The sequence below is a fragment of the Pradoshia sp. Z4_20 genome, assembly GCF_058216035.1.
The window spans coordinates 230686-344334 of record NZ_JBZAJD010000001.1; the positions used below are offsets into that span (position 1 = coordinate 230686).

General features: G+C 37.9%; 124 protein-coding genes (2 of these 124 cut by a window edge). 98 read left to right on the top strand and 26 right to left on the bottom strand.

Annotation, left to right across the window (positions count from 1 at the left end; translation table 11 throughout):
- The 5 genes from AC4BHP_RS01050 to AC4BHP_RS01070 all read left to right on the top strand — a co-directional run.
- Positions 1 to 814 carry the 3' portion of a peptidase U32 family protein gene (locus AC4BHP_RS01050; protein ID WP_066105385.1) on the top strand. Its footprint begins 458 nt before the window's first position, so 814 of the gene's 1272 nt are visible here — the last part of the coding sequence; the start codon falls outside the window, past its left edge; its stop codon occupies positions 812 to 814.
- Between the two features lie 2 nt (positions 815 to 816).
- Complete coding sequence (udk, locus tag AC4BHP_RS01055; RefSeq protein ID WP_066105382.1) at positions 817 to 1449, top strand: uridine kinase; 633 nt, start codon at positions 817 to 819, stop codon at positions 1447 to 1449.
- A 258-nt stretch (positions 1450 to 1707) separates the two neighbouring features.
- On the top strand, positions 1708 to 2184 hold the full coding sequence (greA, locus tag AC4BHP_RS01060) for a transcription elongation factor GreA (RefSeq protein ID WP_066105374.1): 477 nt from the start codon (positions 1708 to 1710) through the stop codon (positions 2182 to 2184).
- Between the two features lie 118 nt (positions 2185 to 2302).
- Positions 2303 to 4084, top strand: a complete 1782-nt coding sequence (locus AC4BHP_RS01065) for a penicillin-binding transpeptidase domain-containing protein (protein ID WP_066105371.1) — start codon at positions 2303 to 2305, stop codon at positions 4082 to 4084.
- 87 nt (positions 4085 to 4171) lie between these two features.
- Positions 4172 to 4870, top strand: coding sequence for a YrrS family protein (locus tag AC4BHP_RS01070; protein WP_225983610.1), 699 nt, complete (start codon positions 4172 to 4174; stop codon positions 4868 to 4870).
- A 133-nt stretch (positions 4871 to 5003) separates the two neighbouring features.
- Here the strand turns inward: AC4BHP_RS01070 and AC4BHP_RS01075 are convergent, their stop codons facing one another.
- Together AC4BHP_RS01075 and AC4BHP_RS01080 are read right to left on the bottom strand one after the other, a co-directional pair.
- Entirely contained in the window at positions 5004 to 5375 is a 372-nt protein-coding gene (locus AC4BHP_RS01075; RefSeq protein WP_490551103.1) for a hypothetical protein, read from the bottom strand.
- A gap of 449 nt (positions 5376 to 5824) precedes the next feature.
- Positions 5825 to 6031, bottom strand: a complete 207-nt coding sequence (locus tag AC4BHP_RS01080) for a DUF2536 family protein (RefSeq protein ID WP_066105356.1) — start codon at positions 6029 to 6031, stop codon at positions 5825 to 5827.
- Between the two features lie 152 nt (positions 6032 to 6183).
- On the opposite strand from AC4BHP_RS01080, the gene mtnN reads away from it, so the two are divergent.
- The 6 genes from mtnN (at position 6184) to AC4BHP_RS01110 (ending at position 11987) form a co-directional block, all read left to right on the top strand.
- On the top strand, positions 6184 to 6879 hold the full coding sequence (gene mtnN / locus AC4BHP_RS01085) for a 5'-methylthioadenosine/S-adenosylhomocysteine nucleosidase (protein WP_139892605.1): 696 nt from the start codon (positions 6184 to 6186) through the stop codon (positions 6877 to 6879).
- A 190-nt stretch (positions 6880 to 7069) separates the two neighbouring features.
- On the top strand, positions 7070 to 7282 hold the full coding sequence (locus AC4BHP_RS01090; protein WP_490551104.1) for a YrhC family protein: 213 nt from the start codon (positions 7070 to 7072) through the stop codon (positions 7280 to 7282).
- A 475-nt stretch (positions 7283 to 7757) separates the two neighbouring features.
- Positions 7758 to 8141 (top strand): DUF454 family protein, encoded by a 384-nt coding sequence (locus AC4BHP_RS01095; RefSeq protein WP_066105347.1) that lies wholly within the window; start codon positions 7758 to 7760, stop codon positions 8139 to 8141.
- Positions 8138 to 9862 carry an ABC transporter ATP-binding protein/permease gene (locus AC4BHP_RS01100; protein WP_066105343.1) on the top strand — a complete coding sequence of 575 codons (1725 nt, stop codon included), beginning with the start codon at positions 8138 to 8140 and terminating at the stop codon, positions 9860 to 9862. The genes AC4BHP_RS01095 and AC4BHP_RS01100 overlap by 4 nt, the downstream gene beginning before the upstream one ends.
- On the top strand, positions 9859 to 11541 hold the full coding sequence (locus AC4BHP_RS01105) for an amino acid ABC transporter ATP-binding/permease protein (protein WP_140461992.1): 1683 nt from the start codon (positions 9859 to 9861) through the stop codon (positions 11539 to 11541). Before AC4BHP_RS01100 ends, AC4BHP_RS01105 begins: the two co-directional genes overlap by 4 nt.
- 311 nt (positions 11542 to 11852) lie before the next feature.
- The gene (locus tag AC4BHP_RS01110) at positions 11853 to 11987 is read left to right on the top strand and encodes a YrzI family small protein (RefSeq protein ID WP_077248070.1); all 135 of its coding nucleotides are present in this window, start codon (positions 11853 to 11855) and stop codon (positions 11985 to 11987) included.
- Positions 11988 to 12365: 378 nt separating this feature from the next.
- On the opposite strand, the gene AC4BHP_RS01115 is transcribed toward AC4BHP_RS01110, so the two are convergent.
- Positions 12366 to 12533, bottom strand: a complete 168-nt coding sequence (locus AC4BHP_RS01115; RefSeq protein WP_180350008.1) for a hypothetical protein — start codon at positions 12531 to 12533, stop codon at positions 12366 to 12368.
- A gap of 170 nt (positions 12534 to 12703) precedes the next feature.
- Here AC4BHP_RS01115 and sigK point away from each other — a divergent pair, with 170 nt between their 5' ends.
- The 3 genes from sigK (at position 12704) to AC4BHP_RS01130 (ending at position 16708) form a co-directional block, all read left to right on the top strand.
- Positions 12704 to 13420, top strand: a complete 717-nt coding sequence (sigK, locus tag AC4BHP_RS01120; RefSeq protein ID WP_066105338.1) for an RNA polymerase sporulation sigma factor SigK — start codon at positions 12704 to 12706, stop codon at positions 13418 to 13420.
- An 82-nt stretch (positions 13421 to 13502) separates the two neighbouring features.
- Positions 13503 to 15758, top strand: coding sequence for an MMPL family transporter (locus AC4BHP_RS01125; RefSeq protein WP_140461993.1), 2256 nt, complete (start codon positions 13503 to 13505; stop codon positions 15756 to 15758).
- Positions 15759 to 15928: 170 nt separating this feature from the next.
- On the top strand, positions 15929 to 16708 hold the full coding sequence (locus AC4BHP_RS01130) for a phosphatidylserine decarboxylase (protein WP_066105333.1): 780 nt from the start codon (positions 15929 to 15931) through the stop codon (positions 16706 to 16708).
- Between the two features lie 63 nt (positions 16709 to 16771).
- Here AC4BHP_RS01130 and AC4BHP_RS01135 read toward each other — a convergent pair whose 3' ends face one another.
- On the bottom strand, positions 16772 to 16903 hold the full coding sequence (locus AC4BHP_RS01135; RefSeq protein ID WP_066105330.1) for a sporulation histidine kinase inhibitor Sda: 132 nt from the start codon (positions 16901 to 16903) through the stop codon (positions 16772 to 16774).
- A gap of 349 nt (positions 16904 to 17252) precedes the next feature.
- Between AC4BHP_RS01135 and AC4BHP_RS01140 the strand changes: the two genes are divergently transcribed.
- The 8 genes from AC4BHP_RS01140 to AC4BHP_RS01175 are packed head-to-tail and all read left to right on the top strand — an operon-like array spanning position 17253 to position 22317.
- Complete coding sequence (locus tag AC4BHP_RS01140) at positions 17253 to 17807, top strand: YqeG family HAD IIIA-type phosphatase (RefSeq protein WP_175354283.1); 555 nt, start codon at positions 17253 to 17255, stop codon at positions 17805 to 17807.
- Complete coding sequence (gene yqeH, locus AC4BHP_RS01145; protein WP_395940461.1) at positions 17795 to 18916, top strand: ribosome biogenesis GTPase YqeH; 1122 nt, start codon at positions 17795 to 17797, stop codon at positions 18914 to 18916. The genes AC4BHP_RS01140 and yqeH overlap by 13 nt, the downstream gene beginning before the upstream one ends.
- A gap of 11 nt (positions 18917 to 18927) precedes the next feature.
- Positions 18928 to 19758 carry a shikimate dehydrogenase gene (gene aroE, locus AC4BHP_RS01150; RefSeq protein WP_139892601.1) on the top strand — a complete coding sequence of 277 codons (831 nt, stop codon included), beginning with the start codon at positions 18928 to 18930 and terminating at the stop codon, positions 19756 to 19758.
- On the top strand, positions 19759 to 20052 hold the full coding sequence (yhbY, locus tag AC4BHP_RS01155) for a ribosome assembly RNA-binding protein YhbY (RefSeq protein ID WP_066105322.1): 294 nt from the start codon (positions 19759 to 19761) through the stop codon (positions 20050 to 20052).
- 33 nt (positions 20053 to 20085) lie between these two features.
- A complete protein-coding gene (locus AC4BHP_RS01160) occupies positions 20086 to 20673 on the top strand; it encodes a nicotinate-nucleotide adenylyltransferase (RefSeq protein WP_066105318.1) in 588 nt (195 codons plus the stop codon).
- Positions 20642 to 21214 (top strand): bis(5'-nucleosyl)-tetraphosphatase (symmetrical) YqeK, encoded by a 573-nt coding sequence (gene yqeK, locus AC4BHP_RS01165; protein WP_066105314.1) that lies wholly within the window; start codon positions 20642 to 20644, stop codon positions 21212 to 21214. Before AC4BHP_RS01160 ends, yqeK begins: the two co-directional genes overlap by 32 nt.
- Entirely contained in the window at positions 21215 to 21568 is a 354-nt protein-coding gene (gene rsfS / locus AC4BHP_RS01170; RefSeq protein WP_066105311.1) for a ribosome silencing factor, read from the top strand.
- Entirely contained in the window at positions 21565 to 22317 is a 753-nt protein-coding gene (locus AC4BHP_RS01175; RefSeq protein WP_139892600.1) for a class I SAM-dependent DNA methyltransferase, read from the top strand. Before rsfS ends, AC4BHP_RS01175 begins: the two co-directional genes overlap by 4 nt.
- 107 nt (positions 22318 to 22424) lie before the next feature.
- Here AC4BHP_RS01175 and comER read toward each other — a convergent pair whose 3' ends face one another.
- The gene (gene comER, locus AC4BHP_RS01180) at positions 22425 to 23255 is read right to left on the bottom strand and encodes a late competence protein ComER (protein ID WP_490551107.1); all 831 of its coding nucleotides are present in this window, start codon (positions 23253 to 23255) and stop codon (positions 22425 to 22427) included.
- 98 nt (positions 23256 to 23353) lie between these two features.
- On the opposite strand from comER, the gene AC4BHP_RS01185 reads away from it, so the two are divergent.
- The 3 genes from AC4BHP_RS01185 to AC4BHP_RS01195 all read left to right on the top strand — a co-directional run bounded on the left by AC4BHP_RS01185 (position 23354) and on the right by AC4BHP_RS01195 (position 26954).
- Complete coding sequence (locus AC4BHP_RS01185) at positions 23354 to 24010, top strand: helix-hairpin-helix domain-containing protein (RefSeq protein ID WP_077248068.1); 657 nt, start codon at positions 23354 to 23356, stop codon at positions 24008 to 24010.
- A gap of 72 nt (positions 24011 to 24082) precedes the next feature.
- Entirely contained in the window at positions 24083 to 24652 is a 570-nt protein-coding gene (locus AC4BHP_RS01190; protein WP_066105301.1) for a ComE operon protein 2, read from the top strand.
- Positions 24621 to 26954 (top strand): DNA internalization-related competence protein ComEC/Rec2, encoded by a 2334-nt coding sequence (locus tag AC4BHP_RS01195; protein WP_490551109.1) that lies wholly within the window; start codon positions 24621 to 24623, stop codon positions 26952 to 26954. The genes AC4BHP_RS01190 and AC4BHP_RS01195 overlap by 32 nt, the downstream gene beginning before the upstream one ends.
- A 48-nt stretch (positions 26955 to 27002) precedes the next feature.
- Here AC4BHP_RS01195 and AC4BHP_RS01200 read toward each other — a convergent pair whose 3' ends face one another.
- Positions 27003 to 27137, bottom strand: a complete 135-nt coding sequence (locus AC4BHP_RS01200) for a YqzM family protein (protein WP_066105296.1) — start codon at positions 27135 to 27137, stop codon at positions 27003 to 27005.
- 311 nt (positions 27138 to 27448) lie between these two features.
- Here AC4BHP_RS01200 and holA point away from each other — a divergent pair, with 311 nt between their 5' ends.
- The gene (gene holA / locus AC4BHP_RS01205; RefSeq protein WP_077248089.1) at positions 27449 to 28453 is read left to right on the top strand and encodes a DNA polymerase III subunit delta; all 1005 of its coding nucleotides are present in this window, start codon (positions 27449 to 27451) and stop codon (positions 28451 to 28453) included.
- Between the two features lie 57 nt (positions 28454 to 28510).
- Here holA and AC4BHP_RS01210 read toward each other — a convergent pair whose 3' ends face one another.
- Positions 28511 to 29794, bottom strand: coding sequence for a glycoside hydrolase family 18 protein (locus AC4BHP_RS01210; RefSeq protein ID WP_066105291.1), 1284 nt, complete (start codon positions 29792 to 29794; stop codon positions 28511 to 28513).
- A gap of 216 nt (positions 29795 to 30010) precedes the next feature.
- Between AC4BHP_RS01210 and AC4BHP_RS01215 the strand changes: the two genes are divergently transcribed.
- Complete coding sequence (locus AC4BHP_RS01215) at positions 30011 to 31498, top strand: MFS transporter (RefSeq protein WP_139063838.1); 1488 nt, start codon at positions 30011 to 30013, stop codon at positions 31496 to 31498.
- A gap of 263 nt (positions 31499 to 31761) precedes the next feature.
- Here the strand turns inward: AC4BHP_RS01215 and rpsT are convergent, their stop codons facing one another.
- Positions 31762 to 32028, bottom strand: coding sequence for a 30S ribosomal protein S20 (rpsT, locus tag AC4BHP_RS01220; RefSeq protein ID WP_066105290.1), 267 nt, complete (start codon positions 32026 to 32028; stop codon positions 31762 to 31764).
- 262 nt (positions 32029 to 32290) lie between these two features.
- Between rpsT and gpr the strand changes: the two genes are divergently transcribed.
- From gpr to AC4BHP_RS01305, 17 genes are all read left to right on the top strand, one after another.
- On the top strand, positions 32291 to 33382 hold the full coding sequence (gpr, locus tag AC4BHP_RS01225; RefSeq protein WP_175354282.1) for a GPR endopeptidase: 1092 nt from the start codon (positions 32291 to 32293) through the stop codon (positions 33380 to 33382).
- 71 nt (positions 33383 to 33453) lie between these two features.
- The gene (gene spoIIP / locus AC4BHP_RS01230) at positions 33454 to 34626 is read left to right on the top strand and encodes a stage II sporulation protein P (RefSeq protein ID WP_066105286.1); all 1173 of its coding nucleotides are present in this window, start codon (positions 33454 to 33456) and stop codon (positions 34624 to 34626) included.
- A gap of 25 nt (positions 34627 to 34651) precedes the next feature.
- Positions 34652 to 34984 (top strand): DUF3679 domain-containing protein, encoded by a 333-nt coding sequence (locus tag AC4BHP_RS01235; RefSeq protein WP_066105283.1) that lies wholly within the window; start codon positions 34652 to 34654, stop codon positions 34982 to 34984.
- Between the two features lie 159 nt (positions 34985 to 35143).
- Positions 35144 to 36979 carry a translation elongation factor 4 gene (gene lepA, locus AC4BHP_RS01240; protein WP_066105279.1) on the top strand — a complete coding sequence of 612 codons (1836 nt, stop codon included), beginning with the start codon at positions 35144 to 35146 and terminating at the stop codon, positions 36977 to 36979.
- Between the two features lie 97 nt (positions 36980 to 37076).
- Complete coding sequence (gene hemW, locus AC4BHP_RS01245; protein ID WP_066105276.1) at positions 37077 to 38207, top strand: radical SAM family heme chaperone HemW; 1131 nt, start codon at positions 37077 to 37079, stop codon at positions 38205 to 38207.
- Between the two features lie 115 nt (positions 38208 to 38322).
- Complete coding sequence (gene hrcA, locus AC4BHP_RS01250) at positions 38323 to 39357, top strand: heat-inducible transcriptional repressor HrcA (RefSeq protein WP_066105273.1); 1035 nt, start codon at positions 38323 to 38325, stop codon at positions 39355 to 39357.
- A gap of 63 nt (positions 39358 to 39420) precedes the next feature.
- Positions 39421 to 40002, top strand: a complete 582-nt coding sequence (grpE, locus tag AC4BHP_RS01255) for a nucleotide exchange factor GrpE (RefSeq protein ID WP_066105271.1) — start codon at positions 39421 to 39423, stop codon at positions 40000 to 40002.
- A gap of 42 nt (positions 40003 to 40044) precedes the next feature.
- A complete protein-coding gene (gene dnaK / locus AC4BHP_RS01260; RefSeq protein ID WP_066105268.1) occupies positions 40045 to 41871 on the top strand; it encodes a molecular chaperone DnaK in 1827 nt (608 codons plus the stop codon).
- A gap of 156 nt (positions 41872 to 42027) precedes the next feature.
- Positions 42028 to 43149, top strand: a complete 1122-nt coding sequence (gene dnaJ / locus AC4BHP_RS01265; protein ID WP_490551111.1) for a molecular chaperone DnaJ — start codon at positions 42028 to 42030, stop codon at positions 43147 to 43149.
- Positions 43150 to 43170: 21 nt separating this feature from the next.
- Positions 43171 to 44109, top strand: coding sequence for a 50S ribosomal protein L11 methyltransferase (gene prmA / locus AC4BHP_RS01270; protein ID WP_066105262.1), 939 nt, complete (start codon positions 43171 to 43173; stop codon positions 44107 to 44109).
- A 202-nt stretch (positions 44110 to 44311) separates the two neighbouring features.
- Positions 44312 to 45058 (top strand): 16S rRNA (uracil(1498)-N(3))-methyltransferase, encoded by a 747-nt coding sequence (locus tag AC4BHP_RS01275; RefSeq protein WP_066105259.1) that lies wholly within the window; start codon positions 44312 to 44314, stop codon positions 45056 to 45058.
- A 5-nt stretch (positions 45059 to 45063) separates the two neighbouring features.
- Positions 45064 to 46416, top strand: a complete 1353-nt coding sequence (mtaB, locus tag AC4BHP_RS01280; RefSeq protein ID WP_148630182.1) for a tRNA (N(6)-L-threonylcarbamoyladenosine(37)-C(2))-methylthiotransferase MtaB — start codon at positions 45064 to 45066, stop codon at positions 46414 to 46416.
- A gap of 240 nt (positions 46417 to 46656) precedes the next feature.
- Positions 46657 to 46830 (top strand): 30S ribosomal protein S21, encoded by a 174-nt coding sequence (rpsU, locus tag AC4BHP_RS01285; RefSeq protein ID WP_066105253.1) that lies wholly within the window; start codon positions 46657 to 46659, stop codon positions 46828 to 46830.
- A gap of 15 nt (positions 46831 to 46845) precedes the next feature.
- Positions 46846 to 47295 (top strand): GatB/YqeY domain-containing protein, encoded by a 450-nt coding sequence (locus tag AC4BHP_RS01290; RefSeq protein WP_066105252.1) that lies wholly within the window; start codon positions 46846 to 46848, stop codon positions 47293 to 47295.
- Between the two features lie 153 nt (positions 47296 to 47448).
- Entirely contained in the window at positions 47449 to 48765 is a 1317-nt protein-coding gene (locus tag AC4BHP_RS01295) for an NfeD family protein (RefSeq protein WP_490551112.1), read from the top strand.
- Between the two features lie 31 nt (positions 48766 to 48796).
- A complete protein-coding gene (floA, locus tag AC4BHP_RS01300; protein WP_066105247.1) occupies positions 48797 to 49795 on the top strand; it encodes a flotillin-like protein FloA in 999 nt (332 codons plus the stop codon).
- A gap of 37 nt (positions 49796 to 49832) precedes the next feature.
- Positions 49833 to 50384 carry a YqfB family membrane protein gene (locus tag AC4BHP_RS01305; RefSeq protein ID WP_490551113.1) on the top strand — a complete coding sequence of 184 codons (552 nt, stop codon included), beginning with the start codon at positions 49833 to 49835 and terminating at the stop codon, positions 50382 to 50384.
- 147 nt (positions 50385 to 50531) lie between these two features.
- On the opposite strand, the gene AC4BHP_RS01310 is transcribed toward AC4BHP_RS01305, so the two are convergent.
- Entirely contained in the window at positions 50532 to 51038 is a 507-nt protein-coding gene (locus tag AC4BHP_RS01310; protein WP_490551114.1) for a DUF1648 domain-containing protein, read from the bottom strand.
- Positions 51039 to 51443: 405 nt separating this feature from the next.
- Between AC4BHP_RS01310 and yqfC the strand changes: the two genes are divergently transcribed.
- From yqfC to cccA, 16 genes are all read left to right on the top strand, one after another.
- Complete coding sequence (yqfC, locus tag AC4BHP_RS01315; RefSeq protein ID WP_066105239.1) at positions 51444 to 51728, top strand: sporulation protein YqfC; 285 nt, start codon at positions 51444 to 51446, stop codon at positions 51726 to 51728.
- Between the two features lie 17 nt (positions 51729 to 51745).
- Positions 51746 to 52933 (top strand): sporulation protein YqfD, encoded by a 1188-nt coding sequence (yqfD, locus tag AC4BHP_RS01320; RefSeq protein ID WP_066105236.1) that lies wholly within the window; start codon positions 51746 to 51748, stop codon positions 52931 to 52933.
- A 3-nt stretch (positions 52934 to 52936) separates the two neighbouring features.
- On the top strand, positions 52937 to 53908 hold the full coding sequence (locus AC4BHP_RS01325) for a PhoH family protein (protein WP_066105233.1): 972 nt from the start codon (positions 52937 to 52939) through the stop codon (positions 53906 to 53908).
- Between the two features lie 163 nt (positions 53909 to 54071).
- Positions 54072 to 56216, top strand: a complete 2145-nt coding sequence (locus AC4BHP_RS01330; protein ID WP_066105230.1) for an HD family phosphohydrolase — start codon at positions 54072 to 54074, stop codon at positions 56214 to 56216.
- Positions 56217 to 56230: 14 nt separating this feature from the next.
- The gene (ybeY, locus tag AC4BHP_RS01335) at positions 56231 to 56701 is read left to right on the top strand and encodes an rRNA maturation RNase YbeY (RefSeq protein ID WP_490551117.1); all 471 of its coding nucleotides are present in this window, start codon (positions 56231 to 56233) and stop codon (positions 56699 to 56701) included.
- Positions 56685 to 57068, top strand: coding sequence for a diacylglycerol kinase family protein (locus tag AC4BHP_RS01340; RefSeq protein WP_066105225.1), 384 nt, complete (start codon positions 56685 to 56687; stop codon positions 57066 to 57068). Before ybeY ends, AC4BHP_RS01340 begins: the two co-directional genes overlap by 17 nt.
- Before the next feature lie 353 nt (positions 57069 to 57421).
- Complete coding sequence (gene era, locus AC4BHP_RS01345; RefSeq protein WP_066105222.1) at positions 57422 to 58339, top strand: GTPase Era; 918 nt, start codon at positions 57422 to 57424, stop codon at positions 58337 to 58339.
- A 687-nt stretch (positions 58340 to 59026) separates the two neighbouring features.
- On the top strand, positions 59027 to 59170 hold the full coding sequence (locus tag AC4BHP_RS01350; protein WP_066105219.1) for a YqzL family protein: 144 nt from the start codon (positions 59027 to 59029) through the stop codon (positions 59168 to 59170).
- A gap of 30 nt (positions 59171 to 59200) precedes the next feature.
- Positions 59201 to 59953, top strand: coding sequence for a DNA repair protein RecO (gene recO / locus AC4BHP_RS01355; RefSeq protein ID WP_490551119.1), 753 nt, complete (start codon positions 59201 to 59203; stop codon positions 59951 to 59953).
- A 295-nt stretch (positions 59954 to 60248) separates the two neighbouring features.
- The gene (locus AC4BHP_RS01360) at positions 60249 to 61631 is read left to right on the top strand and encodes a glycine--tRNA ligase (protein WP_066105215.1); all 1383 of its coding nucleotides are present in this window, start codon (positions 60249 to 60251) and stop codon (positions 61629 to 61631) included.
- A 135-nt stretch (positions 61632 to 61766) separates the two neighbouring features.
- A complete protein-coding gene (gene ccpN, locus AC4BHP_RS01365) occupies positions 61767 to 62405 on the top strand; it encodes a transcriptional regulator CcpN (RefSeq protein WP_066105212.1) in 639 nt (212 codons plus the stop codon).
- A gap of 44 nt (positions 62406 to 62449) precedes the next feature.
- The gene (locus tag AC4BHP_RS01370; protein WP_066105209.1) at positions 62450 to 63256 is read left to right on the top strand and encodes a pyruvate, water dikinase regulatory protein; all 807 of its coding nucleotides are present in this window, start codon (positions 62450 to 62452) and stop codon (positions 63254 to 63256) included.
- A gap of 245 nt (positions 63257 to 63501) precedes the next feature.
- A complete protein-coding gene (locus AC4BHP_RS01375; RefSeq protein WP_066105206.1) occupies positions 63502 to 63993 on the top strand; it encodes a YaiI/YqxD family protein in 492 nt (163 codons plus the stop codon).
- A gap of 41 nt (positions 63994 to 64034) precedes the next feature.
- Entirely contained in the window at positions 64035 to 65852 is a 1818-nt protein-coding gene (gene dnaG, locus AC4BHP_RS01380) for a DNA primase (protein ID WP_139892589.1), read from the top strand.
- Between the two features lie 37 nt (positions 65853 to 65889).
- Complete coding sequence (rpoD, locus tag AC4BHP_RS01385; RefSeq protein ID WP_066105200.1) at positions 65890 to 67026, top strand: RNA polymerase sigma factor RpoD; 1137 nt, start codon at positions 65890 to 65892, stop codon at positions 67024 to 67026.
- Positions 67027 to 67408: 382 nt separating this feature from the next.
- A complete protein-coding gene (cccA, locus tag AC4BHP_RS01390) occupies positions 67409 to 67765 on the top strand; it encodes a cytochrome c550 (RefSeq protein WP_066105198.1) in 357 nt (118 codons plus the stop codon).
- Positions 67766 to 67899: 134 nt separating this feature from the next.
- Here the strand turns inward: cccA and AC4BHP_RS01395 are convergent, their stop codons facing one another.
- Genes AC4BHP_RS01395 through AC4BHP_RS01405 form a run of 3 tightly spaced genes read right to left on the bottom strand, consistent with a single transcriptional unit; the run spans position 67900 to position 70612 of the window.
- Complete coding sequence (locus AC4BHP_RS01395) at positions 67900 to 68892, bottom strand: ABC transporter permease (RefSeq protein ID WP_066105195.1); 993 nt, start codon at positions 68890 to 68892, stop codon at positions 67900 to 67902.
- A complete protein-coding gene (locus AC4BHP_RS01400; RefSeq protein ID WP_490551121.1) occupies positions 68885 to 69805 on the bottom strand; it encodes an ABC transporter ATP-binding protein in 921 nt (306 codons plus the stop codon). The genes AC4BHP_RS01395 and AC4BHP_RS01400 overlap by 8 nt, the downstream gene beginning before the upstream one ends.
- Positions 69806 to 69808: 3 nt before the next feature.
- Positions 69809 to 70612, bottom strand: coding sequence for a GDSL-type esterase/lipase family protein (locus AC4BHP_RS01405; protein ID WP_139892587.1), 804 nt, complete (start codon positions 70610 to 70612; stop codon positions 69809 to 69811).
- A 201-nt stretch (positions 70613 to 70813) separates the two neighbouring features.
- Between AC4BHP_RS01405 and AC4BHP_RS01410 the strand changes: the two genes are divergently transcribed.
- Both AC4BHP_RS01410 and AC4BHP_RS01415 read left to right on the top strand, forming a co-directional pair.
- Complete coding sequence (locus AC4BHP_RS01410; RefSeq protein WP_066105189.1) at positions 70814 to 71521, top strand: tRNA (adenine(22)-N(1))-methyltransferase; 708 nt, start codon at positions 70814 to 70816, stop codon at positions 71519 to 71521.
- Entirely contained in the window at positions 71521 to 72642 is a 1122-nt protein-coding gene (locus AC4BHP_RS01415) for a Nif3-like dinuclear metal center hexameric protein (RefSeq protein WP_490551123.1), read from the top strand. Before AC4BHP_RS01410 ends, AC4BHP_RS01415 begins: the two co-directional genes overlap by 1 nt.
- Positions 72643 to 73229: 587 nt before the next feature.
- Here AC4BHP_RS01415 and AC4BHP_RS01420 read toward each other — a convergent pair.
- Together AC4BHP_RS01420 and vrrA are read right to left on the bottom strand one after the other, a co-directional pair.
- Positions 73230 to 74171, bottom strand: coding sequence for a 4-hydroxy-3-methylbut-2-enyl diphosphate reductase (locus AC4BHP_RS01420; RefSeq protein WP_066105183.1), 942 nt, complete (start codon positions 74169 to 74171; stop codon positions 73230 to 73232).
- A gap of 148 nt (positions 74172 to 74319) precedes the next feature.
- A complete protein-coding gene (gene vrrA / locus AC4BHP_RS01425) occupies positions 74320 to 74928 on the bottom strand; it encodes a VrrA/YqfQ family protein (protein ID WP_490551124.1) in 609 nt (202 codons plus the stop codon).
- Between the two features lie 210 nt (positions 74929 to 75138).
- Between vrrA and AC4BHP_RS01430 the strand changes: the two genes are divergently transcribed.
- Both AC4BHP_RS01430 and AC4BHP_RS01435 read left to right on the top strand, forming a co-directional pair.
- Entirely contained in the window at positions 75139 to 76434 is a 1296-nt protein-coding gene (locus AC4BHP_RS01430; protein WP_225983608.1) for a DEAD/DEAH box helicase, read from the top strand.
- Positions 76435 to 76455: 21 nt separating this feature from the next.
- Complete coding sequence (locus tag AC4BHP_RS01435; RefSeq protein WP_066105178.1) at positions 76456 to 77352, top strand: deoxyribonuclease IV; 897 nt, start codon at positions 76456 to 76458, stop codon at positions 77350 to 77352.
- 36 nt (positions 77353 to 77388) lie between these two features.
- Here AC4BHP_RS01435 and AC4BHP_RS01440 read toward each other — a convergent pair whose 3' ends face one another.
- On the bottom strand, positions 77389 to 77646 hold the full coding sequence (locus AC4BHP_RS01440) for a DUF2624 family protein (protein ID WP_490551125.1): 258 nt from the start codon (positions 77644 to 77646) through the stop codon (positions 77389 to 77391).
- Positions 77647 to 77793: 147 nt separating this feature from the next.
- On the opposite strand from AC4BHP_RS01440, the gene AC4BHP_RS01445 reads away from it, so the two are divergent.
- Genes AC4BHP_RS01445 through AC4BHP_RS01455 form a run of 3 tightly spaced genes read left to right on the top strand, consistent with a single transcriptional unit; the run spans position 77794 to position 79847 of the window.
- On the top strand, positions 77794 to 78549 hold the full coding sequence (locus AC4BHP_RS01445; protein WP_490551127.1) for a metal ABC transporter ATP-binding protein: 756 nt from the start codon (positions 77794 to 77796) through the stop codon (positions 78547 to 78549).
- Positions 78550 to 78564: 15 nt separating this feature from the next.
- On the top strand, positions 78565 to 79398 hold the full coding sequence (locus tag AC4BHP_RS01450; protein ID WP_490551128.1) for a metal ABC transporter permease: 834 nt from the start codon (positions 78565 to 78567) through the stop codon (positions 79396 to 79398).
- Positions 79399 to 79412: 14 nt separating this feature from the next.
- Complete coding sequence (locus AC4BHP_RS01455) at positions 79413 to 79847, top strand: Fur family transcriptional regulator (protein WP_066105166.1); 435 nt, start codon at positions 79413 to 79415, stop codon at positions 79845 to 79847.
- Between the two features lie 39 nt (positions 79848 to 79886).
- On the opposite strand, the gene AC4BHP_RS01460 is transcribed toward AC4BHP_RS01455, so the two are convergent.
- A complete protein-coding gene (locus tag AC4BHP_RS01460) occupies positions 79887 to 80465 on the bottom strand; it encodes a 5' nucleotidase, NT5C type (protein WP_490551129.1) in 579 nt (192 codons plus the stop codon).
- A 153-nt stretch (positions 80466 to 80618) separates the two neighbouring features.
- Between AC4BHP_RS01460 and AC4BHP_RS01465 the strand changes: the two genes are divergently transcribed.
- Entirely contained in the window at positions 80619 to 80990 is a 372-nt protein-coding gene (locus tag AC4BHP_RS01465; RefSeq protein WP_490551130.1) for a hypothetical protein, read from the top strand.
- A gap of 225 nt (positions 80991 to 81215) precedes the next feature.
- Here AC4BHP_RS01465 and ispG read toward each other — a convergent pair whose 3' ends face one another.
- From ispG to AC4BHP_RS01480, 3 genes are all read right to left on the bottom strand, one after another.
- Complete coding sequence (gene ispG, locus AC4BHP_RS01470) at positions 81216 to 82331, bottom strand: flavodoxin-dependent (E)-4-hydroxy-3-methylbut-2-enyl-diphosphate synthase (protein WP_490551131.1); 1116 nt, start codon at positions 82329 to 82331, stop codon at positions 81216 to 81218.
- A gap of 116 nt (positions 82332 to 82447) precedes the next feature.
- The gene (locus AC4BHP_RS01475; protein ID WP_490551132.1) at positions 82448 to 82741 is read right to left on the bottom strand and encodes a hypothetical protein; all 294 of its coding nucleotides are present in this window, start codon (positions 82739 to 82741) and stop codon (positions 82448 to 82450) included.
- 187 nt (positions 82742 to 82928) lie between these two features.
- Positions 82929 to 83720 (bottom strand): DUF1189 domain-containing protein, encoded by a 792-nt coding sequence (locus AC4BHP_RS01480; RefSeq protein WP_490551133.1) that lies wholly within the window; start codon positions 83718 to 83720, stop codon positions 82929 to 82931.
- A 145-nt stretch (positions 83721 to 83865) separates the two neighbouring features.
- Here AC4BHP_RS01480 and AC4BHP_RS01485 point away from each other — a divergent pair, with 145 nt between their 5' ends.
- From AC4BHP_RS01485 to phoU, 9 genes are all read left to right on the top strand, one after another.
- A complete protein-coding gene (locus tag AC4BHP_RS01485) occupies positions 83866 to 84348 on the top strand; it encodes a DUF456 domain-containing protein (protein ID WP_148630156.1) in 483 nt (160 codons plus the stop codon).
- A 124-nt stretch (positions 84349 to 84472) separates the two neighbouring features.
- Positions 84473 to 85081, top strand: a complete 609-nt coding sequence (locus AC4BHP_RS01490; RefSeq protein ID WP_140462014.1) for a superoxide dismutase — start codon at positions 84473 to 84475, stop codon at positions 85079 to 85081.
- 161 nt (positions 85082 to 85242) lie between these two features.
- Entirely contained in the window at positions 85243 to 86451 is a 1209-nt protein-coding gene (locus AC4BHP_RS01495; RefSeq protein WP_490551134.1) for an MFS transporter, read from the top strand.
- Between the two features lie 93 nt (positions 86452 to 86544).
- Positions 86545 to 88629: a peptidoglycan D,D-transpeptidase FtsI family protein gene (locus tag AC4BHP_RS01500; RefSeq protein ID WP_254654710.1), complete on the top strand. Its 2085-nt coding sequence runs from the start codon at positions 86545 to 86547 to the stop codon at positions 88627 to 88629.
- 282 nt (positions 88630 to 88911) lie between these two features.
- Positions 88912 to 89808: a phosphate ABC transporter substrate-binding protein PstS family protein gene (locus tag AC4BHP_RS01505; RefSeq protein ID WP_490551137.1), complete on the top strand. Its 897-nt coding sequence runs from the start codon at positions 88912 to 88914 to the stop codon at positions 89806 to 89808.
- A 71-nt stretch (positions 89809 to 89879) separates the two neighbouring features.
- Positions 89880 to 90767 carry a phosphate ABC transporter permease subunit PstC gene (pstC, locus tag AC4BHP_RS01510; RefSeq protein ID WP_066105134.1) on the top strand — a complete coding sequence of 296 codons (888 nt, stop codon included), beginning with the start codon at positions 89880 to 89882 and terminating at the stop codon, positions 90765 to 90767.
- Positions 90764 to 91678: a phosphate ABC transporter permease PstA gene (gene pstA, locus AC4BHP_RS01515; protein ID WP_066105131.1), complete on the top strand. Its 915-nt coding sequence runs from the start codon at positions 90764 to 90766 to the stop codon at positions 91676 to 91678. The genes pstC and pstA overlap by 4 nt, the downstream gene beginning before the upstream one ends.
- A 32-nt stretch (positions 91679 to 91710) precedes the next feature.
- On the top strand, positions 91711 to 92511 hold the full coding sequence (gene pstB, locus AC4BHP_RS01520; protein ID WP_140462017.1) for a phosphate ABC transporter ATP-binding protein PstB: 801 nt from the start codon (positions 91711 to 91713) through the stop codon (positions 92509 to 92511).
- Between the two features lie 29 nt (positions 92512 to 92540).
- Positions 92541 to 93200 carry a phosphate signaling complex protein PhoU gene (gene phoU / locus AC4BHP_RS01525; RefSeq protein ID WP_066105126.1) on the top strand — a complete coding sequence of 220 codons (660 nt, stop codon included), beginning with the start codon at positions 92541 to 92543 and terminating at the stop codon, positions 93198 to 93200.
- Positions 93201 to 93269: 69 nt separating this feature from the next.
- Here the strand turns inward: phoU and AC4BHP_RS01530 are convergent, their stop codons facing one another.
- Positions 93270 to 93887 carry a LysE family transporter gene (locus tag AC4BHP_RS01530; protein ID WP_490551635.1) on the bottom strand — a complete coding sequence of 206 codons (618 nt, stop codon included), beginning with the start codon at positions 93885 to 93887 and terminating at the stop codon, positions 93270 to 93272.
- A gap of 225 nt (positions 93888 to 94112) precedes the next feature.
- On the opposite strand from AC4BHP_RS01530, the gene AC4BHP_RS01535 reads away from it, so the two are divergent.
- Positions 94113 to 94505: a hypothetical protein gene (locus AC4BHP_RS01535; RefSeq protein ID WP_490551138.1), complete on the top strand. Its 393-nt coding sequence runs from the start codon at positions 94113 to 94115 to the stop codon at positions 94503 to 94505.
- Between the two features lie 19 nt (positions 94506 to 94524).
- Here AC4BHP_RS01535 and AC4BHP_RS01540 read toward each other — a convergent pair whose 3' ends face one another.
- Positions 94525 to 94986: a hypothetical protein gene (locus tag AC4BHP_RS01540; RefSeq protein ID WP_490551139.1), complete on the bottom strand. Its 462-nt coding sequence runs from the start codon at positions 94984 to 94986 to the stop codon at positions 94525 to 94527.
- Positions 94983 to 95345: a hypothetical protein gene (locus tag AC4BHP_RS01545; RefSeq protein ID WP_490551140.1), complete on the bottom strand. Its 363-nt coding sequence runs from the start codon at positions 95343 to 95345 to the stop codon at positions 94983 to 94985. The genes AC4BHP_RS01540 and AC4BHP_RS01545 overlap by 4 nt, the downstream gene beginning before the upstream one ends.
- Before the next feature lie 224 nt (positions 95346 to 95569).
- On the opposite strand from AC4BHP_RS01545, the gene AC4BHP_RS01550 reads away from it, so the two are divergent.
- From AC4BHP_RS01550 to AC4BHP_RS01580, 7 genes are all read left to right on the top strand, one after another.
- Complete coding sequence (locus AC4BHP_RS01550; RefSeq protein ID WP_490551141.1) at positions 95570 to 96139, top strand: hypothetical protein; 570 nt, start codon at positions 95570 to 95572, stop codon at positions 96137 to 96139.
- Positions 96140 to 96202: 63 nt separating this feature from the next.
- Entirely contained in the window at positions 96203 to 96352 is a 150-nt protein-coding gene (rpmG, locus tag AC4BHP_RS01555) for a 50S ribosomal protein L33 (protein WP_066105110.1), read from the top strand.
- 67 nt (positions 96353 to 96419) lie between these two features.
- Positions 96420 to 96983, top strand: coding sequence for a 5-formyltetrahydrofolate cyclo-ligase (locus AC4BHP_RS01560; RefSeq protein ID WP_066105107.1), 564 nt, complete (start codon positions 96420 to 96422; stop codon positions 96981 to 96983).
- Positions 96976 to 97764: a DUF92 domain-containing protein gene (locus AC4BHP_RS01565; RefSeq protein ID WP_077248066.1), complete on the top strand. Its 789-nt coding sequence runs from the start codon at positions 96976 to 96978 to the stop codon at positions 97762 to 97764. Before AC4BHP_RS01560 ends, AC4BHP_RS01565 begins: the two co-directional genes overlap by 8 nt.
- 50 nt (positions 97765 to 97814) lie before the next feature.
- A complete protein-coding gene (locus AC4BHP_RS01570; RefSeq protein ID WP_066105102.1) occupies positions 97815 to 98771 on the top strand; it encodes an L-lactate dehydrogenase in 957 nt (318 codons plus the stop codon).
- 59 nt (positions 98772 to 98830) lie between these two features.
- Complete coding sequence (locus AC4BHP_RS01575; protein WP_175354273.1) at positions 98831 to 98986, top strand: hypothetical protein; 156 nt, start codon at positions 98831 to 98833, stop codon at positions 98984 to 98986.
- Between the two features lie 84 nt (positions 98987 to 99070).
- Complete coding sequence (locus AC4BHP_RS01580) at positions 99071 to 100606, top strand: rhomboid family intramembrane serine protease (protein ID WP_139892552.1); 1536 nt, start codon at positions 99071 to 99073, stop codon at positions 100604 to 100606.
- Positions 100607 to 100616: 10 nt separating this feature from the next.
- Here AC4BHP_RS01580 and AC4BHP_RS01585 read toward each other — a convergent pair whose 3' ends face one another.
- Positions 100617 to 101492: a hypothetical protein gene (locus AC4BHP_RS01585; RefSeq protein WP_066105093.1), complete on the bottom strand. Its 876-nt coding sequence runs from the start codon at positions 101490 to 101492 to the stop codon at positions 100617 to 100619.
- A gap of 223 nt (positions 101493 to 101715) precedes the next feature.
- On the opposite strand from AC4BHP_RS01585, the gene AC4BHP_RS01590 reads away from it, so the two are divergent.
- The 5 genes from AC4BHP_RS01590 (at position 101716) to AC4BHP_RS01610 (ending at position 106367) form a co-directional block, all read left to right on the top strand.
- Positions 101716 to 101943, top strand: a complete 228-nt coding sequence (locus AC4BHP_RS01590) for a YqgQ family protein (protein WP_066105666.1) — start codon at positions 101716 to 101718, stop codon at positions 101941 to 101943.
- 6 nt (positions 101944 to 101949) lie between these two features.
- The gene (locus tag AC4BHP_RS01595; protein ID WP_066105090.1) at positions 101950 to 102924 is read left to right on the top strand and encodes an ROK family glucokinase; all 975 of its coding nucleotides are present in this window, start codon (positions 101950 to 101952) and stop codon (positions 102922 to 102924) included.
- A 185-nt stretch (positions 102925 to 103109) separates the two neighbouring features.
- A complete protein-coding gene (locus tag AC4BHP_RS01600; protein WP_139892551.1) occupies positions 103110 to 103550 on the top strand; it encodes an NUDIX hydrolase in 441 nt (146 codons plus the stop codon).
- 58 nt (positions 103551 to 103608) lie between these two features.
- On the top strand, positions 103609 to 104655 hold the full coding sequence (locus AC4BHP_RS01605; RefSeq protein WP_066105087.1) for a DUF2332 domain-containing protein: 1047 nt from the start codon (positions 103609 to 103611) through the stop codon (positions 104653 to 104655).
- A 545-nt stretch (positions 104656 to 105200) separates the two neighbouring features.
- Positions 105201 to 106367 carry a M14 family metallopeptidase gene (locus tag AC4BHP_RS01610; protein ID WP_490551142.1) on the top strand — a complete coding sequence of 389 codons (1167 nt, stop codon included), beginning with the start codon at positions 105201 to 105203 and terminating at the stop codon, positions 106365 to 106367.
- Between the two features lie 80 nt (positions 106368 to 106447).
- On the opposite strand, the gene AC4BHP_RS01615 is transcribed toward AC4BHP_RS01610, so the two are convergent.
- The gene (locus tag AC4BHP_RS01615; RefSeq protein ID WP_066105081.1) at positions 106448 to 106621 is read right to left on the bottom strand and encodes a DUF2759 domain-containing protein; all 174 of its coding nucleotides are present in this window, start codon (positions 106619 to 106621) and stop codon (positions 106448 to 106450) included.
- Positions 106622 to 106841: 220 nt separating this feature from the next.
- Here AC4BHP_RS01615 and AC4BHP_RS01620 point away from each other — a divergent pair, with 220 nt between their 5' ends.
- Both AC4BHP_RS01620 and AC4BHP_RS01625 read left to right on the top strand, forming a co-directional pair.
- Complete coding sequence (locus tag AC4BHP_RS01620) at positions 106842 to 107474, top strand: MBL fold metallo-hydrolase (RefSeq protein ID WP_066105078.1); 633 nt, start codon at positions 106842 to 106844, stop codon at positions 107472 to 107474.
- Positions 107475 to 107638: 164 nt separating this feature from the next.
- Positions 107639 to 108715 carry a class I SAM-dependent methyltransferase gene (locus AC4BHP_RS01625; protein WP_180350005.1) on the top strand — a complete coding sequence of 359 codons (1077 nt, stop codon included), beginning with the start codon at positions 107639 to 107641 and terminating at the stop codon, positions 108713 to 108715.
- 32 nt (positions 108716 to 108747) lie between these two features.
- Here AC4BHP_RS01625 and AC4BHP_RS01630 read toward each other — a convergent pair whose 3' ends face one another.
- Positions 108748 to 108990 (bottom strand): DUF2626 domain-containing protein, encoded by a 243-nt coding sequence (locus tag AC4BHP_RS01630; RefSeq protein WP_066105073.1) that lies wholly within the window; start codon positions 108988 to 108990, stop codon positions 108748 to 108750.
- Between the two features lie 101 nt (positions 108991 to 109091).
- Positions 109092 to 109799 (bottom strand): helix-turn-helix transcriptional regulator, encoded by a 708-nt coding sequence (locus AC4BHP_RS01635; protein ID WP_066105070.1) that lies wholly within the window; start codon positions 109797 to 109799, stop codon positions 109092 to 109094.
- A gap of 341 nt (positions 109800 to 110140) precedes the next feature.
- Between AC4BHP_RS01635 and comGA the strand changes: the two genes are divergently transcribed.
- The 6 genes in view from comGA to comGF are tightly spaced (at most 19 nt apart) and all read left to right on the top strand, a layout consistent with a single transcriptional unit that may run on beyond the window.
- A complete protein-coding gene (comGA, locus tag AC4BHP_RS01640) occupies positions 110141 to 111202 on the top strand; it encodes a competence type IV pilus ATPase ComGA (protein WP_066105067.1) in 1062 nt (353 codons plus the stop codon).
- Positions 111192 to 112232, top strand: coding sequence for a competence type IV pilus assembly protein ComGB (gene comGB / locus AC4BHP_RS01645; protein WP_180350004.1), 1041 nt, complete (start codon positions 111192 to 111194; stop codon positions 112230 to 112232). Before comGA ends, comGB begins: the two co-directional genes overlap by 11 nt.
- A gap of 13 nt (positions 112233 to 112245) precedes the next feature.
- Positions 112246 to 112554, top strand: a complete 309-nt coding sequence (gene comGC, locus AC4BHP_RS01650) for a competence type IV pilus major pilin ComGC (protein WP_066105062.1) — start codon at positions 112246 to 112248, stop codon at positions 112552 to 112554.
- A 2-nt stretch (positions 112555 to 112556) separates the two neighbouring features.
- Complete coding sequence (comGD, locus tag AC4BHP_RS01655; RefSeq protein ID WP_066105059.1) at positions 112557 to 113000, top strand: competence type IV pilus minor pilin ComGD; 444 nt, start codon at positions 112557 to 112559, stop codon at positions 112998 to 113000.
- A 19-nt stretch (positions 113001 to 113019) separates the two neighbouring features.
- Entirely contained in the window at positions 113020 to 113313 is a 294-nt protein-coding gene (locus AC4BHP_RS01660) for a hypothetical protein (protein WP_066105056.1), read from the top strand.
- On the top strand, positions 113291 to 113649 hold the 5' portion of the coding sequence (gene comGF, locus AC4BHP_RS01665; protein WP_066105054.1) for a competence type IV pilus minor pilin ComGF. Its footprint extends 88 nt past the window's final position; 359 of the gene's 447 nt are visible here — the first part of the coding sequence; the start codon lies at positions 113291 to 113293; its stop codon lies beyond the right edge, outside the window. Before AC4BHP_RS01660 ends, comGF begins: the two co-directional genes overlap by 23 nt.

A 113649-nucleotide genomic window follows, 5' to 3' on the forward strand; every position in this document is an offset into this window, starting at 1 on the left:
GGATCGTGTTGTTTTGGCACGTGAGACGAGTGGAGAAGAAATCAAGCTAATGAAAGAAAAGGTTGATATTGAAATTGAAACCTTTATTCATGGGGCGATGTGTATTGCTTATTCAGGGCGCTGCACGCTATCTAACCATATGACAGCCCGTGATTCTAATCGAGGCGGCTGCTGCCAATCATGCAGATGGGATTATCATTTATTCGCTAATACGGAAGATGGTGAAAAACCATTATTTGAAGATGAAGACCAACCGTTTGCGATGAGTCCTAAAGATTTGAAACTGGTTGAATCCATCCCAACTATGATAGAGATGGGAATCGACAGCTTAAAAATCGAAGGCCGTATGAAATCCATTCATTATATTGCAACAGTTGTCAGTGTTTATCGCAAGGTTATAGATACTTATTGTGCGGATCCGGACAATTTTGTTTTCAAAGAGGAATGGATTACAGAGCTCAATAAGTGTGCGAATCGGGAAACAGCTCCCGCATTCTTTGAAGGTGTACCAAGCCATAAGGAGCAAATGTTTGGCAATCATAATAACAAAACAACGCATGACTTTGCCGGGCTTGTCTTATCGTATGATGAAAATACATCTATAGTCACGTTACAGCAAAGAAATTACTTTAAACCGGGAGACGAAATTGAATTTTTCGGACCTAATATCGAAAACTTTACGCAAACAGTCGGAACAATCTGGGATGAGGACGGCAATGAATTAGATGCTGCAAGACATCCGCTTATGACTGTCCGCTTAAAAGTCGATCAACCGGTTCATCCATATGATATGATGAGGAAGGAGAACAACTAAAAATGACTAAGCCAATTGTAATTGGGGTTGCAGGTGGCTCGGGTTCAGGGAAAACGAGTGTAACAAAAGCAATCTATGAAAAATTCAAGGGTCATTCCATCATGATTCTAGAACAAGATTATTATTATAAGGATCAAAGCCATCTTCCTTTTGAGGAACGACTAAAGACAAACTATGATCATCCATTGGCTTTTGATAATGATCTATTGCTGGAGCATATCAACAAATTGCTTCGTTATGAAGCAATTGAAAAGCCGGTTTATGATTATGCTATGCATACACGCTCTGAGGATGTAATTCCTGTTGAACCTAAGGACGTTATTATTCTCGAGGGAATCTTGGTACTTGAAGATGAGAGATTACGCGATATAATGGATATTAAACTATTTGTTGATACCGATGCAGATCTTCGTATAATACGTCGTTTAATGCGTGATATAAAAGAACGGGGCCGTTCAATTGATTCAGTCATTGAACAATACACATCTGTGGTACGTCCTATGCATAACCAATTTATTGAGCCTACTAAGCGCTATGCGGATATTATTATTCCTGAAGGCGGACACAATTACGTGGCTATTGATGTAATTGGTACTAAAATCCAAACGATTTTGGAGCAAAAATCCCTTTTATAGGAATATTTTGTTTTTACACCAATTTCCATAAAAATAACAAAAAAGTTACTCATTTTTGAAAAAATTTTGATAAAATTAATAGACAAATCGATAAAAAGAAATTAAGCTAACAATGAGTGTAAATTGCGCGTTCGATTGAGAACGCGCAATTCCTATACCAATAAAGGTATATACATAGTTATTAAGTGCATATATATACACATGATCACATGGAGCGGTTGGTGCTGCATGGTGAAAGTACAGAAGGAGTGAAATTTTTTGGCTACTGAAAAAGTATTCCCAATGACTAAAGAGGGAAAAGAAAAATTAGAGAAAGAATTAGAACTTTTAAAAACGGTTAAACGTAAAGAAGTTGTAGAACGAATTAAAATTGCACGCAGTTTCGGTGACTTATCCGAAAACTCTGAGTATGACTCTGCTAAAGAAGAACAAGCATTTGTTGAAGGAAGAATCACTACACTTGAAAATATGATTAGAAATGCACAAATTATTGAGTCAGGTGCATCTCAGGATGGAACGGTTACATTAGGAAAATCCGTAACATTTAAAGAATTACCTGATGGTGAAGAAGAAACTTATATAATTGTCGGTTCTGCAGAAGCTGACCCATTTGAGTATAAAATTTCAAATGATTCTCCTATTGCCCGCAGTTTAATGGGAAAAAAACCAGGTGATGAAGTAACGGTTTCTACTCCAGGTGGAGATATGGAAGTCGTAATCGTATCCGTTCAATAATTTGAAATTTAAGAAAGAACCAGCAAGGCGCCTATTTTAGGTGCCTTTTTTATTTGTTCAATTATAGTTTGAAATAGGCAAGCCCCGTCGAAACTGGTAACAGTAAGGGGTGTGTTAAATGAAAAAAAGAATATTGGGGACAGGAATTATTTTTCTATTGCTGTTTACTTTATTAATAGCCAAGCTGGTACATATACAGATAGTGAAGCCAAAGGAATATTCCAAACACCGGGTAAATTTATTAGAGAATAGTGTGAGACAAAGAATTGACGAAATCACTTTGGATGATGGGAGAGGTGGATTTCTTGATAGAGAAGGTAAGTCGATATCCTATCAGGACAAATCGGTGTTAGTACTCTTTCCATTTGTTAAACATTTAGATTGGCCTGCAGATAAAGTGGCAGACATTCTTGAGATAGAGAAAGAAATACTACTACAAAGGCTAAAGAGTGAAGAGGAACCATTTATTTATGAAAATAAAGGTATAACAGAATTAACAGATAGCCAAATTGCGCAAATTAACAATCTTCATATTCCAGGTATTATAGGTGTAAAGAAGAGAGAGGTTATAGCAAATCCTTCAGCAAGCCATCTTCTAGGGTCCCTGACATTAAATAAGAATGAAATAGATGAAGCTAATAAAATAGGCTATACACCGGTTGATTATCAAACAAAAGTAGGGAAAACAGGATTGCAAAAAGCCTTTCAGATCTTCCTGCAGGGTAATGGCAGTAAAAAACTAGTTTATCACAAAGCAGCCAATGGACTGCCAATGTTTGGAGTGGATATCCGTTATTTGGACGAAGGTCAATCTGGTGAAAGAATTAATATACAGACTACTTTGGATCAGGACTATCAAAAACTTGCAGAACAAGTTGCTGATGATAGTGGGCTGAAAAAAGGCGGAATCATCATTTTAGATGTTGAGACTAATGATATTCTGACTATGTTTTCCACACCGCTTGTAAATAAAGATGTAAACAATGAGGGTAACCATAATCAAATGATTACTCCACAGACTCCTGGTTCCGTATTTAAAACGGTTATAGCAGCTGCTGCCATAGAAGAAGGCCTAAACCTGAATGGAAGAGAATTTAACGGTAATTTGGATCATTTAGGGCGACCTGTTGATAAAAATACAGGAAGATTGCTAGGAATGGTTGATTTTAAGCGAGGGTTTGCATTAAGCAGCAACCAAGTTTTTGGAGTTCTGGGAAAGGAATTGGCAGATAAAAATCCGAATCTTATTGAAGAGTATGCTGAGCGGCTTGGCTTAATTCAACCAATTGGGTGGAATGGAAGTGTATTCCATACATCTCTCATTAAACAACTGCCGGAAGAAAAATCTGGGGTCATATGGACAGAATCCTCCATGAAGAAGGATGAGAATTTTGTGGCGAATACATCGATTGGTCAACTAAATGTAAAAGTAACTCCGCTTGCCATCGCCAATATGATGGCCACGATTGCCAGAGGCGGTGAAAGAATGATGGCTAGAGCTGCCACTAAAGCGGTCGATGATGACGGATTAACCATTGCCACCTTCAAAGAGCAGCCTATAGAAGGTAAAGCCATTTCAAAAATAACAGCCAGCAAGCTACAGCAATTATTAAGAGGAGTAGTAACAACAACAGGGAAATATGCCACTGCGGGTAATCTACATACAGCCAAGTACGATGTTGCTGGTAAGTCAGGAACAGCAGAAATTGGGGCCAAGGAAGATAAAACAAAACAGATGTACAATAAATGGTTTGCAGGTTATTTTCCTTTTCAAAAACCTAAATATGCGATGGTGATTGTAAATCTGGATACAGCGAGCAAGTCGGGTGCGGTAACTCCTTTATACTTACAAATGGTCAATGGGATACATGCAATTAATCAAAAAAGAGGCCTGGAATAAAAAATATGACGAAAAATTGAATAACTTTTAGTGATTACCTATCCATGTTAAAATAATCTTTATTATAAATTTGAGGAGGAAGTGTATATGGATAGGCAAGATAAATATCCTTCGCGTATGGATAAACGTCAGGATAAAAAGGTAAACAAAGTCTACAATATACTGATTACAGTTGTCGTTCTCCTTATTGTCGTTGTGGGAGCTACTATATTTTTAGGTAATAATGATGAACCGGCAAGTCAGAAGGCTGATACCAATCCTGAAAGTAATCAATCGGCAACCAATAAAGAAGACGAAGCTGACAAAGAGGAAGCTGACAAAGAAGAAACTGCAATGAATGAAGATGAGCAAGCATCTGAGAATGAGGACGAAGAGGGCCAAGATCAAGACCAAAACGCTGATCAAGATTCCTCTGAATCTGAAGATGCAGTAGAGTCTGAGAAAGTTGAAGAAACAGCTTCTGATGGAAATGTGGAAGAAGCGTATTCTGATCCTTCATGGAAGCCAGTAGGTACGGAACAAAGTGGAGAGCATGTTACACAATACGAGAAAGGTTCCACTGATTGGAATGAAATGGAGCAAGCCATTGCCTATGGAGCTGGCATAGATCAAAGTAATATGACCTTATGGTATTTACAAAATGGCGGTGAACCGAATAAGGCAATTGGTACTGTATCACCTAAAGATGGATCAAGCACGTATCGTGTATATATCGAATGGGTTGATGGTGAAGGATGGAAACCGACAAAGGTAGAAAAACTTATAAAGAATGACAAAGCTAGTTAACCAAATAAAAATACTTTTAAAGCTGCCGTGTTTGGCAGCTTTTTTGATTGTTACTTTTAAGGGAAATCCAGATAATTTGAAGAGTGGAAATGCAAAGAGGTAATCGTAGCCATTTCAAAAAGGATGTATCATGTCAGTCAATATCTCTTAAATGTGTTCGAATCTCGGATGCGGTTTTTGTGGGATTTTCACATTGGAAAATAATATATCTATACTTTTTATGTCCTTGCAATTCTATGATGACCAACGGTATCCTACCGCTGTATGAAAGAAAATACCATTCATTCTGATATTTATAACTTCCTTCATAAATATTTAAGAATGAAATAGAAGAACCAGGCATCCGTATCATCCGTGTAGGAGCGTCGAAATAATCTACTAAAACATTTTTTATTAGAGGGTAGGGCATTTGAATCTTTCGTTTTAAAGCAAAAAAAGTTGTTAAACCTGTAAGAGTTAAAACCAGTTCCTGCTTATCGTCATCAAACTTTATTTCTCTCCCCATATATAGCACCTCCTATTATTCATTTCTGCAGGTCATAAAGGCGTTGCCGCACGAAGTAGGGTACTTAAGCCTTTAATCCCTAATAAGCTCCCTACGGTGCCTCCTCTTATGCTTCGGAGGCCTAAAAGATGTAGGTCATGAAGATGTTGCCACAGGACGTGACGATTTTAGTCTTTGTTCCTTAATATACCCGTTTTTGGATTTTTAGTTAATCCAGCTTCGACTCCTAGCTCCTCTTATGCTTGTCGGAGGCCAACAGGATGTTGGTCACAAAGACGTTGCCACAGGACGTGGCGTCTTTAGTCTATGTTCCTTAATACAGTCGTCTCAGCTTTTTAGTTAATCCAGCTTCAGGGCCTAGGAGTTCGGGACATAAGCATAGCCTCTACGGGGGAGAAACATCCCCTTCGAGCCTATGTCTTATGCTTCTCACTCCTGAACAAGGCCCTTCAGCTTTTTAGTTTATAGTGTACTACGGCTGTGTATATGGGTTTGCCTTCGGGGGTGGTGTGGATTTGGTGGGATATGTGGTGTACGGATAGCATGATTGCTTTGTTTTGATCTATTTTTTGCTGGATTTGTTTTTCAAGGTTTTGAATTGAGGATGCCTCGAAAAATTCAACTTTGTCTTCAATTAGTTCTAATTTAAATTCCACTTTTTTTGCCTCCTTCATTTTCAAACTAAGTCTACCAAAAATGCCTAGAATACTCTAGCTCCAATAAAGGATTAGTGGTCTGTTTATGCAGATGATTTATGGTAAAATGGTACATGTCATTTTAATCTTTGTAATATAAAGGAGTAATACTAATGAAAATTGCTATTATTGGCGCAATGGAAGAAGAAGTTGCTTATTTGCGTGAGAATATAGAAAGTGCCGAGTCTGTTGTCATTGCTAATACAGAATATACAACTGGACAGATGTTTGGTGTGGATGTTATTTTGTTAAAATCCGGTATTGGCAAAGTGAATGCTGCCATGGGAACAGCTGTCCTTCTTGAAAAATTCAAGCCTGATTTTATCATCAACACTGGCTCAGCAGGTGGCTACAACCCAGAATTAAATGTAGGAGATATGGTCATTTCAACTGAGGTACGTCACCATGATGTGGATGTTACGGCGTTTGATTATGAATACGGACAGGTTCCACAATTACCTGCAGCATTTATTGCTGATGAAAAGCTTGTATCACTTGCAGAGAAAGTGGCCGCAGGCATAGACGGGGTTGGAGTTGGAAAAGGGTTAATCGCAACCGGTGACGTATTTATGTCTGATCCTGAACGTGTTCGATTTGTAAGAGAAAAGTTTCCACAGCTGCAGGCAGTTGAAATGGAAGCAGCCGCTATTGCGCAGGTGGCTTATCAGTTTAATGTTCCATTTGTAGTAACGCGCGCATTAAGTGATATTGCTGGCAAAGAGTCAGATTTATCATTTGATCAATTCCTGGAAAAGGCTGCATTGCATTCAGCTCAACTGGCAATGGGAATTGTAAAAGAATTAAAATAAAATTTTTAAGTTCTGTCGAAATACTAAGACAGAACTTTTTTGTTTTCTTAAAAAAATAATGTGATTGTTCATAACTATTGATACCATTCTGTCCATATATTTTAGTGGTTCGCCTGCCACTATTTACATTAGCATAGGGAGGAATATCGTGTTACTGTATTACTAGTTTATTTGAAAGGTGGTAGTTTCCTTGAAAGAGAAAATGATAGATTATAAACGTTTTGGTACAACTCTCCTAATGTTTGCTGTATTTCTTTTTTTAGGATCCATATTGCCAAAGGAAGGTATGAGTAAAGTAGTAAAGGAATACTTAACTTTTGCTACTGCTGGAGTATTGGCGTTATCCGCATTATTTTTTGCTTTATCCAAGAAATATGGGAAGTTAATACAAGACGAAGAATAAATTCTATAAAATACAGGTCAACTCATTTAATGAGTTGGCTTTTTTTTATAATCTTTTAATCAAGAATCTTTACAGGTACTTGATAAATTTATCATTGACATTGATAATCATTATCAATAATATTAATATATCAAAATAATAATGTACGGGTGGTTTCTAATGATATTGTTGACATTACATAAACTTTCTTTTTTTATTTGCTTATTCTTTGGGGTTTTACACCTGTTTAAAAAGAATAGACCGATAAAACTTACTCATAGATGGAGTGGTTGTATAGCCTTGATAAGTATATTTATATATTTATTTCAAATGAGTTCTAATTTATTTGGTTATATCATTTATATGCTTATCATTGCTCTGACAGCAATAATTCCTTTTTTAAAGAAACAAAAAAATTGTACGGCCGTTCATATAGTTGGAGGGTTAGGCTCTATAGTATGGCTTGTATTGATACATATTTAGTGGGGGAAGACAGATGAAAAAACTAATTTTACTGGGATTGGGATGGATATCTCTATTGTTTGGTTTAATTGGAATCGCAGTTCCTATTTTACCAACGACACCTTTACTATTACTGACAGCAATTTTATTCGCTGGTAATTCAGTTAAATGTGAAAACTGGCTGAAGAAACAGTCATTTTACGAAAAATATGTAGTGAGCTACCAAAGGGATGGTGGTCTTACTTTAAGAAGAAAATTAACGATTTTACTAACCGTGTATTTATTACTTCTAATCAGCGGTTTAATGGTCAATCATTTGCACGTTCGCATTGTTCTATGCGTGTTGGCAGTTGTTAAATTGATTGTTTTTATAAAAATTCCTACGATTAATAATCAAGAGGAAGTGCAACAAATATGATTCAAAAAGAAATGATGATTTATGCAAAAAAGTATGGAATCATCCCTGTTTTGGTTCAAGTTACATTATTGCAATTATTGAATGTTGTTATAAATATAGTGATTGTATTTGAGATTGCGGAATTATTTTCTGCCTTGTTCTATGTTCATAATATCGTTATGGATATGTACTACATTTTATATATTGGATTGATTATAGCTATAAAGTTCGGCTGTCATTATTACTCGACAAAGCTCACACATTATACATCATTTGAGCTAAAGCATAAGGTACGGAGAGAACTGTTTGAAAAGCTTCTTTCACTGACCCCTCAAGAGATTACCAAACTGGAAATCAGTAAAATTAGCCAGCTCGCGGTAGAAGGTATCGAGAATATCGATGTTTATTACAGTCGTTATCTGCCGCAATTTTTTTATAGCCTGTTGACTCCTGTCCTGCTATTTGTGGTAATGGCAAAATTGAATTGGAAAATTGCGCTTATGTTGTTGATCAGTGGTTTTTTAATTCCGGTTGCCATTGTGGCCGGCGTAAAAATTGGAAAGAGAATTTTTAAAACATATTGGAATAAATACTTGGATGTTGGTAAAAAGTTCGTTGAAGGTGTAGAGGGACTGCGCACCTTAAAAATTTATAACGGAGAAAAGGCATACGGAGAGATTATGAATAAGGAAGCAGAGGAATTCCGCTATATGACGATGAAGGTGCTTAGGATGCAATTGCAATCTATCACCATTATGGATTTAATCGCCTATTTAGGAGCAGCTTTGGGAATCGTCTGCTCAGTGATTGCCTATAAAAATGGAAACTTAAGTTTAACTGGCTTTATCTGTTTTTCTCTGCTGGCGATTGAATTTTTTGTACCATTTCGACTGTTGGGATCCTATTTTCATGTAGGTATGAATGGTACGAGTGCCTTGAATTTATTATCCTCCATTTTAAAAATTGACTCGCAAAAAGAAGAACCAGCTGTTCATAAGGATATCACAGGAGATTTATGCATTAAAAATATAACCTATACTTATCCATATGCTGAAAAACCGGCTTTGCAGGATTGCAATCTTGTCATCAAGCAAAGCGAGGTGACGGGAATTGCAGGTGCTTCTGGTGCAGGAAAAACGACTATTACACATATTCTGCAACGTTTCATTGAACCGGAAAATGGAACAATTGAAATCGGTGGGACATCTTTAGCGGAACTGCCTATTGATCAGGTGCATCGATTGATTGGCTGTGTCAGTAACCGTTCCTATATTTTTGAAGGTACGATTTTTTCTAATTTAATGATGGCTAAACCAACTTTGGAGGTAGAAGAGGCAGAAGAGATTATTAGGTTTGTGAAGCTAGATCAATTTGCTGCTAACCTTCATTATAAAATTCAAAGCGGAGGGACGAATCTTTCAAGCGGACAGCGCCAAAAATTAGCAATTGCCCGAATGCTGTTAAAGAATCCTAAAGTGTTTATTTTTGATGAAGCTACTGCCAATATCGACCGTAGTAGTGAAGATGATATTCTTGATATTATTCAAAGAATCAGCCGTCAGGGAAAAATGGTTATCATGATTACCCATCACTTGCAGCGTTTAGTAGATGCAAATCAAATCTATGTATTCTCCAATGGAAAAATAGCTGAACAAGGCAATCATCAAACACTTATGAACAATGGGAACATTTATGCAGAGCTATTTGAAGAACAACAATCAATCGGAAGGTGTGCAGTATGATTAGCAGCGGAAAGAATTTGATTCAATTAATGAAAATATTAAAGCCGCTTATTCCACATATGATGCTGACAATCCTTCTTGGTACATTAGGTTATTTGGCGGTTTCAGCCATAAGTCTTATAGGAGGGATGGCTTTCTTGGATGTAATGGGCCTTAAGGACTTTGGAAATGGAAGACTGTTGCTGATTATGATTATTACAGCAGGTATAATGCGTGCTGTTTTTCGTCTGTGCGAGCAATATATGACCCATTACATTGCATTTAGGCTTCTGGCTACTATCCGGTTTCATATCTTTAGATCCCTTGGAAAGCTTGGGAATAGGCAATTAATGAGCTTTCAAAAAGGGGAGCTTATGAATGTTATTACTAAGGATGTAGAAATGCTTGAAGTGTTTTATGCGCACACAGTAGCTCCTGTTTGTATTAGCTTTATCACAGGAATTGTTTATCTGGCGATTTTTTGGTCTTTTCATCCATTTTATGCTGTTGCAGCGTTGTTCTCATATTTGTTAATAAGCTATGTTGTTCCGAAAAGTGTGTACAGAAGCGGACAAGAAGCAGGAGAAGCTTATCGTGTTCAATTTGGCATGCAAAGTCAATATATCCTTGATCGATTAAAAGGGTTGAAGGAACTGTACATTTTTGGACAGGAGCAACAGACAATTAATCAAATTGACGAATATAGTGAGGAATTAAATAATTCTACTTTGTCCCTTAAGAAACATGAAGGTCTACTCAAGGCATTGACGGATGGGGCATTATACCTTTCAGTGTTTATACAAATTGGTATATCTATTTATTTATACGGAATTGGTAAAGTGGATGCAGGTACAGGGCTTTTAGCTATGCTGCTGCTTTATTCTTCCTTTGGTCCTGCACTAGCTTTATCGCAGCTTAGCTCGAGCCTTGTTCATACATTTTCCAGTGCTAAACGTGTCTTAGGAATCATGAATATTACTCCTGAGGTAAATGAGGGAGGCAGTCGTGAACTCGTCCATATTGGTAATATTAAATATAAAGATGTTCAATTTGAGTATGAAAAAGGCAAACATTTATATAAAAACGTTAATTTTGAATGGAGAATAGGAGAAATTATTGGCATCAGGGGAGATAATGGTACGGGGAAATCAACATTGATTTCATTACTGCTGCGGGATATTCCAGTTACGAAAGGTACCATACTATTAAATGGAGTGCCAGCCGAGGAGTATGATGCCGATTCTTACCGGAATCATTTCAGTATGGTTGATGCTCATACAATTGTATTTTCGGATACCTTGCGCCGGAATCTGACGATGTATAAAAAATATAAGGATGAAGAAATTTGGGATGCTTGTGAGAAAGCAGGATTGTATCAATTTATAAAAAGTCTTCCAGAAGGATTGGATACACATCTTCAAGAATTCGGTGAAAATCTTTCAAGTGGACAGCTCCAACGATTAGCGTTGGCCAGATTATTCCTGGATGATGCCTCGGTTTTCATCCTGGATGAACCTACGACCAATCTTGATGCGTTGAATGAATCCTCCATTCTTCAGGCCATTAAAGCCCATGCGGGAGATAAACTTGTTATTCTCATCAGCCATCATCCGGAGGTACTGGCTATGGCAGACCGTATTTTTGAAGTGAGCAATGGACAAATAAACGAAATGGAATGCCAGCATTGTAAGAATGCGTAATATGGGCAGTGGGATGATATCAAGACACACTTAAACACTTGTCGGTTCATGAACAACTTGGACAAAACAGCCTGGCATTAGAGCTGCAGAATAATTTTCTGCGGCTTTTTGCTTTGTTTAAAATTTATGATATGTAGATACTTACCCATTCTGGTTTTCTAAAGGTCTGTAATGGTCTATATTTTGGTGAAAAATAGTAAATTAAACTATAGGATTTTTATACAATTTTAGTTCTATATTGGTGGTGTGATGAATATATTGATAAAGTGTGCTAAAAACACCGATGATTTGAAGCTTAAGGAGGTAATTGCATGACCTTTAATATGATTCTGTTCACGGTTACAATCAAGTCAAATAAATTGGGCAGGTCTGAATACGTTTCAATACGTCAGGCGGAAAATGAAATACTTGATCGAAAAACAACTATAATTAATAAATTCTATTAATTATATTCCATACTCGAGTATGCGAAGGTTGACCGGTCCAAAAAAATTTGCTCAATCGGAAGGAAGGCGATAGATATGACTAGCAATATGATAGTAAAGACATCAAAATTTTTCTGGATTAATAAGGATAGTGCATAACGAACTGTTCACATTCCTGTAAAGAATTAGTCAATTATTCTTCACATCACGTCGCTTGGGACACCCCTTTATTATGTTAAATTTAGGTAAATGGGAAGAATAAGGGGTTGGTTACCATGTTATTATTCGTAATGGGGGTTGCTACTGCCGTTACAATCACATTTGTCATTGTAGCTGATATCACAACTATAGAATTATAAAAAGAAGAAAAAAACTTATGCAGAGCATAAGTTTTTTTCTTTATTTAGGACCAAGGTATCCCCCGCTCCAGAAACCCCAAAAGCCAAAGAGGAATAATAAAATGAATAGAATAATTAAGATCGCAAATCCGGCGCCATACCCATTTCGGCATGGTGGAGGAGGATAGCCCCAACCGCAACTGGGTCCTCCAAAATGATAAGGATACATAGGTGCACCTCCTTATATACCGTAGATTATTATTATAATATGGGATGATTGCTTATATGGTTGGGCATAAATCAAATATCTTATTTTCAGAAGGACAGGCAAGGGATAGAGGCTGCTGTCATACATATCTAATAGTCTAACTGGTTGGAAACAGTGAGGAGCTGATTTAATTGGCAGGAGTTTTAGCAACGTTTGGCTATTTTATTAAAGAATTGGTTTTTCTCGTCTCCTATGTTAAAAACAATGCATTTCCTCAACCATTATCAGCAAAGGAAGAAAGGGAATGTATTGAAAGAATGGCGGAAGGAGATGCGGAAGCAAGGAATTTATTAATTGAACATAACCTAAGGCTTGTAGCTCACATTGTAAAGAAGTTTGAAAATACTGGGGAAGATACTGAGGATCTCATTTCAATCGGAACGATTGGCTTAATCAAGGGAATCGAATCTTATTCCTCAGGTAAAGGCACGAAACTTGCTACATACGCGGCCCGCTGTATAGAAAATGAAATTTTGATGCATCTAAGAGTGATAAAAAAAACAAAAAAAGATGTTTCGTTGCATGACCCGATTGGCCAGGATAAAGAGGGAAATGAAATTTCATTGCTTGATATATTGAAGTCTGAGTCTGAGGATGTAATTGACACAATTCAGCTTAATATGGAACTTGAAAAAGTGAAGAAGTATATTGATGTGCTTGAGGACCGTGAAAAGGAGGTTATTGTTGGCAGGTTTGGCCTAGATCTAAAAAAGGAAAAGACACAAAGAGAGATAGCGAAAGAACTGGGTATATCTCGCAGCTATGTTTCAAGAATTGAAAAGAGAGCATTAATGAAAATGTTCCATGAATTTTATCGAGCAGAGAAAGAAAAAAGGAAGAAAAAATAGTCAAAACGGGCAAAAGATACTTGTCCGTTTTTTTCGTTAAAAGGAAATAATATTGTCACGCTCAAAAAATTGAGGTGTCAATATGCACGAATCTAAACCCCAACATAATTCTTCTTATTTTTACCGTTTTGGCTGTAAGGTCATTCAATATTATAAAGTTATCCTGCTAGTTTGGGGATTACTGTTTCTTGGCGGAATAATGCTAATACCATCTTTTTTTAACCATCTTTCACCACCGCAATTAAATGTAAAAGGTTCACAATCAGAACTAACTCAAAAATTAATGGAGCATAACTTTGCAGATGATATGGGTGAACAAAATTTTCTTGTTTTTCATTCGAATCAATGGAAAGTAAATGAACAAAAATTTTACGAACCGGTAGATAATGTTCTGGCTGAAATCCAAAAGATAGAAGGGGTAACTGTAGTTGCAAATCCGATGGAGAACCCTCTGCTGGAGGGGGAGAATCAAGTTTCAAAGGATTTGCACACTTGTTACGCGTTACTTTTTATTGAAGGGAATAAAGGTCGGGTTTTAGAAACGATTGATGTACTTAGTGAATATTTGGATGCGCAGAAGGGTGGGCTTGAACTATATTTGACAGGGGCCACTCCGACAATAAAGGATTTGACCCATATGGAAAAGCGGGATCTTACCTTTGCGGAAAAATTGGGCATGCCTTTTGTTCTTGTGGTTCTTTTATTTGCATTTGGTTCTCTTACAGCGGCTTTAATCCCGATTATGTTAGGAGGAATGGCGGTAGTTCTTACCTTTGCATGTTTAAGTCTTTCGGGATATCAGGATTTTGACATTATTGTACCAAGTGTAGTCACGATGATTGGACTGGGAATAGGAATTGATTATTCTTTATTTTTGATTATTAGATATAGGGAGGAACTTCAACAAAATGATTCTCATCAGGCAATCGCCATAGCCATTGCCACAAGCGGAAAGTCTATATTTTTATCTGGGTTGACGGTTATGATTTCATTAATCGGACTCCCTCTTGTTCATGCAAAATTATTTCTTAATTTAACAGTGGGCACATTTGCTGTTTTATTTATATTATTGTTGCTGACACTTACCTTTTTACCTTCATTATTATGTTTGCTTGGACATCGTCTGAACAGTTTCTCCATACCATATAAAAAGAAGACTAATCAGAGAAAATATCTGTATCGATGGACAAAGCATATCATGAAGTACTCACTTCCTTATTTAATTGGGAGTTTGCTTATTCTAGCAGCATTGACCGCTCCATTATTGCAGATGCATTTGGGAATAGGGCTTAATCAAGATGCCTTAAAGGATTATCCATCTGGAAGAGGAAATACGCTTTTAGAGGATAAGTTTGTGTCCGGTCTATACTCACCGGTTCTCCTGGTAAAGAAGGCTTCAGGTAGTCGGTTCAGTATGGAAGAGCTTAAGGAAATTTCGACTGTTGGAGATATCCTCAAAACCTTTGATGAGGTCCAAATGGTTTCATCTATTACAGAATTGACTGACAATCTTTTAGGTGATGATGATACATACAATGAGGTAGCAGAATTAATAAAACTACCTGAACTTAAGGAATATACCAGTTTTTTGATTAATGACGATTTTAATGTAGCCCCTGTAATGATTACGTTGAAATATGCCCCAGATTCTACTGAAGCAAAAACTTTTGTCTCTAAGCTAAATGAGCGGTTTGAGAAACAGGTGAATGAAGGGAGCCTTTATATTGGAGGGCTTACAGCTCAAGTGAATGATTTGCATGAAGAAACAGCAAAAAAAACACCCATCGTCATTGTGGTTGTTTTAATGATTTCCTATTGTTTCTTGGTAATTGCTTTTAAGAGCATTTTTATTCCAATAAAAGCAATTCTATTAAATATTATTTGTGTAACAGCAGCATGCGGAATGACAGTCTTAGTCTTTCAATTTGGATGGGGAGAAGAGTATCTTCAATTTACTTCTCCAGGATTTATACAGTCTTATTTGCCTGTATTAACCTTCGCAATTTTGTTCGGACTTTCTATGGACTATGAGGTATTTTTAGTCGGAAGGATTAAAGAAGAATGGGAATCATCCCACGATAATGAAGAATCAATAGCAAGGGGAATCGAATCTACAGGTCCTTTTATTACCCAGGCTGCCTTAATTATGATCATTGTTTTTATTTCATTTATCCTGACACGCGTATTAGAAATTAAACAGCTGGGCTTTACTTTAGCGATTGCTGTTTTATTGGATGCGACGATTATTAGGTTAATCCTTGTTCCAATCCTCTTGAAAATGATGGGAAAATGGAATTGGTGGTTTCCGAGGATGAAGAGACGATTTAAATTGAAATGATGATATACTTGACTGTATCAGTAAGAAAAATCTTTCCCTTCCTTTAAAGGAATAGTAAACTAAGTAGAGACAAACACCCTCAATCGTCATGGGTGTTTTTGTTAATTTTATATCCAATCGAAAGATAGCTAAATGTGAGTAGCTATATAACAAGAAAATAGGTGAAGAAAGTGAAGGAAAAGGTATATCAATTATTAATCGAATTAACCAATGGCAGATGGACTTCTTCCCTTTTAAGAAAATTTGCAAACTCTAAAGCAAGCAGGCGGATAATCCCATCTTTTGCAAAGCAATACAAAATTAATTTGACTGAGATGGATCGTCCCATTCAGGAATACACATCCCTGCATGACTTTTTTACAAGGGCTTTAATAAATGGAGCGCGCGAAATTAATCATGAGGAGGGGACTGTTGTCAGTCCTGTAGATGCCGTATTGGAGGATAGTGGGCCCATCCATGAAGATTCTTCTTTCCAGGTGAAAGGGAAGGTATATTCAGTTGAGGAAATGCTTGGGAACACAAAAGATACAGAAAAATATCTAGGCGGCAGATATATGGTACTATATTTAAGTCCAAGCCATTATCATCGTATTCACTCTCCAGTTGAGGGATTGGTTACACGGAAAAGTACTCTTGGACGAAAGTCATATCCAGTCAACAAGTGGGGGATGACATTAGGTAAATACCCTCTATCAAAAAATTACCGTGAAATCACAGAAATCCAGCATGCCGGAGGATTTCTATCTGTTGTAAAGGTTGGTGCCATGTTTGTTAATTCAATAGAGAGAACACATTCGGGGGATACTCTACATAAAGGGGAAGAAATCGGGTATTTTTCTTTCGGTTCAACCGTGGTTCTATTATTTGAGAAGGAAACCTTTACTCCATACATAACAGGTGCTTTGCCGCAACCAGTACATGTCGGTGAGACAATAGGGTATATAAAATAATAATACAAAAAAATTGCCCTGGATCTTAACCAGGGCGCATGATACAAATGAGTTTGGCTCTGCTTAAAATATTTTATAAGATAAGGATCTCCTGTCAATTTCTCTTTCAATTAGACGGATAAATTCTTGGCTTAAGTTTAAATGCCTGGCTTTGTAATATGATTCAATTAAAAGATCATCTGGTAGTTTTTGCATTATTTTGCCTTGCGGCTTCACCTCCAATTTACTGTTCTAAATGGGTGGCAACGACAATATATTAGTAGTTTGCCTTGGTGTACCCTTAATTTAACAGAATCAAGAGGATGGAACAACCGTTCTGTTATCCACAGGGATAGGTGTATAACTTGTGGGTAAATTGTGTGTATCTATAATTTTTATCGGGAAAACATATCGTATAAAAAGGTAAATGATCTGTTAGTGATGTGCATAAACTTATCCACAGATTTAAATAATGGCGCAATGTGTCGAAAGGTTTTATATTTCGACTGCACTTTTCATCAAATTTAGCTATTTGGCTATGACATAAATTAAAATATCCGTTATGATGGATAGCGGTGAAAAAGAATTAATAGAGGTGTATAGAGTGATAAAAGCATTTTTACCTTCCAAGCATGTTAAAAGTATTTATGAAATCAAACCTCAGGAATTAAAAGATAATGGTATAAAGGGGATTATTACAGACCTTGATAATACCCTTGTGGAATGGGATCGTCCTCTTGCCACGCCAGAACTGATTGCTTGGTTTGAAATGATGAAGCAACATGGTATTAAAGTGACAATTGTGTCCAATAACAGTGAACTACGTGTAAAGTCCTTTGCTGATCCACTTCAAATCCCCTTTATTTTTAGAGCGAAAAAACCTATGGGAGCTGCATTCAGAAGAGCTGTAGAGATTATGGGTATTAAAAGAGAAGAAGCAGTCGTGATCGGTGACCAGCTTTTAACCGATGTGTTGGGCGGCAATCGTAACGGGTTTCAAACAATCCTTGTCGTTCCTGTTGCTCAAACAGATGGCTGGACAACTAAAATAAATCGTAAAATTGAACGCAGAATATTAACATGGTTCCGTAAAAAAGGACAGATAACATGGGAGGACTAGACTTGGAAAAAGAACAAATTAGCTGTGTGGGATGCGGTGTGACTATTCAAACGGAGCATCCTGAAAAAATAGGATATGCACCATCTTCCTCACTTCAAAAAGAACAAATCATTTGCCAAAGATGTTTCCGACTTAAACACTATAATGAGGTACAAGATGTATCCCTAACGGATGACGACTTTTTAAAAATTCTGAATGGAATTGGAAGTAAGGATGCTTTAATCGTCAAATTAGTGGATATATTTGATTTTAATGGAAGCTGGCTGCCGGGAATTCAACGATTTGTCGGCCATAATCCAGTTGTTTTAATCGGTAATAAGAGTGATTTATTACCGAAATCAGTCAAGCCTAATAAGCTGATTACCTGGATGAAGCACATGTCGGCTGAATTTGGCTTACATCCTGTTGATATTATGCTTGTCAGCGGTGCTAAAGGACATGGAATTGAAGAAGCAATGGAGCGTATAGAGGAATTGCGTGAGGGACGTGATGTATATGTCGTAGGCTGTACAAACGTCGGTAAATCCACTTTTATCAACCGTATTATTAAACAGGGCAGTGGTGAAGAAAATGTGATTACGACTTCATACTTCCCAGGAACAACTCTGGATATTATCGAAATTCCACTGGATGATGAAAGAGCGTTAATAGACACGCCTGGAATCATTAATCACCATCAAATGGCTCACTTTGTGGGTAAAGAAGATTTAAAAGTGATTACTCCAAAGAAAGAGATTAAACCAAGAGTTTTTCAATTGAATGCTGGCCAAACTCTCTTTTTCGGTGGCTTGGCTCGATTTGACTTTATTCAGGGTGAACGGAATTCATTTACTTGTTATTTGTCCAATGAGTTAAATATCCACCGGACGAAATTAGAAAAAGCAGACGAGCTGTACAAAACACATGTAGGCGAATTATTGGTACCGCCGCATCCTTCTGAATTAGATGATTTTCCACCGCTAGTAGCTCACCAATTCTCTATAAAAGAAGGGAAGACAGACATCGTATTTTCTGGTCTGGGCTGGGTAACGATTAACAAGCCGGGAGCAGTTATTTCCGCACATGTTCCTAAAGGAGTGCAAGTGACGATCCGTAAATCATTGATTTAAAGGAGAGTAAAATGAAGAAGCTGTTCGGGGTATTAGGGAATCCAATTGAGCATTCAATGTCTCCGCTTATTCATAATGATGCATTTGATAAATATTTAGTAGATGGAGTATATTTGCCGTTTTGTGTTGAGGATATTGAGCTACAACAGGCAGTCGAGGGAATGAAAGCTTTGGGGGCCGGCGGATTTAATGTAACGGTACCTTTTAAAAGTCGCATTATTCCTTATATCGATGTCTTAGACGAATTTGCAAATGAAGTTGGTGCTGTTAACACTGTTGTCATAAAGGATGGACTGTTATATGGGTACAATACGGATGGTCCTGGGTTTATTAAAGGACTGCTGACTATAACCGATCGTATAGATGGTCAAAATGTCTTGATTATTGGTGCAGGCGGTGCGGCAAGAGGAATTTATTTTGCACTGGCTAAAACAGGTGTAGCAAAAATCGATCTCGCCAATCGGACTCATATTTCAGCAGAACAGTTGCTGGCAGATTATCATGGGAATATAAATTCGAGAGCAATCAGCCTGAAAGAAGCAGAGAGCTCTCTCGGCCAATATGATATTATTATTCAGACAACCTCGGTTGGGTTAGCAGACGTACATGCATCACCACTTTCTCTGACAGAACTAAATCAAAATGCAGTTGTGTGTGATATTATTTATAACCCTCTTGAAACCAAAATTTTAAAAGAGGCAAAAGACCGAGGTAATAAGGTTCAAAACGGTGTGGATATGTTTGTAAACCAGGGAGCACTGGCTTTCGAGTTATGGACAGGTGTTATGCCGGATACAGAAAGAATGAAACAATTAGTTTTACAACAATTAGGAGGATCATAAATGTTAAAAGGTAAACAAAAAAGATTTTTGCGTTCGAAGGCACATTCCCTTCAACCGATATTCCAGGTTGGAAAAGGCGGAGTGAATGAAAATATGATTAAACAAATTGGTGAGGCTCTTGAAGTTCGTGAGCTTATCAAGGTCAGCATCTTGCAAAACTGCGAAGAGGACCGTGATACGGTGGCTGAACAGCTTTCAAAAGGTGCACGTGCGGAATTGGTTCAAGTCATTGGTAATACGATTGTTTTATATAAAGAATCAAGAGAAAACAAACAAATTATTCTTCCATCATAATTAAATTCCTATTTAGGGAAGGGGGCACACTATATGAAAAAAATTGGTATTTTAGGCGGAACATTCGATCCCCCTCATATCGGTCATTTAATTATTGCAAATGAGGTTAGGGAGCAATTAGATTTGGATGAGGTACGTTTTATGCCTAATAATGTGCCCCCGCATAAAACCAAAACTTCAACGTCTAATCAAGAGCGCTTGGATATGCTTACATTAGCAATCGGTAGTAATCCATGTTTTATGATTGATACAATAGAATGGGAAAGAAATGGGCCATCATATACGATAGATACCATTAAACTCCTGAAAGAACGGGATACAAACTCAGAAATTTATTTCATTATCGGTGCTGATATGATTGAATATTTACCGAAGTGGAAACAAATAGATGAATTGAGTAAATTAGTCCGCTTTACAGGTGTTAAACGCCCTGGTTACAGTACTGAGACATCCTATCCTGTCACATTGGTGGATATTCCGGAAATCGCTGTTTCCTCTTCGTGGATTCGTGAAAAAATAAGCAATGGAAAGACAATCAAATATTTGGTTCCTGATGCGGTAAAGATATATATTGAGGAGAATCAGTTATATGGATCAACAAAAAGCATTGGAAATCGTTAGGCAGCAATTACCTGATAAACGATATATTCATACATTGGGTGTATTGGAAAGTGCTCAGGAATTGGCAGAACGGTACGGTGCAGATATAGAAAAAGCTAAATTGGCAGCAATCTTTCATGATTATGCCAAATATCGTCCTCTGGATGAGATGGAACAAATCATTAAGAATGAGCAATTACCCCAGGATTTATTGGAATATAATACTGAATTATGGCATGCACCGGTTGGAGCGGTTTTAGTTAAGAAAGAAGCAAATCTTCATGATGAAGAAATCCTTTCAGCAATCAAAAACCATACTTCGGGCTGTGTCGGAATGAGTATGCTTGATAAGATCATTTATTTGGCTGATTATATAGAGCCTGGGAGAAGTTTCCCTGGAGTAGATGAAGTGAGAGCGTTGTCCTTACTAAGCCTGGATAAAGCTGTGCTTCAGGCAATGGGAAATACAATCACATTTTTGATTAAAAAAAATCAAACAATCTATCCGGATACCTTCCATGCCTATAACGATCTTGCAAAGCAGATAGGGAGGAACAATTAAATGAATGGTAAAGAATTATTAGAGGTAGCTGCAAAAGCAGCTGATGACAAAAGAGCAGAAGAGATACTCGTTTTGGATATGAAGGGAATTTCGTTGATTTCTGATTACTTCATTATTTGCCACGGTAACTCAGACAAACAAGTACAAGCAATTGCACGCGAAATGAAGGAAAAAGTCGAAGAAAACGGAGCGACAGTCCGCCGAATGGAAGGCTTTGATGAAGCGCGTTGGGTTCTAGTTGATATGGGCGATGTTGTAGCGCATATTTTCCATAAAGATGATCGTTCATACTATAAATTGGAAAGATTATGGGGAGATGCCCCAGAAGTATCATTGCAGGAACTTAATATATGAATGTAAGTTATCAAAACTTTGCTTATGTTTATGATTACTTAATGAAAGATGCTCCCTATCAGGAATGGGTTGAGTTTTTAAAAAAAATTGCCCGAAAATATCAATTAGATGAAAAATCAATTCTTGATATTGGATGTGGGACTGGTGAGCTTGCTATTCGTTTGAAAGAAGCAGGCTTCCAGCCAACCGGCGTTGATTTATCAGAAGAAATGCTGGCTGTGGCAATTCAAAAAGCAAGCGAGAATCAGCATGACATCCCGTTTTATCACCAGGATATGCGAGCTTTAGAAGGATTGAATCTATATGATATAGTTGTCATCTTTTGTGACTCATTAAATTATCTTGGTGATGAGAATGATGTAAAGGATACTTTTAAAGGTGTTTTGAACCATATGAAAGAGGATGGTTTATTTATCTTTGATGTTCATTCTGTGAAAAAAATGTCCACTTTTTTTAGTGATCAAACCTATGCAGATAATGGAGATGATATTTCCTATATCTGGAATGCGTGGAAAGGGACAGATATTCCTCACAGTGTCGTACATGAGTTGACTTTCTATGTTTATGATCATGAGCTTGATGCGTATAACCGGTTTGATGAAGATCATTTTCAACGTACATACCCGATCGATATGTATAAAACTTGGCTTGATGAGATTGGATTTGAGCTTGTGGAACTGATGGGTGACTTCGGAGGAAATTCCCTTGATGAGGCCGATCGAATCTTCTTTGTTTGTAAAAGGAAATAATGTAAAAAAACCAGGAAACGTGATTTTCCTGGTTTTTTAGTTATGTTGACACAATGTTTTCATAAATACCTTTGTTTTCGTAAAGGACTTTTATAATATGATTAGAATTAATGATATGAAACCCCAAACTGATTTTCAATTCCCTTTAAATCCTCTTCAAATTTTCGATGCGTAGCCTGAAAAACATGACTAAAAACCTCACCTAATTCACTTTCCAGCACTTTGATACCTTCACCTGTAATACCGCCTTTCACACACACCTTTTCTTGCAAAGCAGGCAATGAAAAATGCTGCTGACGTAATAATTCACCGAGCCCAATCAGCATTGATTCGGTTAGCTGGGTGGCTTCTTCAGTGCTTATTCCCGTATGATCAACCGCAGCTTCGATAAAGTTTATTGCAATAAAACTAAAAAAAGCCGGACCGCAGCTAACAATATCTGAGGATACTCTGGTATATTTGTTGTCGATTTCGAGCGGCTTTGAAATTGCTGCTGCCATCTGCTGAAGTTGGTTCCGCCAATATGGACTGCAGGATTCACCAAATGTCAGCAGTGTTGCGCCTGCCAAGGCACGATTGGTAATAGATGGAATAAATCTAGCGCATGAGCAGGGGACGACAGCTTCCAATTGTTTGATGGAGATTGGACTTGTGATGGAAACAATGCAATTATCCGAACTTAGATGAGGTTCAAGAATTTCAATTAATGGATACATTTCATGCGGCTTTACACATAAAAAGATTAAATCCGCTTGTTTTGCAAGTTCAATACTTGTGTGTGCTGTATGGATTCCTGGTAATTCAACAGCCAGGGATTGGGCTTTGTGTTTAGTCCTGTTCATGATGATTACATCCTTTGCTGCAACGGCCGAAGACCCAATTAAACTTTGAATTAAGATGGTTCCCATATTACCTGTGCCAATTATGCCGGTAATCATTATAAATCCTCCTTATTGGATAAATATCACGATATCCACTATTCCTTATAACAAATTTATGCAAGTAAATATCAAATATGAAGAGGAGCGTAAATTAAATGAATGAGAAAATCGTACAGTTTATCAGGCGAAATGGAATCCTACTAGCAGGTGCAGGCGTAGCCTGTGCTGCACTCTTCTTTTGGAATATGCAATCTGAAGATGGGCAAATCGAACAAAGTGAAATAAATTGGACGGAGGAGAGTGCAATAGAAAAAAAGAATGAAGATACGGAAAAACTGGTGGCAGAACCTGAGGTGAGTGCTACTTATAAGGTTGATGTGAAGGGTGCCGTTCAAAAACCTGGTGTATATGAATTTTTGAAGGGGGATCGAGTAACGGATGTCATTCAAAAAGCAGGTGGATTGAAAAATGGGGCTGATAGTAAGCAAGTGAATATGGCGCAATTAGTAGAGGATGAAATGGTCATCTATATCCCAATCAAGGGTGAGACAGCAGAGGCTTCTAATCATACAGCTGGGGAAAGTTCAGGGAATACAGTCTCAGCGGCCAAGGGGGATGGTACAATTAATTTGAATAAAGCAACATCTGAAGAACTGCAGGAACTTCCGGGAATCGGTCCGAGTAAAGCGACAGCGATTTTACAAAAACGGGAAGAACTTGGATCATTCAAAACGATTGAAGATTTGAAGGAAGTTACAGGCATAGGTGATAAAACATTTGAAAAGCTCAGGGAATTAATAACTGTTAAGTAAGAAAAGAATAGTTGTAGGAAGGATACAATTCTTGTTAAAGTGAAGGAAAGTTCATTGAAAGAGGAGAGAGAAATGGAACGTATTTCATGGGATCAGTATTTTATGGCGCAAAGCCACTTACTTGCATTAAGAAGCACATGTACAAGGTTAATGGTTGGAGCGACAGTCGTAAGGGATAATCGCATTATTGCCGGCGGGTATAACGGATCAATTGCTGGAGGTGTGCATTGTGTGGACGAAGGATGCTATGTTATTGATAACCATTGCGTTCGAACCATCCATGCTGAAATGAATGCCTTGTTGCAATGTGCTAAATTTGGTGTACCAACTGAGGGGGCTGAGATTTATGTTACTCATTTCCCTTGCTTGCAATGCTGTAAAGCCTTAATTCAAGCAGGAATTAAAACAATCTATTATGCCGAATCCTATAAGAATCATCCATATGCTGAAGAATTATTTGAACAGGCAGGTGTGCGTGTTAAACAGGTGATTGTTGATGAAAAGTGGGTTGATTTCCATGATGAAAAGAAAATGAATTTTGTCATGGAGCTTATTAATGAGCTAAAAGAAAGAGGAGCTTCTGAATCTGATCTTGCACGCTATCTGAAAGATGCAGCAAGTTTATTTCCGCAATTTGACTGATATGAGCAACCGATTTTTATTTTATAGTGCTGTAATTGCTATTTCAGGGATTACAGCACCCATTTACTTAAGTAAAACTTTTCTTCTGCTAATAGTCCTCGTATTTTGTTACATTCTAAACAAATTTCCAATTAAGCAATCGATTCTCCTGTATATTATCTTTTCAATATTTTATGTCCATAGCTTTTTTTGGGATCGTTCAAATACCAGCCAGTTGACCGGGGCTGAAACTCAGCTTTTAATCCATTTTACATCCTATCCCCAGATTAAAGGGGACCGGGTTAGTGGTCTTGCTGAACTCTCAGATAACGAGAAAATATGGATTACTTACCGGATTAACAATGAAGAGGAGGCAAATGTCTTAAAAAATACGATTCTAACGGGAAAGTCCTTTCGCGTAAACGGAAATCTGACAAAACCAACTCGTGCAACGGTCGAGAATGGATTTGATTTTCGAACCTATCTAAGGTTTAATAGAGCGCATTGGATTTTGGAAATCGAAAATAAAGAAGATATATCCAAAGATAGCCGCAATTTGTTTGTAAAACTGGCACAAATGAGAGAGCGGGAAATTAAGCGGATTGATCATTTATACTTAGGAACCGCTGGCAGCTTTACTAAAGCACTCATATTTGGTGAACAAAGTGGTATATCAGAGGATATGTATAACCAATTTAAGAAACTGGGGATTGTCCATATCTTGGCTTTGTCAGGGATGCAAGTTGCATTAGTGGCTGCTATTTTATTTTATGGATTCTTAAGAATCGGCTTTACTCGGAGGCAAACCTTTTTGCTGCTAGCTTGTTTACTTCCTTTTTATGCGGTCATCACCGGATTGTCTGCTTCGATTGTCAGAGCATGCATGATGGCTTCCATATTTATGTTTGGTCAGTTTATCGGACTGCGGTTGACAGCTTTTAAAACAATAACGATTTGTCTAATGGGATATCTACTTATTAATCCGTATCAAATTTTCCATATCGGTTTTCAGTTATCCTTTTTGCTGACTTATGGGTTAATACTTTCAACAAAAATCCTTCAAAAATCGCCGCATTCACCTGTTTTCAGTCTTTTTATTATGACGGCAATATGCCAAATCATCTCCACGCCAATCATCATCTATCATTTTTATGAAATTTCCCTCATTAGTTTTATTTCTAACTTACTTTATGTACCGTTGTTTACTTATTTATTATTTCCTTTAACCATTGGTGTTTATTTGCTGATAATCCTTGAAATTCTTGTTGAGCCGGGATTGCTGATGCTCAATTTTATTTATTCTTTATTGGAGAAATCTACAGAGCTTATGTCTGCCTTGCCCTCCTCCACTCTTATATTTGGTAAGCCATCCAAACTGGTAATGGTATGTATTGTGGTTTGTTTTATCTCTATTCTTATTGGAATAGAAATCCGCTCGAAACACCTGTTTAATACGTGTCTAATCACGATTTTAATGCTCTTTTATCAATATAACAGTCAGTTTTTTTCAGGAAATGGAGAGATAACCTTTATAGATGTAGGGCAGGGGGATTCAACGTTCATTCAATTACCTGGTGATAATGGAACATATCTTATTGATACAGGTGGAGCCACTCTGTTTGGAAAGGAGGAGTGGGCAGTACATAATAGCCAGTTCGATCCTGGAAAAGATACTATATTACCATTTTTAAAAAGTAAAGGAATTAAAGTCATTGATAAACTAATCCTTACGCATGCTGATCAGGACCATGTCGGAGGAGCAAGAGCCATTGTTGAGGAATTGAAGATTGGTGAGATATTGATACCATTTGAACAGCGTAAGGAGTTTAGAGAGACGGAAGTAATAAAGGAAGCGATTGATCAGAAAATCCCCGTTAAAGAGGTTCAAGCAGGAATGGGGTGGACTGCGGGAGATGCTAAATTTACCATTTTATCGCCAGTAGAGAAAGTGGAGGAAAAGAATGAGTCTTCAATTGTTATAAAAGCAAGTATTAATCAGGTAGATTGGTTATTTGTTGGAGATTTAGGTGAACTCGGAGAAGACAAGCTTTTGCAAAATAAAATGAACCTAAGGGCTGATATTTTAAAAGTGGGACACCATGGCAGCAGAAACTCTTCCCAAATAGATTTTATAAGAGAGGTAGATCCTAAAATAGCTGTCATTTCATCGGGAAGAGATAATCGTTTTGGCCACCCGCATGAGGAAGTCATTCATTTGCTTGATAAAGAAAATATTATTATTTACAGAACAGATTTACAGGGCAGTATTCAATATACGTATACGAACAAAAAAGATGGAACGATTTCTATTCAAAGTCCATAGTATGTGTAAGAAATGAAAAACGGCCATGAGGCCGCTTGAAAAAATGAACTATGCACCGATTAATTGGATGACCATGGCAATAATAAACATGGTAGCGAAAAAACCAAATGATACAACAAATCCCATGATGGAATCTGATACGTCATTTGTTTTTGATTGTACATTCTTTTCAAACTCGTTCATTAATCCACCCCCCGACCTCTTTTATCATAGAACATTTAGTAAAAAAAATCCACAATCTCCAAATTTATATAATTATTATCCTGCTATTTTCCAAATAAACATTTCAGTACATGAAAGAGTCATTTAAATGGTAACTGATCTATAGCGCTTTTTCGCTTTTTTGTTAGGTATCCCGGGTCCGGCAAGAAGGCGTTGATATAGATTCTGGGAACCGGTTATTTTTTCCGGTTCCTCTTGAAAGACTTGTCAAAATTGATGGTGGGGATTAGGATGAAAGAAGGAATTTATAAACAGAGGCGATTATATTGGTAATGGATTTATGGAATACAATTAAAAGTAAACGGTTTAGTCCTGTCTACCTTTTATTTGGCGAAGAAGAGTATTTTATAAAAAAAACAAAGGCTTTAATCTGCGAGCATGCTTTATCAGAGGATGAAGCAGAGTTTAATTTGGCTACTATTGATCTGGAGGAAACACCTGTAGAGTTGGCAATCGAGGAATTGGAAACCTTACCGTTTATCGGGGAGCGCAGGGTTGTTATATTACATAATCCCATATTTTTGACAGCCGAAAGAAAGAAGGAAAAGGTTGAGCATGATCTAAAAAGATTGGAAAGCTATCTGGCTAATCCTTCACCGACATCAATTGCCATCTTTATAGCTCCATATCCAAAGCTGGACGAGCGTAAGAAAATAACGAAGGAATTAAAGAGAAATTCTGCAGTCTTGGAAGCGAAACCGCTATACGAAAAGGAATTATCTAAATGGATCACTGCCAACGCTAAATCCTTAGGAGTGAAAATTACACCTGAGGCGGTAGAAACTTTATTATCTCTGACGGGGAATCACTTAATGATGGCTGCAAGTGAGTTAGAAAAGCTCGCTTTGTATGCGACGGTCGAACAGGAAATTGACAAGGCAATGGTAAATAAACTTGTTCCCAAGACCTTTGACCAAAATGTATTTGATTTGGTCGATTATATTATGAATGGCCAAAAAAAAGAAGCTATCCAGTTATATAAAGAGCTTCTGATTTTAAAGGAAGAGCCAATTCGTATATTAGCAGCCATTGCACGGCAATACAGGATTATACTTCAGGTTAAAAAACTATCAGGACAGGGCTACAATGCCCAGCAAATAGCATCTAAATTAAAAATGAGCCCTTATCCGGTAAAACTTGCACTGAAGCGTGTGAATGATTTTACAGAAATGAAATTGATGCGTGCTCTCTCTGAATTGGCAGAGCTGGACTATAAAATGAAGAGCGGTGCCGGAGACAAAGAAATCCTTTTAGAGCTATTTATATTAAAATCATAACAGTACCTGGTAAAACGAAAGGTATCATGGCGAGTGCATGATACCTTTTTTGTAATCCTATCTTTTAATGGTTGTGAAGTTGTTTTCTATTAGGAGCCAGTTCTGCGGAAACGATAATCCTAATTTCCAATAACTCATCCCCCGAAGATTTAATTCCTTTAGTAGATTAAATTTTGCCTGTATGGAGCGAGCATCCTCAAACCATACCTCGTGTTCTCTTCCTTCGGCATCCCTGTATCTAAAATAGGGTGCCTGAGCATTATTGTCATAAAGAATTGGTACGTTATTACGTCGTGCCAGATCAATGGCCTGCTGAGGGGAGAGCGCTCTGGCTGTAGTACCCTGTACGAAGGGGAGTGTCCAATCATAGCCATACAGATTTTGCCCCATCATAATTTTACGTGATGGAATCTCTGAAATCGCATAGGTAAGCACCTGGCGAACAGGTCCTATAGGAGATACAGCCTGAGCTGGCCCACCGCTGTAACCCCACTCATAGGTCATAATGAGGACCCAATCTACAACTGCACCCTGTGCTTTGTAATCATGTGCTTCATACCACTTGCCCGTTTGGGTGGCGCTTGTTTTTGGAGCCAGCGCAATTGAAACCTGCCAGCCTTGCGGTGAAAATCTTTCCTTTGCTTTTTGTAAGAAATTTGTATAAGCCTCCCGATCTTCCCCTCTAAGACTTTCAAAATCAAAATGAATATCTCTAAATCCTTGAGCTTTGGCAGTATCTTCAATGTTGGAAAGCAAATTATTTTGGATATCCGTATTGTTTAAAATAACCTCCCCGAGTTCACTGCTGAACGCATCATTCTCTAAATTTGTCACAACCATGACCAGTACATTGTTCGCGCTCCTGGCTATGGCCGGAAATTCACCTAATAGAGGCGGTTTTAGCGTACCGTCGCGTTGAACTTGATAGCTGAACGGTGATAAGTATGTAAGGTGAGGTACTGCAATTCTTGCTTCTCGTTCCAGATTGGGAGAAACAGTATTTCCTCTTGGTTCCACATAGGCATTAAATTCAGCTTCACGTCTAGGGATTGGAGGAATATACAGCCTTAATCCTACAGTTAATGGTGTGTTTAATGAAATATTATTTACTTCTGCAATTTCTTGAGCAGTTCTTCCAAACCTCCGGGCAATTGTATATAGGCTATCTCCTGGTTGCACAAAGTAATAGCTCCCTGTAATCGGAATAACAAGTGCCTGACCTATAACCAAATCATTTGGATTTTCTAATTGATTTGAAGAGATAATTTGTTCAGGAGTAGTATTAAAGGTCTGCGCAATGGAATAGATACTCTCTCCTTGTCTGACAACATGTATTTGCATTTCTTTTCTCCTTTCGGTGGCTAATTATATTAAATGTATGTAGAGGAAGGAATAAGAATAACCAAAATGGATATTGGTCTATGCAAGAGGATAAAATAGAAAGTTCTTTATTTGTTCATATTTAGAACATGGAAGTTTGCTATTCGAATTAATTTGGTATAAAAAATAGACTATAATTTAAATGTGAAGTTTGTTGCATCATAGAGGAGTGAAATTGTGTTAAATAAGAAGTATAAGGGATTGCATCCCATTACCATACTACGGATTACGGGAATACTGGATGGTATCTCACTGCTTTTATTATTGGGCATAGCCATGCCGCTTAAATACTGGGCAGATTTACCCTTTGCCGTTACTCTTGCGGGTTCAATCCACGGTGGGATATTTATTGGATATATAGCTTCCATTATTTATACTCAAATTCGAATACAGTGGAAAATAGGCTGGTCTCTGTTAGCCTTCCTTGTTGCTTTCATCCCATTCGGTAATTTTTGTTTTGATGTGTGGCTGAAAAAGCATCAATCATTGTACGATGTAAAACCCTTACCGAAGCTGTGGATTGTATATGCCATTATCATGTTTACGTTTATCGATTTATTTACACAGCTACCAGTTATGAGTACATATGCTACTTCGCTTGGCGCAAGTGTAATGATTGCAGGGGTTGTTGTGGGAATGTATTCATTGACGAATACTTTTGGGAATATATTGTCTGGGATTTTTACGGATAAATATGGATCTTTTATTGTACTTTGTACAGGCTTGCTTATGACGAGCATTTCTTTACTGCTTTATAATTTTGTAAATGATGTACCTGAACTGATCATCGTACGTTTCCTCCATGGCTTCCTTGGTGGATTAATTGTACCTGCTGCTTTTACGTACTTAGCTAACCAAATGGATAGTAAGAAGCAAGGCAGCCAAAGTGCTGTGACAGGTTCATTTATTGGAATCGCAGCTATTTGCGGTCCTGCATATGGCGGTATTATGGCTAGCAGGACATCTGTGCCATTTGTTTTTACGACCATTGCTGCGTGTGGAATTATTCTTTTGCTTGCAACATTGTTGTTTTTGAGAACTCATTCTGAATCGAAACAGCATAAGACGGAGAAGAGGGGAAAACTTATCTTTAATAAAGGGATACTCCAAGCCTACACCGGAGCATTCTTTTTAATGTTTTCACAAGGGGCACTTGCGTATTTGCTGCCCTTGCACATTGATGTATTAGGTTATAGTTCAAGATTAAGCGGTACTTTAATGAGTATATTTGGATTGGTTGCTGTTGCTATATTTATTCTGCCGACGAATAAATATTTTGATCGAATTCCGCCCTTGGTTAGCTTTTCGATTGGATTAGCATGTATGGGGATCAGCCAAGTTTTACTGGGGCAATCAAGTGAGCTAATGGTTCTTTATTCTATAATGGTTTTATACGGGATTGGGTTTGCTTTCTTATTTCCTGCCGTAAATTCATTATTGGTTCAATCGACTACTAAAAGGATGCGCGGGAAGGCATATGGATATTTTTATGCGTTATTTTCATTAGGGGTTGTTGCCGGATCATCAGGTCTCGGATTAATACCAGCTTCTATATCCACGCAATTTAGCTTAATTGGAATCTTATTACTAGTTTGTGCAACAGTAATATATATGCAGGCAAAGCAACCGGAAACAGATACTGTAGAAGACAGTGTTGAAGGCTAAATAGAGTTTTTATCGGAAGGAGCTATCAGGCTCCTTTTTTTTAGGCCTGAAAAAGTGAGGGTGTTATACAGGGTTCGTCTTTATAAAAGTTAAAATGGAAGCTGCAATGCTGCTCCTGCAGCTTTCTGTTGTGTACTAATTTCGTTCAAGCTCCCAAAATTCAACTGGTAATCATCTCTAAAGTGATTTCCCATCAATGAAATAATCCATATTCTCATAATAAATCACACAAAAAAAAACGACCCTCTAGAGGGTACGTTTCATTAAGCGTTCAACTTGTTTACTTTTTTCATAAGACGAGATTTTTTACGAGCAGCAGCATTTTTGCTGATTAAGCCTTTAGTTGCAGCTTTATCTAGTCCTTTAACAGCAGCAACGATAGATTCGTTAGCAGCAGTAGCATCGTTAAGAGCAATTGCAGATTCTACTTTTTTAACGTTTGTACGTACAGCAGATTTTTGAGCAATATTGTTAGCTCTAGCAGTTTCGTTAGTTTTAACGCGTTTAATAGCTGATTTGATATTAGCCATTCTTTTCACCTCCAGAAGAACCGAGATTATGTCAACTCGATATTCTAATCAAATAACATTCACAACATATGATATTCTATCAAAATGTATGTCTTTATGCAATACTCAGATGCATCAAATCAAAAAAAACCATAGTGATAAGTAGTTTTTTCTGTTTAAACAAAGCTCTTTACATATTAAAAGAATGAGAAGAAAGAAATACGGGGAAAATAGCTCCTAAAGATCATTTCATGGGGGTAATCATTTGAATAAAGATTTAGATATGAGTCAGTATCAAATAAGGACTGATTTGGCTATTGAGGCTAGGGAACTGGCTATTCCGCTATCTGACGCACCGGACACATCGAATATCGAAGGTGTAATTTTTAAAGAGCGAGAGATGGATGGGATTAAATTATCGCATGTTGAAATAACGAAAGAAGGCGAAAAACAGGTAGGAAAAAAGCCTGGCTTTTACATAACACTGGAAGTTCAAGGAATTCGTGAGCAGGATTCTGAGCTGCAAAAAAAAGTCGAGGTTGTGTTTGCTAAACAACTGGCCTATCTAATAGACCGAGTTGGATTAAAAAAAGATGCACATTGTCTTGTTGTAGGATTGGGAAATTGGCATGTAACACCGGATGCTCTTGGTCCTACGGTAACGGATAATTTAATCGTAACTAGGCATCTGTTTAAATTTCAGCCTGAATCTGTTTCTGAAGGATTTCGTCCGGTCAGTGCCATCTCACCAGGGGTTATGGGTGTGACGGGAATTGAAACCAGCGATATTATTAAAGGAATCGTAGACAATATTCATCCTGATTTCATCATTGCTATTGATGCACTGGCAGCTCGTTCTATTGAACGTGTAAATACTACCATTCAAATTACAGATACCGGAATTCATCCTGGATCTGGTGTGGGCAATAAACGGAAAGAACTTAGTAAGGAAACATTAGGAGTGCCAGTTATCTCGATTGGTGTACCAACAGTGGTGGATGCTGTATCGATTACCTCTGATACAATTGATTATATATTGAAGCATTTTGGACGTGAATTAAAAGAGGGAGACCGTCCTCGCCGAGCTCTTGCTCCGGCCGGGATGACATTTGGAAAGAAACGTAAATTAACAGAAGAAGACTTACCGGAAGAAGAGCACAAAAAGACATTTCTTGGTATTGTAGGCACACTATCCGATGAGGAAAAGAGAATGCTGATTCGTGAAGTGCTCGCTCCTTTGGGACATAATTTAATGGTTACGCCTAAGGAAGTGGATGTATTCATAGAGGAAATGGCAAACTTGATAGCCAATGGTATGAATGCAGCTCTGCATGAGGCCATAAATCAAGATAATACAGGCTATTACACACATTAATCTCCGAGTATGGTTCTAGTTACTCTATCAAAGCATACATTTTACTAGAATGCTTCTGAAAGGGTGGAACCATGAAAGCAAAAAAACCTAGTTTTGTTGTAGTTGCACTTCAAGCAGCCACCATCATTCGTTTCATACTGATTATACTTGTTACGATGGTTTTTATATTTTTGATAACCGGATTATTGACATCGCTTAAACCAGAATTTCGACCAAGTTCAGATTCGGTGAATGAAGCGACTGGACAAGTTCCCGGTAAAATTTTATATAAGTATTTAGGGCAAGGGAATAAGTACTTTTTGCAATCATTCCCCGAAGAGGAGACAGAGTCTGTTTCGAGGCAGATTTTCCAATCACTGACAAATATCTCATTAAATGATCCACGGAGTTTATTGGGACATGAGCTACCGGGATATTCCTTGTTTGATGGGGAGATTTTAGTGGCAGGTGAGGGTACTAATTACACAAATATGCCAATTGAGTCTCCTCCATCAGAGGAAGCTATGGAAAAAGATACAGAGACTGAGGAAATCGTGGATGAAGAAGAACCTGTTAAACCAGAACAGGCTGGTACTCAGAAAACGAAAGAAGAAGTGATGTACATCTATTTCTCACATACAAGGGAATCGTATCTTCCTTTATTAAAAGGTGTGACAAATCCTAATTCTGCCTTTCATTCAAAAGCAAATGTCACGCTTGTCGGTGAGAAGCTCAAGAAGTCGCTTGAAGCGAAAGGCATTGGGACAAAGGTAGATAAAACAGATGTTAATGCCATATTGAACAAGAAAGGGCTGCAATATGGCAGTTCATACAGCCAATCGCGAAGTCTTGTCCAAGAGGTTATGGCTAACGACAAAAACTTGAAATATTTTATTGATGTTCACCGTGATTCGCAGCGAAAAAAAGTGACGACTATTTCAATTAACGGAAAAGCTTATGCTAGATTATGCTTCATTATTGGTGGTGAAAATCCAAATTATGAACAGAACTTAAAGTTGGCAGAGGAGATGCACAAGAAAATTTCAGAAAAATATCCTGGTTTAAGTCGCGGTGTCTTTGAAAAAAGAGGTGCGGGGACGAATGGGAAGTTTAATCAAGATTTATCCGGAAATGCCATGTTAGTTGAAGCTGGCGGTGTGGATAATACATTGGACGAATTAAATGCTTCAATGGAAGTGTTAGCTGATGTATTAGCTGAGCATTATTGGGATGCCGAGCCAGTACAGGGAAATGCTGCAGAGTGAGAAATAAATAAAGGAGAATGCCAAGATGGGTAAATTTATTTTAAAAATAAGTATGCTTCTTTTCCTCCTTCTCTTTGGGGTCATCCTGGGAATGCAGCTGGCCAATCAAAATATGAAAAAAATGCAGGGATATGATGATCCAAAAATGTATGAAGCCTTTACAATTGATAAACAGGATGACGGAGACATTAACGCTACGGTTCTCGGAAATCAGGTTTCGACAACTGACCTGGAGGAAAAGAAAAAGGAAATGGAAGAATGGAAGGCATTTAATGTTTTATCCAGTGCAGGGAAAGGCATATCTGATACCTTAACAAGTTTATTTAAAGGGATGGCAGGAATGATTTCAGATGAATAATATAATCCAAGCGAGCTCGTACGGAGCTGATTAAAACTCCGCGAGCTTTCTTTATTTATCTATTTAATTCCCTCATTTCTCCTAAACCGTTTACGGTTTGAATTTATTTCTGCTATAATCAGTAATATCTGTGTTTTGAAAGTAACAGGAGTGAACAGAATGAATAATCAGGAACGGCTAAAACGACAAAGTAAAATCCGTAACTTTTCGATTATTGCTCATATTGACCATGGGAAATCGACATTAGCGGACAGAATATTAGAAAAAACGAATGCTCTTACTTCCAGAGAGATGAAAGACCAGCTTCTTGATTCCATGGATTTGGAAAGAGAGCGCGGAATAACAATCAAATTGAATGCTGTTCAATTGAAATATAAGGCGAAAGACGGCGAGGAATATATTTTCCATTTAATTGATACTCCGGGACACGTGGATTTCACGTATGAAGTATCCAGAAGTTTGGCAGCTTGTGAAGGTGCTGTGCTAGTGGTCGATGCTGCACAGGGAATCGAAGCGCAAACTTTGGCCAATGTTTATTTGGCATTAGACAATGATTTGGAGATCTTGCCAATCATTAATAAAATAGATTTGCCTAGTGCTGACCCGGAACGCGTTCGTGGTGAGATTGAAGATGTAATTGGGCTGGATGCATCTGAAGCTGTTCTTGCCTCTGCTAAAGCTGGTATCGGGATTGAAGAAATCCTCGAACAAATTGCGGAAAAAGTACCTGCTCCAACTGGAGATCCCGAAGCTCCTCTGAAAGCATTGATTTTTGATTCAATCTATGATGCATATCGTGGAGTCATCGTATCCATTCGAGTGATGGAGGGTACGGTAAAACCGGGTGATAAGATCAGAATGATGGCGACAGGTAAGGAATTTGAAGTTCTCGAGGTGGGTGTCCATACTCCAAAAGCAACTCTATGCGATGAACTAACAGTAGGAGATGTTGGATTCCTGACAGCTGCCATTAAAAATGTCGGCGATACACAAGTCGGGGACACAATCACCAATGCTAAAAATGGAGCAACAGAACCATTACCGGGGTATCGCCGTATGAATCCGATGGTTTATTGCGGTCTATATCCAATTGATACAGCAAAATTTAACGATTTACGTGAAGCACTTGAAAAACTGGAGCTAAACGATTCTTCCTTGCAATATGAACCAGAAACCTCTCAGGCGCTTGGATTTGGTTTCCGTTGCGGATTCCTTGGATTATTGCATATGGAAATTATCCAGGAAAGAATTGAACGTGAATTTAATATTGATTTGATTACAACGGCACCAAGCGTAATTTATAAGGTTAAGATGACAGATGGCAGTGAGATTAATATCGATAATCCATCTAACATGCCTGACCCGCAAAAGATTGAAAGTATTGAGGAGCCATATGTAAAAGCTACCTTGATGGCACCAAATGATTTTGTCGGTGCAATTATGGAGCTTTGTCAAATGAAGCGTGGGAATTTCATCGATATGCAATATGCTGATGAGAACCGCGTAACTATCATTTATGAACTGCCATTATCCGAAATTGTTTATGATTTCTTTGACCAATTAAAATCAAATACAAAAGGATATGCATCTTTTGACTATGAGTTAATTGGCTACCAAGAATCTAAACTGGTTAAAATGGACATCTTATTAAACGGTGAAACCGTTGATGCATTGAGCTTTATCGTTCATAGAGACTTTGCATATGAGCGTGGAAAAATTATTGTAGAAAAGTTGAAGGAGCTTATTCCTCGACAACAATTTGAGGTGCCTATACAGGCAGCAATCGGCAATAAAATCATTGCACGTTCTTCGATTAAAGCAATGAGGAAGAATGTACTTGCAAAATGTTACGGTGGAGATATTTCACGTAAACGTAAACTATTAGAGAAACAAAAAGAAGGTAAAAAACGCATGAAACAAGTTGGTTCTGTAGAAGTTCCGCAAGAAGCGTTTATGGCAGTTCTGAAGATGGATGACTCCAATTCAAAAAAATAAAATAGTAAGAAAAGCAGGCCAGACATTTTTGTTCTGGCCTCTATTTTATTATGATAGATATAACGTTTTTTTTCGATCTTAGAAAGGGGTGTTGGAATTGGTTAAAAGTTTATATATCCACATTCCATTTTGTACACAAATATGTCACTACTGTGATTTTAATAAATTTTTTATTCAGAACCAGCCGGTGGATGAATATATCCAAACATTATTGACTGAGATGGATTTATATAATCTGTCTCAAAATGAACCCTTATCCACTGTTTTTATTGGGGGAGGTACTCCATCTGCTTTAGAACCTCTGCAGCTGGAACAATTGTTATTTTCCATGAAAGAAAAAGTTACGCTTGCGCCAGGGTATGAATACACAGTTGAGGCCAATCCAGGTGATTTGTCAAAGGATAAATTGAGAATTATGAAGGAAGCAGGCGTCAACCGATTAAGTCTGGGTGTTCAATCATTCAACGAAGAACTATTGAAAAAGATTGGCCGTGCGCACAATGTCAAAGATGTGTATGAGACCATTGATATGGCAAGAGAAGAAGGTTTTGACAACATTAGCATTGACTTGATTTATTCCTTGCCCGGTCAAACACTCAGTGATTTAGAGGATACAGTAGATCGCGCTTTACAATTAAATCTTCCGCATTTTTCAGCTTACTCTTTAATTATTGAACCGAAGACTGTGTTTTATATCATGCTCAATAAAGGTAAATTATCCTTACCGGGTGAGGATGCTGAGGCTACTATGTATGAATATGTCATGGAACGTTTAGTAGAAGTGGGCTACAATCAATATGAGATTTCAAATTTTGCAAAAAAAGGATTTGAAAGCAGGCATAACCTCGTATATTGGAACAATGAAGAATACTATGGTCTTGGTGCTGGTGCTCATGGATACCTCGATGCTGTCCGTTATCATAATCATGGACCCTTGAAGAAATATATGAATGCTATTCAGGATGGCAGGAAGCCGATCGTTGAGCAAGCAACCGTTACGCGAAAGGAACAAATGGAAGAAGAGATGTTTTTGGGGCTTAGAAAAATGGAGGGAGTTTCTCTGGAACATTTCCAAAAGAGATTTTCTGTAAACATAAATGACGTATTTGGGGAAACAATAAAAAGAATGGTTTCAGAGGGGTTATTGGAGTTGGTAAACGGAAGAGTCCGACTGACACATCCGGGTAAATTAATGGGGAACGAAGTGTTCCAGGCATTTTTATTATAGTTTAAAAATGAGAGAGAAAACATAATCATAACCGTTGACACATAACGACGGTTTTGTTACTTTATTTATAGACTTAGCACTCAGTAGTAAAGAGTGCTAACAGGGGTGATTATCGATGTTAACAAATAGACAACTGGCAATTTTACAGGTGATCATCGATGATTTTATTTCTACCGCCCAACCTGTGGGGTCCAGAAATATTTCCAAAAAAGAAGGCATTTCGCTAAGTTCTGCCACAATCAGAAATGAAATGGCTGATTTAGAGGAAATGGGGTATCTCGAAAAAACACATACCTCTTCAGGGCGTATTCCCTCTGAAAAAGGGTATCGGTACTATGTGGATCATCTTGTTTCACCTCAGCAGCTGCAAAAGGATGATGTTCTTAAGCTTAAATCTGTTTTTAAAGAGAGATTATTTGAGTTAGAGAAGATAGTGCAACGTTCTGCCGGCATACTATCCGAAATTACGAATTATACGGCGATTATGCTTGGACCTGCTGTTTTAGAAAATCACTTACGTCGAATCCAAATTGTACCGCTTGATACAAATAAGGCAATTGCTATCATCGTGACGGATACTGGTCATGTTGAAAATAAAATGATTTATCTTCCTCCAGGATTTGATATGAATGAAATGGAGAGAGTGGTAAATATCCTGAATGATCGCTTGAGCGGTGTACCATTGGTGCAGCTTAAAGATAAGATTTTCAGGGAAGTAGCTGTATTATTAAAACAGCATATTACAAATTATGATATGGTTCTGCAAATGCTAGCAACATCTCTGCAATTGCCGGAGAACGAGAAACTTTTCTTTGGCGGTAAGGCGAATATGCTAAGCCAGCCTGAATTTCATGATATTGAAAAAGTAAAGGCAATTTTTAAAATCATGGAACAGGGAAGAGACTTGTATGAGTTGGTCAGTAAAACACATGAAGGAATCAATGTGAAAATAGGCACCGAAAATAATAATATGGCGCTTGAAAACTGCAGTATTATCAGCACTACCTACTCCATTGGAGACGAGAATCTTGGAACTATAGCTATTCTTGGACCTACTCGGATGGATTATTCCAGAGTGATGAGTTTATTGTCATTTTTTGCGAATGACTTAACTGAGATGCTGACAAAACAGTATCAAAATAAAAAGTAACGGTAATAGTAGTAATACTGCTTTAACGTATATAGAACAACACTTTCAGGGAGGTGAGAAGCAGTGTCTGAAAAAAATCAAGATAATATTGAAGAAATATTTGATGAAGCAGAAGAAAATAAAATGAATGATACAGCCTCTGAGGAAACCACTGAAACAAGTGAACCTGTTGAGGAAGCTTCCGAAAATGATGGGGATAGCAAAGTAGCTGAACTAGAAAAGAAATTGCAGGAAGCTGAAGCAAAATATGTTCGTCTTTATGCAGATTTTGATAACTATCGCCGCCGTGTTAAATTGGATGCTGAAGCAGCGCAAAAATATAGAGCTCAATCTCTTGTAACAAATCTTTTGCCTGCTTTAGATAATTTTGATAGGGCGATAAATAGTACAACTGAAACAGATGAAACAAAACCGCTTCTTCAAGGAATGAATATGGTTTTAACAAGTATTTTATCTGCCTTGAAAGAAGAAGGTGTAGAGGTAATCGAATCAGTAGGTCAAGAATTCGACCCTCATGTTCATCAAGCGATTATGCAGGACAATAACGAAGAATACGGTTCAAATATCATTGTGGAAGAATTCCAAAAGGGTTATAAATTAAAAGACCGGGTTATTCGACCATCAATGGTTAAAGTGAATCAGTAATCAAACACATAGGCTACATAATTAATGGGAGGTAAAAAGTAAATGAGTAAAATTATTGGTATTGACTTAGGAACTACCAACTCTTGTGTATCCGTATTAGAAGGCGGAGAACCAAAAGTTATTCCAAATCCAGAAGGTAATAGAACCACTCCATCTGTTGTTGCATTTAAAAACGGAGAACGTCAAGTTGGGGAAGTAGCGAAACGCCAAGCTATCACAAACCTGAATACGATCAGCTCCATCAAACGCCATATGGGTACAGATTACTCAGTAAATATCGAAGGAAAAGATTACTCTCCACAAGAAGTATCTGCGATTATTCTTCAATATTTAAAATCCTATGCTGAAGAATACCTGGGAGAAAAAGTAACAAAAGCTGTTATTACAGTACCTGCTTACTTTAACGATGCTGAACGTCAAGCAACAAAAGATGCTGGCCGTATCGCTGGTTTAGAAGTAGAACGTATTATCAACGAACCAACTGCTGCTGCATTAGCGTATGGTTTGGATAAAACTGAAGAAGATCAAAAAATCCTTGTATTCGACCTTGGCGGCGGTACATTTGACGTATCCATCCTTGAGCTAGGTGACGGTGTATTCGAAGTACGCTCAACAGCTGGTGACGCACGTTTGGGTGGAGATGACTTCGATAACGCAGTAATGGAATATTTAATCGAAGAATTCCGCAAAGAAAATGGAATCGATCTATCTAAAGATAAAATGGCTCTTCAACGTTTGAAAGACGCTGCTGAAAAAGCGAAAAAAGATTTGTCAGGTGTAACATCTACACAAATTTCCTTGCCGTTCATCACTGCGGGTGAAGCAGGTCCATTGCACATGGATTTAACATTAACACGCGCGAAATTCGATGAAATCACTGCTTCTTTAGTAGAAAGAACAATGGGACCTACTCGCCAAGCTCTTCGTGATGCAGGCTTGTCTCCGGCTGAGATTGATAAAGTTATCTTAGTTGGTGGTTCTACTCGTATTCCTGCTGTTCAGGAAGCAATTAAAAAAGAAACTGGTAAAGAGCCTCATAAAGGGGTAAACCCTGATGAAGTTGTTGCTATGGGTGCAGCAATCCAAGGTGGAGTTATCTCCGGTGACGTTAAAGATGTTGTATTACTTGATGTAACTTCTTTATCTCTTGGTATTGAAACAATGGGTGGAGTATTTACTCGTTTAATCGACCGTAATACAACAATCCCAACTAGCAAATCTCAAATTTTCTCTACAGCAGCTGATAACCAAACAGCAGTAGATATCCATGTTCTTCAAGGGGAACGTCAAATGGCAGCAGATAACAAAACGCTTGGTCGCTTCCAATTGACTGATATTCCACCGGCACCACGCGGAATCCCGCAAATTGAAGTAACGTTCGATATTGATAATAACGGTATCGTTAATGTACGTGCAAAAGATCTTGGTACAAATAAAGAGCAGGCGATTACGATTCAATCAGCTACAAGCTTAAGCGATGAAGAAATCGATCGCATGGTTAAAGAAGCGGAAGAAAATGCAGAAGCAGATAAAAAACGTAAGGAAGAAGCTGAATTACGTAACGAATCTGATGCTTTAGTATTCCAAACAGAAAAAACATTAAAAGATCTTGAAGGTAAAGTAGAAGAAGCTGAAGTTCAAAAAGCAACAGAAGCTAAAGATGCTTTAAAAGCAGCAATTGAGAAGAATGATCTTGCTGAAATGAAAGAGAAAAAAGAAGCATTGCAGGAAATTGTGCAAGCTCTTAGCGTGAAACTTTATGAGCAAGCTGCTCAAGCTGCGCAACAACAACCAGGTCAAGATGGTGCGGGCAAGGCTGATGATGTCGTAGATGCAGAATTTACTGAAGTTGACGACGACAAAAAATAATGATTGAACGTAAAAAAGTCAAAGTCAGGATCTCCTTGACTTTGACTTTTTTTAACAAATTGGACATTTTCTGTTTATATTGCGCCGCAGCTTAGTCAAGTGGTACAATGATTTTTATGTGAAACGACGGATTATATAGAATCAGGAGTGTGAGGAATGAGCAAACGGGATTATTATGAGGTGTTGGGGGTTGGCAAAAATGCCTCGAAGGATGAGATAAAAAAAGCATATCGCCGCCTTTCCAAGCAATATCATCCTGACCTCAATAAAGCAGCAGATGCTACGGAAAAATTTAAAGAGATCCAGGAAGCTTATGAAGTGTTAAGCGATGATCAAAAGAAAGCGAGATATGATCAATTTGGCCACGAAGATCCAACACAGGGATTTGGTGGAGGCGGAGCTGGTTTCGAAGGCTTCGGTGGTTTTGAAGATATATTCAATTCTTTCTTTGGCGGAGGGGGAAGAAGAGATCCAAATGCTCCCCGTCAAGGTGCAGACCTGCAATATACAATGACATTATCATTTGATGAAGCTGTATTTGGTACAGAAACGACCATTGAAATACCGAAAGAGGAAGAGTGTGATACATGTAAAGGGTCAGGAGCAAAACCTGGCACAAAACCGGAAACATGTTCTCACTGTAATGGTACAGGCCAATTAAATGTAGAACAAAATACTCCATTCGGACGAATTGTGAACCGCAGAGTATGTCAACATTGCAGTGGTACAGGAAAAATTATTAAGCAGAAATGTGCTACCTGTCACGGTAAAGGTTCTGTGAAAAAACGGAATAAAATTCAAATCAAAGTACCTGCAGGTGTTGATGATGGTCAACAATTACGTGTTCCTGGTAAAGGTGAACCTGGTATTAATGGCGGCCCTCCGGGAGACTTGTTTGTTGTGTTCCAAATCAGACCGCATGAATTCTTTGAGCGTGATGGTGACGATATTTACTGTGAAATGCCTATTACCTTTGCACAGGCTGCATTGGGTGATGAAATTGAAGTTCCAACCATCCATGGTAAAGTGAAACTGAAAGTGCCGGCTGGAACACAAACAGGTACTCGCTTCCGCTTAAAAGGAAAAGGTGTTCCTAACGTTAGAGGATATGGTCAAGGTGATCAGCACATCCGTATTTTAGTTGTAACGCCAACCAAATTATCCGATAAACAAAAAGAATTAATTCGCGAATTTGCTGAAATCAGTGGTCAAGGACAATTAGATGAACATGATGAAGGTTTTTTTTCGAAAGTTAAAAGAGCAATCAAAGGTGAATAAACAGGTAGGAGTTGGTAGAAAATGAAATGGTCCGAATTATGTATTCATACAACGAATGAAGCGATCGAACCAATATCGAATATATTACATGAGGCTGGTGCAAGCGGGGTAGTGATTGAAGATCCGCTTGAATTGGTTCGTGAAAGGGAGAATGTATTCGGAGAAATCTATCAACTTAATCCTGCTGATTTTCCTGAAGAAGGCGTACTTATTAAAGCTTATCTCCCTGTCACAAGTTTCCTTGGTGACACAGTAGATGGCATTAAGGACCTTATCAATAATCTAATAAAATATGATATCGATCTAGGTCATAATAAAGTAACCATCAGTGAGGTTAATGAGGAAGAATGGTCCACTGCATGGAAAAAGTATTACCATCCAGTCAAGATTTCGGAACAAGTCACAATCGTTCCGACGTGGGAGGAATACACTCCGGTTCATACAGACGAAAAAATTATTGAATTGGATCCAGGCATGGCATTCGGCACAGGTACACATCCTACAACTGTACTTTGTATTCAAGCACTTGAGAAAACAGTCAAACCTGGGATGAAGGTCATTGATGTAGGGACTGGTTCAGGGGTACTTACAATCACTGCTGCTAAATTTGGCGCCGAGTCTATTTTGGCGCTTGATCTGGATGAGGTAGCTGTGAACAGTGCCAGGGTGAATTGTAAATTAAATAAGGTACATGATAAAGTTACAATTAAACAAAATGACCTTTTAAAAGGAATTGAATTTGAAGCAGATATAGTGGTAGCTAATATATTGGCTGAAATTATTGTACGTTGTACAGAAGATGTAGCCAGAGTGCTTAAACCAGGCGGAACCTTTATATCTTCCGGCATCATCCAGCAAAAACGCCGGGAAGTGGAAGAAGCTATTCAGAAAGCCGGACTTGTAATTGAGGATGTCATGACAATGGAAGACTGGGTCTCCATTACAGCTCGTAAATTATAAGTATTACTTGTTTTAAGTGAAATCACCACATCAAGGTGGATGTTAGAGTATAGTGGGAGTTCAAACTCCCACTATACTTAAGTTAAGGACTCTAGCGGACGGCAGGAATTTCGTGAGGGATTATTAGGCAGACGCCTAAACGTTTTTCCGCCGCAATAATGCTTTAGTCGTTATTGATTTTAAGGATAGAAAGGTGCAGGCCATGCAGAGATATTTTATTGAGAAATTAGAAAATCAATTTGAAGTAACGATAACCGGAGATGATTTTCACCATATGACCCGGGTCATGCGAATGAATCCAGGTGATACATTTTATGGAGTTATTGATAAAAAAACGGCAATCGTCAAAATTGAATCCATTCAAGATAAAGCTCTGACTGGCCGCATTATTGATTGGATAGAAGGAACAAAAGAACTGCCCATTCAAGTTACCATTGTGAACGGTTTGCCTAAAGGGGATAAACTAGAATTGATTATCCAAAAAGGGACAGAATTGGGTGCAAATACCTTTATCCCTTTTAATGCAACTCGTTCTATTGTAAAATGGGATTCTAAAAAAGCTGCAAAGAAAACAGAACGGCTTCGGAAAATAGCGAAGGAAGCTGCAGAACAATCCCATCGGACTGAAATACCCAGTGTTTACGATCCTGTAGATATTCGCAGATTGTTAGATCTTGCTGAAAGCTATGATTATAAGCTAGTTGCTTATGAAGAAGACGCTAAGCAAGGGGAATCTTCGCAATTGGCGAAAACAATTAGAGGGATGGTACCAGGGCAGTCTCTTTTAATGGTATTTGGCCCTGAAGGCGGCTTGGATACCGCGGAAGTGAATCAACTTTTAGAAAATGGCTTTCAAACATGCAGTCTTGGACCGCGTATTTTACGTACAGAGACTGCTCCTTTATACGCATTGTCAGCCATATCTTATCAATTAGAATTAGCGAGGTGAAGGGAATGGCAACTGTAGCGTTCCATACATTAGGATGTAAAGTGAATCATTATGAGACAGAAGCGATATGGCAGCTGTTTCAAGCTTCAGGATATGAAAGAGTCGATTTTGAACAACGCTCGGATGTTTATGTTATTAATACGTGTACTGTTACGAATACAGGAGATAAAAAAAGCCGGCAGATTATTCGCAGGGCAGTGCGTAAGAATCCTGATGCTGTTATTTGTGTAACGGGTTGTTATGCACAAACCTCACCGGCAGAAATCATGGCAATTCCAGGAGTGGACATAGTTGTTGGAACGCAGGACCGTGATAAATTAATAGGTTATATCGATACGTATTTAACTGAAAGACAGCCTATTAATGGTGTAAGAAATATCATGAAAACGAGAGTTTATGAAGAAATGGATGTACCTGCTTTTACAGATCGTACGCGTGCTTCCCTGAAAATTCAGGAAGGATGTAATAACTTCTGTACATTCTGTATTATTCCTTGGGCGCGCGGATTGCTGCGCTCCCGTGATCCGCAGGAAGTTATTCGTCAAGCTCAGCAGCTTGTCGCAGCGGGCTATAAAGAAATTGTCCTGACAGGTATTCATACAGGTGGTTATGGTGAAGACTTGAAGGATTATAATCTCGCTATGCTATTGAGAGAACTCGATCAAAAAGTGGCAGGTTTGAAACGAATTCGTATTTCATCCATTGAAGCCTCTCAAATAACAGATGAAGTGATTGAAGTATTGCGTGAGTCTGATAAAGTAGTGCCTCACTTGCATATTCCGATACAATCAGCTTCTAATACGGTCCTTAAACGTATGCGTCGTAAGTATTCTACTGAATTCTTTGCAGAAAGACTGGAAAGATTGCGTGAAGTACTTCCTGACTTAGCGGTTACATCAGATGTGATTGTTGGGTTCCCTGGTGAAACAGAGGAAGAGTTTATGGAAACATATAATTTCATTAAAGATCATCGTTTCTCTGAACTGCATGTATTCCCTTATTCCAAACGTACTGGTACACCAGCTGCCCGCATGGAAGATCAAGTGGATGAGGATGTTAAAAACGATCGAGTGCATCGCTTGATTTCACTATCTGAGCAAATTGCGAAAGAATATGCTTCCAGCTATGAAAATGAAGTTCTAGAAGTGATTCCAGAGGAACTATATGAAGATGGAAAGACAAAAGGACTCTATCAAGGATATTCAGATAACTATTTGAAAGTCGTGTTCCCTGCAACGGAAGATATGGTTGGAAAGATTGTGAAAGTAAAAATTACAAAAGCCGGATATCCATACAATGAAGGACAATTTGTCCGTGTGATGGATGATATGGTCGAACAAGCTGTAGTTAATTCATAATATTAGGCAGTGGGGCTGGTGCAGATTGCGTCAGCCCGTTTTTATTTTTTTAAAATGAGGTATATATAGATAGGAAGATTGGAGAGTTTAAATCTCAATTATAAATATCATTCAATTAACCTACACGATTATAGGAATAACAGTTGACCTTGAACGACACATATATTATAATTTGAAGGTACATGGTTTCCTTCTATGTGTAGGAAATTAGAGTTGTTGTGCTCGGAGGGAGGGAAAGAGATGTCTAAAACAGTCGTTAAGAAAAACGAATCGCTTGAAGATGCTCTTCGACGCTTCAAACGCACAGTTTCCAAGCAAGGTACTATGCAGGAAGTAAGAAAGCGCGAATTCTATGAAAAACCTAGTGTAAAACGTAAGAAAAAGTCTGAAGCTGCGAGAAAACGCAAGTTCTAAAAGAGGTGCCCTTAAATGAGTCTTGTTGAGCGTTTAAACAGCGATATGAAACAAGCTATGAAGAACAGAGAAAAAGACAAGCTCTCCGTCATCCGAATGGTGAAGGCTTCTCTTCAAAATGAAGGAATAAAGCTTGGTAAACAAGAATTATCCGAAGATGAAGAGTTAACCGTACTTTCTCGCGAATTAAAGCAACGCAAAGACTCCCTCCAGGAATTTGATAAAGCAGGACGCCAAGATTTGGTCGAAAAGCTTCAATCAGAAATCGAGATTGTCGAGGCATATTTGCCACAGCAATTATCCGAGGATGAGTTAAATGCGATTGTTACTCAAGCGATTGCCGAGACGAATGCCACTTCCAAGGCTGACATGGGCAAAGTAATGTCCGCAGTCATGCCAAAAGTGAAGGGTAAAGCTGATGGATCTTTAGTCAATAAACTTGTACTGCAAAATCTTACAAAATAAGACGTTTAAAACCCGCAATTTTAATTGCGGGTTTTTTATATCCCGTAAATTAATTATATGATGAATATCAAAGTATTGTGAAACTTATGCATGTAAATAACGTATAATGAATTAAGACGTCAAAAATGGAGAAGAAAGGAGGGGTGAACAGGTATGAGGAAAAGATGGTGGTCAATTATGATCATCTTTGCATTTTTTTTAATTGGAATTGCAGGTCCGCCGTCAGGAAATGCGAATACTGATAAAGTATACATAGTCCCTCTGCAAAATGAGGTGGAAAAAGGTCTATCTAACTTCCTGAAAAGAGCAATAGCAACCGCTGAGAAAGATGGGGCAGAAGCGATTATATTCGATATTAATACACCTGGCGGGGCGGTAGATGCAGCAGATGAGATCGGTGAAACATTTGCAAATACTAAATTAAAAACAATAGCCTTTGTTAATAACCGAGCCCTATCTGCCGGTGCATTTATTTCTTTAAATGCTGATGAGATCTATATGGTACCCGGTGCAACAATGGGTGCAGCTGCTGTCATAACATCTGATGGTAATGCAGCTGATAAAAAAGCGCAATCCTATTGGCTTGCAAATATGCAAAAGGCTGCTGAATCAAGTGGAAGAGATCCGTTATATGCTAAAGCAATGGCTGATGAGGATATTGATTTGCCAGAGTATGGAGCGGAAAAAGGAGAGCTGCTTACGCTGACAGCAAACCAGGCTGTAAAGGTTGGTTATAGTGAAGGTACAGTTGAAAATCAAAAGGAATTATTAAAAACGCTGGGATATGAAAAAGCTGAATTAATTCAATTTGGTGAAAGCCTTGCTGATAAAGTAGCCCGTTTCCTTACGAATCCTATTGTGATTCCTATTTTATTGTCGATTGGCACAATAGGTCTTGTCGTTGAGCTTTATTCACCTGGTTTTGGCTTACCTGGTTTTGCCGGTATTACGTCTCTGTTATTGTTTTTTTATGGACATATGGTATCAGGTCTGGCCGGATATGAACCGTTAATCTTATTTATAGTTGGAATAGCATTCCTATTACTGGAATTATTCCTTCCTGGCGGTATTGTAGGAATTATTGGTTTTATGGCAATTATAGCAAGCTTCTTTCTTGCTGCGGGGGATGTGGAGCATATGGCAATCGCAATATTAATTGCATTGATTGCAGGATTTATAGCAAGTGTGATATTAATTAAAGTATTTGGAAAGAAAATGACAGCCTTTAATAGGATTATACTCACAGATTCTACGAATACGGAGAGTGGATATGTTTCCAATATTAATCGTCATGATTTAGTTGGAAAAGTAGGTGTTCTTGTCACTGACCTGCGTCCTTCTGGAACACTCTCGCTTGAAGGGGAAAGAATTGACGTGGTAAGTGAAGGTAGTTTTGTAACGAAGGGAACGCATGTCAAAGTAATTAAAACAGAAGGTTCCCGTATAGTAGTACGACCATTAGATTCATAATAATTAGAAGTATGAAGGGAGTTATAAACAAATGGTATTAACATCAGCATCTATTTTTGCTCTTGTGGGCATTGCTTTAGTTATCATTTTATTGGCAGTACTATTCACTTTTGTACCAGTTATGCTTTGGATTTCAGCGATCGCTTCAGGAGTGAGAGTAAGCATCTTTACATTGATTGGGATGAGATTGCGTCGAGTATCTCCAAGCCGTGTTATCAATCCTTTAATTAAAGCGTCAAAAGCAGGTCTAAATGTAACAACGAATCAACTGGAAAGTCATTATCTAGCCGGTGGTAATGTAGATCGGGTTGTTAATGCGCTAATTGCGGCTCATCGTGCCAATATTGATTTGACATTTGAACGTTGTGCAGCTATTGACCTTGCAGGACGTGATGTGCTGGAAGCTGTACAAATGAGTGTTAACCCTAAAGTCATAGAAACGCCGTTTATTGCGGGTGTTGCTATTAATGGGATTGAGGTTAAAGCAAAGGCTAGAATCACTGTACGTGCCAATATTGAGCGTTTGGTTGGGGGTGCAGGTGAAGAGACTGTTATCGCGAGGGTTGGTGAGGGTGTAATCTCCACCATTGGTTCCAGTGAAAGTCATACAACTGTGTTGGAAAATCCGGAACGTATCTCTCAAACTGTCTTAAGTAAAGGTCTAGATGCCGGAACAGCATTTGAGATTTTATCTATTGATATAGCTGATGTGGATATCGGCAAAAATATTGGTGCAGAGCTGCAAACAGAACAAGCAGAAGCAGATAAAAAAATTGCGCAAGCAAAAGCTGAAGAGCGCCGTGCTATGGCGATTGCACAAGAACAAGAGATGAAAGCAAGAGTAGAAGAAATGCGTGCAAAAGTTGTTGAGTCTGAAGCCGAAGTACCGCTTGCAATGGCTCAAGCTTTCAAAGCGGGGAATATGGGCGTTATGGATTATATGAACTATCAAAACCTTGCATCTGATACACATATGAGAGAATCCATAAGCAAAGCCAACAAGGATGATCGAAATACAGATGATGAATAATTTCCCTATCTGATTGCTGGGAAAGGAGGTCCTGCCCATGAGTATGGGAGCTATATGGGATAATCCCATTATCCTGTTTTTGATTATAACTTTAATAAGCTGGTTCTTTCAAAGGGATAAAGGTACAGAGAAGCCTGATGAAACGCAAAATAGAAAATATACATCTCCTCCAATAAACAAAAGTGAACCTGTTAAGGGACAATCACAACCTATTGGGGGGAAACAGGATGATGATATCCGGAAAAAAATCCAGGAACGCGAAAGAGAAATTAAAAAGAAATTAAGCGGGCATCCTGATTTGCAAAGAGAAGCAACCTCTCTTGCTCAAACAATAAAGGAGCAGTACGAAGCTCAGAAGAAGAAAGTACAGCAAGCTGAGAAGCCGGTTGTTATAAAGGAAACCCCGGTTGATGTAATTGTCCCGAGGGAATTCAAGCCAATAGTTCAAAAAGCAGTAAAACAAGCAACAGAAAGACATGTCAAGCCTTCTAAACAGGGATTTGATGTACGGAATATCAACCTGCAGGAAGCGTTTGTTATGTCAGAAATATTGGGTCCTCCCCGTTCAAAAAGGAAACAGATTAGATAAAAGTTACTTATAGTGCCTGCAGACAGAAACTTTTTGAAGTTTTCGTCTGCAGTTTTTTTATTGTTAAAAATGAAATTTTTCCAGAATTACATAGATCAACGCAGAGAGTTTGGCGTCTATCAAGAATAAGGGAAATCGAGAATTTGGCTATCTAATCTTACTTTGTTTAATTATGCCTAATATGATGGGGATAGAAACACCCACTATTAATACTGGTAAGAACCATGCTCCAAGTCCGCCGCCCCATTCTAACGCGATTGAAACGGATTCAATAATAATTAATGTAAAAATAATGAGACAAATAGCTTTTAATTGATTTGTTATTTTTCTGCTATTTAAATAAAATTCTTTAGCGTTCTCTTTGTTTAATCGTTGAGGATAATTATGTGATTCTGGAAATTTCTCGACAAAATGCATTGATACAGCAAGAAATGCACCTATAATAGGCAAAATAAGAAGTTCTAGTTTTGAACCCCAACGATCAACTTCGCCCTTAGCATTAAAATGAGCTGGTACTTTATCTGGAAGTTCACCCCAAATATAGATTAAAAAAAGTAAAGATCCAATATAACATGAATAACCAATAGTATCCCATATCCTCTCACTTTTTGTTTTCGGTATGTGTATTTTAGGTCTTGCATTAGATTTTGGCATTCCGGTCAGCTCCTTTATTTACCCTCAATTATATAGTTGAAAGTCCACTTTTACATGATTTAGGTTATTTAATTGAATAGTCTGAATTAACTTCCACAAAATATTTTAACATTTAATCCCAATTCTTTCTATGGTAATTGGTCATAGCTTTTACTTGATTGATTTAAACAGATGAAATCTGACCAATCAAACTCTACAACACTATTTGCTAATCAAGTAAACGTTAGAATGTACATCGGATTATAAATGATAACAACGTCTTCTCTCCGTCAGATTATTGATAACGGAACGTTTTAATTAAGCATTTAATGACCTCTTAACGAATAAGTATGATTATGAGGTGATTTTACAGAACAGCCTGTAACGATTACGAAGATATTAACCGGCGGAAAGGGAGGTTTCCTTATGGCTCGTGCATGGGGGTATCGTTTGAAGAGGTGGGTCACGGCCGCAATGGACCTGCCCCAGGATATCATGATGGATTTGCCAAGGATTACGATGGTGGGTCAAATTCATATTTACATAGAGAATCATAAAGGCTTACTTACATTTTCAGACCAGGAATTAAGATTGCTGCTTAAGAACGGACAACTCCTTGTCAAAGGTCAGGCTTTTGTATTAAAAACTATTCTTCCGGAAGAAATCTTACTTGAAGGGAAAATTGATCAAGTCATATTCCTCGAAGAATAACCTAATAGGAGGTTCTTATGAAAAACCAATGGACGAATACTATTACTGGCTATATTAAAGTGAAAATAAAGGGACAAGGTACAGAACGATTTATAAACAGAATGCTTAAAGAGGGTATTCAAGTTTGGGATGCGAAAAATATGGGCACAGAAACAGTTGTTTTTTATATGAAGCTATCTGACGTTCCTCAATTGAGGAAGGCAGTAAGAAACAGCGGCTGTAAGGTCTCTTTTTTAGAAAGAAGAGGAGGGCCTTTTTTTGCCTTAAAGCTGAAAAGGTACAGTGGTCTCGTGGTCGGTGTGATGATGTTTTTTATGATCATTTTTATTCTATCCAATATGATTTGGGGGATAAAAATAGAAGGAGCCAGTCCGGCAATTGAACATCAAATCAGTAAAGAATTGGATGATATGAATATAAAAGTTGGGAAGCTCCAGTTTGCTGTTGGGGATATGGAAGATATACAAAAGGAGCTCAGTGAACGGGTACCGTCCATTACCTGGATTGGCGTACAGCTGGAAGGGACGACCTTTCATTTTCAGGTTGTTGAAAAAAAGCAGCCTAAAAAGAATTCTGCTGATTTATATGTGAATCTCATTTCCGCAAAAAAAGCGACCATTGTCCAAACGATGGTTGAAAGAGGACAAGGCTTAGTAGAAAAGCATCAGGTTGTCAGCAAGGGGCAAATCCTGGTCAGCGGTTTTATTGGTAAAGAGGATAATCAAAAATTTGTAGGAGCTAAAGGAAAGGTCATGGGTGAAGCCTGGTATAAAACAAGCGTGGAGGTTCCGCTCGAAACGAATTTATATGTGTTTAATGGTGATGCTAAAAATAAATACAGTCTAAGCTTTGGAAATGCCCATGTGCCGATATGGGGATTTGGTGAACATAACTTCAAAGAATATGAAGTGGAAGAGGATGAAAAAACATTTAAATTTTTGAAGTGGGAGGTTCCTATTGCCTTTCATAAAAAGATCTATCGCAGTAAAGAAAAGGTGACACGGATCTATACAAAAATCGAGGCGGAGAAGCAGGCGATGAATATGGGGAAAAAGGATGTTCTAAAGAATGCCCCTGATGATGCAACTATTTTGAATGAAAAAATTTTGAAAAACCAGCTTGACAATGGTAAAGTTAAAATGACTATACATTATAAAGTTTTAGAAAATATTGCAATCGGACAACCGATGATTCAAGGAGACTAAGGAATGTCAGAGAAGTCTAAATTGATTAATTTACAATTGGAATCACCAAATGAGGCAGTTGAACTATTTGGTGTACATGATAGTAATCTGAAGATATTGGAAAGCGAGCTTGGAGTCAGTATTGTTTCCAGGGGCGAAACAATAAGTGTGTCCGGTAATCCTGAGAACTTAGAAAAAGCGGATGAGATTCTGCAAACGCTTTTAGTCATTATACGAAAAGGAATTAAAATCGGACCTCGTGAGGTTGTTTATGCCATAAATTTATCCAATAGCGGTACATTGGAGTATTTTTCTGATTTATATGATGAGGAAATTGCCAGAAGCGCTAAAGGTAAATCAATTCGTGTAAAAACATTGGGCCAGAAAGAATACATCTCTGCTATTAGAGCAAAAGATCTAGTATTTGGAATTGGACCTGCCGGAACAGGAAAAACGTATTTAGCTGTTGTTATGGCTGTGACTGCGTTGAAAAATGGACATGTTAAACGAATTATTTTAACAAGGCCAGCTGTCGAAGCAGGTGAAAGCTTGGGCTTTTTACCGGGAGATCTAAAAGAAAAAGTGGATCCATATTTACGACCTCTTTATGATGCTCTTCATGACATCTTAGGATTAGAACAAACAACCAGGCTGATTGAGCGTGGCACAATCGAAATAGCTCCCTTAGCCTATATGCGGGGAAGAACGCTTGATGATGCATTTGTAATCCTGGACGAAGCTCAAAATACAACACAGGCCCAAATGAAAATGTTTTTAACTCGACTGGGATTTGGCTCTAAAATAGTTGTTACGGGTGATACTTCACAAATAGATCTTCCGCGTGGTGTCCAATCAGGGTTAAGGGCAGCTGAACGAATATTAAAAGATGTTTCAGGCATTAAGTTTATCCACCTAGATCAAACTGATGTGGTCAGGCATCCGCTTGTTGCAAAAATCATTCAGGCATATGAAAATTTTGGACCAACTCAACAGTGATAATAAAGTTAAGAAACATGCCACAGAATCAACTGTGGCTTTTTTTATTATAAATTTGTTATTCTTACAATTGTAAGTGAAAGGAACAATAAAACCTGTTATTATTACAGAAAGTGTTAGAAAATTATATATAAATAAAATCCTCCGCCGGAAAGGGAAACGTATGAAATTCAAAACCATAGGCAGCTCTTTTAAAAATTGGGTATCCAAACCAGTTTCGCAGATAGGTGTTCTTTTATTAATGGCGTTCATTTCCTTTATTTTTTTGTTTGACAGTGTTAAACCGGAAAAACTTAATGTTGAACTTTACAATGTTGCTGAAACGACAATTCGGTCTCCGAAGACAATAGAAGATCCAGTCGAAACAAAAGAAAAGCAGCAAAAAGCAGTTAATAGTGTTGAGGATGTTTATACAGTTAATAAAGAATATGTGAAAAAGAGAGTTAATTTAATAAATGAAATCTATACATCGGCAGAGAGTGTGGTTAGTGCCGGTTTGAAAAATCAAGAGGTGGAGAAAGATGAGAAAAATACGGCACAAACACTCTTGAAGCCATCAGATTATGTATCTGATTTAAGAGGGAAATTATCTGATAATGTTAATAAAGATCTAACTGATGAAACATTGATTAATCTACTGGGATCATCCTTATCTGACTTATCGATAGCTAAGGATATTACGATGACCAGCATTAATGAAACCATGAAGGATGGCATAAGGGCAAATGAGGTGGAAAATGCCAAGATGAAGGTCGAAGAGGGGATAAAATACTCAAGTCTCCCTGTTCGATTAAAATCTGCATCGATTGATTTAGGAAGGTATGCAATCATTCAAAACGTGTTTTTTGATCCTGAGTCAACAGAGAGAGCAAGGGAAAATGCAAGTGAATCCGTTGAACCTGTCAGGATTCTTCAGGGACAGATCATTGCCGAGGAAGGATATTTAATTGACGCAGATGTTTATCGCCAATTAAAGCTGGTTGGTCTTCTGAATAGTGAGGATTCCCTTCTTCCGTATGTTGGATTGGCTGCAGTCATTGTGTTAGTTTTTGCTGGTGTCTATGTAATGTTTGGTAATACAATCAGAAACGAAGAACATGAAGACTATCGGGATAATCTATTCATCTTCAGTATTGTTTATCTGCTGGCATTACTACTTATGAAGATAATTCATATATTTGTTGGGTTAAGCCAGGAATCAATCGCTTATTTCTTTCCCGCAGCGATGGCGGCAATGCTTGTAACAATCCTCATGAGAGAGCGCTATGCTGTGGGAATAACTATTGTCCTTTCCGTTATCGGCAGTATAATGTTTAAAGAGGAATTAGCGGGAACTGTACATGTGACGATGGGGATTTATATTCTTGTAAGCGGCATCTCGGGAATCCTTCTATTAAAACAAGGGATAGCGCGTACTAGCATATTAAGAGCAGGTATGATTAATGCAATCATTAATTTGATAGTGGTATTAGGCCTGATCTGGATCGGCGGAAACGGTATTAATCACATTATGATTCTTGTCGCGGCGATTGCCTCAGGGGTCATCTCTGCTGTCTTTACGATTGGAATTCTTCCTTTTATTGAAACAGGGTTTGGTATTTTCTCTTCTATGAGGATGATTGAATTATCAAATCCGAATCATCCGCTTTTGCGAAAAATATTAACGGAGGCTCCCGGTACCTATCATCATAGTGTGATGGTTGCTAATCTTGCTGAAGCAGCTTGTGAAGCGATTGGAGCCAATGGATTGCTTGCGAGGGTTGGATGTTACTATCATGATATAGGGAAAACGAAGAGGCCGTATTATTTTATCGAGAATCAGGTCAATATTGAAAATCCGCATGATCATCTATCACCGGAGAAAAGTACAAAAATTATTGTTTCCCATGTGACTGATGGTGCTGAGTTGGTGAAAAAATATAAAATGCCGAAAGAGATTGTCGATATTGTTGAGCAGCATCACGGGACAACCCTGCTAAAGTTCTTTTACCACAAAGCATGTGAAGCAGGGGGCGAGGTTAAGGAAGAAAACTTCCGATATCCAGGGCCGAAAGCACAAACGAAGGAAGCAGCAATTATTGGGATAGCGGATAGTGTAGAAGCAGCTGTGCGATCCTTAAAGTCTCCTACGCAGGCTACAATCGAAAAGCTTGTAAAGTCCATAATTGCTGATAGACTAAATGATGGACAGTTGAATGAGTGCGATTTAACGTTTAAGGAATTGAATAAAGTAAGTCAGTCTTTGTGTGAAACGTTAGCTGGTATATTTCATAATCGCATTGAATATCCAGAATTAGAAAAAGAATAGAGTAGGTGAAAGAAATGAGTTTAACCATTGATATCTTAGATGAAACGGAGCAAGTAACTCCAGAACAACAGGAGCTCGTCACAAAATTGCTTGAATTTGCAGCTATTCAGGAAAAGGTGACAGAAGGCAGCGAAGTTTCTCTAACTTTTGTAAATAACGAACGTATTCATGAAATTAATAAAGAGTACCGTCAAAAAGATGCGCCAACCGATGTTATCTCATTTGCTATGGAAGAAATGGGAGAGGGAGAAATTGAAATTATCGGAGAGGACGTTCCGGCAGTCTTAGGGGATATTATTATTTCTATTGACCGTACGAAGGAACAGGCTGAAGAATATGGCCATTCTTATGAACGTGAACTTGGTTTTTTAGCAATCCACGGATTCCTTCACTTGCTGGGCTATGACCATATAAATGAAGAGGACGAAAAAGTAATGTTTTCACGACAAAGAGAATTGTTGGAACAGTATGGACTCACAAGATAAGAAACCATTGTACCGTTTTTTTAAAGGATTTTATTATGCTTGGCAGGGAATCCTCTATGGAGCAAAAAAAGAAGCAAATTTCAAGTTCCATTTGACTGCCGCTATAGTTGTTTGTATAGCGGCTTCTTACTTCTCTATTACAAAAATAGAATGGTTATTTGTCCTTATTGCGATTGGCGGTATGCTGACGTTAGAGCTTATTAATTCAGCGATAGAAAAAGTGGTGGATCTAGTAACAGGAGAATATCATCCGCTAGCAAAGGCAGCAAAAGATTTAGCTGCCGGAGCAGTATTGGTGTATGCTATTCTTTCGGCTATTATCGGTTTTATAATTTTTCTGCCTAAGATCTGGAGCATGCTTGTTTAATTGAAGAAGAGAAAGTAAGATATGGATAATCAAGGTTTAATTATTGAGTAAAAAGCGCGGTAAGATATATGCACTAACCCTATTGGAAGCAGATGCCGGAAAAGGTGACTGATTCATTGCTGTTACATAAAAGTGCAGCTTATTCTATGTATGGCTGTGCAAGAAGCATTTTTTCAGTCTTTTTCTCATGGATTAACCAAATATAAAAAAATTGGCGATAGCAGCTGATACTGATCATCCTGTTACTTCTTGTGGAGCTGCCGGTAGGTAATTTTAAGCTAATACAAGGTGTGACAAAAGAGGATTCGAAAGATCAGGAGCTGTTATCCGGAGCCTTACACCGGAGGAAATGCATGACTAATCAAACTAATAAACCATTTAAATCAGGATTTGTATCTATTATTGGAAGACCAAATGTGGGTAAATCGACTTTTATCAACCGAGTTATTGGGCAAAAAATTGCCATTATGAGCGATAAACCGCAAACCACACGTAATAAAGTTCAAGGCGTATTAACAACAAATGAAAGTCAAATCATTTTTATTGATACACCGGGAATTCATAAACCAAAGCACAAGCTTGGTGATTTTATGATGAAAGTGGCTTCAACTGCGTTGCAGGAAGTTGATGCTATTCTCTTTATGGTAAACGCCGAGGAGGGCTTTGGGCGCGGTGAGGAATTTATTGTTGAAAAGTTAAAAACATGTAAGACACCTGTTTTCCTTGTCATTAATAAAATTGACCAGATTCATCCCGATGAATTATTCAGCATCATAGATACGTATAAAGAGAAATACGATTTTGCTGAAATTGTTCCTATTTCTGCTCTTGAAGGAAATAACATAGAAACTTTATTAAAGCAAATTAATGCTTATTTGCCAGAGGGGCCGCAATATTATCCAGCTGATCAAATAACAGATCACCCAGAACGTTTTATTATTTCAGAGATGATTCGTGAAAAAGCGCTGCATTTAACAAGAGAAGAAGTCCCACATTCCCTTGCAGTAGTGATTGATAAAATTGAGCGAAAAGAAAAATCAGAGACCGTCCACATTATGGCAACGGTGATTGTAGAACGTGATTCCCAAAAAGGAATCATTATTGGAAAAAAAGGCGCGATGCTAAAAGAAATAGGACAGCGCGCCCGCACAGACATCGAAAACCTACTAGGCTCCAAAGTATTCCTAGAACTATGGGTAAAAGTCCAAAAAGACTGGAGAAACAAAGCCTCCCACCTAAGGGACATTGGATTTAGGGAAGATGATTATTAAGATGCTGAGACGGCTTGGTCAGGAGCGAGGAGCATAAGACAGAGGCACGAAGGGGAAGGTTCTCCCCCGCAGTGGCTATGCTTATGTCCTGAGCTCCTAGCCGTCGAAGCTCGATTTTAACCAAGATGCTGAAGGGCTCAATTAAGGAACGAAGACTAAAAACGCCACGTCCTGTGGCAACGTCTTCATGACCTACTTCCTATAGGCCCGCGACAAGCATAAGACGAATACTCGGAGGAAGGATTTTTCTCCCGTAGAGTATTTGCTTATGACTCGAGCTCCTAGGCCCTGAAGCTCGATTGCATAAAAAGCAGGACGTAGGAGCTGAATCAAGGATCAAAGACTAAGAACGCCACATCGTGTGGCAACGTCTTTGTGACCAACATCGTGTAGGCCTCCGCAGTGGCTATCCTTATGACTCGAGGAGTTAGGAGTCGAAGCTCAATTGCGTAAAAAGCAGGACGTAGGGTCTGAATCAAGGATCAAAGACTAAAAACGCCACATCCTGTGGCCAAGTCTTCATAACCTGCTTCCTTCAGGCTTTTCCATTGAAAAATAATTTTATTCGGCAATATAGGGAAACGGAATTAGTAAATTTTTAATCACATGATTTTTTTCAGGTTGGTGAAGCTAATGTTAGGTAAGGGGAGACAATTAGCGTTTCTATGAACGAAAGGTGGAATAAGTATGATTAGCTTTACCTGGAATGTTTTTAGACAAACCGGCAGTGTGGATACTTATCTTCTTTTTAAGGAACTTGAAAGACAGAATGAAGGCCAACCTGATGTGATTAAAGAGGATCACGAAGAAATGGAAATCCCTATAATTTAATAATCTTGCCGTCATATTGGAGTGAGTGACGTGCTAACAAAGTGCGAAGGAATTGTCATTCGCAGTACTGACTATGGTGAAACAAATAAAATTATTACGTTATATACCAGAGAATTTGGAAAAATTGGAGTGATGGCTAGAGGAGCGAAAAAGCCAAACAGCCGCTTCTCAGCTGTCACTCAGTTGTTTCATTATGGTACATATTTATTTCAGGCGAGCCGTGGGCTGGGTCAATTACAGCAAGCGGAGACCAAAGAATCCTTCCGTTCCATTCGTGAGGATATTTTCTTAACTGCCTATGCTGCCTTTATCGCTGAATTACTGGATAAAGGAACAGAGGAGAGAAAACCTCACCCATCCTTATATGACCTAATTTATTTATCGCTCCATTATATCAATGAGGAATATAATCCGGAAGTCATTATGAATATAGTCGAATTGAAGATGTTAAACGTTTTTGGATTCGGACCTGAGTTAAGCCGATGCGTGAATTGTGGAGCACAGGACGGTACATTTTCCTTTTCTGTAAGAGAAGGCGGGTTATTATGTCATCGATGCGAGCATATTGATCCTTATAAAATTAAGATATCACCGGCTGTCGTTAGGATTTTGCGTATCTTGTATTACATGGACTTAAATCGCCTTGGTACCATATCTATTAAAGATGAGACCAAACAGGAAATCCGAAAAGTCCTGGATGCGTACTATGGCGAGTACTTAGGTGTAGAATTAAAGGCAAAGCGTTTTTTAAATCAAATGAATAAATTTAAAGGGAATTTTTAATCATTTCCTTTATATGATTGTATTGACAATGTAGGTCGTTATTGTATAGAATGTGAGATAAATTAATATGTAGTTACAGCGAAGGAAAGTAGTATTTGGATTACGATATGCCAAGCGAGTCCGGGGCTGGTGTAAGCCGGAACATATCAACCAAAGAAGGCAGTCTGGAGTAACGCATACAAAGTGGCCGGAAAACCGGCAAATAGGGTGGAACCGCGGGTTAACTCTCGTCCCTATGCTCTTAAAAAGCATAGAGACGAGAGTTTTTTTAATTTGTACAAAGGAGAGAACGAATATGACAGTATCAATGGATCAAATTGTGTCACACGCGAAACATAGAGGATTTATTTTTCCCGGCTCCGAAATCTACGGAGGACTTGCGAATACGTGGGATTATGGCCCTCTTGGCGTAGAGGTAAAAAACAATATTAAAAAAGCATGGTGGAAGAAGTTTATTCAAGAATCACCATACAATGTGGGCCTTGATTCTGCAATATTAATGAATCCACGTACGTGGGAGGCTTCCGGTCATATCGGAAACTTTAATGATCCAATGATTGATTGTAAGAAATGTAAAGCTCGTCATCGTGCGGATAAATTGATTGAGGATGCATTGCAAGCTAAAGGTACAGAAATGATCGTGGATGGCTTATCTTTTGATAAAATGCAAGAATTGATTCAAGAGAATGATATTGCATGTCCAGATTGTGGAGCAAAGGATTTTACGGAAATTAGACAATTTAACCTAATGTTTAAAACATTCCAGGGTGTTACTGAAACAAGTACAAATGAAATCTTCCTTCGTCCTGAAACAGCACAAGGTATTTTTGTTAATTTTAAAAACGTACAGCGTACAATGAGAAAGAAATTGCCTTTTGGTATTGCTCAGGTTGGTAAGAGCTTCCGTAACGAGATTACACCAGGTAACTTTACATTCCGTACACGTGAATTTGAACAAATGGAATTGGAATTCTTCTGCAAACCAGGTTCTGAACTGGAATGGTTCCAATATTGGAAAGATTATGCTGAAAACTGGCTGTTATCATTAGGTATGAAAAAGGAAAACTTCCGCCTTCGTGACCATGAGGAGGAAGAACTATCTCATTACAGTAATGCAACCACTGATTTTGAATATAAATTCCCATTTGGCTGGGGAGAGCTTTGGGGGATTGCTTCTCGTACAGACTTTGATTTAAAGAGACATATGGAGTATTCAGGAGAAGACTTCAACTACTTGGATCCTGAGACAAACGAAAAGTATATTCCTTATTGTATTGAGCCATCTCTGGGAGCAGACCGCGTTACATTGGCTTACTTAATTGATGCATATGAAGAAGAACAGCTTGAAGATGGTACTTCCCGTACGGTAATGCATCTTCATCCGGCACTGGCGCCATACAAAGCTGCAGTATTGCCGTTGTCCAAAAAGCTTTCTGAGGGGGCAAAAGAAGTATTTGCCAAACTGTCAGAGGACTTTATGGTAGACTATGATGAAGCTGGTTCTATCGGTAAACGATATCGTCGTCATGATGAAATTGGAACACCTTTCTGTATCACATATGATTTTGATTCAGTTGAGGATAAGCAAGTAACTGTACGTGACCGTGATACAATGGAGCAAACTCGTATCAGTATCGAAGAACTTCCAGCCTTTTTACAAGCAAAAATTAAATTTTAAGGTAAAGCTTGCTCAATAAGGAATGCGATGTCCCCTTATTGGGCAGGCTTATTTTAAATTAAGTGGATTTATTACACTTCATGGATAAATAGTTTATAATTAAATTATATAATTTAAGTATATGGGCACTTTAGGGTGGTGAGTAAGATCGAACTAAGCAAAAGACAAGAACAGATCCTTCAAATTGTTAAAGATAATGGGCCGATTACAGGCGAAAATATTGCCGAACAATTAAATTTAACACGTGCAACATTGCGCCCAGACTTAGCGATTCTGACAATGGCTGGTTATTTGGATGCAAGGCCGCGTGTAGGGTATTTCTACACAGGCAGGACGGAAACCCAATTGCTCACGGATAATCTTAAAAAGCTATTGGTCGGAGATTATCAGTCTATACCGATTGTTGTCAGTGAAGGTGTATCTGTTTATGATGCAATATGCACCATGTTTTTGGAAGATGTGGGTACTTTATTTGTTGTGGATAAAGAGTCGCTTCTTGTTGGTGTTCTTTCCAGGAAAGATCTGTTAAGAGCTAGTCTCGGTCAACAGGAATTAAGCAGTATTCCGGTACATATTATTATGACAAGGATGCCTAATATTACGATATGTACGAAAGAAGATTTGCTGATTGATGTGGCAGAGAAATTAATCGATAAGCAGATTGATGCCCTACCGGTTGTTAAAAAGAGTCCAAAAGGCTTTGAAGTCACAGGCCGGTTAACTAAAACAAACATTACAAAGGCGTTTGTTGGTTTGGCGAGAGACGACCATTAACCAATTTTAGATAAAAGAGAAATTATTCATTACTGGAGGAGACAATGAATCAATCTATCATATATGTGGTTTCGGATTCAGTGGGTGAAACAGCTGACCTTGTGACAAAGGCAGCAGTGAGTCAATTTAGTAATCATAATATCACGCTTAAGCGAATACCATTCGTGGAAGATATATCGACCATTGATGAGGTATTGAGCTTAGCTGAAATGGATAATGCAATTATTGCTTATACATTGGTAAAGCCGGAAATACGCGAGTATATGGCTAAAAAAGCTGCAGAAAAAGAGATCGTATCCTTTGATATAATTGGACCTTTCATCGATACGCTTGAAAATAAGTTTGGAGAACAAGCTTTAAATGAACCTGGATTGGTTAGAAAGCTGGATGAAAATTATTTTAAGCGTGTTGAGGCAATTGAATTTGCAGTGAAATATGATGATGGAAGAGATCCAAAAGGAATTGTCAAGGCTGATATTGTACTATTGGGTGTATCACGTACCTCAAAAACTCCTTTATCTCAATTTTTGGCACATAAACGATTTAAGGTGGCGAATGTCCCGCTTGTTCCAGAAGTTGAACCTCCTGAAGAATTATTCAAGATAAATCCTAATAAGTGCATTGGATTGGCGATTAGCAGTGAAAAATTAAACAATATCAGAAAAGAACGTTTAAAGTCTCTTGGATTGAATGATAGTGCGGTTTATGCAAATATGGATCGCATAAAAGAAGAATTAGCTTACTTTGAAGCAATTGTTAATAAATTAAATTGCCCAGTTATTGATGTAACTAATAAGGCCGTAGAAGAAACTGCAAATATTATTGTTAATATCGTAAATAAACAACAATAAAAAAGGCATGCGGAAGCATGTTTTTTACATGTAAAATATAGGATTATGTTATACGAGTGAAAAGTGTGGCAATTTGACAAGATTTATTTTATAATAAAAAATCGTGATAAAATACCTTTCATCAGGTTTAGAGTTATTTATAAAGGAATAAACTAGAATAAGCTTTTAAAAAACAAAAAGTCAAGAAGTCCTAAAAAAAATAATTCGACAAATGGATAATCAGCCTGGAAAAAAGAAGGATTAAGATGAGAGATGTAGAAATACAAAGGAAGAGTCGTTTAACGGTTTTTGTAGATGCGGATGCCTGCCCGGTTAAAGAAGAGGTTTTGAGCGTATGCAAACCATATGAAGTAGATATTAACTTTGTGGCAGCCTATACCAATACTACCGACCGTTATCCTGATGTTACCTGGAAATGGGTAGAACCGGGAAGAGATGCGGCAGATTTATATATATTAAATCATTTAAAGCGGCATGATATTGTAATTACTGAAGATATAGGATTGGCTGCAGGATGTCTTGCTAAACATGCTTACGTCTTAACATCAAGAGGTAAAGAGATAACAGATAATGAAATTGATTCATTTCTTGAAACCAGGCATTTGAATGCAAAAGCAAGGAGATCCGGCAAGTATGAAAAAGGGCCAAGGAAAATAAAGGACCTTGATAAAAATAAATTTTCGGAAGCATTACAAAAAATATTGTCGAAAATTGAAGGATTTCAGGGACCGATATAGAATTAAGTTATTCATGCTTATTATGAAACAGGTGTTAAAATTTGAAAAACCAATTAATACCAGAAGAAACAGTGAACGCAATTCGCAATAAAAATGATATCGCTGATGTCGTTGGTGAATATGTTCAGCTAAAAAAACAAGGTCGAAATTACTTTGGTCTATGTCCATTTCATAATGAAAACAGTCCATCATTTTCTGTAGCCCCTGATAAACAAATCTTCCATTGTTTTGGATGTGGTGCCGGAGGGAATGTATTTACATTTTTAATGGACATAGAAGGATATTCCTTCACAGAAGCTGCAAAAAGTTTGGCTGAGAGGGCCAATATACCATTAGATATTCATGAAAATGAATCTTCGGATGGGACAAAGCCCCGTCATGAACTCGATGATATGAAGGAAGCACATGAGCTGTTAAGGAAATTTTACCATCATTTGCTTGTAAATACAAAACAGGGTCAGGACGCCCTGGAATATCTGCTGAGTCGTGGATTTACAATGGAATCCATAGAAAAATTTCAGATAGGGTACTCATTGGATTCCTGGGATTATGTGCATAATTTCCTAAAGAAGCGAAACTTTTCAATCGAACGTATGGAAAAAGCAGGTTTGCTGGTTAAACGGGAAGACGGACAGAATTATTTCGATCGATTCCGAAATAGAATTATGTTTCCGATCTTTGACAGGCAAGGTAAAACAATTGCTTTTTCTGGAAGAGCGCTTGCAGCCGGTGATGAACCAAAGTATTTAAATAGTCCTGAGACACCTCTATTTAACAAGAGCAAAATAGTATATAACTATCATCTGGCTCGCCCGTTTATAAGAAAAAAAGGCGCAGCTATCTTGTTTGAAGGATTTGCTGATTGTATATCTGCAGATCGTGCAGAGGTACACAATGGTGTTGCAACGATGGGTACAGCATTAACGGAACAGCACCTTCAATTGCTTAAACGAAGTACAGATACCATTATCATCTGTTATGATTCGGATGCCCCGGGGATAGAGGCAGCAAATAAAACGGCTGATTTGATCCGGGAGAGCGGCTGTCAGGTGAAAATTGCAGTCATGCCTAATGGGTATGATCCCGATGACTATATCAAGGAATTTGGAGAAGAAAAATTCCAAAATGATATAATAGGGGCCGCTCATACGTATATCTCTTTTAAAATGATTTACCATAAAAGAGGGAAGAACTTTGCAAACGAAGGAGATAAGATGGACTACATCGATCAAGTCCTTCGTGAAACAGCAAAGCTTGATAGTGAAGTGGAAAGAGAATTTTATTTGAGGCAAATTGCTACAGAATTCACACTTTCTCTTGATTCTTTGCTTAATCAACAGAGCAAAGTGGGTAAACATAATAAGAAGGCAAAAAACTCTCCTAATCCGAATAACCAAATGCAAGCATTTGCTACTGTGCGTAGGGATAATCGGATGAAACCTGCTTATATAAAAGCAGAGGAGACTTTGCTGGCTTTAATGCTCCATGATCGTGAACTTGCATTTCGTATTCAAAAAATGCTTGGAGAAAATCAGATGATAGTGGATGATCACCAGGCCATTATTACGTATTTATTTGCTTTTTATGAAGAAGACCACGAAGCTGATACAAGTTTGTTTCTGCATTTTCTTCCGGATCCAAATTTACGTAAGATTGTAACAGAAATCGAAATGATGACCTATAATCACGATCCGAGTGAACAGGAATTAAATGATTATGTCCACCAAATCACTAAATATCAAAAATTATTAGTCATTAAGGAAAAAGAGGCAGAGCTACTTGAGGCCACAAGAAGACAGGACACAAGCCGTGCTGTCGAATTAGGAATCGAGCTCATCTCGTTAAGAAATTCTTTATGACTTTAAATAAGAAGTGGATTGAGAAGGAGGGGAACAAATGGCTGAAAAGTCAGCACGTTCCAAAGAAAAAGAAGTAGATAACAACACAGAAATGACATTAGATCAGGTAAAAGAATTTATTACAGAGCTAGGGAAAAAGCGAAACCGCCTTACCTATGAGGATGTAGCAGAGAGACTTTCCAGCTTCGTGCTTGATTCAGAACAAATGGATGAATTTTATGAATATCTTGGAGAACAGGGTATTGATATAGTGAATGAAAGTGATGCTGATGATAATCCAGGGACTCAAGAACTTGAAAAAGAAGAAGAGTTTGATTTAAATGATCTAAGTGTTCCTCCAGGTGTAAAAATTAATGACCCTGTACGCATGTACCTAAAGGAAATTGGTCGTGTTGATCTATTATCTGCTGAAGAAGAAATTGTTTTGGCAGAGCGTATAGAAGAAGGCGATGAAGAAGCGAAAAGACGTCTGGCGGAAGCTAACCTTCGTCTCGTTGTCAGCATTGCGAAAAGATACGTAGGACGCGGCATGTTGTTCCTTGATTTGATTCAGGAAGGTAATATGGGGTTAATTAAAGCAGTTGAGAAATTTGACTACCGTAAAGGTTTCAAATTCAGTACGTATGCAACATGGTGGATCAGACAAGCTATCACTCGTGCTATTGCTGACCAAGCCAGAACAATCCGTATTCCGGTGCATATGGTAGAAACCATTAATAAACTAATCCGGGTCCAAAGACAGCTCCTTCAAGATTTAGGACGCGAGCCTTCTCCAGAAGAGATAGCTGAAGAAATGGACTTAACACCGGAAAAAGTTCGCGAGATTTTAAAAATTGCTCAAGAACCTGTATCATTAGAAACACCAATTGGTGAAGAAGATGACTCTCACCTGGGAGATTTCATTGAAGACCAGGATGCCACATCTCCTTCTGATCATGCAGCATATGAATTATTGAAAGAACAGCTGGAAGATGTATTGGATACTTTAACAGACCGTGAAGAGAATGTTCTTCGTTTACGTTTTGGGTTAGATGATGGCAGAACCCGTACATTGGAAGAGGTTGGTAAAGTATTTGGTGTAACACGTGAGCGTATTCGACAAATCGAAGCGAAAGCTCTTCGTAAATTACGCCATCCGAGTCGCAGTAAACGTCTTAAGGATTTCTTAGAATAGAATATACCATAAATTGGTTTGAAAATAAAACAGCTCTACTGGATTTTCTAAGTAGAGCTGTTTTTTTATTGTAATAAAGTAGACCTATTCATTTTGACCTCGAGTGGTTCGGTTTATCAGTACATATTAATGTTGTTTGAAATCAATAAACTGGCTTAGGGGAGTGTATGTAAAGAGTTTTCAGTGGGGTGGAATATAGAGAAATACCATGTCATTGACTGGGAATGTTATCCCGAAAATTGATTTGAATTGTAGAAACTATGGAAAACTTTGAAGAAAATGCAAGTTATAACTTTTCCAAAATTGGTTTTTACAGTAAAATAAAGAAGGGTAAATGTAAGTTGATGGTTAATTAGTATTTACATAGGGGAGGGGAACTACTATGAAAAACAATGCATTTATGCCATACATTTTAATTATGGTGATTGGTCTTACACTAGTCTTTTTCTTATCCATTAAGGGCCTTGGGGATGCTGATAAAATGGCCAAGGAGAAAGAAGAAGGTGGAAAAACAGAAGAAACAGCAAGTGCTGATAAACCTGAAGACATTTATAAAGCACAATGCTTATCTTGTCATGGCGGTAATTATGAAGGTGGAGCAGGTCCGAAGCTAACTGGGGTTACGGATAAAGAGCTTATTAAAGATCGTATCGTAAATGGTAAAGGCATGATGCCTGGCGGACTTGTCCCAGAAGACAAAGTTGACGATATGGTTGAGTTTATAGCTGGCTTAAAATAAGTATACGAGCGGGACTCTAAAAGAGGTTCCCTATTTTAAAAACAGGTTAAGGAAACGATTTCGTTTTCCTTAGCCTGTTTTTGTCTTTTTCTGTTATTTGAGAATAAGCTTGCTTAAGTGGAAAGTTCTTTACATTAGCTAAGCATATCCTGTCGGGTAAATACAATAAAGGAAACAAGCAGGGCGCCAAGTCCCCATATTGCTAAAATGGACAAGGAGAAAGGTAAAGTCATTCCATCAACCATGGGCATACTACCTGATAGATAGTCGATTAATTCCATATTCACACTGTAAATATATTTTGCCCCATCCCAGGCCGTTGCAAATCCTTTTAAAATAGCGCCTGCAATAAGGGAAGCAAACATAACCCCCATACCACCAGGCGTGTTACGAATCAGTATAGAGACCATAAGAGCGATTGTACCTACGATAACGCTGACATACCAAACGAGTCCTGCTGACATTAAAATATATTGCCACTGTGGAATGAGCCGGATGGAATCAGTAATCAAGTTGCCATTAGCATATTCGAACCCTGTCGCTATCGGTAATTTCCAGCCCGAAAAATTAAAGAATATTCCAGCTAACAAATAAGCCATAGCTATAACAATTAAAACAATTAATGAAATAAATAGGAGCAGTGTCACATATTTGCTTAAAAGAATCTTCCACCTTTTCACAGGTCGGGTTAGCAATAATTTTATTGTGCCGTCACTGCGCTCTCCGCTGATTATATCAATCGCCACTATCATCACGAGTAAAGGTATAAACATGCCGATTCCCTGCTTTAGGAACTCCCTTACAAATGTTGGAGCACCCGGAGAGCTTGGATTAATATCATGCTCCAAATAGTATTGTTGCTGTTTAACCTGAATGCTTAAATAATGTTTCCACTCTTCTGATATCCCGGTACTGCTAAGGCGGTTCTGACCTTCGACAATTCTCTGCTGAAGAACAACGCGCCAGTCATCTGTACCCATCCGTTTCTCAGTTTCTTTTGTCTGTTGGTTTTGAGCATAAAGGAAAATTGGAATCAGAACTAACAGGATTAGGATGATAACCGCAATACGCCGCTTTTTAATTATTTTTTCTGCTTCGTTAAATACGAGTTTACCGAACTCAATCATGATTGATTCCCCCTGTCAGCTCCATAAATAGATCCTCTAAGGTTAATGTCTTTTCATAAACAGAATGTACGTTAATCCCATTTTCAATCAATAATCGATTGTATGTACTGATTAAATCCGATTGTAAACTGCAAATCAGCAGATTATCTTTTATTTGTAGATCTTGTATGTTTTCTTTTGTTTTCAATAGGTCATATGCTTCTTTTATAGGAGTGACCTTCCACTCGACCCTGTCTCTGGAATGATCAAGTAAATCCTTAACCGTAGAAACGGTAATCATTTTTCCTTTATTGATAATGGCTACCCGGTCACACATTAATTGGATTTCACTTAATAAGTGACTGGATATAAATACGCTGATACCTTCTGTTTCAACTAAATAACGGACAAATTCACGTAATTCCCGTATTCCCGATGGATCAAGGCCATTAGTAGGTTCATCTAATATTAATAATTGCGGATTTCCTAGTAACGCTTGGGCAATTCCAAGGCGTTGCTTCATCCCAAGAGAATAAGTTTTAACTTTGTCGTGTATTCTGCTTTCAAGATTTACCTGCCTTATAATATCCTCGATTCTGTTATCCGGGACATCTCCGAGCATCCGGGCAAACTGTTTGAGATTTTCCCAGCCTGTCAGATACGTATAGAGCTCGGGGTTTTCTACAATCGAGCCTACCTGGCGCATGGCTTGCTTAAATGATGTTCGCAGGTTGTAACCAGCAATTGTAATGGTTCCTTTTGTTGGTTTAATTAAACCGACCAGCATTCGGATGGTAGTTGTCTTACCTGCACCGTTAGGCCCTAAAAAACCAAAAACTTCTCCATGCTTCACTTCAAAGCTGATATCTTCAACAAGGTGATTTCCCTTAATGACTTTGGTTAAATGATCTACTTTTAATACAGATTGACTCATTAATCAATCCCCTCCCAACTGTTGTTGGCTTGCGATGGACTGGATTAATCGTTCTGATATAGCCTCGTAGCCTTTTTTATTTGGATGAAAATGATCCGTGTACAAAAAGTTTTTTCCTTGACCCTGAAATAAGTCAAATACCGGAATGATATGTAATTCGGGGTATTGGGTAGCTAATGTTTGCAGCTGGTGATTCCAGTCAATAACAAACTTAGACGTGTCCCCTAATTCCTTGAATTCTTCAAAGGGATTGTACAGGCTGATCCAATAGATAGGTGCATCCGCATTATTTGACCGGATTATCTCGATAATTTTCTTGCTGTTATTAACAAAAGTATTTGTATCTGGTGTATATTCAGCGAGGTTGGTTGTTAATGTTTCGACACCGGGAAAGAGATCATTTCCTCCAATTGTCATAACTATTAAATCAGCATTCTTAAGAGTATGCTTGGTGCCTGAAGTATCAAGAAGGGTTAGTAAATCGGTTGTTTTAGCTCCGCTGATTGAGAGGTTGGACAAGCTAATCTTCTGATTATAGTCCTCTGTTAATTTGGTGCTTAATCTTTTTACATATCCATCTCCGCTATCATCGCCAACACCTCGAGTTAAAGAATCGCCAAGAGCAACAATAGACAATTTTGTGGTGTCTTTTTTAGTAAGCGGCTCTTTCTCTTTTACCGTTTTATACTGATTAATCTCCTTAGGGTTTATAACTGCCCTGGTACCCTGAATAAAGCCAACGAGTAATAGAAACGTTGTCAGTAAACTAATGATAAGGATTGTACCGGTTACCCACCTTTTTCTCATTTACGCACCTGCTTTACTATAGTTTGGATGTTGATATAGTTTCAGTTTTCACGTTCCTATCTCTATTAAACCAAAATATTGAAACAAGGAGGAATATTTTGGCTGAAAAATATGTTCTGAAGAAAGTCCTTTGCAATAGGGGATGAGTTTTCTTATACTAAAGAAATAAATGAATTCCTATTAAGAGTGGAGTATGAAGTAATGAATGTAGATAAATTATCAAAAAGATTAACGCGAGTAACCTCCTATGTGCCAAAGGGCAGTGTTTTGGCTGATATTGGATCTGACCATGCTTATTTGCCTTGCTATGCAGTTAAAGAAGGCATCGTGCAAAAAGCTATTGCAGGAGAAGTAGTGGAAGGTCCGTTTCAATCTGCGTTAAGCCAGGTGAGGGAATCTAAGCTAGAAGACTCTATATCCGTTCGTAAAGGAAATGGGCTGGAAGTCATATCTCATGGAGAAGTAACATCCATTACAATATGCGGTATGGGTGGGTCTTTAATAACGAGTATTTTAGAAAACGGAAAATCTAAACTATCAGGACGGGAGACCTTAATTCTTCAACCCAATATTGGTGCTCAGTTTATCCGGAAATGGCTGATTGCCGAGGGTTGGGAATTGAAAGCGGAAGAAATCCTGGAAGAGGACGAAAAAATATATGAAATTTTAGTAGCGGAAAAAGGAGAGCCATTGAAGTCTTATCGAGAATTACCTTTTGAAGCAGCAGAATTAATGGGGCCATTTTTATTGAAAGAAAAGAATCCTATCTTTATGAAAAAGTGGACAATGGAGTTAAAGCATTGGAATAAGATTTTGAAACAAATAGAGTCCAGTGAAAACGAACGGACTCAGGAAAAGAAAGAAGAAATCCAAAAATCCATAGAGTTGGTAGAGGAGGCGCTTCAATAATGAAAACACCGAATGGTTATGAAGTCATCCAGCTTTTTGAAAGCTTTTCTCCCAAATATTTAGCTGAGGATGGAGATCCAATTGGATTGCAGGTAGGTAGTCTTGCTAAAAAAGTAAAGAAAGTTATTGTGGCATTGGATGTAACGGAAGAAGTGGTTGATGAAGCTGTAAATCAAGGTGTAGATTTAATAATTGCACATCACCCGTTAATTTTTCGGCCATTAAAAAAAATCATCCCTGATCAGCCTGCAGGGAGAACGATTGAAAAATTAATTAAAAATGATATTGCTCTGTATGCAGCGCATACGAATCTAGACATCGCGGAGGGCGGGGTCAATGATATGCTTGCTGATGCATTGGTACTAGAGAATACTTCTGTTTTGAAGGTTACCCATCGAGAAAAACTTTACAAATTAGCCGTATATACGCCTACTTCAGCTGAAACTGAAGTGCGTGAAGCATTAGGAAAAGCTGGTGCAGGCAATTTGGGCAATTACAGTCATTGCAGTTTTACCCTATCAGGCACGGGTAGATTTAAGCCAAATCAAGAGGCAGATCCGTATATTGGGTCTTCTGGCGAGTTTGAACACGTAGAAGAAGTAAAAATAGAAGTAATTGTTCCGGAATCTATTACAAACAAAGTCGTAAAAGCAATGCTCAAAGCTCATCCTTACGAAGAAGTCGCTTACGATTTGTATGTTCTTGAAAACGAGTCAGGTAAGGAATTTGGTTTAGGTCGAGTAGGTGCTATCTCAGAGGCTATGTCTTTAAGAGAATATGCAGAGCATGTCAAACAGGCACTGGATGTAACTTCTGTTCGTGTAATCGGGAATCTGGACGCGATAGTGAAGAAGGTAGCTGTTTTAGGCGGAGACGGTGATAAATTTGTAAGAACAGCTCAATTTGCTGGTGCTGACGTATTTATTACTGGAGATATTTATTACCATACAGCCGTTGATTTTAAACAAGAAGGCATGAATATCATTGACCCTGGCCATAATGTTGAAAAAATTATGAAACAGGGCGTCTCCCAAAAAATGACCTCCCTATGCAAAAACGCTGGCTATGAGGTAGAATTTATCGCATCAGAAATAGACACAAATCCATTCCAGGTAATCTAAAAAGCTGAGGCGGCTTGCCCAGAAGCGAGGAGCATAAGACAGGGGCTCGGAAGGAGGTGTTCTTTCCTCCTGTAGAGGTCATGCTTATGTCCTGAGCTTCTAGCCGTCGAAGCTGGATTGACTAAAAGGCTGAGACGACTGGTTGAGGAACAAAGACTAAGAACGCCACGTCGTGTGGCAACATCTTTGTGACCTACATCCTGTAGGCCTCCGAAAAGCATAAGAGAGAGGCTCGGAGGGGATGTTCCTCCCCCGCAGAGGCTATCCTTATGACTCGAGGGACTAGGAGTCGAAGCTGGATTACATAAAAGGCTGAAGGGCTGTAAAAGGAACGAAGACTAAAAGCGCCACGTCCTGTGGAAACGTCTTCATGACCTACATCCTGAGCTTCTAGCCGTCGAAGCTGGATTGACTAAAAAGTTGAGACGATTGGTTGAGGAACAAAGACTAAGAACGCCACGTTGTGTGGCCACGTCTTTGTGACCAAAACGTCCTGTCTTATGATGACTCGAGCGGTTAAGGCCTGAAGATAGAGTAATAAAAAGAAAAAAGGACCCCTGGGTCCTTTTTTCTTTGTAGCTATTGCATTATTTCACTTTCACTTTAGGTAATATTTTGGAAAGAGGTACTTTCTTTTCCGTTTTCCATGTCGATGAATCAGCCGGGTCGAACTGTTCCAAGAATGTAATGACTTCTTTGGTAATAGGTGTTGGTGTGGATGCTCCAGCTGTTACACCAACTACTTGAGCATCTTTAATCCATTCTATTTCCAATTCGCTGACATCAGCAATTCGATAGGCTTTTGTATGGGCGATTTCTTCCGATACCTGTGCCAATCTGTTTGAGTTATTACTCTTAGGATCTCCAACTACAATAAGAACGTCAAGGTCTTTTGCTTGCTCAGCAACAGCTTCCTGACGGACTTGAGTAGCCATGCAAATTTCTTTATGAATTTCTGCTGCAGGATATTTTTTCTTAACTTCATCTATTAAGTCGGCAACATCCCACTGACTCATAGTTGTTTGGTTGGTCACAATGATTTTCTCGTTTTCAATTGTGAGGTCATCAATATCTTGTTTGGACTCAACGAGATGGACGATATCCGGGGCTACACCAACGGCGCCTTCAGGTTCCGGGTGGCCTTTCTTACCGATATAAATGATATCATATCCTTCTTTTTCTTTTGCTTCAATTAAATTATGAGTTGCTGTTACATCCGGACAGGTTGCGTCAATCGTTACAAGCCCCTTTTGTTTGGCAATTTCTCTTACTTCAGGTGAGATACCGTGAGCAGTAAAGATGACAGTGCCGGAATCAACCTTCTCGATTATTTCTTTACGGTCTTTGCCGTCGAGGGTGATAATCCCATCTTGTTCAAACGCTTCCGTTACATGCTGATTATGAACAATCATACCCAGAATATAAATAGGGCGTGGCAAAGTTTTATCTAAAGCGGCATTTCTGGCGATAACCATCGCATCAACAACGCCGTAACAATATCCTCTTGGGGAAATTTTAACTACTTTCATTAATTCAAAAAAACCTCCTTGCTCCATGTCTGTTTGACAGATGGAGTGTTTCTTATATTATAAGCGAGTGATTAAAAACTTACAAAAAGAAATCCTTCGGGAGATATTGCATATGTAGAAAAGCGCTCCTTTTAGGGGCGCTGTATAGTTAGATGAAAAGCTTTGGCAGGGATGGTTTCACATTTTGAGGTTTCGATTTTATTGTTGTGCTTCCAGGAAGCTCGTGTGAATAGTCTATTTCGCTAGATTCATTCTTTTCCTTTTTAGAGCTTTTAAGAGAAGCTGAAGATTCTATATGGTTGGATGACTCCAAAATGTTTGAGTCGACCTGATCGATAGCTTCTTCTTGATCTTCTGCTGTAGTTGCATTTAATCCCCGATAAATTTTCCACATGGATGGTAAATTTTTAATTAAAGGTCCATATTGCTGAACTTGGCGAACCATTGGTACCACACGTTCCCCTGCTGCTAACACCTTTTGCGTACTGTTCATAAAATTTGTTAAAGTGGAACCTCCTCCGGCAGCTTTAGCAGCTGTACCGGCACCCTGTGCCAAGCCGGAACCTCCTCCTCTGCCAAACAAAGAAGCCAGAAATCCTCCTCCTTGCTTGGGAGCACTTGCTGCTCCAAAAGGAATTCCTCTCCTTGGCATAGGTGGACCGAATAATCCTCTTGTATTAAATTGTGGTGGGGCAGAACCTCTGATAAAGCCTGGTCCTCGTGGCGGGCCGAAAATGGGTGGTCTCATAGGCGGCATATTTAACCCTCCTTTCTATTCAATATTTTACTTAAGTTCCCATAATAGAATATGTCAGTTAGGGACGGTAAAGTGCGAATATATGAAAGAATAGGCTTTTAATCTACAAAAACTTGTTATTAGTCCTTCACATAAGGTAATATGAGAAGGATAGTTGCTAAAAAGCTTGTAAGCATGTCAGAAAGTTGGTAAAAAATGAGTTCATTTAAAATGTTTAAGTTACCCGAATATGTATTGGAAGCTGTTGAGAAGGTAGGATTTAAGGAGCCGACAATCATACAGGAAAGAGTCATTCCAGCTGTATTTAGCGGTAAGAGTATTATAGGGCAGTCACAAACTGGCACTGGAAAAACCCATTCTTTTCTATTGCCGATCATGGCTAAAATCAATCAGGAAAAGATGGAAGTACAGGCTGTAATTACGGCACCGACGAGAGAATTAGCGGCCCAAATTTATAAAGCTGCTGTTTCTTTGAATGAGAAATTTCCTGAAGATAAACAAATTCATATAAAAAGCTATGTAGGTGGAACAGATAAACAACGTTCAATTGACAAGCTCACCGTTCAACCTCAGCTTGTGATCGGTACACCTGGTCGTATTAAAGATTTATCGGAAGAAAATGCGTTGAGTGTTTTTTCTGCCGATATTTTAGTAGTTGATGAAGCTGATTTAATGATTGATTTAGGATTTATGGAAGATGTGGATAAAATCGCTTCAAGGATGGCTCCTAAGCTGCAAATGCTAGTATTTTCTGCGACAATTCCAGAAAAGCTACAGCCATTCTTGAAAAAGTATATGAACAATCCGAAACATATCCATGTGGATCCGACAAAAGTGTCTGTAGAAAAATTGGAGCACATTCTCGTTCCTGTTAGACACCGAGACAAGGTTCAATTGGTTAAGTCAATTATTGAACTTCAAAATCCTTTCCTTGTGCTTATTTTTGCTAACACAAAGCAAAACGCAGATGAGCTGGCAGATGCCCTCCTTGAAAAGGGATTGCAGGTAGGAAGACTACACGGTAACTTACCGGCAAGAGAAAGAAAAAGGGTTATGAAAGAGATTAATGCTCTTAAATATCAATATGTTGTAGCGACAGACCTAGCAGCAAGAGGTATTGATATTGAAGGTGTAAGTCATGTGATTAACTATGAACTTCCTCAGGACTTGGATTTCTATATCCATCGCTGTGGCCGTACAGCGCGCGCAGGTATGTCCGGAGTCGCTGTTACCCTTTATGAAGAGAAGGATGATCAAGCTCTGAATAAACTCGAATCCATGGGTGTAACATTCAGCAACCGTGACGTAGTAAAAGGTGAATGGGTTGAAATTGATGACCGCAATAAGCGTAAAAAACGTAAAAATTCACCTAAAGCAGCCGGTGAGGTAAAGAATTATGGTAAATTCTCTAAGCATTTACGTAAAGTAAAGCCTGGCTATAAAAAGAAAGTTAAAGCAGAAGTAGAAAAAATCAAAAAGAGAGAAAGACGCTTAAAGAAAAGATAAAAGATAAAAGGGGGCAAATGGATGCTTAAAATTGGATCACATGTTTCCATGAGCGGAAAGAAAATGCTTTTAGGCGCAAGTGAAGAAGCAGCTTCTTATGGTGCCAATACATTTATGATTTATACAGGCGCTCCTCAAAACACAAGAAGAAAGAAAATCGAGGATTTAAATATTGCAGCAGGCCTATTGCATATGGAGGAAAATGGAATGAGTGATATCGTTGTCCATGCTCCTTATATTATCAATATCGGTAACGCAGTAAATCCCGCTACTTTCCAATTGGGTGTTGATTTTCTTCGTTCGGAAATCGAACGGACGGAAGCTCTGGGGGCCTACCAAATTGTATTGCATCCAGGTGCTCATGTCGGAGAAGGTTCAGAAGTAGGTATTAAAAAGATCATCGAGGGATTAAATGAAGTCATTACCCCTGATCAAAAAGTCCAAATCGCATTGGAAACGATGGCCGGCAAGGGCTCAGAGTGTGGAAGAAGTTTTGAAGAATTAGCGATGATTATCGATGGAGTTACACACAATGACAAGCTGAGTGTTTGCTTTGATACTTGTCATACGCATGATGCGGGTTATGATATTGTGAATGATTTTGATGGCGTTTTAAATCATTTTGATAAAACTGTCGGTGTAGATCGTATTAAAGTGCTGCATATTAATGACAGTAAAAATGAATGCGGAATGAGAAAAGACCGACATGAAAATATCGGGTATGGAAAGATTGGTTTTCAACCTCTTCATTACATTGTCCATCATCCACAATTAAGCTCTGTACCAAAAATATTAGAGACTCCATTTGTGGGTACGGATAAAACAAACAAAAAAGCACCGTATAAACATGAAATTGATATGCTAAGAGATGGAGCTTGGGTAGATTTTCAAGCTTCCATGCTTGGACAAACGGTATAAAGAGAAGGGGAGCAGTACATCTGTACTGCTTCCTTTTTAAATTCCGGTCATGCTATAAAATATTTTCTCGATTTTCTGTGCTTTCTCTGCACCGGTAATTTTCTCGATATTTTTTAAAAGCTGTTTTCGTTCAGTCTGATCAAAAATATTTACGGATTTCCCCCGGATTAGTTTGGTTATTTCCTCAGCTTCCGTTTTTTTTAAAGTTAAACCATTCTGTCCGGCAAAATCAAGCAATTCACTGGCAGTGATACGATTGATTTTTAAGTTAACAATGCTTTCAAATAGCTTCAAATTACCACCCCATGTTTACCATATGAAAAGGACAGAAAAAAATGAACTAAATTATACAATATTAAGTAAATGTGTTTACTTTACTGAAATTGTCCTGTATACTACTTGAGATAAATCGTAATCATTCTTATTAACAGGTGGCCGATTATGAATAATGACTTAATTAAAATTGAACATGTTACTTATAAATATGAGAGAGAAAACGTTCTGGAAGATATTAATTTATCCGTCAAGGATGGAGATTTCCTCGCTATTGTCGGGCCGAATGGTTCTGGCAAATCAACATTGCTGAAGCTGATGCTTGGATTAAATAAAGTACAGCAAGGTGAGATTTTCTTGTTCGGTGAGAAAATAAACAAATTTAAAAATTGGGAGAAAATTGGCTATGTATCACAAAAGGCCAATTCCTTTAACAGTGGTTTCCCAGCCACAGTGGAAGAAGTTGTAGCTAGCGGATTAACGAAGAAAATAGGACTTTTTCGTTTCTATAATAAAACTCATCGCCAAAAAGTGGTGAAAGCGCTCAAAGAAGTAGGAATGAAGAATTTCATCAAAAGACCAATTGGAGAATTATCGGGCGGTCAGCAACAACGGGTATTCATTGCAAGAGCACTGGTCAGCGATCCTGCTATGTTAATACTGGATGAACCTACAGTTGGTGTAGATGTAAAGAATGTTACTAATTTTTATGACCTGCTTTACGATTTAAACCGTAACCTTGGATTGACACTTATTTTGGTTACTCACGATACTGGTACCATTACAGAAAAGGTCACTCATATTGCTTGTCTAAATAAACAATTGCATTTTCACGGGAATACATGTGAATATGAACATTTAGATGATAAGGATATGTCAGCTTTTTATGGCCATGATGTTTATACATTAACACATGATCATTAATTTGGAGGAAGTAGTATGTTATCAATGTTTCAGTATGAATTTCTACAAAATGCCTTTCTAGCAGGGATTGTAATTGGTATTATTGCTCCGCTGTTGGGTGTATTTATTGTAGTTCGAAAACTCTCCTTAATTGCAGATGCCCTTAGCCATGTAACCCTGACTGGAATTGCATTCAGTTTGTTACTAAGTAAGGAAGTGCCTGCAATGGGTCCTATTAATCCTTTATATATGGGGATGGCCTTCTCGGTAACGGGATCGCTTTTTATAGAGCGACTGCGTTCCGTCTATAAACATTATCAGGAACTTGCCATTCCAATCATTCTTTCCGGAGGAGTAGGGCTGGGAGCGATTTTTATCTCGCTCGCTAATGGCTTCACGACTGATTTATTTGGATATTTATTTGGAAGTGTCAGTGCGGTAAGTCGGACAGACTTATGGATTGTTTTGGCAATCAGTATTGCTGTTATCGCAATTGTTATATTCCTATATAAAGAATTATTCCTTTTATCCTTTGATGAGGAGCATGCTAAAACTTCCGGAATACCGGCTAAAGCGATTCATTTTATCTTTATCGTGCTCGTTGCTTTGGTTATTGCCATTTCTATGAGAATTGTGGGTGTCCTGCTTGTTTCTTCATTAATGACTTTACCGGTAGCGGCTGCCTTAAAAGTAGCGAAGGGGTTTAAACAAACCATTTTTATTTCCATTCTGTTTGGAGAATTGGCTGTAATAGGCGGATTATTCACATCATATTATTTAAATCTTGCTCCGGGTGGTACAATCGTTGTATTGGCAATTATCATTCTTTTAATCACAATTTTTATCAAGAAATGGAGAATGACTGCGTAAGGAGGTATCTGAAGATGGATGTTAAAGAAGCAATACAACTCTTGAAAGATAAGGGCTACAAATACACTGAGAAGCGTGAAGACATGCTTGAACTTTTTTCGAAGAGCAATCGTTATTTAACAGCCAAAGAAGTCCTTGAAAAATTGAAAAGTTCATACCCAGGTATGAGCTATGACACGATATACCGAAATTTATCCTTGTATGCAAACTTAGGGATTCTAGAAACCACTGAGCTTTCTGGTGAAAAAAGATTCCGATTTGCTTGTGTTGGAAATCATCATCACCATCATTTCATTTGTATGGAATGCGGAAAAACTCGTAATGTAGAGTTATGTCCAATGGAAAAAATAACAGAGGATTTTAAAGGATATGATATTTCAGGACATAAATTTGAAATATACGGAAGATGCCCAGATTGTTTGCAAGAGAATATACAACAAAGTAACTAGAAAGGAGCCATTCTGCGATTGGAGAGTGGCTCCTTTTTATTACCGATTTTCCTTAGCCCAATGGTTTACCCACTGATAGGCTTCCGCCCAATTTTCCACCCTGATTACATTGTTTGGGATAGCCATCCGATTATAAGGTGCGTCAAATAAGATGACTGGAATTTCACATTCTTCAGCGATTGCAACAGCGTTATCGTGCTTATCCTCAAAGAAAAGATCGATTTTGTGTTTTTTTACCGTTGCAACCTTATTATGCGTACCGATTAATTCGATGTGGTGATACAGTAAATCGTTTTTACTGAACCACTCCTTTGTAACTGGCAATAAAGTTTGATTTCTGGCGCTGATGAAAAACAGTTCATATATTTCTTTCCATTCCTGTAAAACTCGTTTGGCACCTTTTGCCATAGGTGATTCAGAATAAATGATGGGTTCGTGTTTTTGAAACCAAAGATCAAATTCATGCTCTGGAACATTTACAAACGGATAAAATTCATATTGGTTAATATCCTCTAATGTTAATTGCAAGCGAAAGGCTTTGTTGATATAAGGAAGCATGGAATCCTGTGTAGTGATGGTACCATCAATATCTATTCCAAAACGTTTAGGTTTTGACATGAAGCATTTCCTCCAAAATATGTTTGTCTGTAGTTTACATCAAAATGCGACAAATTGCTTTTCTAAATTTTGTAGATTCATGAAACAATCCCTGCTTATGAGTTAGCCTTTTATGGAGCAAACTAGGAAGGCTTCAATAAAGGAAGGTAGGGAATGCTATTGTCAGCCTCAAAAAGACATTGGAATGCCAGAAATAAAAGAGATAAATTTAAAAATGAAGACGTGTGTCAAAAGCTCAATTATCGTGAGGAGACCGGGGCAGAATTTATGGATTCTGCTGAATACAGACGTCAAAGTCAAACAGAAAATAATAATAAGACCACTTCTAAGGCTAGCAGCTTTGGTATAGTGGCGTTAGCCTTGTCAATTGCCTCTCTATTTTTTATGCCGGTGATTTTTGGGACAATTGGCATTGTCGCAGGGATTTTTGCGATGAAAACTGAATCGCGTATGATGGGGATAGCAGCAATAGTAATTGGTGTATTTTCTGTTGTTGCTGGTCTTTTGGTATATCCCTTTTTCTAATACAGTAGGCCTGAAATCGGTTATGGGCTTTCAAATCTCAGGATAGTTTAGGGATTGGATTTTTATCCAATCCCTCCATCCATAAATAACAGATATAAAAAAGAACTTCAAAATAATAATTATTTTGAAGTTCTTTATTTACATATACTAGGAAAAAGAATAAATTCTCATACCTTTAATTAAGTTTAAAGTTTCTGTTTCGAACCTGAATTGCTTCTGCTTAATTTAAGACAGGCTTGCTTTTTCTTTTTCAATTCTTTGTTTTTCGTAATACTCTTCAGCAAGAACATCGATTTCTTTTTTTAGTTCCTCAACCATTATTTCTTCTGGCACTTTACGAACGATTTTACCCTTGCGGAACAATAGACCTTCTCCGCGAGCACCAGCAATGCCGATATCTGCTTCTCTTGCTTCGCCAGGTCCGTTAACGGCACATCCTAATACCGCCACTTTAATTGGAGCTTTAATTTTTTGAATATATTCATCCACTTCGTTAGCAATAGAAATTAAATCAATCTCTATACGTCCGCATGTCGGACATGATATTAAGGTAGCAGAATTGGCTGATAAACCAAATACTTTTAACAGCTCTCTGGCTACTTTGACTTCTTCAACCGGATCAGCACTTAAAGAAATACGCAAAGTATTCCCAATACCTTTACTTAATAAGGCACCAATACCGGCAGAACTCTTAATCGTTCCTGAAAATAACGTGCCGGATTCTGTGATTCCAAGGTGAAGTGGATAATCAAAGGCCTGTGCCGCCTTTTCATAGGCTTCAATTGCCAAGCGTACATCAGATGCTTTCATTGATACAATGATGTCATGGAAGTCTAAGTCTTCTAGAATTTTTATATGATGTAAAGCACTCTCAACCATACCGTCTGCAGTTGGGTAACCGTATTTTTCGAGGATTTTACGTTCTAAAGATCCTGCGTTGACCCCAATACGAATTGGAATCCCTTTCGCTTTAGCTGCTTTTACAACGGCTTCCACTTTTTCGCGTCTGCCGATATTGCCCGGGTTAATACGGATTTTATCAGCTCCGCCTTCAATAGCGATTAAAGCCAGACGATAGTCAAAGTGAATATCAACTACTAAAGGTATATTAATACGTTTTTTTATTTCAGAAATTGCATGAGCAGCCCGTTCATCAGGACAAGCTACACGTACAATTTGGCAGCCCGCTTCTTCTAAACGATTTATTTCCGCGACTGTTGCTTCTACATCATGTGTTTTCGTTGTCGTCATACTTTGTATTATAACTTCATCGTTGCCACCGATAGTCAGTGGTCCCACTTTTACGGGGCGGGTTTTTGTACGATGTATTAGTTCACTCACTGGTCATTCTCTCCTTTTAGGCTGTTTGCCTCAATACCAATAAATATATTATCTTCTAAATTATTGTATCAGCGTTTTAGCTAAAATAACAATAAAGTTGATTATGAATTGGCTATTTAGTAATTTTTAAATCGGTAAGTTTGTCCGATTTCTATTTCTTCCGGTTTCATTCCGTTATTTAATAAAGAAAAGTCTTCAATCATTTGATCAATCGGTACTGGGATAGTACCTTCATTTTTCTCTATTATAGAAAGAACGGTATCTCCCGGCTCTACTTTTATATTATAGTAGTTTTCATTCATTTTATCCATATTCTCGGAGGAGTAGGTGGGAAGGGTGCCTACACTTATATCAAAATATATCGAGTAAGCTATAATACAAAAGCCGATAAACAGGATTATTCTTTTCATCTCTTTCGCACTCCCTCTATCTTTTACTAGAGTATATGAAGTTAGTAGAGATAATAGAATTGATTTTGAAGGATTTTTTTAGAGTTAACGTTTAGATAGAATAGAGGAAATGTTGAGCTGGATAATCAGTATTTAATAATAGAGGATATAAATAAACCCTTCCGCAGAAATTCGGAAGGGCTACACTTTATGATTGTATAGTCTTTTGTTTACTTTTTGGAATAGGCATTTCTTTAATAGTCAGGTAGATCATCATTAGTGTAATAAACCATTTGACATAAACATCACCTATTACAGGAACCTGAATAAAATTCATAAACGTAAAGAACGTTACGGCTAATGTAAAGCTGTAAGTGGCTATCCTCCACTGCTGTCCAAAAGTAGCTTTTCTGTTCATGGAAGTTACAAATAAGCCGGTAAGATAGGCTAGAAGTGTAATCTCTAAGAAGAATATTGCTGTTGTAAATAGATACATGACTAACATACATAGACCGATAATTATGTATAAAGATGTTTTTGCAGATTTAATATAATCGCTGGCCTTTTCATTGGTTAATTCAAGACCGGGTATCATAGAATAAGGAATTGTTTGTGATTCCCCGTCTGCAGCAATGACAAATTCATCCTGTAGTATTCCAAAGTCTATTCCAGTAGGGCTGGTGATATCATTTGCATTCAGACTTCCGGTGCTGTCAAAATGGAACGTAGCTACATCATCATTAATAATGACAGGTAATGATTCATCTGAATGAAGTCTGCCATCTTTAATTTCGAATTCAGGAAAATCTGTCGTTAACGCTTTTGCTATATGATCTGCCCCATCTAGTATTGCATTTGTAAGATAGATCGATGATGGTAAAATAGTTATTAGAGATAATAAAAAAGCATAGAGGATGGTTTTCCCTATACCCTGAAAGCGAAAGGACGCAATATGCTTTGGCGAGTATAGGCTTTTAATAAATTGTGAGAATATATTCATGGGCTACAACACCTTTTTTTAAATTCATTCTTTATTCTATCTGGCTTATGTCGATAAGACAAGAAAGTTCTGCTTATTATAGCGAAACAAATCGAAAAAGTGTTAAGTGTGTATTGAATTAGGGTATTTGAGAGGAGTGTCGAAGATGGAATGGATGTATTGGCTTATTATTTGGCTGGTATTTATTATTGGGTTTGTAGGATTGATCTATCCTATTATTCCAAGTGTTCTATTTATAGTAGGTGGAATGCTTTTATATGGGGTATTCTTTTCATTTGAACCGTTTTCGTGGTTTTTCTGGATTGTACAGGGAATGTTTGTTTTACTGTTGTTTGGAGCAGATTATTTGGTCAATCTTTTTGGTGTTAAGAAATTTGGAGGTTCAAAAGCAGGTGTTTGGGGTAGTACAATAGGATTGCTGATTGGACCGTTTGTTATTCCTTTTCTTGGTATTATACTGGGACCGTTTTTAGGTGCAGTCATAGCTGAATTGTTGGTACATAAACAGTCGCTAAAAAATGCAGTGAAAATTGGTATGGGTTCTGTCGTTGGATTTGTCGGCAGTGTGATAACCAAATTTATCATTCAGATCATTATGATTGTGTATTTCTTTATCCGAGTGCTCTGATAAGGCATAAAGGTTGAAATAAACGGTTTCAATTGCTAATCTTAAGATAAAGACTTTCGTAACACATGAACTTACAGAATTGCCCGAAAGTACTTATTATTACAATTATTAGGAGGAGAGAATTATGACTTATTCTTTACCACAATTACCGTATGAGTATGATGCGTTGGAGCCTCATATCGACAAAGAAACAATGAATATTCATCACACAAAACATCATAACACGTATGTGACTAACTTAAATAATGCTTTAGAAGGACAGGAAACATTGGCAGCAAAAAGCTTGGAAGATCTTTTAGCTGACATCGACTCTGTACCTGAAAGCATTCGTACTGCTGTTAGAAACAATGGCGGTGGACATGCTAACCACACATTATTCTGGAATATTCTATCTCCTAATGGGGGCGGACAACCAGAAGGTGAATTAGCTGATGCACTAACAGCTAAATTTGGAAGCTTTGAAAACTTTAAAGAAGAGTTTGCGAAAGCTGCTACAACTCGTTTTGGTTCCGGTTGGGCTTGGCTTACTGTTAAAGATGGTGAACTAGAACTTTCCAGCACTGCTAATCAGGATTCTCCATTAATGGAAGGTAAAACACCAATCCTAGGTCTTGATGTTTGGGAGCATGCATACTACTTAAACTACCAAAACCGTCGTCCTGAATACATTAATTCTTTCTGGAATGTTGTAAATTGGGATGAAGTTTCTAAGCGCTACGCAGCAGCAAAATAATCGTATAATAAGTGTGGGTACAGGAAACGAATCCGAATCGTTTCCTGTATCTTTTTTTGTGCAAAAAATAAAGGATCTGCTGTTAACAAATACCAAATGATTTAATTCTACATAAGAGGATTATCTACAGGAAAACTAACCGGAAGTGAAGGGGAGTTTTTATGAAAATGGATAATCAATTTGTCAATAAAATAAAAACAAATAAAGAACTTTATATCCTTTTGTTAATTGGAGCACTTTATTCATTGAGTACGGCTCTTTCCAATACTTTTGTTAATATCTATTTATGGAAACAGTCTGAGGCATTGATCAATCTGGGGATTTATAATCTATCCGTTGTAATCCTTCAGGGAGTTACCTTTATTTTAGCTGGAAAATTGGCTAAACGCATAGATCGTATTATTGTACTGAGGATCGGAATCTTGTTTTTAGCTGCATTTTATATAGCAGTCCTGACATTCAGTTCTACCGACCACCTTTATCTTGTTCTAATTGGTGGTTTACTTGGAATAGGATATGGATTCTATTGGCTTGCTTATAATGTCATGACATTCGAAATTACTGAACCAGAAACTAGAGATACATTTAATGGGCTCCAAGGGATAACTGGGTCTATCGGCGGAATGATTGGTCCTTTTTTTGCGGGATATATTATTACGGTTTTGACTGATAACAATGGCTATCTGTTCATTTTTGGAGTTTCCTTATGTTTGTTTATCGTGGCAGTACTTGTTAGTTTCTTATTAAAAAGCAGAGCAGCTAATGGGAAGTATATGCTGAAGCGTATTCTTGATGAAAGAAAAAATAATAAAGATTGGAGAAGAATTACGTATGCTAATTTTTCGCAGGGGCTAAGGGAAGGGACGTTTCTCTTTGTTGTTTCCGTTTTTGTATTTGTCGAAACGGGTAGCGAAATGGCTTTAGGTACATATGGATTAATTAGTTCAGGAGTATCATTTATTGCTTATTTTTTAGTCAGCAGATATATAAAGGTTCGTTACCGAAAATGGTCGATGCTGGTGGGGGCCATTTTCCTTTATGGTTCAATCTTTTTTCTGATATATCAAGTGTCATTCACTAAACTGCTTACATATGCGTCTATTCTTGCAGTAGCTTATCCCTTATTGCTTGTCCCCTATATGTCTGTCACGTATGATGTAATAGGACGATCCTGGGAAGCGGGGGAACATCGTATCGAATATGTGGTAATCCGGGAATTATTTTTAAATATGGGAAGAGCCGCATCGATTCTTATGTTTATATTGTTCATTAAAATTTTGCCGGAGAGTACCGGCATCAAAATATTGCTATTATTATTAGGGTCCGGACATCTGTTTGTTTATTATTTTGTAAAAGACATCAAGATGTAAGCAACTAAAAGTTGCTGGAATCTTTTACTTCTGTTAATCTTTAAAAATTGATAATAAAATGATAAGAAATGTGTATTAGAAGGGATGGGGACAGTGAAAGTCAGAAAAAAGAAAAAGAAAAAACATGTACCTGTTCGCCTGAATCTACTGTTTTTTGCAGTATTTGTAATGTTTTCTGCATTAATACTCCGTTTAGGAATTGTTCAGATTGTATATGGAGATGACTATAAGCGTGAAATAGAGCGGACAGAGGATGTAACTGTGAGCAATTCTGTGCCGAGGGGAAAAATATATGATCGAAATGGAAAAATCATCGTTGATAATCAACCTTTATATGCGATAACTTACACACGTACACAAAAAACCTCAAGCAAAGAGATGCTTGAAACTGCTGAAAAACTTTCCAAGCTAATTGAGGTTGATACTGATAAAGTTCGTGAAAGGGATATGAAAGACTTTTGGATTTTAAATAACCCAGAAGCTGCTAAAAAGAAAGTAACAGAAAAAGAATATCAGCAATTAAGTGATGGAAAGCTGACAGATGATGATATATACAAATTACAGCTTGAGCGAATTACTGAAAAAGAAATAGATTACAGTCAAAGTGAGTTGGAAGTGCTGGCGATCTATAGCAAGTTTATTGCCGGTTACTATTTAACTCCGCAAATTGTGAAAAATAAAGGAACGACATATGAAGAGGTAGCGAGAGTTAATGAGCAGATTGAATCTCTTCCAGGCGTTGATACAACAACAGATTGGGAACGTAAATATGCGTATGGCGATACGCTTAAATCTGTTTTAGGTAAAGTATCAAGTGCCAGCGAAGGATTGCCCTCTGATAAAACAAGTTATTATTTAGCTCGGGGCTACAGTCGAAATGATAGAGTTGGAACCTCCTACTTAGAACAGCAATATGAAGATTTATTACGCGGTCAACAGGAGAAAATTAGAAATGTAACTAATACATCCGGCGATATTGTCAGCACGGAGGTTATTTCTGAAGGACAAAGAGGTAAGGATCTTGTATTAACAGTTGATATGGATCTTCAAATAGCCACAGAAGAAATTATTGAAAAGCAATTGAAGGAAAAGAAAGCAAGCGGGAATACAAAATATCTCGATCGTGCTTTTGTTGTTGTAACGAATCCTAATACTGGTGAACTCCTAACTCTGGCTGGTAAACAATATGCAGCCGATGATAATGGAAAAATGCAAATGAATGATATGGCATTGGGAACTTTTACTTCATCCTATGCCATGGGCTCTTCAGTTAAAGGAGCAACTATTTTAACGGGATACCAGACCGGTGCAATAAAACCTGGACAAGTCATTTATGATGGACCAATGAAGATTAAAGCCACGCCAATTAAAAAATCATGGAAGAATTTTGGGAATATTAGTGACATTGAAGCACTGAAAGTATCCTCCAATGTCTACATGTTTAAAACAGCGATTGCTCTTGGTAAAGGAAACTATGTTCCGGGAGGCTCTCTGAAAGTTAATAACTCAGCATTCAGCACAATGAGGAATTATTACAGTCAATTTGGCTTAGGTGTTAAAACAGGTATAGACTTACCTGGTGAACAAATCGGCTATAAAGGATCCTCGCAGGGTGCCGGATTATTAATGGACTTTTCCATTGGCCAATACGATACGTATACTCCATTGCAGTTGGCTCAATATGTTTCTACCATTGCAAATGGAGGTAACCGTATAAAACCGCATGTTTTAAAACAAGTCCGTGAGCCAGTGGATGATGATGAAGATAATACGCTTGGACCGGTTATTAAAGAGGTTAAAACAGAAGTGATGAATACTCTTCCAATGAAAACTGAATGGATTGAACGTGTCCAGGAAGGATTTAGACAAGTTACCCAATCCACCGGAGGAACCGCCTACTCTTATTTTGGAAATGCTGACTATAAACCAGCAGGTAAAACAGGTACAGCGGAAGCCTTTTATGATGGACCTAAATGGGAAAAGGGTACTGTACAGCCAGAAACCTATAATATAACCTTTGTTACCTATGCTCCTGCCGATAACCCGGAAATTGCCATGAGTGTAGTAGTACCATGGGCTTACCAAAATTCGTCAGGACATAAAATGAACCTCGAAATCGCAAAAGAAGTTTATGAAAAATATTATGAATTAAAAGAAGAACGAGCTAAACAAAAATAAAAGATTAATAGAAAATTGGGTCTGCCTTGATTTATGGGGCAGACCTTTTTTTATTTACTGCCAGCATAATTTAGGTAAGTATCATTCTTTTGGATTATTATTACAAATAAATAGTGCGGTTTCTAGGATTTTGCAGTCATCTTTACAATAAACTTTTGATTTTTTACACTACGTTTACAATTCTTTAACACAGTATTTAAACTTTATCTTTACTATAGAAAATATAAAGGGTGAAAATTAAAAATTACAAATAAATAGCCAAAGTATATGGGAGGATTGGAAATGCGTAGAAGGAAAACAGCATTTATGATTACTTTGATACTTATAATCGGATTGCTGGCAGCTTGTACCAGTAATAATGGAGGAGGAGCAAAGGCGGGAAGCGGCTCTGAAGAAGAAGGATACACAGGAATCATAAATGCAGCTGGTTCTACAGCTTTACTACCATTGGCAGATGAAGCAGCAACTGAATTTATGGCGAAAAATCCAAATGTATCGGTTACTGTTCAAGGCGGTGGAAGCGGAACAGGTATAAATCAAGTGGCGAGTGGTGCAGTCAATATCGGAAACTCTGATCTACCTTCAGTAGATAAAATTGAAGATGAGAAATTAGCAGAAGAACTGGTCGATTATAAAGTAGCCGGTATTGCGTTTGGCATAGTGGTGAATGATGATGCCAATGTAGATAATTTAACAATTGAACAAATCCAAGGAATCTTCTCCGGAAAAATTAAAAACTGGAAAGAGGTTGGCGGAGCTGATTCAGAAATAAATGTCGTGAACAGACCAGAATCATCAGGTACCCGATATGCCTTTGAAAAAACAATCATGAAGGATGTCAGCATGAATACAGGGGTTGGAACAACTCAGGATTCTAACGGTGCTGTAGAAAACTCGATTAATTCCACACCTGGTTCTATTAGTTATCTGGCTATGAGCTACCTCGCTGAGGGGAAAGGCTCATCCTTAAAACCGGTAACTATTAATGGGGCTGAACCCACAATTGAGAATGTGGTAAATGGCAGCTACCCTTTTTGGTCCTATGAATATATGGTAACGAAAGGCGAAATAGGCGGAGCTGTTAAAGGTTATATGGATTTCATTAGGAGTGATGAGTTTGCCGAAACCGTTACGAAAATGGGATACATTCCAATGTTAGAGCTAGAAAATAAAGAATAATTCCAAGGATGAAGTAAACAGGAAGTCAAACAGCCTGGTTATCATCTGTTTGCCGGAAGGAGCGAAAAGGCTTGAATGATCATAAACCAATCAACTATTGGAAAAGTGAATATATCGGACGGATTCTTGTTACATTATGTGGACTATTAATCGTTGTAACAACTTTGGCTATTATCGTTTTTATTACAGGAAAGGGTATTCAGTCATTTACAAACAGTAATATCTCTATAGTGGAGATGTTGACCTCAACAAACTGGAGTCCCAATGATGGGAAATATGGAGCTTTGATATTTATCATCGGTTCTATACTTGTATCAATTGGTGCCATTGTTATCAGTGCACCTATTGCAATAGCTCTAGCAATATTTACGAACTTTATTTCCCCGAAATTCGGAAAAAAGGTCTTGCAGCCGGTTTTGGAATTGCTGGTTGGTATTCCATCCGTTGTTTATGGTTTGCTAGGTGTGACTTTATTAGTTCCCCTACTTAGAAACACATTCGGCGGAGTAGGATTCAGTTTAACAGCCGGGATAATTGTACTTAGTATCATGATATTACCGACTATTGCAAGCTTGGCAACAGATGCGTTAAAAAATGTCCCGCCACAGCTTCTGGAAGCCTCCTATGGGCTCGGTTCCACGAGATGGCAGGCAATCAGCCGAGTAATCATTCCTGCCGCAAAGAATGGCATCTTTACAGGAATCGTTATGGGGCTTGCACGTGCTTTTGGTGAAGCACTTGCCGTTCAGATGGTTATCGGAAATACGGTTAAATTGCCGACTGGCTTAAATGATCCCACGGCAACGTTAACTGGAATTTTAACGATGGACATGTCTAATACAATGAATGGAACTGCATGGAATAATGCATTATGGAGCCTCGCGCTAATACTTTTAATCATGTCATTCTTATTCATCATGATTATTCGTTTTATCGGGAATAGGGGGGCACAGAAATGAGCGCTAGAACAGTAAATAAAATCTGGACGGGTATTTTCTATATCGTTGCTATTTTTGTCATTATTTTATTGAGTTATTTAGTATTTGAAATACTCAAAAAGGGCTGGGGTTTCTGGGACCCATCTTTTCTGACTGGTCGTTCTAGCAATATGGATGCTGGTGGGGGAATCGGATATCAGCTATTTAACTCTTTCTATATGTTAATTATTACTCTGATAATCTCTGTACCGCTTGGCTTAGGCGCAGGTATTTATTTGGCGGAGTATGCCAAACCCGGAAAGTTATTAACGTTTATCCGATTATGCATTGATACGATGGCCTCTCTCCCGTCCATTGTAGTTGGTTTATTTGGTTTATTGGTATTTGTCACAGCTACAGGTTGGGGGTACACCATTATCGGAGGGGCACTAGCAATTACGATTCTGAATTTACCGAGTTTAACACGTGTCAGTGAAGCGGCAATTACAGAGGTATCAGCCGGTGTTAAAGAAGCCAGTCTGGGACTTGGGGCTACCAAATGGCAGACAATTGTAAAAATTGCTCTTCCTACAGCAATGCCTCAAATTATAACGGGAGTTATCCTGGCAGCTGGTCGTATTTTTGGTGAAGCAGCAGCGTTAATTTTTACAGCAGGATTGACAACACCAATCTTGAATACAGCAGCCGATCTAACAAGTCCGGTTAATCCTTTTAATATATTCAGACCTGCAGAGACATTGGCTGTTCATATTTGGAAATTAAATTCTGAAGGAATTGTTCCGGATGCAACGGCAATCGCGACTAAATCAGCAGCAGTATTGATTATAATGGTATTAATCTTTAATCTCCTTGCACGTTTATTCTCAAAAATTATCCAAAAACATTTTGAAGGCGGCAAAAGTAAAACAAAACAAAAGGCATCTGTGTCTTAAGTGAAATCACCATTACCAAGGGGGAAATTGAGATGATAGAATTAAAAGAAGCCAACCCGGCTAAAACGGAAAAGTCTAGTAAACTTGTTTACGATACACAGGGTTTGGATTTGTGGTATGGTGATCACCATGCTTTAAAGGATATTAATCTTGCCATTAATGAAAATGAGGTTACAGCCATTATTGGCCCATCTGGATGTGGGAAATCTACTTATATTAAAGTATTAAATAGAATGATTGAACTTATTCCAAGTGTTCGTACTTCTGGTGATATATTTTACCGGGGACAGAATATCTTTGATAAAGATTTTCAAGTGGAAGAATTACGGACAAAAGTTGGAATGGTATTTCAGAAGCCAAATCCTTTTCCAAAGTCTATTTATGAAAATGTAGCATACGGACCTAAAATACATGGTATTAAAAACAAAAAAGAATTGGATGAAATTGTAGAAAAAAGCTTGCGTGGTGCAGCAATCTGGGACGAAGTTAAGGATCGATTGCATACAAACGCCAACGGACTATCAGGCGGACAGCAGCAACGTATTTGTTTGGCACGATGCCTTGCCGTTTCTCCTGATGTGATATTAATGGATGAACCGACTTCCGCATTAGATCCAATTTCAACATTAAAGGTTGAAGAACTCGTACAAGAGTTGAAAGAGAAATTCAGTATTATTATCGTTACGCATAATATGCAGCAAGCAGCTCGTATATCTGACAAAACTGCCTTCTTCTTGAATGGTGAAGTCATTGAATATGACAAGACAGATAAGATTTTCTCAAACCCATATGATAAGAGAACAGAAGATTATATAACAGGACGTTTCGGATAAGCCAGATCATTTTGAAGGGAGAATAAAAAATGGTTTTAAGAGAAAAATTCGAGAGCGAGCTAAAGGAATTAAAGCTTAAAGTAATAGATATGGAACGTTTTGCTTCATCTGCCTTGAATAAATCGTACCAAGCATTGCTGAAAAATGATGTAGAGCTAGCACTTTCTGTTATAGAGGATGATAAAAAGCTTGATAAAATGGAAGAAGAGCTTGATGAACTGGCTATCTTGATGATTGCAAAGCAGCAGCCTGTTGCAACGGATTTAAGGCATATTGTTTCAGCTATTAAAATCGGTTCTGAAATTGAACGGGTTGGTGATTATGCAAAGAATGTTGCCAAAACTGCGATTAGATTATCAAAGGAAGAAAAGCCCTTTGTTAATGAGGCTGTAGGCGAAATGCACGCTACTTGTATGAAAATGCTTGATATGTTCAATAAATCCTTTATGGAGGAAAATATTGTCCTTTCTAAGGAACTTGCAGAGCTCGATGATACAGTGGATGATTTATATGGACAGGAAATCCGTAAAATACTTGAAATGAAGCATCCTGAGTCTGCTACGGTTAACGAAAATTCTCAGTTATTGTTTATTGTCCGCCACTATGAAAGAATAGGCGATCATATAACTAATATGGCGGAAGAAACCCTTTATATGATTAAAGGAAGACACTATCATTTAAATGAATAGAATTGTGATAATAAAAATGGAGATTCCCAAATAGGAAGCTCCATTTTTTCTTGTTCCTATTTTTAATGCTTAAAAAAATAATGTCTTTATGCCCTGAAAACCAAAGTATGCCCCAAAACCGATTAGAGAAAGTCCTGAGAAGGCTGATATAGCTTTCAAGCTAGTGTCATTCAGATATCTTCTGAACCCGGTTGTTAGAAAGGCAACGGTAATGTCCCAAAAAGTTAGCCCGAGAAAAATCATCAAGCTGTACACAAGAAGAGAGCTTGTGCCGTACGAAGTAACTGTTTTAGCGAGAACCGACCCATATATCCCTATCCAAAAGAGGATAGATAATGGACTTGTAATGGACATTATAAATCCAGTTAAAAAAGATTTCGATAACGAGTCCTTCGTACGATAATCTTCTAATGAAAGTGTATGGACCCTCAAAATGCTTTCAATTCCGGTATAAATAAGAACAAATCCTCCAAAGAGCCACAGGAAAATCTGGACATAAGGAATCGTAATAAATTGTACAAAACCCAAATAGACCAATAGCATGAATACTCCATCCGCAATCATAGATCCTACGCCTACTATCCAGGCGTGAAAAAAACCGTTTTTGATCCCCTTATCTATTCTGGCTGAGTTAACTGGACCAATGGGTGCCGCCAATGTTATTCCCAACAAAAAATAACTAAACATAATATGTCCGCTCACGCTTTCACTCCATCTTCTTATGTATTAGTAACTTGTACATATTATGAAGAAAGGTGGATAAGTATGTATAACAGTTTTATTGAGGTTGTAAAATGTGTTTAACTAAAACTCTAGCTTTATCTGACTAACGGACAATCCTTAAAGATGTTTATAAATTTGTGACTTGGATATAAGAAAATAACATTTATTAATAAAAGGGGGATTAGAAGAATGAAGAAAAAAGAGTCAGTAGAAGTGGACGGAGTACCTATAACCTATTTTCTGAGTGAAAAAGCTATTCATATAGACAATAATAAAGAATTGGAATCCATTATCCAAAACCCTAAAGAAGCCATTGATCTGGCAAGGAAACTGAAAGCAAACTATCAAAAGAAATACGGAAGGGAATTATCGGTATCTGAGCTCTCTATGGCTATTGAAATCTATGGTCATATCTATCCAGAAAAAATGGCTAAAGCTATAAAAAAACTTCCTTTACCCGGCTTTGTTGATCAAGCGATGGAAAATTTAATTGAAAAGGCCGATATTATCGATTCAGGGGAAGAGAGTATTGATCAAAATAGAAAAATCTGGGATGTTATTGCAAAGGTTATCCCAGTTTAAAAGCTGCCACTTTGATATACTATTTACCCTTCGTTAAAATGGCAGATAAGGCAGCATAGTCCATGTTTTTATAAACTGTATAGGTCCCAGTCTGAATCTTTTTTGTGAGATCCCGATCATTCAAGTAGGTGAAAAACTTTTCAGTATCCTCAATCACGCGCTCATCTTTTAATAGGCTGATAATCTCGTCGGAAGCCATTCCAGGCTTAATCGATAATTTAATGGCTACAGTTTCTTCTTTATTACTTTGTTGATTTCCTGTTTTTAGTTGATTAATAGATTGAAGGTTCTTTTGATAGTCACCCCACTCACTTTTTGATAAAACATGATAACCATCCTCCTGTAGAGTTTTATGAGCGTCCTCGCTTGAAAGGGGCACCTTTTTAGCTGCTGATTCATCTGTGGCAAGATAATATGCAGTAAATACGCTTGTGGCTAAAAAAATACCTGCAGCTGCTCCAGATATGTATAGTCGGTTCAATGAAGATCGCCTGCCTGACTTTCAAGGATTCTAATTACCTCATTGTTTGATAATGCAGATTGCCTGGAAATTTGTTCAATCGATAATCCTTGTTTGTACAAATGAATGACCTGATTTTGAATAACCTCGTGTATGGGCGAGGAATTAGTTAAAAAAGATACCTCCGAAAACGATTCCTCGTGCAGGATTTCCTCCTCAAGTGCACGAATTCGTTTTTTTATTATATACATTTCTTGTATATGCTCTAATGAAAGCTGTTCAATCTCTTTTTCTACTTTAGTTTCCTGTCCTTTATAAAACAACGATAGCAAGAACAGTAAGGCAGATAGAGAAAATAAACAAATCATAATGATTATCATGAATACCCTCCCAAATTAAATTACAATCCCTATTGTACAACAATTTTCACTTGATTTTGGTAAAAATATATGAAAAAGGAAGTATTGCTCATAATTTGGAAGTAGGTAGTGGTACTTCGACAATATGCGTTCATTGTCATCTGGTTCAGGGAGTGTTAGGATTTAAATGGAAGATATTAGTGGTTCGCTAAAGAAGGCAAGATGAATGAAAGGGGTGGGACCGCATGGACCAGTTAGACTCTTTAAATAAAAGTACTAAAAAAGCCAGCTGTAAAAGGCTTGTTGATGATAAATCTGGATTAATTGTACCCTATCTTTGGTGCAAAAACGATCAAGATCAAGAGGGGATATCTGCTGCAGTACAGTTAACAAATAATGATTATTTCGATAGAGTAGATGTAGTCTGCAAAAATGATGGGGATCGGCCACTTGAAATTAAGATATTTTTTGTCCATGAGGCCTTTAGTGAAGTATCAGCAAGTTTTTATAGTCCTGCGGATTCTTTAATCTATTTATATGGTAAGAATACGATAAGCTTATTAAATGGAAATGATTGTGCATCTATTTCGATAATGGAACGAAAACATAAAAAAGCGGTGTACGAATTAATGGAAAATGGCCAAATTATCCACTCTCCTTTAGCCAGAGGTCTAGTTATCTGTACAACGATGTACAAGCTTCTAGTGGAGCCCGGAGTGAAAATGGGGGTTTCTAATTGGTTAATTACAGGCAAGAATAAAGAGGAAGTCATGCTGTTTGATTACTTGGTCAAAAATCAGACTAGCATTTATTAGTGAAAGGTGATATTATAGAAAAGTCGTATAAAATGAAGTTTTGAATGAACTGGAGGGACTCACATGCGTGTAAACATTACTTTAGCTTGCACAGAGTGCGGTGAGCGTAATTATATCAGCACAAAAAATAAACGTAATAATCCTGATCGTCTTGAGCTTAAAAAATATTGCCCAAGAGAGAAGCGTACAACTGCACACCGCGAAACAAAATAAAACAACAGGAGGTTCTCTCCTGTTGTTTTTTTTTGGGATTATATAGAATTTAAGGGGATTTAACGCAATGTTAAAGGGAGAATTAAGATCGACTTATCGGAGTTTATTAGCGGAATTTCCGTCATACGAGCGGGATACATATACATCTAAAATTGTTGAATACTTATTTAGTCATGACATATGGAAGAATGCAAAGACAATCGGAATCACAATTTCTCGGCATCCTGAGATTGAAACGAAAGAGATTATCGAGAGAGCGTGGAAAGAGAAAAAGAATATCGTGATTCCAAAATGCTATCCACACACAAAGCATATGGAATTTTATGACTATCGTCCAAATACGATACTTGAGTCAGTTTATAGTGGTTTAAAAGAGCCCAGACCGGATAAAACACAAAAGATAGAATCCGACCAAATCGATATAATGGTAGTTCCGGGACTCCTATTCTCAACAACTGGATATCGGATTGGATTTGGCGGCGGCTATTATGATCGTTATTTGGCATCATTTTATGGAATCAAACTTTCGCTGGCGTTTATGATGCAAATAAGAGATGATATCCATACAGAAGAGTTCGACATCCCTGTCGACTATCTATTCACAGAACAAGGGGTAATAAATTGTGGGTAACTTAATTATTTACGGCGCTGTTGCTGTCGGCTCCTACGGGGCATATCGGCTTAAAGCTCTGAGTAAATCCGGTGCTCTCGCAGCATTTCTTTTGGGAGCTTTAATTGTTATAGGACTTGGATGGGAAGGTTTACTACTAATTGGTTTGTTTTTTTCCTCATCTAGTCTGTTTTCCAGTTATAAAAAAAGAATTAAGCAGAGTATTGATAAAAAATTAGCAAACGGAAGCAGACGAAATTGGGCCCAGGTAGCAGTAAATGGCGGTCCTGCTGGTATAAGTTCTTTACTTTATTTTATATCTGACGGTTCTGATATTTGGTTAATTTCCTTTATCGTATCAATTTCAGCAGCTACTTCTGATACATGGTCATCTGAACTTGGAGTATTGAGTAAATCTGACCCAATCCATATAATCAGTTTGAAAAGATGTGAACGGGGTACTTCAGGGGCAGTCTCAGTCCATGGAACTCTGGCCGGGCTGTTTGGCTCCATATTCATTGCAGTAATAGCAGGTATACTGTTTAATCTGTCATTTTCAACAATTCTCCTACTGAGTGCATTCGGATTTCTGGGCAGTATTCTGGATACCTTACTGGGGGCTTTCCTGCAAGTCGAATATATATGCCCAGTTTGTTCGGTTCATACGGAGAAAAAAGTGCACTGCAATACACGGACTGTTAAAAGGAAAGGAATTAACTGGATTAATAACGAAACTGTAAATCTAAGCTCAATTCTGATAAGCACTATTTTTTGTATAATAACTTGGTATAGTATCACATAATACTAGGGTATAAAGAGCTTGTATGCAGTGTGAAAAGGTGGTTTTTGTTAATGAAAAAGAATGTAAATCGTGTTGTCCTTGTTGGTACAGGTTTTGTTGGAAGCAGCTATGCATTCGCTATGTTAAATCAGGGAATTGCTGAAGAATTTGTTTTAATTGATTTAAATAAGGATAAAGCAGAAGGCGATGCAATGGACTTGAATCATGGAACTCCATTTGCACCGAATAGAACGAAAATTTGGTTCGGAGATTATTCAGACTGTAAAGATGCAGACATTATCGTTCTAACTGCAGGAGCGAATCAGAAGCCTGGTGAAACACGCTTAGATTTAGTTGAAAAAAATATGAAAATCTTTAAATCCATTGTTGGAGAAATTATGGCTAATGGATTTAATGGGATCTTTCTTGTGGCTGCGAACCCAGTTGATATCCTTACATATGCAACATGGAAATTTTCAGGTCTTCCTAAACATCGCGTACTTGGCTCTGGTACGATTCTTGATACGGCCAGATTTCGATTTATGTTAAGCGATTATTTTGAAGTGGATCCTCGAAATGTCCATGCCTATATCATTGGAGAACATGGGGATACAGAATTACCTGTATGGAGCCATGCCAATGTAGGCGGAAAGAATATGAACGAACTGATTAAAGATAAACCTAATCATTCCATGGAAGATTTGGATAAGATTTTTATTAATGTACGTGATGCAGCTTATGAAATCATTAATCGAAAAGGTGCAACATTCTATGGAATTGCCATGGGTCTGGTTCGTATTACAAAAGCCATCCTTCAGAATGAAAACAGCATTTTGACAGTGTCAACCTTCCTAGATGGGGAGTACGGACAAGAAGATGTGTATGTAGGTGTCCCTGCGATAGTAAACCGTGAAGGAATTTCTGATATCCTCGAACTGAAATTATCAGATGATGAGCAAGAGAAATTTTCACATTCTGTTAAAGTATTAAAAGAAACGATGAATCCAATTCTTGATCAGTTACTATAAGTAGAATAAAAATCCCTCCTGTTCACCAAACTATATGGTAATACAGGAGGGATTTTTACATGAATAAATTCTTAATTATTTTCGTATCTGGCATAATAGGGTATATAGTGTTTCAAAAGAGGTCTTCCATTATGAAGAATCAAGTACTGCGCAACATCCTTATAGCCGTTCTAATGGAATTGCCAATTTTTAAAACTGTGCAAGATCAAACATAATGACCAGAGGAATTATTTCTGTTCCTCTTACGTAATGATAAAATAGATATAGAAACTTTTTAGGGAGAGAAAGTAGGGGAATCCGTGAGTTTTAAAGAAGAATATATCTATTGGTCCTTTATCAATCAATTGATTACGAAAAAAGGGTATCGATTTATATCTGCATCCACTGATCAGCAAGAAATATGGCTTGAAAATCAGTCGAGTCGGATAGATCCCCTAATCCGTATAAAAAGAGAAGATTTGGATTGGTCCAATAATATGAAGCGTGACCGAAATCTTGTACTGCAGAATGCAGAGAAGATTCGTAGGTTTCTTTCCAGGAAGGAACTAACTGTTAAAACCATTTATGTTAGTCAATATGCTCCGGTTGATGATTATTCGGATGTCCTTGGAAGATACTCAAACGAAAGTCGTGCAAAAATTACGATTGATACCATGATTTTTCAAACAGAGGCTATGGAAGAATCTTTGACGGAATTGGAAAGCTTTCTGGGGTTTCCGTTGGAAGTGGTCAACAGGGATTATGAGTTTATAGAAGAAAATGAAATTAACCATCTTAAAGAAGATGCTTTGGCTGCTTCTTACCAAAAGCAGAAACAAGATGAACAAATCTTTAGCCATGGCAAACCAATCTTTACATACTTGTTAATGGCCATCCAAGTTCTTGTGTTTATTTTACTCGAGATGCGTGGCGGAAGTACAAACACTGAAACCCTCATCCAATTTGGTGCAAAGTATAACCCATTGATTATGGAAGGAGAATGGTGGAGATTCTTCACACCCATCTTTCTTCATATTGGATTTACACACTTGATTCTGAACACCTTAAGTTTGTATTTTGTCGGAGTTATTGTTGAGCGTATTTATGGAAGCTTAAGATTTCTGGTTATTTACTTTTTTGCAGGCTTTATTGGTTCGGTAGCAAGTTTTATTTTGATGCCCAATCTATCAGCCGGTGCCAGTGGTGCGATATTTGGCTTACTCGGTGCCTTGCTATTGTTTGGTATACTCCACCCCAATCTCTTTTTCAGAACAATGGGATGGAATGTGATTGTAATTTTGGCCATCAACCTGGTTATTACATTCTCTGCAGATGCTATAGATAGTGCCGGCCATATCGGCGGTTTAATAGGTGGATTCCTCGCAGCAGCGATTGTCAGATTGCCGAAAAATCCTAAGCTTGCCGTGCAAATGGGTGCGCTGCTCCTGACCGTTTTGTTAACAATAGGAGCTTTAGTATATGGGTATTCATCAAATGAATCTGACCATAAATATCATAATGATGTCACTCTTGCTCATGAATATGTGAATTCTAAGGAATATGCCAAAGCCTATGAGCTTATCGAAGGCTATCTAAAGGAAGAAGACGCTCCAGAAGCATATTTTTTAGCAGGATATATAAAGTATCATCAATATGATCTGAAAGCGGCTGAGACGTATTTTCTAAAAGCCATTGAACAGCAAGAAGTGTTTCCAGAAGCATATTATGATATTGGACTGCTCTACTGGCAACTGGGACAAATCGATAAAGCTAAAGATTATATCCAAATAGCAGTTTATCAGGAACCGGATAATGAAGATTATAAAACAACGCTGAATGAGCTTGATTCCGAATAGTTATCTTACTTTAAGGCAGCTGCTGATAATATTCATGTATATTGCCTGATTTATCCTGAATAAGAATAATTAGTTTGTTTGAGTCTTGTTTACGCAAAATCAAGGGGATGGTACTGTCTATCGGATTTATGACTGTACCATCCTGTTTTTTTATTCCTGAAACATAAATGGAATAAAAAGCTTCCCATAGCTTTTCCGTAATCTCCAGACGCTTTTGCTCTGAATATCCGGCTAATAATCTTTTTTCTTCAGTCGAAAACTGTGTCAGGGGAACTACGTGATACCTTGTAATATCAATCTTTTTGTTATCTGTATAGCGATTGAGCACTTTAGTCAGCCTGGAATTACTTACAGAAGACAGGGTAAAGGCCCATTCCTTTTGTTCCTCGGTTTCAGGAGAATGAAATGATTTGGTTGGTCCATAACGTGAAGCAATGACAAACAGATTACTATCAGTTAATTTAAATGAGCTGGTAATCTTGTCGTTTTCCGTATGAATCTCAGCATAATGAATGGTAACCACTTGAAATAAAGAAGATTCATGAGCTTTTACGGTTGTCTTTTGGGATATTCGATCTGTATTCTGCTCCCATTTCTTTGTAAACTCTTTTAAACGACCGTTTTGAAAAAGAAGTGAGAAATCCTGTCTGAGATAACTTGTTTGATTTAAAATAGATTCAGTCGATAACGCAACATCGTACTGTTCTGTATCTTTTTCCTGCTTAGGCATGACAAGGGAAGAGGTTGTTTTAATAAACGCAGCCTTTTGATTAAGTGGAAAATATTTAATAACAGCTATATCCCTTTGTATATAAAGCTGTTTCCACCACATAAAGGTAAATATGAGTACTAAACCGACTATTAGGTAACCAATATATTTTTTCAAAAGGATTCTCTCCTCACTTTAGATTATTGCCTTACGTATATATTCTTAAATGGATGTCAAATGATAAATAGACGGATGCTTTGTCCTAAGCAATATATGTGTAACTCTAAATACATATGCTTTGTTTATAAATGTCACAATTGACGGAATACAGAAAGAAAGTATCTTGAGGAGAACAACTAAATTCAGATATACTAAAGAAGCAGGAAGGAATGTGACAAAAATGAAATCCGTATATGAAATTCAACAATATTTAAAGAGGTTTGGAACCATCATATACATGGGTGATCGATTAGCTGATCTAGAGATGATGGCAGGAGAATTAAGAGAGCTATTTCACTCTCAATTGATTGAAATCAGAGATTATCAAACGGCAATTTTAATCTTGAAACAAGAAATAGAGTATGAGAAGGAAAAGCAACAGCTAAAACAAAAACAATCGAAAAGGTGAATCAATATGCTGGGGAAACAAGATTGGTTACTGGGAATTGATATTGGCGGTACAACGATTAAGCTTGCTTTTATAGATAAAGAAGGGACCATTGTACATAAATGGGAAATCATAACGAGAACGGAAGAAAATGGTCTGCATATTGTTTCTGACATCGGCAAATCTGTCAGGGCAAAATTGGAAGAATGGCAGGATGGTAATTTAGTAGGTGTCGGAATGGGTGCTCCTGGTCCAGTTAATTTTGAGAACGGTTCAATCTATGTGGCCGTGAATATCGGTTGGAGAGATTTTCCTTTAAAGGAGTTGCTGGAAAAAGAATTAGGAATTCCTGCAGTGGTTGATAACGATGCGAATGTAGCATCCTTCGGTGAGTTTTGGAAGGGAGCAGGAAAAGGTACAAATGATTTAGTCTGTATCACTCTCGGAACTGGTGTGGGTGGCGGTGTAATCACTAATAAGCATTTGGTGCATGGAATTAGTGGGGCAGCTGGTGAGCTTGGTCACATAACGGTTCAGCCAGAGGGTGGAGCTCCTTGTAACTGTGGGAAAACAGGCTGTGTTGAAACGATCGCCTCAGCTACCGGTATCGTAAGGCTGGCGTTAGAGAAGATTAAAGAGAAACCAGATTCGGACCTCTCGATTGTTTTTAACGAAAATGGGTTGATCACTTCTAAAGACGTAGTTGATTGTGCTATAGGCGGAGACCAGGCAAGTCAGGATGTCCTTGATGAGGTAGCTAAATACCTTGGACTTGCAGCTGCCAATGTGGGCAATATGATTAACCCCGACATCATCGTAATCGGTGGTGGTGTTTCAAAAGCTGGGGACATTATTTTAAAACCAATTGAGAAATACTTTAAGCAATTTGCCTTTCCGCGGGTTGCGGAATCAACTGAAATCAAAGTTGCATCTCTTGGTAATGATGCGGGTGTTATAGGCGCAGCGGGCTTAATCATGCAGCAACTAGGACAAGAGATTTAAGAGTCCACGTGCTGAGGTAAACGTTAATTACTTAGTAGAATTTAATTAATTTTGGAAGCATTTCAATGTATTTAGTTGAAGTGCTTTTTTATTTGCAAAAGTTTTTATAAAGGAAAATAAAAACCATATGTCGAAATTAATTTGATGAGTATAACATGAAAATCCGATGATAGAGGGTTTGGGGGATGAGGGTGCCGAAGCATATTGTATCTGCAGCAACGGTTGTATTAAACGATGCTGGGGAAATTTTGTTGATTAGGGGTCCGCACCGGGGGTGGGAAATGCCTGGAGGACAAGTCGAGGAAGGCGAGTCACTCAAAGATGCTGCGATAAGAGAAACAAAAGAGGAATCGGGGATTGATATCGTAGTAACTAAATTTTGTGGTGTTTTTCAAAATATAGACCATTCTATTTGTAACACCTTATTCTTGGGTAAGGCGATTGGAGGTACTCCCACTACCAGCCCTGAAAGTTTAGAGGTAGGTTTTTATCCCATAGCAGAGGCATTGGAAATGGTAACCTGGAATAATTTTAGACAAAGAATCGAGTATTGTCTGGACGAAAGCATTCAGCCGTTTTATGTAGAATTTAATGGTAAGTATCGTGAGGGAGCTATAGGTGAATGAAGCCAATCAAAATCAAACAGCGGGTGTCATTTATTTAGTTTTAAAAGGGGGTTTCCATTTGTTTAATAGTGTTCTGTCTCAAACCTTTATAAATTTTGCTGAAAGAGAATGTATAGGCTCCAGCAGGCTATACGAGCACTTATCTATAAAAATTTCTGGAGATGAAGCGCTTTTAGAGATATGTATGAATGCGAGGGAGGGTCAGCCAGTACCAAATCTCTTATTCGGTGCTGTCCACTATCTTCTGTTAAAGGGTAAAGAACATTCACTGAAAGAGTATTATCCTAGTTTGGTTGAGTATCCGAAAGCATATATGGAATCTTATGGACCTTTTAGGGATTTTTGCTTTACTTATCGAGAAGAGATTGAATTTATTCTTAGATCGAGACGGGTTCAAACCAATGAAGTGCGAAGATGTGCATACCTGTACCCCGCCTTTTGTACTGTTCATGAGATAGCAAAGAAACCCTTGGCACTTATTGAAATTGGAACAAGTGCAGGATTACAGCTTCTTTGGGATCACTATTCATATACATATGGGCAAGAAAGTACCTATGGAAATTCAGAATCTAAACTTACAATTTCAGCAGAAATAAAAGGAGAAAATGTACCAAACCTTCCCTTCATGCCGCCGCCAGTTTCAATTAGGATTGGCTTGGATTTACATACGGTTGATTTAAATGTTGAGGACGAAAAATTGTGGCTTAAATCCTTAATATGGCCCGAGCATGCGGAGCGGCTGTCTATGTTTGAAAAAGCTGCAGCCTATGTGAAGGGGAGTTCCTTAAGATTGATAAATGGTGATGGCGCTGATCTATTACCTGACTGTATACAGGATATCCCAGAGAATCATGCTGTTTGTATTTTTCATACACATGTTGCTAACCAAATGCCAATGGATGTGAAAAAGCATCTGTTGGAAACCATCAAGGATATTGGGAAGATGAGAGAGGTATTTCATATTTATAATAATATTCAAGATAGATATTTGCATCTGGATTATTATTTGGATGGCATTCTGAACAAAAATACGATTGCAGAAACCGACGGGCACGGCAGATGGTTTAAATGGTTATGGGAGAGTGAGCGGACAATTAGTCAGTAGGAAATGAAATTCGCCCTTTTGAATTTGTTTTCTTTGACGGGATATTTTTAACTAAATCAATTAATTAGGTATTAATCCAATACGGGTTAATGCCTTTTTTTTTCGTTGACCCAACTGTTTTTCATTCGGTTTGAATTGGATAGTTGAGTGAGGATGTAGGAGGTACTTGTCAAAGGACAGAGATAGCCGCACCAAACCATATGCCGGGGTAGTAAAGGTGCCTGAAAGGTGGGTGAAGTATGTAGGAAAGCAGCTATGCCCCACCTATGAAGTACCTATGCTCCAGCTATACCGGGGTAAAAGTGCCTGAAAGGTGGGTGAAGTGTGTAGGAAAGCAGCTATGCCCCACCTATGAAACACCTATGCCCCATCTACACCCTGCCTTTCCCCAGCCCATACCCCGCTAAATGGCATACTAAAAAGGCTTATACAGTTAAAGGCAACTATAATCAAGCTGTTTTTTACGAATCTATACATAATATCTGTTAGCTTCTGTATTTTTTGATCGGAGTATTCATAAAATGAGTAGAAAAGGATGTGATTCTATGGAAGTCATCATAAAGAAGCCTGATTTATTATCGAGATTGGCCGTTTTGTATTCTATACCGTTCGCACTTTTACGGGAATGTAATTTACATATTAGTAATAATGAGCTATCTGTTGGCGATATGGTTCATATACCTGGATATTGGACAAGGGAGGAAAGGTTATCGTCCTTGGATATCACACACCCTGTAGAACGTGAAAGAATTCAGGTAGCTAATTCAATGGAGAGTATGGAAGAGAATCCGAAGCAATCTGTTAGATTGCCTGTGAAAATTCAACATAGTATTGTGGATCAGACTTGTCCATACTCATCAAGTAAATGCATGAATGACATGGAAATACTTACAACCATCTATCCTTTCCTGCAGATGAAATCTATCGGGAAATCTGAACTTGGCCAGGATATTTGGGAACTGCGAATTGGTATTGGTCCGAAAAAAGTCCATATGAATGCCTCGATGCATGCGAATGAATGGATTACTAGCTTGGTTTTAATGAAGTGGCTGAATGATTATTTACTGGCATTAACAACGGGGACAAATTTAGGAGAATGTTCAGCATTGGAGCTATTCCTGGAGTGTGATTTGTCACTTGTTATGATGGTGAATCCTGATGGTGTAGATTTAGTAGTAAATGGTCCATCTGAAAAAATGAAAAAAGATTTAATTAGGATGAATGATGGAAGAAAAGAATTTTTAGGCTGGAAAGCGAATATTAGAGGAGTTGACTTAAATAATCAATTTCCGGCAAACTGGGAGATTGAGAAAAAGAGAAAACGGCCGAAAAAACCAGCAGCAAGAGATTTTCCTGGAATCGAGCCATTAACAGAAAGTGAAGTGAAATCACTGGTTGCACTTGTGCTGAAGGAAGGGTTCGATCGTGTAGTTTCTCTGCACACCCAGGGAGAAGAATTTTACTGGGGATATGAGAAAAAAGAGCCGGAAATCACCTCTGTTATGGCTATGGAATTTACCGCAAGATCTGGCTACAAGGCCGTTCGCTATATTGATAGCCATGCAGGCTTTAAGGATTGGTTTATTGATCAGTTCAAGAAGCCTGGATTTACATTAGAGCTGGGTAAAGGAATCAATCCACTTCCTTTATCACAATTTGAACAAATTTATCGGGATACAAAACCAATTTTAAATGCTTGTCTTTATTTATAGAAGACAGGAGCTGGTGAACGAAAAAGAGGAATCCTGTTTAAAGGATTCCTCTTTTTCAGATGTATGACGTATACAATTAATTAATGTACAGCAGGATAGCCATCTCTAATGAAGGTCATGATGGCGAACCAGCCAAATACAACGGCAGTACCCAAAGCGAATACTAGACCAAGGAAATTTTTGTTTTTAAAGGCGCTGATTAATGCGAAAATAGCCAAAATGGCAACTAAACCAAAAATAATTACCAATCCCATTTCATTTACCTCCCCTGGAATTATTAAGTAATAAAACCCAATAAATCATTAAATTGTAAAATAAATGCATTCAATAGTATTTTAATTCTTTTCAGATTATTTGTCGAGATATTATAGGCAATTTGGAAGGAATAGGAACAATACAGTATAAGACTCTTTATACAAAACCATCACTTGTGTAAAATAAAAGAAACTAAACTGAGACTTCAGGAGGAAAGACATGAAGAAAACATGGAAAAGAGTTCCTTTAGGACCTTTGCAAACAAATTGTTATTTATATGCCAAGCAGGACGGTGAATGTTTAATCATCGACCCGGGCGAGGAAGCAGAAAAGCTGATTCAAATCATTCGTGAAAAGAAATGGAAACCAATTGCAGTTCTTTTAACTCACGCTCATTTTGATCATATAGGGGCAGTGGACAGGGTACGGGAAGTCTTTAGTATCCCGGTTTATGTGCACAAAAAAGAAACAGAATGGTTAACAAACCCAGCTTTGAACGGTTCGCGATTTTTCCAACTTGGTGAGATTAAGGCTGCTCCCGCAGAAAATGTGATTTCAGAGGAAGGTATTCTAAAAATCGGGGATTTCACCTTTAATGTACTGTTTACACCTGGACATTCACCAGGAAGTGTTTCTTATTATGATAAGGACGAGGCGATTGTATTTTCAGGAGATGCATTATTTCATATGAGTATAGGCCGGACCGATTTACCTGGTGGAAATCATCAACAGCTAATGGATAGTCTTCATAAAAAATTATTAACTCTTCCAAAAGATACGCTTTGTTTATCTGGACATGGGCCGGAAACCATCATTGAAGATGAGATGAATCATAATCCATTTTTAAGGTAAGAGGTGTACTAATTGTAGACCCTCCTTAACAATTAGATAAGGAGGGTCAGGGGGTATTTCCTATAAAATGGGAGGGGCCATTTTAATCTATACCATAAATTTACAATAGGGATAATGTGATGTCAACGCCTATTGTGGAAATATTTATAAAATTAGGTGGATTTATGAAAGACATAATCATTCGGTCCATTGAGGAAACAGAAGATTTATTTTTACCGTATGACAAATATATAGAGTTGGCATTGTATCATCCTGAATATGGCTATTACCAACGGAGAAAAGATAAAATTGGAAGTAGCGGTGATTTCTATACTTCGGTGAGTATGTCCCCTGTCTTTGGTGAATTTATAGGTAAATGGGCAGGAAGGAAGCTAATTGAATCTGACCTGCCTCCCGCTATATGTGAGCTTGGCGGCGGCACCGGGAAGATGGCATGTGATTTTTTGAGAGGATTGGAACTGTACAACCCAGAGCTGGCATCTAATGCAATTTATTATATTGTTGAATCCAGTTCCTATCATCGAGAATTGATTTTAGATACGGCGGCAAAGGATGATAGAATTCGTTTGTTAGATTCTATCAAGGATATGCCACTAATAGAAGGTTTCATTTTTTCAAATGAATTTTTTGATGCTTTTCCAGTTCATGTTTTGATTAAAGATAAGAATCAGTGGAAAGAAGCGGGCGTCACAGTAAAGAATGGAGAGCTATTTGAAACGACCAGAGATCTCAATAATCAGATGATTTTAGCCGTTATAGAGAAGTTGAATATCCCGGAGTTTATTTATCGTATAGAGGTGCCATGCCCAATGATGGTTGCCTACGAGCAAATTGTCGATAAAATGAAGAGTGGATATCTCATGACGATAGATTATGGAATGGATGCGGAGGATTTGTATATACCTGCCCGTAAAAATGGTACCTTAAGAGGATTTAAGGACCATCAATTAATCGGCTCAATTCTCGAAAATCCAGGAGAAACAGATATAACGAGTACCGTCAATTTTTCATTGCTTAAATGTGAAGGGAAGAGAAGAGGGCTTGATCTAGAGTACTGGGGAGGACAACAGTCATTTTTATTAGAGGAAGGGATATTGGATGAGCTGGTTCCACATGCGGATGCAGATCCTTTTTCTCCTGTCGCCAGGCGCAACAGACAAATCAAACAATTAGTTCTGGGAGACTGGATTAGTGATAGTTTCAGTGTTTTAGTTCAATCTAAGAATATAAAAAAACCTTGATTGCTACAGCTCAATCAAGGTTTTACTGTAAATTAATGTCCCGCTCCAGGAGTCATCATGAACGTTGTCCAATAGGTGAAGCCTGCAAAGAAAACTGTTAAATAAGCACCGAAAACATATAAGTACATTCTTTCAGACAATTTTAAATAGCTTAAAATAACAAAGAAACCAGTTTGACCGAAAAAGATGAGTGATGTAGTATGCATACCGCCAACAAAGAACATGACTGCCATAATTCCAGTCCAGAAACCACATACTCTGAACATTCTGTCCATCCCTTAACCTCCCTTATCCCCTTATAATTCCATCACTACTATTATAAGGATATTGTTAAAGAATGTAAACTATCTTAAAATAGGATGACTGAATTGTGTGATTAATTTCCGGCAAGCATCTTGTATGTGCAAGCTTGGCAACCTGCATGATCAAACATATTTTCCTCTTCTATTAATTCGATTGAATCAAAAAGGACGCTGAACATACCGCGTAAAAACTCATAATGCATTCCGCATACGGCTTCTTTTTGCTCAAAGGCAATTTCTTTAAAAGGACAGTTGTGTATTCTAAAGAAAATGGTTGAATGATCCTCAGCTGTTATGAATTCCGGATAGAATCCAGCAGTAGTCGATGCATCTTTTATGATAGAGAGTTTGTGGTCGAAAGACAGGCTGTCCTGACTTTCTCCAATTCCTTTCATATGCTGTTCAGCCAAATCTTTCCCAAATAATCTTCCGGTATTGAATAACGCTTCCTTACCTGCTTCTCCCAGTGAGAACATTGTCTGAAGGGCTATTTTTGCAAGCAGTTGGTAATCGCGGTAAGGGAAGTTTAATTGTATGACATCATCTGATAATCTATATAATCTGCTTGGTCTTCCACCTTTTCCTGTTTTCTTAGTTTCAGAAACAAGCATATTTACATCTTCGAGCTTTGTTAAATGTAAACGCGCAACATTGGGGTGAATCTCAAATATATCCGCAATTTCCTGTACCGTCACCTCGCTGTGCCTTTTAGCTATATGCTGATAAATATAGTATCTGGTCGGATCTGATAATACATTGGTAATTTTTAATGTTTGGTCCATTGTGGTCCACCTCGCGCTCCTTAATAGTTCCATTATAATACAGTCAATCAAGCATTGATATGCTGTTCTTGGCTATTCTGACTCTTTGGAAACATATGTTGTAATTTAGCCACATTTTGATAAATCAATATTTAACATGTATATATTACTATCTTAATTTTAAAATTAATCTGTAAATATGTTAACAGAATAAAAGGGATGAAATATTTCATGATTATGAAAAATTACCCAAATTAACGACGAATTGTGACAGATTTTGAAACTTTCGTTATGCCAGCAGGGATTGAAAAATTAATGTCTAATAACATAAGAGAGTAACATATAAGGAGGTGAAACGAGAATTGCTTACCATCGATAAGTTAGCTGAAAAAGTTGTAACAGAAGCAGTAAAATTCAAAGCCTCAGATATCCACATTGTTCCCCAACGCAAGAAAACCCATCTTTACTATCGGATTCACAATCGCTTATTTTCAGAAGGCAGTTACCAAAGAGACAGGGCCCAACGACTCATCTCTCATTTTAAATTTATGGCCGGCATGGATATAGGAGAAAAAAGACGTCCTCAGTCAGGGGCCTTAACGATGTTTGTTTCAAATAAATGGATTGGTCTCCGATTATCCACCTTGCCTACCCCATACTCTGAATCTCTCGTCATTCGTATTATTCCAAGTTTACAAACTCTCCCAATCGAAGAAATCTCCTTATTTCCAAAAATGTCAACTACGTTAATTTCCATGCTTAAACATTCCCATGGATTAATGATCATCTGTGGACCGACTGGAAGTGGTAAAACTACAACTTTATATTCCATGCTCCATCATGCCAAAAATACCGTTAACCGAAATATTATTACACTGGAAGATCCTGTTGAACATCAGTCCGATGATGCCATTCAAGTCCAGATTAATGAAAAAGCCGGTATCAGTTATTCAGTAGGCTTGAAAGCTGCCCTGCGCCACGATCCCGATATTATCATGATTGGAGAAATCAGGGATGCTGAAACGGCCAGAATAGCGGTGCGCGCCGCTTTAACAGGCCACTTAATCTTAACTACGATGCATGCCAGTGATGTATTGGGTGCAGTTAGAAGGCTTTTGGAATTTGGGATAGACAAGGAGGAGGCAAAGCAAACTCTTTTAGGTGTAACCTCCCAAAGATTATTGGAATTGCACTGTCCTTTTTGTAAGGGTGAATGCTCACCGTACTGCCTTATGGAAAAGAGCAGAGGGCGGGTAAGTGTGCATGAAATGATTTATGGCAATGAATTGGCGAAGGTTTGGGCAGAGATGGAGGGAGATGATGTGAACTTTCATTATCCGGAATTATCTTCTCTCATCAGCAAGGCTGTTGCCTATGGATTTGTGGATCAAAAAGAGTATGAGAGGTGGGTGCATGAGGAGTAATCTAAAGTCCCGATGGTCTTGCAGGGATCAGGCGAGATTTCTTCAGGAATTGGGCGATTTATTGGAGAATGGCTTTACTCTTTATGAGGGTATTGAATTTTCTCTTATTCATGGAAAAAAGAAGTATCGAGAAGAAATTAAGGATGCATTGGAACTATTGAAAGATGGCCATACTTTTAGGGACTTTTTAGAATGGCTCGATTTTGAACAAGAGCTCGTTGGTTTAGTATCCTACGGTGAAAAACACGGACAGCTATCCAAATCCTTGCAGAATGGAGGCGAAATATGGCTTAAGAAAAGTGAGGATCGCGCAAAACTAAAAAATTTATTGTATTACCCAGTCTTCCTACTTGTTTTTACATTTACCTTGCTGCAAGTATTTACAAATTATTTGTTGCCAAAATTCTCAAGTATGTATCAGGGCGCAGGGCAGGAATCAAATATATTCTTAAAGTTATCCGTTTTACTGGCAACCCTCGTTAACAATCTTCCATTTTTTATCATTGTGCTCCTAACCATGCATTTGTTTATATACCACTATTATTTAAAAAAACTATCCAAAATAAAACAGGAATTACTGATGAATAAAATTCCGTTCCTGCGTTCTTTTAGAAAGCTTTCCACAACGTATTATTTTTCTATGCAGCTGGGCTCATTATTAAAGGGTGGTATTTCGATTATTGATGCGTTAACGATTATGAGTCAGCAGGATCCAAAAAGTTTAGTTAAGGAAATAACCCATCACATGATTAAAAGTCTTCAGGAGGGAGATTCATTAGAAAGCATTAGTGGGAATCTCACAATTTTTATGAATGATTTTGAGCGAGTAATCAGCCATGGGCAAAAAAATAGTTTATTAGGAGAAGAACTTCTTTACTACAGCAGATATCTGTTAAATGAGATGGAGATGCAGACTGAAAAATATATAAAGGTGGTTCAACCATTAATGTTTGGCCTTGTTGCCATTTTAGTGATCCTTCTGTATTTGGCAATATTAATGCCAATGATTTCATTGATGAATACGATATAGGAAGGTGTTTTTGATGAAATACAAAAATGAACAAGGTTTTACCTTGATTGAGATGTTGATTGTCATGCTGGTTATATCAGTTCTATTGATTATTACAGTACCCAATGTAATGAAAAACCAGGAAGCAGTTAATAGTAAGGGATGCGAGGCATTCGTAAAGATGGTTGAGGGACAGGTACAAGCCTATAAATTAAAGGAAGATACGCTTCCGACGATGGAGAAGCTTATCTCTTCTGGTTTTTTAAAAGAGGATGTTAAATGTCCGGAAGGAAAAACCGCGGTGATTTCGGATGATGGGACTGTAACTCTTCAGGGACAATAAAAATGGAAAAGAACGAAGAAGGGTTTACGTTAGTAGAGGTGTTGATTGTACTTGGATGTCTGACGTTAATGCTGACTATAGCAAGTGCGGTTACAAGTAAAATGTTTGAAACATATGAACAGCAAGCATTTTTAAATCAACTGGAGAAGGATATTTACTATGCTCAGGTCTATGCAATGGAAAATAACACGTATGTCTTACTAAGATTTGTAACTGACCAAAATGAATATTCAGCTTACTCATACAAAACAAACAGTCATATTATTTCGACTCAGAAGGCCGAATCAATCAAGTTTAAAAAAGTTGGCAATGTGCCAATTACCTATATTCCAGCAGGAAATATCCAAAATCCAACAACAATCTATTTAACCGATAAAAATGGTAAAACGATATACAAGCTTGTCTTTCAATTAGGGAGGGGGAGATTTTATATATCAAAAGTATAAAGAGCATGGATATGCTATCTTGGACCTGCTGATTTCGTTTGGAATACTTATCTTATGCTGCTGTTTATTGCTTCCGGCATATATGGAAAGCATTACGCTAAAAAATGACTTAAGAATGGAGGAAGCCGCTCTTAATAGATTGTTTGAAAATTTAAATGAATATCAGATAAACGGCCGTCCACTGTTTACTGGACAAGCAGAGATTGAGGGGAAAGCCTATACTTTTTATCTTGAAGGGAACGTTTATTATGCAGAGTATAGCAACTCAAAGGATAAATTACAGAAAGTGTATGAAAAGCTGCCTGAAAGATGATGGCTTTACTTTGGTAGAGATATTATTTGCTCTTGGTTTATTTTCGTTATTAAGTGTCTTTATGACGAGTGCACTTGCCAGTATAACAGACTGGCATGTCAGGGATACGAACACAAATACAAGGATGGAATGGAATATCTTTATACGTCAATTGGAACGAGAATTTCAAAAGACAAAAGACTTTGGAGTACCTAAAAGCAATGTCCTTTTACTTGATAAAAGTGGAGAAGAAATAACATATGAAGTCTATAACAATATGGTAAGAAGGCGAGTGGATGGCGCTGGGCATGAAATGGTCCTTCAAGATATTAAGAGCTTTCATGTTAAAAAAGAAGG

What these genes read in the sequence shown, in the direction of transcription:
- udk (WP_066105382.1), top strand. Translation starts at nt 817, where the DNA reads ATGACTAAGCCAATTGTAATTGGGGTTGCAGGTGGCTCGGGTTCAGGG.
- AC4BHP_RS01065 (WP_066105371.1), top strand. Translation starts at nt 2,303, where the DNA reads ATGAAAAAAAGAATATTGGGGACAGGAATTATTTTTCTATTGCTGTTT.
- AC4BHP_RS01070 (WP_225983610.1), top strand. Translation starts at nt 4,172, where the DNA reads ATGGATAGGCAAGATAAATATCCTTCGCGTATGGATAAACGTCAGGAT.
- AC4BHP_RS01075 (WP_490551103.1), bottom strand. Translation starts at nt 5,375, where the DNA reads ATGGGGAGAGAAATAAAGTTTGATGACGATAAGCAGGAACTGGTTTTA.
- mtnN (WP_139892605.1), top strand. Translation starts at nt 6,184, where the DNA reads ATGAAAATTGCTATTATTGGCGCAATGGAAGAAGAAGTTGCTTATTTG.
- AC4BHP_RS01095 (WP_066105347.1), top strand. Translation starts at nt 7,758, where the DNA reads ATGAAAAAACTAATTTTACTGGGATTGGGATGGATATCTCTATTGTTT.
- AC4BHP_RS01100 (WP_066105343.1), top strand. Translation starts at nt 8,138, where the DNA reads ATGATTCAAAAAGAAATGATGATTTATGCAAAAAAGTATGGAATCATC.
- AC4BHP_RS01105 (WP_140461992.1), top strand. Translation starts at nt 9,859, where the DNA reads ATGATTAGCAGCGGAAAGAATTTGATTCAATTAATGAAAATATTAAAG.
- AC4BHP_RS01110 (WP_077248070.1), top strand. Translation starts at nt 11,853, where the DNA reads ATGACCTTTAATATGATTCTGTTCACGGTTACAATCAAGTCAAATAAA.
- AC4BHP_RS01115 (WP_180350008.1), bottom strand. Translation starts at nt 12,533, where the DNA reads ATGTATCCTTATCATTTTGGAGGACCCAGTTGCGGTTGGGGCTATCCT.
- AC4BHP_RS01125 (WP_140461993.1), top strand. Translation starts at nt 13,503, where the DNA reads ATGCACGAATCTAAACCCCAACATAATTCTTCTTATTTTTACCGTTTT.
- AC4BHP_RS01135 (WP_066105330.1), bottom strand. Translation starts at nt 16,903, where the DNA reads ATGCAAAAACTACCAGATGATCTTTTAATTGAATCATATTACAAAGCC.
- AC4BHP_RS01140 (WP_175354283.1), top strand. Translation starts at nt 17,253, where the DNA reads ATGGATAGCGGTGAAAAAGAATTAATAGAGGTGTATAGAGTGATAAAA.
- yqeH (WP_395940461.1), top strand. Translation starts at nt 17,795, where the DNA reads ATGGGAGGACTAGACTTGGAAAAAGAACAAATTAGCTGTGTGGGATGC.
- aroE (WP_139892601.1), top strand. Translation starts at nt 18,928, where the DNA reads ATGAAGAAGCTGTTCGGGGTATTAGGGAATCCAATTGAGCATTCAATG.
- yhbY (WP_066105322.1), top strand. Translation starts at nt 19,759, where the DNA reads ATGTTAAAAGGTAAACAAAAAAGATTTTTGCGTTCGAAGGCACATTCC.
- AC4BHP_RS01160 (WP_066105318.1), top strand. Translation starts at nt 20,086, where the DNA reads ATGAAAAAAATTGGTATTTTAGGCGGAACATTCGATCCCCCTCATATC.
- yqeK (WP_066105314.1), top strand. Translation starts at nt 20,642, where the DNA reads ATGGATCAACAAAAAGCATTGGAAATCGTTAGGCAGCAATTACCTGAT.
- rsfS (WP_066105311.1), top strand. Translation starts at nt 21,215, where the DNA reads ATGAATGGTAAAGAATTATTAGAGGTAGCTGCAAAAGCAGCTGATGAC.
- AC4BHP_RS01175 (WP_139892600.1), top strand. Translation starts at nt 21,565, where the DNA reads ATGAATGTAAGTTATCAAAACTTTGCTTATGTTTATGATTACTTAATG.
- comER (WP_490551107.1), bottom strand. Translation starts at nt 23,255, where the DNA reads ATGATTACCGGCATAATTGGCACAGGTAATATGGGAACCATCTTAATT.
- AC4BHP_RS01185 (WP_077248068.1), top strand. Translation starts at nt 23,354, where the DNA reads ATGAATGAGAAAATCGTACAGTTTATCAGGCGAAATGGAATCCTACTA.
- AC4BHP_RS01190 (WP_066105301.1), top strand. Translation starts at nt 24,083, where the DNA reads ATGGAACGTATTTCATGGGATCAGTATTTTATGGCGCAAAGCCACTTA.
- AC4BHP_RS01195 (WP_490551109.1), top strand. Translation starts at nt 24,621, where the DNA reads ATGCAGCAAGTTTATTTCCGCAATTTGACTGATATGAGCAACCGATTT.
- AC4BHP_RS01200 (WP_066105296.1), bottom strand. Translation starts at nt 27,137, where the DNA reads ATGAACGAGTTTGAAAAGAATGTACAATCAAAAACAAATGACGTATCA.
- holA (WP_077248089.1), top strand. Translation starts at nt 27,449, where the DNA reads ATGGATTTATGGAATACAATTAAAAGTAAACGGTTTAGTCCTGTCTAC.
- AC4BHP_RS01210 (WP_066105291.1), bottom strand. Translation starts at nt 29,794, where the DNA reads ATGCAAATACATGTTGTCAGACAAGGAGAGAGTATCTATTCCATTGCG.
- rpsT (WP_066105290.1), bottom strand. Translation starts at nt 32,028, where the DNA reads ATGGCTAATATCAAATCAGCTATTAAACGCGTTAAAACTAACGAAACT.
- gpr (WP_175354282.1), top strand. Translation starts at nt 32,291, where the DNA reads ATGAGTCAGTATCAAATAAGGACTGATTTGGCTATTGAGGCTAGGGAA.
- spoIIP (WP_066105286.1), top strand. Translation starts at nt 33,454, where the DNA reads ATGAAAGCAAAAAAACCTAGTTTTGTTGTAGTTGCACTTCAAGCAGCC.
- AC4BHP_RS01235 (WP_066105283.1), top strand. Translation starts at nt 34,652, where the DNA reads ATGGGTAAATTTATTTTAAAAATAAGTATGCTTCTTTTCCTCCTTCTC.
- lepA (WP_066105279.1), top strand. Translation starts at nt 35,144, where the DNA reads ATGAATAATCAGGAACGGCTAAAACGACAAAGTAAAATCCGTAACTTT.
- hrcA (WP_066105273.1), top strand. Translation starts at nt 38,323, where the DNA reads ATGTTAACAAATAGACAACTGGCAATTTTACAGGTGATCATCGATGAT.
- dnaK (WP_066105268.1), top strand. Translation starts at nt 40,045, where the DNA reads ATGAGTAAAATTATTGGTATTGACTTAGGAACTACCAACTCTTGTGTA.
- dnaJ (WP_490551111.1), top strand. Translation starts at nt 42,028, where the DNA reads ATGAGCAAACGGGATTATTATGAGGTGTTGGGGGTTGGCAAAAATGCC.
- prmA (WP_066105262.1), top strand. Translation starts at nt 43,171, where the DNA reads ATGAAATGGTCCGAATTATGTATTCATACAACGAATGAAGCGATCGAA.
- AC4BHP_RS01275 (WP_066105259.1), top strand. Translation starts at nt 44,312, where the DNA reads ATGCAGAGATATTTTATTGAGAAATTAGAAAATCAATTTGAAGTAACG.
- mtaB (WP_148630182.1), top strand. Translation starts at nt 45,064, where the DNA reads ATGGCAACTGTAGCGTTCCATACATTAGGATGTAAAGTGAATCATTAT.
- rpsU (WP_066105253.1), top strand. Translation starts at nt 46,657, where the DNA reads ATGTCTAAAACAGTCGTTAAGAAAAACGAATCGCTTGAAGATGCTCTT.
- AC4BHP_RS01290 (WP_066105252.1), top strand. Translation starts at nt 46,846, where the DNA reads ATGAGTCTTGTTGAGCGTTTAAACAGCGATATGAAACAAGCTATGAAG.
- AC4BHP_RS01295 (WP_490551112.1), top strand. Translation starts at nt 47,449, where the DNA reads ATGAGGAAAAGATGGTGGTCAATTATGATCATCTTTGCATTTTTTTTA.
- floA (WP_066105247.1), top strand. Translation starts at nt 48,797, where the DNA reads ATGGTATTAACATCAGCATCTATTTTTGCTCTTGTGGGCATTGCTTTA.
- AC4BHP_RS01305 (WP_490551113.1), top strand. Translation starts at nt 49,833, where the DNA reads ATGAGTATGGGAGCTATATGGGATAATCCCATTATCCTGTTTTTGATT.
- AC4BHP_RS01310 (WP_490551114.1), bottom strand. Translation starts at nt 51,038, where the DNA reads ATGCCAAAATCTAATGCAAGACCTAAAATACACATACCGAAAACAAAA.
- yqfC (WP_066105239.1), top strand. Translation starts at nt 51,444, where the DNA reads ATGGCTCGTGCATGGGGGTATCGTTTGAAGAGGTGGGTCACGGCCGCA.
- yqfD (WP_066105236.1), top strand. Translation starts at nt 51,746, where the DNA reads ATGAAAAACCAATGGACGAATACTATTACTGGCTATATTAAAGTGAAA.
- AC4BHP_RS01325 (WP_066105233.1), top strand. Translation starts at nt 52,937, where the DNA reads ATGTCAGAGAAGTCTAAATTGATTAATTTACAATTGGAATCACCAAAT.
- AC4BHP_RS01330 (WP_066105230.1), top strand. Translation starts at nt 54,072, where the DNA reads ATGAAATTCAAAACCATAGGCAGCTCTTTTAAAAATTGGGTATCCAAA.
- ybeY (WP_490551117.1), top strand. Translation starts at nt 56,231, where the DNA reads ATGAGTTTAACCATTGATATCTTAGATGAAACGGAGCAAGTAACTCCA.
- AC4BHP_RS01340 (WP_066105225.1), top strand. Translation starts at nt 56,685, where the DNA reads ATGGACTCACAAGATAAGAAACCATTGTACCGTTTTTTTAAAGGATTT.
- era (WP_066105222.1), top strand. Translation starts at nt 57,422, where the DNA reads ATGACTAATCAAACTAATAAACCATTTAAATCAGGATTTGTATCTATT.
- AC4BHP_RS01350 (WP_066105219.1), top strand. Translation starts at nt 59,027, where the DNA reads ATGATTAGCTTTACCTGGAATGTTTTTAGACAAACCGGCAGTGTGGAT.
- AC4BHP_RS01360 (WP_066105215.1), top strand. Translation starts at nt 60,249, where the DNA reads ATGACAGTATCAATGGATCAAATTGTGTCACACGCGAAACATAGAGGA.
- AC4BHP_RS01370 (WP_066105209.1), top strand. Translation starts at nt 62,450, where the DNA reads ATGAATCAATCTATCATATATGTGGTTTCGGATTCAGTGGGTGAAACA.
- AC4BHP_RS01375 (WP_066105206.1), top strand. Translation starts at nt 63,502, where the DNA reads ATGAGAGATGTAGAAATACAAAGGAAGAGTCGTTTAACGGTTTTTGTA.
- rpoD (WP_066105200.1), top strand. Translation starts at nt 65,890, where the DNA reads ATGGCTGAAAAGTCAGCACGTTCCAAAGAAAAAGAAGTAGATAACAAC.
- cccA (WP_066105198.1), top strand. Translation starts at nt 67,409, where the DNA reads ATGAAAAACAATGCATTTATGCCATACATTTTAATTATGGTGATTGGT.
- AC4BHP_RS01395 (WP_066105195.1), bottom strand. Translation starts at nt 68,892, where the DNA reads ATGATTGAGTTCGGTAAACTCGTATTTAACGAAGCAGAAAAAATAATT.
- AC4BHP_RS01400 (WP_490551121.1), bottom strand. Translation starts at nt 69,805, where the DNA reads ATGAGTCAATCTGTATTAAAAGTAGATCATTTAACCAAAGTCATTAAG.
- AC4BHP_RS01405 (WP_139892587.1), bottom strand. Translation starts at nt 70,612, where the DNA reads ATGAGAAAAAGGTGGGTAACCGGTACAATCCTTATCATTAGTTTACTG.
- AC4BHP_RS01410 (WP_066105189.1), top strand. Translation starts at nt 70,814, where the DNA reads ATGAATGTAGATAAATTATCAAAAAGATTAACGCGAGTAACCTCCTAT.
- AC4BHP_RS01415 (WP_490551123.1), top strand. Translation starts at nt 71,521, where the DNA reads ATGAAAACACCGAATGGTTATGAAGTCATCCAGCTTTTTGAAAGCTTT.
- AC4BHP_RS01420 (WP_066105183.1), bottom strand. Translation starts at nt 74,171, where the DNA reads ATGAAAGTAGTTAAAATTTCCCCAAGAGGATATTGTTACGGCGTTGTT.
- vrrA (WP_490551124.1), bottom strand. Translation starts at nt 74,928, where the DNA reads ATGCCGCCTATGAGACCACCCATTTTCGGCCCGCCACGAGGACCAGGC.
- AC4BHP_RS01430 (WP_225983608.1), top strand. Translation starts at nt 75,139, where the DNA reads ATGTTTAAGTTACCCGAATATGTATTGGAAGCTGTTGAGAAGGTAGGA.
- AC4BHP_RS01435 (WP_066105178.1), top strand. Translation starts at nt 76,456, where the DNA reads ATGCTTAAAATTGGATCACATGTTTCCATGAGCGGAAAGAAAATGCTT.
- AC4BHP_RS01445 (WP_490551127.1), top strand. Translation starts at nt 77,794, where the DNA reads ATGAATAATGACTTAATTAAAATTGAACATGTTACTTATAAATATGAG.
- AC4BHP_RS01450 (WP_490551128.1), top strand. Translation starts at nt 78,565, where the DNA reads ATGTTATCAATGTTTCAGTATGAATTTCTACAAAATGCCTTTCTAGCA.
- AC4BHP_RS01455 (WP_066105166.1), top strand. Translation starts at nt 79,413, where the DNA reads ATGGATGTTAAAGAAGCAATACAACTCTTGAAAGATAAGGGCTACAAA.
- AC4BHP_RS01460 (WP_490551129.1), bottom strand. Translation starts at nt 80,465, where the DNA reads ATGTCAAAACCTAAACGTTTTGGAATAGATATTGATGGTACCATCACT.
- AC4BHP_RS01465 (WP_490551130.1), top strand. Translation starts at nt 80,619, where the DNA reads ATGCTATTGTCAGCCTCAAAAAGACATTGGAATGCCAGAAATAAAAGA.
- AC4BHP_RS01475 (WP_490551132.1), bottom strand. Translation starts at nt 82,741, where the DNA reads ATGAAAAGAATAATCCTGTTTATCGGCTTTTGTATTATAGCTTACTCG.
- AC4BHP_RS01480 (WP_490551133.1), bottom strand. Translation starts at nt 83,720, where the DNA reads ATGAATATATTCTCACAATTTATTAAAAGCCTATACTCGCCAAAGCAT.
- AC4BHP_RS01485 (WP_148630156.1), top strand. Translation starts at nt 83,866, where the DNA reads ATGGAATGGATGTATTGGCTTATTATTTGGCTGGTATTTATTATTGGG.
- AC4BHP_RS01490 (WP_140462014.1), top strand. Translation starts at nt 84,473, where the DNA reads ATGACTTATTCTTTACCACAATTACCGTATGAGTATGATGCGTTGGAG.
- AC4BHP_RS01495 (WP_490551134.1), top strand. Translation starts at nt 85,243, where the DNA reads ATGAAAATGGATAATCAATTTGTCAATAAAATAAAAACAAATAAAGAA.
- AC4BHP_RS01505 (WP_490551137.1), top strand. Translation starts at nt 88,912, where the DNA reads ATGCGTAGAAGGAAAACAGCATTTATGATTACTTTGATACTTATAATC.
- pstA (WP_066105131.1), top strand. Translation starts at nt 90,764, where the DNA reads ATGAGCGCTAGAACAGTAAATAAAATCTGGACGGGTATTTTCTATATC.
- pstB (WP_140462017.1), top strand. Translation starts at nt 91,711, where the DNA reads ATGATAGAATTAAAAGAAGCCAACCCGGCTAAAACGGAAAAGTCTAGT.
- phoU (WP_066105126.1), top strand. Translation starts at nt 92,541, where the DNA reads ATGGTTTTAAGAGAAAAATTCGAGAGCGAGCTAAAGGAATTAAAGCTT.
- AC4BHP_RS01530 (WP_490551635.1), bottom strand. Translation starts at nt 93,887, where the DNA reads ATGTTTAGTTATTTTTTGTTGGGAATAACATTGGCGGCACCCATTGGT.
- AC4BHP_RS01535 (WP_490551138.1), top strand. Translation starts at nt 94,113, where the DNA reads ATGAAGAAAAAAGAGTCAGTAGAAGTGGACGGAGTACCTATAACCTAT.
- AC4BHP_RS01545 (WP_490551140.1), bottom strand. Translation starts at nt 95,345, where the DNA reads ATGATAATCATTATGATTTGTTTATTTTCTCTATCTGCCTTACTGTTC.
- AC4BHP_RS01550 (WP_490551141.1), top strand. Translation starts at nt 95,570, where the DNA reads ATGGACCAGTTAGACTCTTTAAATAAAAGTACTAAAAAAGCCAGCTGT.
- rpmG (WP_066105110.1), top strand. Translation starts at nt 96,203, where the DNA reads ATGCGTGTAAACATTACTTTAGCTTGCACAGAGTGCGGTGAGCGTAAT.
- AC4BHP_RS01560 (WP_066105107.1), top strand. Translation starts at nt 96,420, where the DNA reads ATGTTAAAGGGAGAATTAAGATCGACTTATCGGAGTTTATTAGCGGAA.
- AC4BHP_RS01570 (WP_066105102.1), top strand. Translation starts at nt 97,815, where the DNA reads ATGAAAAAGAATGTAAATCGTGTTGTCCTTGTTGGTACAGGTTTTGTT.
- AC4BHP_RS01575 (WP_175354273.1), top strand. Translation starts at nt 98,831, where the DNA reads ATGAATAAATTCTTAATTATTTTCGTATCTGGCATAATAGGGTATATA.
- AC4BHP_RS01590 (WP_066105666.1), top strand. Translation starts at nt 101,716, where the DNA reads ATGAAATCCGTATATGAAATTCAACAATATTTAAAGAGGTTTGGAACC.
- AC4BHP_RS01595 (WP_066105090.1), top strand. Translation starts at nt 101,950, where the DNA reads ATGCTGGGGAAACAAGATTGGTTACTGGGAATTGATATTGGCGGTACA.
- AC4BHP_RS01600 (WP_139892551.1), top strand. Translation starts at nt 103,110, where the DNA reads ATGAGGGTGCCGAAGCATATTGTATCTGCAGCAACGGTTGTATTAAAC.
- AC4BHP_RS01610 (WP_490551142.1), top strand. Translation starts at nt 105,201, where the DNA reads ATGGAAGTCATCATAAAGAAGCCTGATTTATTATCGAGATTGGCCGTT.
- AC4BHP_RS01615 (WP_066105081.1), bottom strand. Translation starts at nt 106,621, where the DNA reads ATGGGATTGGTAATTATTTTTGGTTTAGTTGCCATTTTGGCTATTTTC.
- AC4BHP_RS01620 (WP_066105078.1), top strand. Translation starts at nt 106,842, where the DNA reads ATGAAGAAAACATGGAAAAGAGTTCCTTTAGGACCTTTGCAAACAAAT.
- AC4BHP_RS01625 (WP_180350005.1), top strand. Translation starts at nt 107,639, where the DNA reads ATGAAAGACATAATCATTCGGTCCATTGAGGAAACAGAAGATTTATTT.
- AC4BHP_RS01630 (WP_066105073.1), bottom strand. Translation starts at nt 108,990, where the DNA reads ATGGACAGAATGTTCAGAGTATGTGGTTTCTGGACTGGAATTATGGCA.
- AC4BHP_RS01635 (WP_066105070.1), bottom strand. Translation starts at nt 109,799, where the DNA reads ATGGACCAAACATTAAAAATTACCAATGTATTATCAGATCCGACCAGA.
- comGB (WP_180350004.1), top strand. Translation starts at nt 111,192, where the DNA reads ATGAGGAGTAATCTAAAGTCCCGATGGTCTTGCAGGGATCAGGCGAGA.
- comGC (WP_066105062.1), top strand. Translation starts at nt 112,246, where the DNA reads ATGAAATACAAAAATGAACAAGGTTTTACCTTGATTGAGATGTTGATT.
- comGD (WP_066105059.1), top strand. Translation starts at nt 112,557, where the DNA reads ATGGAAAAGAACGAAGAAGGGTTTACGTTAGTAGAGGTGTTGATTGTA.